This is a genomic window from Dactylosporangium sucinum (assembly GCF_014647515.1).
Taxonomy (GTDB): domain Bacteria; phylum Actinomycetota; class Actinomycetes; order Mycobacteriales; family Micromonosporaceae; genus Dactylosporangium; species Dactylosporangium sucinum.
In genome coordinates this window covers 26402-115331 of sequence record NZ_BMPI01000033.1, presented here as the reverse complement: position 1 = coordinate 115331, position 88930 = coordinate 26402, and the positions used below count along the sequence as shown (strand labels likewise).

Genomic DNA, 88930 nt, shown 5'->3' with positions numbered 1-88930 from the left:
GCCCTACCGATGGACCTACGACGGCACCCCACTCAAGGCCGCGTAACCCCCGACGAACTAACGCGGTGCTGCACTAGTAACGCCGCTCGCGGCGCTCGATGACCTCGTCGGTCGTCGGCGGGATCACGGTGTGGCCCGCGGTCGGGACCTCGCGGACGACCGTCCGGCGTCGCGAGTTCCAGAAGTACAGAGTCAGCAGAAGTGCGACCACACCGGCGAGCTGGAGAATCCAGCCGATCGTGTCGAGGTTGAACGGCCCCAGGTCGGTGTCGTCCAACCCGAACGTGAAAATCGCGCCGACGACGATCAAGAGAATGCTGCCGCCGATACCCATCGAGGGCCTCCTCGGGCGAATGTTCGGGCAATCTGTCCGGTCACGGGTTACCCATGTGCGACAGCCTTCAATCGGGCACGCTTGTCCCCATGACCGAGCGCACGCTGATCCTGCTCCGCCACGCCAAGGCCGCCGACCCGGACGACTACGCGACCGACATCGAGCGCCCACTCAGCGCGCGGGGCCACCGGGACGCCGCCGCGGCCGGCGGCTGGCTCCGCGGCGCGGGCCTCGCCCCGGACCTGGTCCTCTGCTCGACCGCGGTCCGCACCCGCGAGACGCTGCAGGAGTTGGCGGTCGACTCGGTCCCGGTGGTGTACGAGCAGCGCATCTACCACGGCCCGGCTCCGGACACCTTGGACCTGATCCAGCAGACCGACGCCGACGTGGCGACGCTCCTGGTGATCGGCCACAACCCGACGTTGTCGATCCTGTCGGACCTGCTGGCCCCGGACGCCCTCCCGGACACGGGCCTGGCGACGTCGGGCATCGCGGTGCACCGCTTCGAGGGCACGTGGCGCGATCTGGAGAACGCCCGCCTCGCCGCCCAGCACACCGGCCGCGGCTAGCCGGAAAAGACCCGCGGCTCCCGCGCGAATGGGTTCCCATTTTGCGTTCGGTCGGAGACAAACAGCGAGGCTTCCGGACTACCACGATGTAGTCCACGACCCCAGAATCATGGTCGGGACGCCGCTCATAGTCGAGCTTGCCGATATGATTTCCCTGCTGCGCCTTTCGGTTCGTGTGCCAGACGGAGCCGTACACACGCTGCGGTTCATGGCCGATGGGGAAGCGCACCGTGACCTTGAGTTGGCGAACTCGATATCGACCTCCGCCCTCACGGTAGTACGGAATCATCGGCTCGATGTCGTCTTCCATGACGACACGCACGCCGACCTCGGGACGAACACAATGGCCTTGGCGGTGGCCGTCGTGTCCCGAAGTACGCGCAGGACGGGCAGCTCCAGCACTCGCTCAAGACTCATGGCACCGTCCCATCACCTGGCCGGAGTATTGTGAAATTGCCGGAGATCGGCAATCACGCAGGGGTGCGCAGGCAAACCGGCCCGCTCTCAGGCAACGACAAGGTACAGGGTTGACCCAAACAGCGGAACGCCGATTCCAGCAGTTTTCTCAACTCGATCGAGCCGGGACATGAAAATAGGGGGAGGGCGCCGTTGCCCTCCCCCTATTTGGTCTGCGGTGCGGCCTAGAAGGCGTCCTCCGAGAGCTGCATCGCGTCCAGCGTGGTCGACTCGACGATGCGGCGGTCGGCGCCCACGCGCGGGAGGATCTCGTGCGCGAAGAACTTGGCGGCCGCGACCTTGCCCTCGTAGAAGGACTTGTCGGCGGCGGAGACCTCGCCGGCCAGGGCCTTCAGGGCCACCTCGGCCTGGCGCTGCAGCAGCCAGCCCACCACGATGTCGCCCAGCGCGAGCAGGAACCGGCGGCTGTTCAGGCCGACCTTGTAGACCGCCTCCGGGTCGCCGCCCTGGGCCTCGCCGAGCCAGCCGGTGAAGATGCCCAGGATCTGCTGCGCCTCGGTCAGTGCCTTGCCGAGCGCCACCCGCTCCAGCTTGAGCTGCCCGTTGCCGCCCTCGGCCTCCAGGAACTGCTGGATCTCGCCGGCGACGACCAGCAGCGCCTTGCCCTGGTCCTTCACGATCTTGCGGAAGACCAGGTCGAGGCTCTGGATCGCGGTCGTGCCCTCGTACAGGGTGTCGATCTTCGAGTCGCGGACGTACTGCTCCAGCGGGTAGTCCTGCAGGAAGCCGGAGCCGCCGAAGGTCTGCAGCGCCTCGTGGCCGAGCCGCCCGCGGCGCAGCAGCAGCGGCGCCGGATGGCCGCAGTTGACGATCGTCAGCGTGCCGCCGCGCTCCTCGATCAGCGCCGCCGTCACGAAGTCCTCGTCGCCGACCGACCGGGCGACCGCCCGGTCGAGGTCGGCCACGATCGCGCGCAGGTCGGCCCGTTCGAACGCCACGTGACGGTACGAGCCGAGGACGATGCTGGCCAGCCGGACCGCGTCGAGGCCCTTGCCCCGCACGTCACCGATGATCATCCGGACGCCGTAGGGCGTCTCGACCGCCTCGTAGAGGTCGCCGCCGATGTCGGCCGCGGCGCTCGCCGAGATATACCGCGCGGCGATTGTCAGCGGACCCAGCTGCGGCCCCAGCGGCCGGAGCACCGCGCCCTGGGCCACGGAGGCCAGGCGTGACAGCTCGGCGTATCGCGCGATCTGCCGCTGCCGGATCGCCCCGACCGCACAGGCGATGCCGCTCGCCACCAGCACGGCGCCGAGGTTCAGCAGCAGCACCAGCGCCCGGTCGCGGCTGTGCATGAGCTCGATCGAGGAGAACACGAAGGCCAGCAGCGACGCGGCGCTGCCGACGGCGAGCACCTCGGGCCAGGAGCAGAACGCCGCGGCCAGGAACGGCGCCGCGGCGGCGAGCCCGATGTAGTTCGCCTCGGTGCCGTCGGCCACCTCGGCCGCCAGCACGAGGCAGAGCAGCACGAAGGCCGCGCCGACTCCGGCGCGGGCCTCGGGAAGCAGCTGACGTTTCATAGTTCCGGCCAACAGCATGCCACCAACCAGGCGCCGAACCGCTCAAACAAACGGCCGGGTCTGGGGTTACTTGAGTACCTCGTACCGAGCGTTGATCACACCGGCACTGACCGATGCGACCTGAACAAATGCCCCTCGGGCCAGATCCAGGCACCGTCCGGTCACGAACGGTCCCCGATCGTTGATCCGCACGACGACGGATTTCCCGTTGGCCAGGTTGGTGACCCGCACCTTCGTGTTGAACGGCAGCGTCTTGTGGGCGGCCGTCAGCCCGTCGGGATCAAACTTCTCGCCATTTGCTGTTTTCGATCCAGTCGCATAATACGACGCCTTGCAGGTGCCGGTGGGCCCGGCCGAGGTCTTCTTCGACGGCGACGCCGTGGCCTCCGGCGAGCGCGTGACCTGCGGCGACGAGGCGGCCGCGCTCGGGCTCGGGCGGTCGTCCCGGTCGGCGCGCGCCTCGGGGCTGCGACTGACCTCGATGAGATCTCCGGCGGCGGCCGACTTCGGCGTCGGACGGAGATTGACGGTTGCCACCGCTCCGCCGACCAGCGCGATGGTCGCGACGATGCCCGCGATCAATGGGACGAACAGTCGGCGCCCCTTGGCGGAATGCTTGCCGGACAAAATCCCAGCACCCTTCGTCGGCGGCATGGCCGTGACCGACGGTATCCACGGGCTCGGGGCCCGAGTCAAACGCGCGAGCGATTTGCGCGGATAGTTCCGCCCGAACGGACGAGTGAACACACGTCCGTTCGGGCTACCTCAACACGGTCAGTGACCGATCGACGCCCGGACCCGGGAAACCGCCTGGTCGAGGGCGATCTCCTCCTTCTCGCCCGACTTGCGGTCGCGGATCTCCACCATGCCGTCGGCCAGGCGCTTGCCCACGACCACGATGGTCGGGACGCCGAGCAGCTCGGAGTCGTTGAACTTGACGCCCGGCGAGACTTCCTTGCGGTCGTCGAGGATGACCGTCAGGCCGGCCGCCTCGAGCCCCGCCGCGAGCTCCTCGGCGCCGGTGCGGATCTCGTCGGTCTTGCCGGCGGCGACCACGTGGACGTCGGCCGGGGCCAGCTCGCGGGGCCAGCACAGGCCGCGGTCGTCGGCGGTCTGCTCGGCGATCACGGCGATCGCACGGGTGACGCCGATGCCGTAGGAGCCCATCGTGACGATCTGCGCCTTGCCGTTGCGGTCGAGCACCGTCAGGTCGAGCGCCTTCGCATACTTCCGGCCGAGCTGGAAGATGTGGCCGATCTCGATGCCGCGGGCCAGCTCCAGCGGGCCGCCGTCGACCGGGCAGACGTCGCCGTCCTGGATGCGCACCGCCTCGATCGTGCCGTCGGGCGTGAAGTCGCGGCCGGCGACGAGGTGCATAACGTGCCGGCCGGGCTCGTCGGCGCCGGTGATCCAGCTCGTGCCCTCGACCACGCGGGGGTCGACCAGGTAACGGATGCCGGAGGAGGCCTTCTCGCCGAGGACGCCGGGCCCGATATACCCGCGGACAAGCGCCGGGTGCTGGGCGAACTCCGCCTCGGTCATCGGCTGCACCTCGGCCGGCGCCACCACGGCCTCCACCCGGCGCAGGTCGACCTCGCGGTCGCCGGGCACGCCGACGGCGAGCGGCTCGCGCTTGCCGTCGGGCAGCGTGAGCATGAGCATCACGTTCTTCAGCGTGTCGGCCGCGGTCCAGGCCCGGTCGTCGCGGCGCAGGTCCTCGCGCGCGTTGAACAGGTCGACCAGCGTCTCGATGGTCGGGGTGTCCGGCGTGTCGGCGACCTTGGCCGCGGGCTGGCCCGCGATCGGCAGCGCGGCGGGCGCGGGCGTGGTGACCGCCTCGACGTTGGCCGCGTAGTCACCGTTGACGCAGCGCACGAACGTGTCCTCGCCGATGTCGCAGGTCGCGAGGAACTCCTCGGACGCGCTGCCGCCCATCGCGCCGCTCATCGCGGAGCAGATGACGTAGTCGATGCCCATCCGGTCGAAGATCTTCTTGTAGGCGACGCGGTGCCGGGCATAGGCGTCGCGCAGTCCGTCGTCGTCGACGTCGAACGAATACGAGTCCTTCATGACGAACTCGCGGCCGCGCAGGATGCCGGCGCGCGGACGCGCCTCGTCGCGGTACTTCGTCTGAATTTGGTAGAGCGTGAGTGGAAGGTCCTTGTAGGACGAGTAGAAGTCCTTGACCTGAAGCGTGAACATCTCCTCGTGCGTGGGCCCGAGCAGATAGTCACCCTGGCGGCGGTCCTTCAGGCGGAAGATGTTGTCGCCATACTCGGTCCAGCGGCCGGTCGCCTCGTAGGGCTCGCGCGGCAGGAGGGCCGGGAACGAGAGCTCCTGGCCGCCGATCGCGTCCATCTCCTCGCGGATCACCCGCTCCACGTTGCGCAGCACGCGCAGGCCCAGCGGCAGGAACGTGAAGATGCCCGGGGCGACGCGGCGGACGTAGCCCGCACGCACCAGCAGCCGGTGGCTGGTCACCTCGGCGTCCGCGGGATCTTCACGCAGCGTCCGCAGGAACAGCGAGGACATCTTCAGGACCATCTGCGTCTACCTTCCCCGGGTCCGAACCGGTCCGACGTCGTCTGACACTCGCTGTGACGATACCCGGTTCGGGCATTTCGCCGCGCCTGGGTTAACGCCGCGCCGTGACTTCGAGTAGCCACATAACTACTGGTCGTTTACCGCGGTAAATGTCCAGTTAATGCGCGACCAACACCCTAGCGAATGTGACTGGTTTCGGAAGAAGGGTTTGCCCGGGCGGCCTTCTACCAATACCCTGCATGCCACTTGGATCATTGCCCGCCGCACACAAACACGGGGTTATGCCGCGGGATGGTCCCTCATGGGGAGGAAAACCACCAAATGACTGGCTCGGAAAGGGCTGAGCATGGACCGCTGATAGCGCGCCACGTGCGTCGTGCAGCGATCCTGGGTCTGGCCACGGTCGCCGCCACCGGAACCGCTCTCGGCGCGGGCCTGCCCGCGTGGGCGGCGCCCGCTGAAGGCTCGATCCAGGGCGTCGCCCGGGACGCGAAGGCCAACAGCTACATCGTGGTGCTCAAGGACAACGCGTCCGCCGCGTCGGCCGACCAGGCCAAGGCCTCCGCCGCCGTCAGCGCCTCGGCAAAGTCGCTGTCCGCCAAGTTCGGCGGCAAGGTGACCGCGGAGTGGAGCACCGCGCTGCGGGGCTTCGCGATCAACGACCTGAGCGCCGATGGAGCCAAGAAGATCGCGGGCGACCCGTCGGTCGCCTACGTCGAGTACAACTCCCGGGCGAAGAAGGCCGACACGCAGACCGGGGCCACCTGGGGCCTTGACCGCATCGACCAGCTCAACCTTCCGCTCAACGGCAGCTACACCTACCCGAACAGCGCCAGCAACGTGACGGCGTACATCGTCGACACGGGCATCTACGTCGACCACAGCAACTTCGGCGGCCGGGCGACGCTCGGCCCGAACTACGCGGAAGACGGGCACACCAACTCGTACGACTGCAACGGTCACGGCACGCACGTCGCCGGCACCGTCGGCAGCACCACGTACGGCGTGGCCAAGGGCGTCAGCCTGGTCGCCGTCCGCGTGCTCGACTGCGACGGCTTCGGCTACGCAAGCGAGTCGATCAACGGCATCAACTGGGTGACCTCCAACGCCGCCGGCAAGCACGCGGTGGCGAACTACAGCATCGGCTTCGGCGGGATCAACAAGAGCGTCGACGCCGCCATCAAGAACTCGATCAACTCTGGTGTCACCTGGGCCGTCGCCGCCGGTAACGGCGACGACTACGGCCGCCCGCTCAACGCCTGCAACTACACCCCCGGCAGCGTCACCCAGGCGCTCGTCGTGGGTGCGACCGACAGTTCCGACCGCACCGCCTACTTCAGCAACTACGGCGGCTGCCTCGACCTGTACGGTCCGGGCGTCGACGTGACGTCGACCTGGTACAACGGCGGCTACGCCCAGATCAGCGGCACCTCGATGGCGACCCCGCACGTCACCGGCGCGGCCGCGCTGATCCTCAGCGCGCACCCGAACTACACGCCGGGCCAGGTGCACAACGCGGTCGTGCAGAGCAGCGCGATCAACGTCGTGAAGAACGCTCCGGCCGGCACGCCGAACAAGCTGCTCCAGGTCCGCCAGGGTGACCCGATCCAGGTCGCCGGCAAGACGTCGACGCTGTACAACCCCCGCTGGGGCACCACGGAGGTCTACGCGCGGTCGACGACCAACCACCTGATCTACGCCTACTACGCGCTCGGCTGGTCGGGCTGGATCGACCTGGGCGGCAACATCCAGGGCGACCCGTCGGTGTTCTACAACCCCGACAACGGCTCGACCGAGGTCTACGTCCGCAACTCTGACAACACGGTCGGGTACCGCAAGTACCTCAACGGCTGGCAGAACTGGGGCGGCCTGGGCCAGCAGAAGGTGGCCGGCAACCCGCAGGTGATCTACAACCCGCGGTTCAAGACCACCGAGATCTACGTCCGCACCGATGCGAACAAGCTCGCCTTCCGGTACTTCGCCAACGGCAAGGTTTCGGACAACTGGGTCGACCTCGGTGGCGCGCTGACCAGCGACCCGGGTCTGGTCTACAACCCGCGCTTCGGCACCACCGAGGCGTACGTCCGCAACACCGACGGCGGCGTGGACTACAAGTACTACTCGAACGAGTGGTCGAAGTGGAACCCGCTGAACGGCAGCGTCGCCGCTGGCGCCAACCCGGTCGTCCTGTTCAACCCGCGGTTCGGCACCACTGAGGTGTACGTCCGCGCGGCGGACAACTCGCTGTCCTTCATCTTCTACGCGACCGGCTGGTCCAAGTGGGCGACGCCGATCGCCGGCACCGACCTGGCCGGCGACCCGGCGCTGCTGTACAACCCGAACGCCAAGACCACCGAGGTCTACGTCCGGAAGTCCAACAACCAGATCCAGTACCTGTACTACATCAACAGCTGGAACGGTTGGACCAACCTCCAGGGCTCGTTCTCCGGGAACCCGGCGGTGATCTTCAACCCGACCTACGGCACGACCGAGGTGTACGCCCGCAACCAGGCGGACGGCCACGCCAACTACAAGTACTACGCAAACGGTTGGTCCGGCTGGAACGACATCTCCGCGTAACGCAAGACAACCCCTGCCGCCCCGGCGCCTCTTCGCGAGGAGCCGGGGCGGCGGTCGTTACGCGAACGGCAGCTCCCGGCGGATGGCCGCGCCGATCGCCCGCATGTGGTCGAGGACCTCGTGCGTGCGATCGGCCGGGAAGTTGGCGATCACCGCGTAGGCGACGTCATCTGTGACGCCGACGTCGGCGCGCACCCCGACATCGGTGCCCGTCTTGTTGGCCAGCCCGGTGTGGGCGAGCGGATCCAGGCCGAACGCCGCCGCCACCATCGACAGATCCGTGTTGTTGCGCATCCAGGCCAGCAGGCGGCGGCTCCCGGGGTACACCTGATGCCGCAGACCGAGCATGAACCGCGACAGGTCGTCGGCGCTCCCGGATGACAGCCGGGGCTCGTGCTCCGGAAGCCGTTCGTCGCGCACGCGGTCGTGGAGCGCCGAATGTTGCAGCGGTTGTACCGCCGCAAGCCCCACCTTCCGCAGCAGGACGTTGGTGGCAAGGTTGTCGCTGACCGCCGCGACGAGCACCGCCAGGTCCTCGACACACAGCTCGTCGACGGCCAGGTGCTGCCACAGCCCCGAGTCGGCGACGCGGTCCGCTTCGGTGCGCCGCAGCCGCTCGCGCGGGTCGAGTCGCCCGTCGTCGATCTGCCGGGCCACCTCCAGCAGCAGGAACAGCTTCCCGACGCTGGCCGTCGACAGCACGCGGTGCGGATCCCGCTCGTACCGCACCGACCCGTCGGCGTTGCGCACGCTGATCGACCACAGAATCTCGTCCACAACCCCGATCATGGTCCACTCGGTCGATTGCCGCGGCGGGCCGGTAATCAATAGCCTTCTCGCAGTTGGGTCCTCGCCGCTGGCATGCGCCGCCGATGGTCCCGTACGGGGAGGAAAATCCAAATGATCAGAGCGGTGACGCTCGGCCTGGCCACGCTCGCCGCGACCACCGCCGTGCTCGGCGCCGGCCTGCCCGCGTGGGCCGAGGGCGCGATCCGTGGCGAGGTCGCGAACGCGGAGGCGAACAGCTTCATCGTCGTGCTGAAGGACGCCGCGGCGGCCGGGGCGGGCGACGCCACGGCAGCGCGGGCCGCGGTGAGCGCGCGGGCGAAGGGGCTGACGGCCCGGTTCGGCGGCACGGTCACGCACGAGTACAGCGCGACGATCCGCGGCTTCGCGGTCGAGCACCTGAGCGACGAGCAGGCCCGCCGCCTCGCCGGCGACCCCGCGGTCGACTACGTGCAGCGCAACCTCCGGTTCCACGACGAGGGCACCCAGGACTTCGCGCCGTGGGGCCTCGACCGTCTCGACTGGCCCACGCTGTCGCTCGACCAGCGGTACAAGTACCCGAACACGGCGAGCGACGTGACCGTCTACGTCGTCGACTCCGGCATCGCGATCGACCACCCGGAGTTCGAGGGGCGCGCCTCCTACGGCCCGAACTTCCGCCAGGACGGGCACGGCCCCGGGGACTCCAGCGACTGCCGCGGGCACGGCACCCACGTGGCCGGGACGGTCGGCAGCCGGACCTACGGCGTGGCCAAGGAGGCCAAGCTCGTGTCGGTCCGCATGCTCGACTGCAACGGCCACGGCGAGGACGCCGAGGCGCTCGCCGCCGCCGAGTGGGTGACCACCCACGCGAAGAAGCCGGCGGTGGTGAACTTCAGCGTCGGCACCGACGGCCGCGACTGGGCGTTCGAGGCGGCGGTCAAGGCCTCCATCGCGTCGGGCCTGCTCTGGGTCGTCTCGGCCGGCAACGCCTACCAGGACGCCTGCCTGCGCTCGCCGGGCGCGATCACCGAGGCGCTGGTCGTCGGGGCGAGCGACGCCACCGACAACGGCGCCTGGTTCAGCAACTACGGCGGCTGCGTCGACCTCTACGCACCCGGTGTGGACATCCGTTCCGTCGACTTCCAGGGGACCTGGATCTCCTACAACGGCACGTCGATGGCCGCGCCGCACGTGGCCGGCGCGGCGGCGCTGATCCTGCAGGCGCACCCGGCGTACACCGCCGGGCAGGTCCACAACGCCATCGTCCAGAGCAGCTCGACCAAGCAGCTGCGCAACCTCGGCCCCGGCTCGCCGAACAAGCTGCTCCAGGTGCGCCAGTCCGATCCGCCGACGATCGCCGCGACGCCCACGACGCTCTACAACCAGCGGTCCGGAACCACCGAGGTCTTCTCGCGGCTGAACAACGGCGAGCTCGGCCTCGCCAGATACGAGCAGGGGTGGACGGACTGGTCCCACCTGCCCATGCCGGTCCAGGGCGATCCCGCGCTCGTGCAGGTGCCGGGCAACGGCTACATCAACATGGTGGTCCGCCTGCAGAACAACGGCGTCGGCTACAACCGTGACATCGGCTACGGCTGGTCCACCTGGCACGACCTGGGAGGCATCACCGTCGCCGGATCTCCCAAAATTATCTACAACCCGCGGTTCGGCACCGTCGAGATCTACGTCCGCACCACGGAGAACCGGCTCGCGTTCCGGTACTTTGCCAACGAGCATTGGTCGCCGAACTGGGTCGACCTGGGCGGCTCGCTCGCCGGTGACCCGGCGCTGCTCTACAACCCGCGGTTCGGCACCACCGAGGCATACGTGCGCAACTCCGACGGCCGGCTGATGTACAAGTACTACTCGAACGGCTGGTCCGACTGGATCGACAAGGGCGGTTCGATCGCCGACGGCGCCACCCCGGCGGTCCTGTTCAACCCGCGCTTCGGCACCACCGAGGTCTACGTGCGCACCGCGGCCGGCAAGCTGTCGTACATCTACTACGCCAACGGCTGGTCGAGCTGGAAGGACCTCGGCGGCACCCTGGCCAGCGACCCGGCCCTGCTGTACAACCCGCGCTTCGGCAGCACCGAGGCCTACGTCCGGACCGCGACCGGCGCGATCCAGTACCGCTACTACGCCAACGACTGGTCGTCATGGACCGACCTGGGCAGCGGCTTCACCGACAACCCGTCGGTGATCTTCAACCCGCGGTGGGGCACGACCGAGGTCTACGCCCGCACGACCGGCGGCCACGCGAACTACCGCTACTACGTCAACGGCTGGTCCGGCTGGAACGACATCTCCGCCTGACAGTTTCCGGAGCGCCCGGCCCCGCTGTTCGTCGGCGGGCCGGGCGCTCGCCGTTATGCTTCGAGCTCGGTCCGGGTGAGGGCGGCCCGCAGTTGCAGCCCCTCGGCCTCAAGGTTGGCCCGCCCTCCTTGCTCCCGATCGATCGCGCAGACGACGGTCTCGACCCGGGCCCCGGCGTCCCGCAGCAGCCGGCACGATGCCAGCAGCGCCCCACCGGTGGTCACGACGTCCTCGATGACGACGACCCGCCGCCCCTCGACGGGCCCACCTTCGGCCGCCTTCTGGGTGCCGTACTCCTTGGCCTGCTTGCGAACGAACACGGTGGGCAGCCCGGTCAGCTGCGACATCACGGTGGCGACGGGAATCCCGCCCATCTCCATCCCGGCCAGCACGTCACACTCCGGCAGCAGCCCGACCATGGCCTCGGCCACGTCCCGCAGCAGCGCCGGCTGCCCTTCGAACAGATACTTGTCGAAGTACTCCGTGCTGACCTGCCCGGACCGCAACCGGAAACTCCCGGTCAGGTGACAGGCGTCGTAGACGCGACGCGCAAGAGGACTCATGCCGCCCAGCTTCCCAGGCTCTCAATCGCTTCGCGGGTCATCCTCTGGGTCCACGTACTCAAGGCCGAGCGGCCCCATCGCCGTCACCTGGGTGACGTACTCGCCGGATCTTGCCCAGTGAAAGTGCGGGGTGCCGCCCGGCAGCACGACGACGGCCCCGGGCGGATACGCCTCCAGCTTCTCGCCGTCGAACCGCTCGCCCAGGCCGACGTAGAACACACCGGACATGACCGTGTAGACGCGATCCTCCGGGTGGCGGTGCGGCATCAACTTGACCCCGGCGGGCACCCTGACCCTGATCACGTAGGGCCCGGGCTCGGCAGGCCGCCCGACCACGACGGCGAGGCGAGCGGCCGGCGGGAACGCTGGGAACGGCTTCCAGTCGATGTCCTCCGGCAGGACCGACCTGAAGACGGCCTGGTCTGGCTGGTGGGGACGCACCATCGTGAACCTCCCGACTCTGACCTCACCCCATCAGGAGCCGCCGTCCCGCTCCGGCACGGCCGCGACACCACGTGAAGCCTTGGCCCGCTGCCCTGGTCCGCCGCCGATCAAACCCCGCCCGGCATACACCGTGCTGCCCGCGGCGGCCTGCCATTCAACCTTGAAGCGCACGACTCCAACTGCGTCATCAAGACCGCGTCGGCAATTTCGCCCTGGCTCCAGCCACGGCGTTCACGAACCTCGCGAACTGCCCGGTCCGCCTCGAAGGCCTCCTTCGTCGATTCTTTGTGAGCCCCAACCACCCCTGGGCTCGGCCACGTGTCGTTCCAACCGCCGAGCTTCTGGTTGCACAAAAGCCTTAAGGAGTCACGCTTTAGATTTGCGTTCGTCAACACAAGTTCAGGCAACGTCCTCGTCGACGGCTGCGGACTGGAGGTCGACGGCTTCGCACACGTAACGCCAAAGCCGTGGCCACGCCGACCTCGAACCTGCGGGCCAGGCGGGCGTAGGGTCGCCGTTGCGCAGCTGGGCGAGGGCGAGCAGGGCTTGGCAGCAGGGGTGCAGGCGCCGCCAACGGGATCGGCGCTGGTCGCGGGTGTCGGCGAATGAGGCCGGCGAGGTGGTTCAGGGTCCGGGTGGACAGCGGAATCGCGGCACGGGCAAAAGCAGCATGGCGAGGCTCCCGGTTGGGGCATCCGATCTTGGTCGACTGCGGTCTTGCCGGGCGCCCTTTCGTTCTCGATACCGGGCCCCCATCCCCACCCGTGACCTGCGCCGTCACGGTGAAAATTACTCAGCGCCGGACAAGCGTTACTCTGGGCTAGCCAGCAAAGAGATGTATGTCTATACTTGTGATCGGCCATCACCCGGGCGTTGTGGCGCTTTTCTGCACGTACAATGAATTGAGGGAGTTTGTAGATGGGGAACAGACTGCTTTCGACACTCGCGGCCTCAGTCGTCGGCGCGGCCGCCGCCACGTTCGTGCTCGCCGAGCCGGCGTCGGCCGAGTGCTACGTCGCGGCATTCAAGAGCTCCACTTGGACCGAGGCATACCCGTCCGGCTGCCCGTCGAACTTCTACGCGCAGGCCCGGATCGATCGACTTGAAAGCGGCGTCCCGAAGATCTACACGGGGTCGATGGGCTCGTACTCCTACATTTCGGCCACCTATGGCACCAACGCCGGCAACGCCCGCCGCTGGCAGGCGACGAACGGCAACATCTCGGCCTGGCTCTGGACCTGGTAGTAGTCGATTCGACGGGCGTGGCCTTCGTTCACGGAGGCCACGCCCTTTCGTATGCGTGCACCCGACCGCCGTCAGCGGTGCTTGAAGTAGGCAAACAGCTGCTTCTCGCGGATCGACGCCCAGGCCAGCACCGTGCCGAGCAGCACGCCGCCCGCACCGATGAGCCCGATCCGCATGACGTCGTGGAAGACGAACGGCGAGTCGCCGCCGGGCAGCAGCACCAGCCGCATCATCACCAGGAAAACGACGACGGCCGCGGCACACCAGGCCGCCGACTCGACCACCAGCTGCGCCAGCTGGTCACCCCGGCGGGCGCCGACATGACGGTCCGAGGCCAGGGCCAGCCGCCGCGACCAGACGCCGACGAAACCCAGCAACGTCGTCAGCAGCAGCGCGAGGAACGGCGCGTATCGGGTCGGGCGCTCGGCGAACCTGCGAGCGCCGTCGAACCGTTCGCCGTGCCTGGTGTTGAGTTGACGGATGGCGACGTCCCCGTTCGGCGGGAACGACGCGACCAGTGCGGTGCGCAGCAGCTGGACGGTGGCGGGATCGTAGGGCCAGACACTCATCCAGCACTCATCGAACACGCCGCCGGCCGGGATGACGCCCAGCATCGAGTTGGCCAGCACCGGATCGCGGCCGTCGTCCGGGTAGCGGAAGGTGCCAGCCACGACGAGCGGGCCGACGGAGGTGGCGAGCGTCCCACCAGGCAGGGCGCCCAGGGAGGCGGCCAGCTCCTCGGGCATCAGCACGCCGTCCCGGTCGGGCTGTCGCAGGCCCGTCGCGGGCGCGATGGCCCGTAGCAGTCCCGGGGTCGCCTCCTTGAGGCCCACCCCGGAGATGGGCAGGGCGCTCAGCCGGCCGGCCGCGACGTCACGCAGCGCGCCCGCGCCCACCACGCCCGCCGAACGCGCCAGGTTCTCGCACTGCACGCCGTCGACGCCAGCCTGGGCGGAGAGGACGTACGTCGCGCCGCCCGCGGCCTGAAATTCCTCCCCGTCGCGCAGAATGGCGTTGAGCGACATGCCCTCGATGGTCCCGATCATGCCGCAGAGCAGCAGGAACGCGAAGACCAGCGCGGCCGCCCGGGTGGTGCCCGACAGCAGGTTGCGGGCGGCCTCTGACAGGACCGACCGCGCCCTCACGGCTGCCCCATTCGCAGGCTCCGAGCGCAGGCCTCGCTGACGCGGTCGTCGTGCGTCGCCACGATCACCATGACTCCCCGGTCCTGCAGTTCGTCCAGCACCTGGATGACCGCGGCGGCGCTGGAGGGATCGAGTTGCGCGGTGGGCTCGTCGACCAGCAGAAGATCCGGGGCGGAAGCCAGCGCCCGGGCGAGCATCAGCCGCTGCGCCTCGCCGCCGGACAGCGACCGGAAGAGGCTCTGCGACAGATGGCCGAGGTTGAACGAGTCCAGGATGCCGTTGGCGACAGGCTCGGCCGCCGACCGGGCCATGCCCCGCGTCAGCAGCGGCAGTGTCACGTGGTCGAGCGCGGTCCGCCGGGGGACGCCGTGCGGGTTCTGGAACACCCAACCGACCCGGTGGACGTCGTGGCGGACCACCCGGCCCCACGTCGGCGTGATGAAGCCGGCGAGGATGCTCAGCATCGTGCTCTTGCCCGAGCCGGAAGGTCCGAGCAGGGCCAGCATGCCGCCGCGGTCGAGCCCGAACGTCACGTCGCGGAACAGCGGGGTCTCGCCGAACGTGTGCCCGACCCCGTCCACCTCTAGCCGCATATGAAATCGGCCTCGGGGATCAGCACGGTGACCGGCTCGGCGGAGATGCCGTCCCACGTGACCAGGCTGCGCCCCATCGAGGACCCGACGACGGTGATGGCAAGGGGGCCGCCCTGCGTCCGTTGCAGGCATGCGGCGCCGGTTGCCGAGACGGCCACCGCGGCGGCCGGCACCGGCAGGGCGAGGATCGGTTCGGCCAGCACGAGGCTCGCCGGCAGCGGAATCTTGCCCTCCGCGTCGAGCCAGGCGCGGAACGCTTCCGTCGCGCCGAGGGCGGCCACCTCGCGCGGGCCCGAGATCGGCTGGTAGCCGATGATCGGGACGCGGACGTCCCCGATCGCCAGAATGCGGGGGCCGGCCACCAGGTCTTTCGGAACCGCCTTGAACGCGAACGCCAGCACAGTTGACCGCAGCTTGAGGATGGGGTCACCGGCGGAGAGTTGCTGCCCCAGTTCGGCTTCGCAGGAGGCGACCGCGGCCGGATTGGGCGGCAGCCAGACGACCGCGTCGCGGCGCAGCGTGGAGCCCTCCCAGGTGCGGCCGGCTTTTCCGTACAGCGTGCGCAAGCCGCGCCGGGTCTGCTCGTCGAACCGCCCCGTCACTTTGACATTCGTGCCCAGGGACTTGAGGGTCTGCTGGACCGCGGTGACGTCGGCGCCGGTGGTGCCCGTGTCCAGGTCACGCCAGAGCGGCACATCGGTGGACAGCGCCAGCAGCCGCACCCCGTCGACCGCGACGGGGAAGGAGCCGTTGCGCACCGTGTCGCCGGGCTTGCAGTCAAGACTGGTGAGCGTGCCGGACCGCAGCACCCGGGCGGCCGCGCCGTCGCGCATCTCGGGCACCAGCTCGACCTGGCGCTGATCGTCCACCTTGGTGGGAGTGGACAGAACCTCGGATCTCGCCCCGCCTCCAGTGAGACTGTCGGGCGTGTCCGGTTGACGCACCACCACGAACACGGCCGCGCCCACCACTGCCGCGAGGCAGACGGCGAGCACAACGAACGCACTCCACGAGGGCGGGACGTCGATGCTGCGCCGCCGTCGCGACCACCGGCCGGTCACCCTGCCTCCCCGATCATGTTGTGCCGTGCCGGCCGTGTGTCGAGGCTCCCACCGGACTCAGCCAAGATTCGGGTTGGCCATGCAGGCGGAGAACTTCGCGTCGTCCGGCGAGAACGGCGCGCCGGCAAACTGGTTCTCCTTGTCGGCCTTGAGCTGCTGCACGGTGTAGTCCGCCGGGACGACGCCGGACTTCTTCAGACACTCGACCTGGAGCTCGAAGATGTCGCGCTTCTGCGGATTCATCAAGCGGTCCACGTAGAGCGGCTCCAGCACCGCGATCGTGCCGGCGCGGCACTCGGCGATGACCGCCTCCGCGTTGTCCGTCTTCACCGTCTCGTAGTTGTAGTAGCCGCCGACCGGGATCGGCGTAATGTCGACGCCCCGATCCTTGGCACAGCGGACATATCGCTGCACGGCCTCGTCGAACTCGGCCTTCGTGATGTCGGAGTCGGCGAGGACTTTCTTTTCGAAGTCGGACGTGGCCCGCTCACGGGCAATGCGGAACTCCGCCGCATAAGGGTTGTCCTTCGCCTCCGGAGCGTCGTCTCCGCATCCGGCCGTGAGGAGCAGCACCGTGAGCAGGGCACCACCAAGCCTACTCGTAGAACGGAACCCCATGCCTCTCCCTCGGTCGCAGTAGTGCCCTCTGCTGAGCTGCCACCGCCGCCCCCATGCGGATGTCGCATCGTGTCAAAGATTTACACACGGCGATGGATGGTACCACGATCGATCGACCTGACGCGGCACCGCCACGATCATCCGGACCGGCCGGAGGTCCATCCCGCCAACGGATTTTCCGGCACGTGACCGCGGCGGCGACCCTTCGATGCGAGCCGGACAAGCTGACGATATGGGCCGGATGGGCTCACGATCCGGCCCGGCGGGCCGCAACCCACCCCGTCGAGGGTGACCACCCACCGTGGGGTCTGGGGCTCGATCCCCAGGGAAAATGGCGAGGACCCCCGGTTCGCGCGTTCCGCGAACCGGGCCCCTAGGTCCGAGCGGGTGAAGGGAACCCTCATTGCCAGCTTGGGAACTGGACAGGTCCGAACTGAGATCCCGGGTGCCCGCAGCATGGAGCAGGCCTGACCGGGCCTGGAGTGGCCAGCCGTTGCCCGGCTTAGTGGCCCGGGAATGGCCCGGCGTCTCCACCGGCCGCCAGTTGGTTGCGCCACTCGTCGACCCGTACTCGTAGCGCCGCGACCTCGTCGGGACTGACGCCGTACTCGGAGAACTGGACCGGCGGTTGTAGGCGCCAGTTTGCGACCAACTCAACACGGTGCTGTTCGCTGGGAGTGGTCGGGTCGGTGAGGTACAGCCGGGCAAACGTTTCAGTGCGGTGGTCAATCTCCACGTCATACCCGGCTGCCCCGTAGGCCGCAATCACCTCGTCGACGGCGGCCGGGAAGTCGGCACGCCGTTGCCAGTCGGCGAAAAGGTCGACATCCTCGCTCGGGCGCTGCAAGATGCCGTGCGGCAACGGCATGGCCGCCGGCCAGGGCGAACCCATAGGGGCCGCCGGCTTGCAACCCAATCTGCGCCAAACGGCGATGCGTCGGAGCCTGGTCGCGCATCACTACGCGGCGGGTCGGCTCTCATTCGCGAGCTGTGGGAACCGGCGTTCCCACAGCTGCCTGACCTGCGGCGGCAGCACGAGCGACGACCACAGCCGCACGAGGGCGGGTCCGTCCAGCCACGTCTGAAGCTGTTCGACGCGAGTGGCCTCGCGGAGCACCGTCTCATACATGCTGGCCAGCCGTCGCGGGTTATCGAGGTCGTACACGGCCCGCCCAGACCAGTTCAAGCGCCGGTCGAGCCGAGCCTCACCGCTGGTCGGCCCGTGCAATTCGGCCAGGTCCTCAACGACGACGTACGGCCGCTGATCGACATAGCGCGACCCCAGCGGAGCCCGCGCATCGTCCATGTCCACAGAGCCCCCCAACGCCCCGACCGTCCAGCCCAAGTAACCACCCCACGGCCGCAACCAACCCGACGGCGAGCAATCACCGACCGTGGGGTCTGGGGCTCGAGCCCCAGGGAAAATGGCGAGGACCCCCGGTTCGCGCGTTCCGCGAACAGAGGGCCCCTAGGTCCGAGCGGGTGAAGGGAATCGAACCCTCACTGTCAGCTTGGGAACTCGCGCGGAACTCGCTCCACCGAACCGCTCACCAGCGCCGCGCCCTGGTCAGCCGCTCGACCCGCTCCCCGGCCCGGACCATGAGGCACCGCTGTTTACCGTGGCTCCGGGCATCTGAGGGGCACGGCAAGGACACGGGCCTGCCGTCGCGCCGGCCGCGCTCGTCTGCGCCGGCGTGCTGTCCGACGGCCTGGCCGACGTCATCGAGGGCAAGCCGCGCAGCGGCGCGGCAGCCGATCGCCCTGCGCACGACGGCCCTCGACCACCCACGCGATCGTCACGGCCCCGACTGTGCCGCTTGTCGAAGGCTGGGACATCATCGCTGACTTCCTGCCCACGTCGCCGCGCCGGCCGATGCCGGCGCTTGCGCCGCCAGCAGGCCGAGCGCGAGCGGCGCGGCCCGCGCAGCGGGCCGCCTTGATCCTGAAAGGCCAATTCGGCAGTGCGAGTGCGGGAGCATGTCGGCGTGGATGGCTAGACTGCCAATGCAAGGTGCTTGATCTGCGACGCTCCGAACACTAGACGCTGATCGTGCGCTGGGTGAGGTCTGGTTGTGCCGCTCATATGCATCGCGACCTGTCGGTTTATGCCGTGGCCCAGTGGAGCATTGGCTCGAACCAGCCCCGGTCCGGAAACCACGCGATGCATCGATGAACCTGGGTGCACAACCACAGATGCGTGATCTCGTCAGGAAGCTCGGGATCGAGCGGTGGAAGATCTCGATAGACATCGCTAAGGGCATGGTAGGCCAGCCACGGCGTCGTGAAGTTGAGCCCGATGAAGGCATGCCGTTCGGGTGAACCTGTCGCGGCGAGCTTGGTGCGGACGTCCTTCAGCCGTTCCGACTTCAGCAGATCGGTGAGCCACAGTTGGAAGGCTGTCCAGTCGAGTTCAACCGGTCCGCCCGTTCCGACCGCATTGACCTGAATCTTGCCGCCCTCACCTGGCCACGCCGCGCGCGACGTCAGGCGCACAACCCCTTTGGCTTCCAACGCCCGGACAGCTGCGTTGCCATGAACTGCCAAGTCTTGATCGAACGACGCTTCCACCACGAATTCACCGGCGTGCTCTAGGCCTTCAAGGATCGGCACCAGGTCGCGTCGCAAGCTCCTGAGTTCCGCCGCTGGCCCAACGGTCACGAACCATGTCCGCGTCAACGACCCATCGTCGATGACCTGCATATCGCGAACACCGTTCGCCACTGCCGCATAACGCGGATCGAGGTCGTTGACCACCTCGACATATCCGTTGGGTACGTCGTGGCGTTCGATCCTAATGTCAGCCATACCGGGTCTACTGTTGTCGTCCTGGAGGACTACATGTGCGCCAGTCAGGCGAGCGATCACCCGGGCAGCGGTAAGTTCAAAGTCTCCTGTCAGTGACCTCGACAGACGCGAACGTTGCGCATCAGTCCGAAGGTCTGTTGGGTACCCGGGCGTGAAGTGAGGCATACGGCGCAGGGTAGACCAGGGTCACCCCATTGGTCACGGCGATTTGCGCCCTGCATCTTCCGACTGGCGGCGGTCCGGAACCGTACGTTCCCATGGTTGGTCACATAGCCGTCGCGGTCTGACGATCGCGTGTTTCCGGTTGCTGGCATTGCTGTACTCGGCTGCTGTACCAAGCGTCGACAGATCTTTAGCTCTTGAGCACAGACTCAAGGACACGAACAGCTTCCGCAATTCGCACAGCGCCGTCCGAGAACGCACGCCATGCTGCCTCGGCCTCTTCAGCCGCAGACTCCTCAATCTGGGGAACGAGGATGCTCTCAACGTCCCAAGGGTTCATGTGGTCGATCACAGACCCAAATGACAATGCATTGATTTGCATCCGCGATTGACGAGCAGCGAGCGCAAGCCAGAGAGCGCCTGGTCGGACCCCTGGACGCGGTCGGAGCCGCATCACGTCATTGCTTGCCAGCCAGCCATGACGGTCAGCAGTGACAAGCGCAACGGTTCCTTGCCGTCCCTCCGACCGACCGACTGCACCAAATACCGTCATACCCTCTGAGATTTCATAATCGGCGGGGTCGCGGAACGACCTGTCCGATACCCACCGAAGGTTGACAGGTTCAAACTGAAGCAGCTGCCGCCCCGACAGGACGGGCCGGCCATGCTCTTGACCCACGTAGTACCGCTTATATCTCAACGGTAGATGGGCTACTGCAAGATCCCCACACCGAATACCAGAGGAGGCGCGAAGCTGCTCACGAGCCGCAGCAACGCAAGGATCATAGAAGGCCGCGTCCATGCGACCCAACACATCGCCCCGGCGAACGGTCCAGCCCTCTCTCGGCGGCCGTGTCCGTGTTGGGACTGGAAGGCGCTCTTCCTGCATAGCGAGCAGTTTGCTGAGCCTCTCACGGCCATCCGCGACTGCCTGCACGCCGCTTGCCATCAGTTCCGTAACCCGCAACCGACTATGCGGTGCCACCAAGGGGACCATTACCCCAGCGACATCAGCAACGGTGAGGTGGTCAATTACCGAGCCGCTCTTACCGCGCCGCAGCAGTGCCTGTCCTGTCGGCGTCTTGAGGAACGCAAGCAGATACATCCGCAGGTCGACGTCGTCGACCTCGATTCGAATCATGTCATGACTGAGCGTGAATTGCGCAAGGTAGTCATCCGTGTAGGTACATGGACCCAGATTCCGTCCGGAACAGGTCTGCAACAAAGTGCCTGGCGTCGGCTGCAACCGTTCCAAATCTTCATTCCGCAGCAGCGACAACCGCTCCGTGGCGACAGGAAGGTATTCGAAGACGTCATACGGCCGGAGGTATTCAATTCCCTCCTCCGCCGGCGCGGCATACGCCCGCGCGAACCGCGGAGGCGCCCAGACCCGTGCGATGTCTCCAACGCGAGCCATGACGACACCCGCAGCCTGAAGGACCGTTACCTGCTCAAGCGCCGCGACACCCGGCGAGGTGAAGAAGTGGGCATCCAGCCGATCGTGCGCACCGACGGACCGAGATCGAATCGTCGCCGTGTTCACTTTTGCTCACCAAGCCAGCGCCGATAGGCGGTCGCCGCATCCGGCAACTCGTCATCAATCTGACGTTCCTGAACCGTTACGGTCCGGAGCACTTCCTCGCCGGTGGCAGGATCAATTTCGGCGAGCGTTTCTTCGCGGGTGACCAGAACATCCTCGCCAGTTTCCGTACGCCGATAGAGCACGTTACCGCGCTTGTCCTGGCCGATCCGCTCCGTCACCGCCATGAAGATCGGATACTCAAGCGTTCCAGCTGCAGCCGCAACTCGTTCTTCGTCCGACAGTCGTCGAGCAAGTACCATCGACGTCTGCGTGTCGTTCTTTGGCTGGAAGAGTTCTCGAGCCATGTCAACCACGGCGAGAATTTGCACGTTGGCCATCAACCAACTCCGGACATAACCAAGCGCAGGATTGTTAAGGATCCCGTTGGGGATGACGAGCGCAAATCGGCCGCTTCCTGGCTGCAGCAACTGAACACAGCGCTCAATGAACAAGATTTCCGGGGGCTGGTTTTTCTGAAGGACCCGGTGACCGTTCTTATCAACGCGCATTTCCCAACGCCCATCAGGTCGTCGGTCCCATATGGCCGCAAGGTCATACTGCTCAAGAACTTCGTCGTCGTCGATGACAATGTTCGCACCGAATGGCGGATTGGCAACTACTGCATCGAATGAACCCAGCACGACACGACGGCGCGCCTCCTCTGTCCACGTCCGCGGGTTGGCAAGGCTGTTCACCTGCCAAAGGCCGCCCGAGCCGTCGTTGTTCATGACCATGTTCATCTTGGCTGCACGCACCAGGCCCGGATTGAGGTCCAAGCCATGGACCATCTGCGAGAGATACTCGTTCCGCGCTCGGTAGAGTTCTAGCCGCTCCTCATCGGAACCCCGGCTCGGAGTCGCCCATTGCGCCCGCTCTTGTTGCTCGATATGCGCTAGCGCGTGGTTCATCGCCGTGATCAGGAAACCGCCGGTTCCGCATGACGGATCGATAAGCTTCTCGCCGGGCTGCGGGTTGAGCATGGTGACGGCCATGCGGCACGCGTTTCTCGGGGTGAAAAACTCTCCCCGGTCGCCACGAAGATTGCTACCGACGATCTCCTCGTATGCAACACCCTTAACATCTACCGGTGACGCAAGGAGCGAATAGCCTTGCAGTTGGCTCACTACAAAAGCAATTACCGTCGGCTTCAGGTCAATGGTTGCGTCAGAAGCAGGAAAGATCGCGCCATACTTGGCAAGTACCTTTTCGGTGAACACCTGCTGGATTCGCGTTTTTGCAGAGACGGCGCTTGTCGCGTTCGCCCGCTCCGTCGCGGTCACATAGAAGTCAAGGCGCCTGGAACGCTCATCCTCAATCTTGCAGAAGATAATTTTCAGAAGCTCCCAGAACGCCTCGGGCTTCTGCTTGCCCTCCGTTCCAGCGATGTAGTTGTGACAACGGCGGAATGCGAAGAGTAGATTGTCAGCCGTCGCAGGCTTGAGATCTTTACGCTGCGGACGCTGCGCATCTTCCTCTGTCTGACCAAACGCCGGAATGTCGATGATCTCTTCAAAGACGAACTGGCCATCGCCCGATGCACGTTTCGCGAAGCAATACTGCTCATCGCCGTTCGTCCACAAGCCATATGTCGCATTTAGGCATGCTGCAAGATAGCTACGTAGTTGACCGATTCCTTCGGTCCGGCTGGCGGGGCTTACTCCCGCCCGCTTCGTCTCCACAAGGACGTAGGCGTTCTCTTGGGTGTGTGCAGCACCCGGCTTAAACACCACGACGTCGACCCGTTTACGCGATGAGCCAACTTTGATCGGGAATTCCGGCTCACAGTCTCGGGGATCGTACTTATATTGCCGCACCAAAGCTTTCTCGAGATTCTGCCGGACGTACTCCTCTGGCGTATCTCTCAGATGCCTGCCGGTTAGGAAGTCAGAGACCTTCCCTTCAGGGACAGTACCTGTCCGGATCGTCACCGGTGGGGCGATGGGGGCGGTCATGCGATCCGTAGTCCTCCCGAAGAGCGTGGATCAACAGACCCTACAGCGACGGCCGGGAGGGGTCCAATACCCTGTCCGGTACAGCCGCCCGCGGGCGTACGTGCAGCACGAGGCCGATGTGGGGTCCTGTCGCGTGACCGGAGTGGGCAGGGCCACGATCCGCCCGAATAGGCCGCGCGCAGGTAACCAGCAACCAGCGGACAACGCCTCGATGTATCGGCGGCCTGGCCGTCGGACGATGCAACATGTGGTTACCCTCGTATGAGTGAGCCGTAACTATCTGCTTGTGCTGGGCGACCGTGAAGGGATCGCCTGGGTCCTGTACGAGCAACGTATGGCCTTTCCCTCCCCAAGCACCCAAATCGCCCGCCTGGCCGTTGGTGATGCACTTTTCCTCTACGCGACCCGCGGAGCCTGGCACAACACCCGCCGAGACCGTGGCCGAATATTCGGCACTGCGACGGTAACCAGCCCAGTCGACCGCCTCGCCGAACCGGTCGAGGTACGCGGCACTCGGCTACTAAGTGGCTGCAACCTCCAAATTGATGGCATTGTGCCGTATCCGGGCGGTATGGAATTGAAACCGCTTGTCCACCGACTTGCTTTGTTCCGAAAGCCCGATGGTTGGGGCGCATACCTCCACCGGACGCTTGTCCCGTTGTCCGATGACGACGCAGCAACGCTTCACCGAACGATTGCTCCCATGCTCAAAATGCGCGACGAGACGCTATCAACGTATCCGTGCATTGTTGACGTAACTGCGGACAAGCCTCCCATTAGTGAAGTCTCTTGAACTTGCGCCCAAACTTTGTCTCCGGACCAACATTTACGCCTTGCTAGATCTCGTCGGGGTCAACCTCTTGCCAGATCTGCTCCGCCAGCTGCACCAGCGAGTCACCGCCGGGTAGCGACCATTGCCGTGGGCCTTGCACTGAGACCCACGCGTCCTTCCATCTGGCGAGCTTCCAAATATGTGTCGTCAGACCCGACGGTGAATAGCGTTGGCTGTCGTACTGCCACAGTAGCGGCTTTTGCTTGTTGTTGGTCCAAGTCGCCTGCGAGCGTCGAGCATCTTCGGCAAGCCACGCACCGACCGCCTCCCGTTCGGCTTCGCTCGCAGTACGGAAAATCAGCAATGTGCCTTCTGGCACCTTGCCGGAGTCGACAATGAGCGAGACTGTGCTGGGCCGGCGGGTCGGCCGGCTCGACGCTGTCGCAGCAAAGTCCGCGAGATCGGTGCCACCTGCACCCGCTGCCATAGCATTGAGCACCACTTCGGCAAGCAGAATGCTCCGCTGCTCGTTTGCAAAAGTACTTGAGACGTAGGACGCGGATCCGAACTGCTTGTTGATCTGTTCGATCAACAAGCGAAGTGCCTGCCGCACTAGCGCCGGCACATCTACGAGCGATGTTTCCCACTGACTGTCTGGATCGTCAATACCCTCCTGATCAATGGACTGCATGACCAAGTGGGCGATCAAGAGATCACCGTGCTCGGCGATCGTCGCAGCTCGGCCCCCGAGCTCGCTCCGCAGACCGTGCAGTGCCGTAGTGACCGCGCGCAACAGCAATACCGATCGCCAGATCTGATGCGCCGTCGGTCGTTGGCCGAAGAGCCTGATGTACGCACCGTCGGGACTCTGGTCCCACAGAAGGTCTACGTCCCGTTTGGCCTGAATCGCAAATCTGGGGTTCGGGTGCGCGCAGGCGAGTGCTGTCGCAGCGTATACCACCGAGCATCCAGCGTCAGGCGGCGGGTCGAGTTCCCCACGTTTGTAAACGTACTCTTTGTTTAGGGACAGCTGGAAATCTTCGCGGATCTGACTTTGTGTGGCATCTATCGCGATGAAGTCGCGGCGCTCCATATGGTTCTGCGTATTCGTTGCCTTGGTGATCTCGGTCGCAAAGCCCGAGTCGCCGTCTTCAATGACGATGATTCGCACACTGACATAGGCATCAGCTGCCGCGACCGGATTCTCTTGGAACGCCCGATGCACGGAAGTAACGGTTTGGGCGCCGTTAACAACACTCGCACCAGTGAGTTCGAGGCGGACTGGCTCGCCCTTATCCCGCCTGCCAAAAAAGTGACGTGTTACGGTCCGGCAAAGTACCGTAATACCGTTGTTGAAATACCAAAACTTGTGCGGCTCTCGCAGCAGCGTATCTACAAGCTTCTGGTTGACCTTCGTCAACCCTAGCGATTTCCGTACGTTCTGAGCATAGAGCCGGTCCTTATTTACTTCGTACCAGCCGGCGAGCTCCTCTGCAGATACCAGTCCGTAGTAGGCCTCGAACGGGGTGTCACGCCAGTGCCAACCGTACGACATGGTTGCGTCGATTTTAATTTCAGGCGGCGCAATGTCATCGCGAATTGCCTGTAGGAAATCATTACCGTTCAGAATTTGAGTCTCGACGGTCCTGCCAAAGACGTTGAAATCGCGGCTAGCATCGTCTAGAATTTCTTGAACTTCCGATGAAATGACCCCTTCGCCCATGACCGCCACCACGAGGATCACTCTGCATCTAGGGTCGCTCAGGACACTCTGCACCCGATATGCCATGCGTTGAAACCGCGGATTAAAACGGCCGAACTCTTGATCATCCATCTGTTTGAAGCCGCGTACCAGTTTGTTGGCAGCTTCCGTGTCGAACCCGGCCCGCCCCTGGCCGCTCCACTTCGCTTGCACCAGCCACAACTCGGGAGCGCCGTCTGATATCGCCACAGCGTCAATCCCATAGTCGTCGCGGCCGTCGATGACACAATCGGCAGCATCCTGACTAGTACACCCTGTCAGTCTGCGCACCGCCTTGGCCGCTAGAGCACGCGACAGAAACTTAGGGCCCGTCGGGTCGGCGTCACCTGCCGAGAGGTCGCTGGTGTCAATCACTCCCTCAAACTCGGTTTTTAGTGCGTCGCGCACATGGCGGACATGCATAGGGGTTGAACTGGCTACAGGGCTCATCGGTCTCCCGGGTCGCGACCTCGTCAATGCGCTCGTGCCGCGATCCTACCGAGATTCGGGACCTGGTTGAGGCAGACCTGCGGTGCGCCGCGTCAGCGGCGCCTTGAAGACGCACAGGAGTTTCCATAGAGCGCCCTCAAATGCTCCGCGGCGGGCGTTTCGGCGCTCGACGTGGCCGCCCAGAGGATCTGACCCCGTTACGGCTTCGCCGCGCACGAACGTGGGTTAGACGCGGGCGGCTTCAGCAGTATCGATCCATGCCAGTACGCGGTCTCGGTCGACTCCGGCCGCTGCGGCCAGCTGCTGGCCTGCAGTGGCGGGTGACAGCTCACTGCGCAGCTTGAGGGAAACAACGGCCAAGTCATACGCCACTTCACCCGATACCCCGCGCGGGTCGACAAGCTTCCAGCCAGCGGCGTCGCTGGTAAGGACATTCCATGTCGACGCGTCGCCGTGGCATAACGCTGGCTCGGCGTCTCTGACCAACTCATCGAGTATTCGCAGCGCGTCGCGTCGCTCCTCGATCGGAGCCGGCTCTCTCCACACGGGAAGCTCGGTCAGGTTGTCGTCCTCGAGGCGGTTCCGAAGCCAGTCGAAGACCGATGGCATACCGGGCTTGGGCGCCAGTTGGTTGCGCATTGCGGCAAACGGGGCCGCAAGTGCGTCCAGATCTACCGTGCTCCGGTCGGTGAGTGCGAGCGGCGTGCCCGGCCGTAATTCCTCCATGACCGTCCACAAGCTGGTTATCGACACGATCGTCTCGTGAATGGCTGGCGCGACGCCGAGGTCGGCCAGTGCGATGGCAACGTCGGCTTGCGTCCACGCATCCGGGTCCGGACTCGACCGGATGACCAGTCCACCGTTCGGGCTGTCAGCTGCGACAACGAACCCGTATCGCGCACGCATGACCGTCCGCGGTTTGGCGTCGTACATGTCGCAGATCTCGCGCAGTTCGATCGGTGCGGCGTCCGCCCACCGGCGTGCTCGCTCCGGCCACCGTCGCTCTACGCCGACGACAACGTCCTCGGGGACTTCAGGCCAGTCGACCATCAGGCGCGGTCGGCAGATGCGTGCATGGCGTCGACCAGCTCGGCCATGCTGTCAATGACAGCATCGGCACCCGCGGCGCTGAGCCGTTCCCGCTTGCCGGGCTTGTTGGCGTATCCGATCGTCGGCACGGCGGCGGCGTGGCCGGCCTCAATGTCGGTGGTGGAGTCGCCGACGAAGAGGGCCGCCTCCGGGGCGACGGCAAGCGAGCGGAGCGCGAGCCGCACGAGATGGTCGTCGGGCTTGAGCTGGCGGGGGTCCATGCCGTCGTACCGGCCGACGACCAGGTCGACGTGCTCGTCGAGCGCGTGCCGGTTGAGATAGGCGTGCACGGCTTCGGCGGCGTTGTTGCTGACGATCGCGACTCGGCGGCCAGTGCCGCGGGCGGCCCGAAGCACCGCATCGACCCCCGCGGTCGGTCGCGCGGTGGCGGCGGCGATGACCTCGGCGTCCCCGGCGGCGTCGGCAACGGCCTGGGTGAGCGCCGGGTTGTCCAGCGCAGCGACCTCGCGCAGAACCTGGAGCGGACTGTCTGAGGTGACCGTGGCGCCGCGATCTGCGGCGAGTGCGCACAGCTCCTCTGCCATGACCGGCGCTGGGTAGCCGGCGAAGAGCGCGCACACCGGGCCGTCGAAGTCGAGCATTAGCACGCGCGCGGCGGCGACCAGGTCGACGAGCCGGGAGGTCATGCGTCGGGCTCGCGGGCGATCGTGGTCCAAACGCTGTCGAACCAGGCGCGGGCCTGCTGCACATACAGCGCGGGCATGTCGTCGTCCTCGTCGCCGGTGGCGAAGTGGAAGAGCGGCACGTCCTTGCCCAGCACGTCGAAGATGGGCACCGATTGCTTGTCGATGGTGACGGTGTGCCGGACCACTGGATAGAAGCCGAAGAACGCCTCGGTGTTGTTGATGATGTAGACCTTGAACAGGGCCGCCGTGCCGTGTTGGCGGACCTCGGCCGTGGCGGACTGGACGAGCCCAAGGTCGCCGAGTTCGCGTACCGAGTCGGTGATCGCTTCGGCGTGGCGGCGGCTGATCCGGTCGGCACGAGCGCGCACCGCTGGGTCGTCCGGCTGCTCGTCGGCGCGTGAAGGGACGGCGGCGGGCTGGGAGTGGTCCGGGATCAGAATCCGGACGGCGATCGACTCGGGCGTGAGGCGACCGGCGCGGATCTTGTCGAGCGGTTCGGTCAGCGCTCCGTGCAGTGTCTCGCTGGAGAAACCGGCGAAGTCGATCGACACGTGCTTGCGCTCGAACGCCGCCTCGATATGGGGCCGCAGACCGACCGGCCGCTCCGTTTGGGCGCGAACGAACGCGCCGCTCCCCTGCCGGCTTACCACGAGCCGCTCGTCTCGCAGGATGCGCAGCGCTGACTTGACGGTCTCGCGGGCGACGCCGTACCGCTCCGCGAGCTCGTTCTGCGACGGCAGCCGCTCGCCGGGCTGGAAGCGGCGAGTCAGGATCGCGGCGCGTAGGACGTTGGCGATCTGCTGAGATGCCGGGCGCGGGTCGTCCGGGTCCAGGCCGTCGAGTGAGTCAGCGTTGGCGTTCACGCGCACAGCCTAAAGCCTGGCTAGCCAGGCTAGAAGTATCGGGCCGGACAGTCTTGCGCCGTACATAGAGGCAGCTCTAGGCTCAGATTTGACTAGCCAAGCTAGTCAAATCCGCTTCCGGGTTAGCGCTTCATCGGGCTCCACCCGGATCAGGCCGGCGCCGGGGCGGGTGGAGGCGTGAGGACTACCGCGATAACCAATCGTATGGATCCCATCTCCCGCCCGTCCCGGTGTCGCTCCACAACTCAGCTTCTGAGGAATCGCAGCGATCGGAGGCGTAACAGTGAGCGAATTGGTACACCCGCAATGGTGTGATCGGCAGCAGTGCAGCGCTGGCCGGAAGGGTGCCGCATGGTGCATGCATCGGTCCCAGCGGCTGCACGGGTCGTTCGACCCGGACACCGGTTTGTCGGTGGACGTGTCGCTGTGGAAGTTCGACGGCCGGCCGACCAACGTCCTGGTCGAGTTCCCCGGCGGCACTGGCGAGGGCAACGACCTCAGCCCCAGCCAGGCAACCGAACTGGTCGGGATGTTGAGGGATCTGCTATCGACGTGCGCGCCGGAGGAGTTCGACCCGTTGGCTTCACAAGCGGTCGAAGTCTCCCGGTGATGGTTGTCGGGTAGCGCGCTCGTGCCCATCACGCCCAACACGCCGAAGTACGCCGAGATCGTCAACGCGCTTCAGCGTCGGATCGAGCAGGGAACGTACCGAGTCGGCGACCTGCTACCGAGCGAATCGCAGCTCGTGCGTGAGTTCGGGGCGTCCCGGTCGACGGTCGTTCGCGCGCTGGAGTTCCTCCGTCAACACGGCTGGCTCGAAGGCGTGCAGGGGAAGGGCCGAATCGTCCTGCCTCGGGGCCACACCGGGGCGCCGATCGCGCCTGAGCGTGTCCGTCGACTGCTGCGGCCCGACACGTTCGCCGATGTCGAGCTGCTCGGCGTTGGGCTCGTGCGGGCGCCGGCGCACGTGGCGATCGCAATGTCGGTGCCGAGCGGCTCTCCGCTGATCGCTCGGCACCGACTGCTCACCGCGGCCGACGCCAGACCGGCCGCGGTGAGCGTGGCGTATCTGCCGGCGAACCTCGCCCAGGGTACGGAGCTGGCGGCGAAGGCCCTGCTCGTCGAAGGGCTCGTCGACTCCGTACGGCGCAGCCGGGGACTCGTCGCTCGTCATGTGGTGGAGCGACTCGGCGCACGGCGTCCTTCGACGCAAGAGGCGGCGGTCCTACAGACCGACCGGCAGCGATGCGCCGCGACGGTGCTGCTCACGGTCCTCGACGCTGCCGACCGGCCGCTGTTCGCCGTCGACACGATCGTTGCCCGGACCGTCGGCGAGCTGACCGCAACGTTCGCGCTCGCATAAACAACCTTCGCTCGAAGCTTGACTAGCCATGTTGGTCATGTCACGCTTGACTGACTTGGTTAGTCAAGTAACCAAGCTTAAGCAGCGGAGGGAAGCCAAGCGTGGTACCCAACTCGATCAAAATCCCCGTGCCGTTCGAGTACGTGTTCCCGAACGGGGCGCTGTTCCTCAGCGTCGACAAGCTGGTCGACTTCGACCGGCTCCGCGAGGACGACAACCAGGCGCGCGACGAGCACGGGGTGCGCCTGTGGGTCGTCAAGGTGATGGACCAGGACCCGGAGGCCGGCAAGTTCGGCCGCTCGACCGAGGTCAAGGTCAAGATTGCTGCGCCGCATCAGCCGGTGCCGCCCCAGGGCATCGACCTCGGCGGGTTCACGGTCACGCCGGTGGCGTTCACCGACCTGACCGTGACGCCGTACAACGACTCGACCGGCTGCAAGGGCGAGCGTAAGCCGCACAAGTGCCGCGCTCGGCTGGCGTGGTCGATCCGGGCCGGCGCGTTGGTGGCGCCGGGCGAGATGGCCCGCACGGTCCCGACGGCGGCCTGAGCACAAACAACGCGACGGGGGCGGGCTTCCTCCGGCAAGAGTTCCCCGCCCCCGCGCTCAACCCCGAACCCCTTACAGGAGAGGCTGTAATGGCCAAGGTAGTTCACGCTGCCCGGATCACGGCACCCGACGGCGCGATCTGGCGGACGTGCTCCGACTGCGGGCAGCTCACCGCACTGCCCCAGAATGTCGAGCGCTGCACCAACTGCGGCGACCAGGCCGCGAAGAGCGGCGGTCGGCGATGAAGACCAAGCGTGCAACGGTCGCGACGCTCGCCGGACCGGCGATTCGCACGGCCCGCGACATCTACACCACCGTGCCGAGCGACGCGGTGCGGGTCGCCGCGCTCGTCGACATCGCCGGGGCGGCTGCGGCGCTGGCCCGTACGGTCGTCAAGCTGCGCCGGCTCGACCCGGATCTGATCGCCCCGCACGTGGCCGACCGCACCGACCTCCGCGCAGTGCTAGGGCGCGGCCAGTGGCTGCCAACGATGCTGCGCCACATCGGCCCGCCCCCGGCGACCGCCGCCGCGGCGGCCCCTGCGGTGCCGATGGCCCGGTCTGTTCGGCGTCGGGTCTCGCGCCGGCGACCGGCGCCGGCCGGACAGGGCGCGCTGTTCACAACCGTCGACGGGCGGGGGTGACCGTCATGCCGCTGGTCAACGTGATCCGGGGAGAGCGCATCGAGCCGGCCCCGTTCAACATCCGCACTCCGTACATCAAGGTGCCGCTGTGGCTACTGCTGGCCGGCTGGACGGTCAAGGCCAGCGTCCGCCTCGTCGTCCTGGCGGTGCGGCACTGGCACGTCAGCGGGCCGGCGCTCCTGCTCGGCTGGCTCTACCTGCGCTATGGCTGGGCAGGTCCGGTCGGCCTGGTCGGCGGGGTCGTCGCGCTGGCGGTCGGCTGGTGCCTCGGGCATCGCCCGACGTTCGAGCGGTTCGCCTGGTACCCGGTGCTGTCGCGCTGGCGGCGCTGGTCGTACCGGCGGCAATGGCTGCCGGCGATGGCGACGGCCAAGCTGTCGGTCAGCTTCGACGGCCAGACCGTCGTGCCGGTGCTCAAGCGGGTGCGCTGCAACGGCGTGGCCGACGAACTGACCGTCCGCATGGTCACCGGGCAGATCCCCGACGACTTCGCCAAGGTGTCGGAGCGGCTCGCGCACACGTTCGGGGCTCGCGCGTCGCGGGTGTCGGCCGGTTCGCGTCCGGACCTGGTGACGGTGACGCTGCTGCGCGGCGACCCGCTCACCGAGACGGTCGCACCGTTCCCGGTGGTCCCCGTGCCGGACTTCACGGCGCTGCCGCTGGCCCGGCGTGAGGACGGCGAGACGTACACGCTTCGGCTGTTCGGCACGCAGGTGCTCGTCGTCGGCGCCACCGACGCCGGGAAGGGCTCCGTTATCTGGTCACTGCTGCAGTCGCTCGCCGGGGGCATCGCCTCGGGTCTGGTGCGGGTGTGGGCGTTCGACCCGAAGGGCGGCATGGAACTCGGCGCTGGCCTGCCGCTGTTCGCCCGGTTCGCCTGCGAGGACTTCAAGGCGATGGCCGACATGCTCGAAGAGGCCGTTGCCACGATGCGCGAGCGAACCGCTCGCCTGCGCGGCAAGACCCGCCAGCACGTGCCGACCGTGGCCGATCCGCTGTACGTCATCGTCATCGACGAGCTGGCCGCGCTCACCGCGTACCTGACCGACCGGCAGACCAAGGACCGCATCAAAGCCGCGCTCGGTGTGCTGCTCACCCAGGGCCGCGCGGTCGGCGTCCACGTCGTCGCCTGCCTGCAAGACCCGCGCAAGGAAGTCCTGCCGTTCCGCGACCTGTTCCCCACCCGGATCGGGCTGCGGCTCACCGAAGAGGCGCACGTCGACCTCACCCTCGGCGAAGGCGCCCGCGACCGGGGCGCGCTCTGCGACCGGATTCCCCGCAGTGCACCAGGCGTCGCGTACGTCGTCCTCGACGGCGACCCGACCCCCATGCGGGTGCGGTTCTCGTACCTCGACGACGACGCGATCACCGAACTCGCACACGACTACGGCCGGCTGCGCGCCGTCCCGAACGGAGGTGTGGCATGAACGCTCGTGCCTGGGCCGCCGCCCGCAACCTTGCCGCCGCGCTGCGCGGTGGGCACACCGAACGTACGACGACGCGCCGCCGCTGGTTCGGGGCGGCGCGGGCCTGCCCCAGCTGGTGCGCCTCGGATCACCGGTGCACCGCCCAGCACGGCTACTCCGGGGGTGAGCACCGGTCAGAGCCCCTGGTGTGGCGCACCGACTACGGCACGCTGATGGCAAGCCGGGTCGAGACACTCAGCCGGGCTGGACACGTCGAGCTGCGCCTGTCGGTGCGGCTCGACAGCGACGACCAGGTCGCCGCGCTCCAGGCGCGCATGCTCACGGCCGGCGTCGACCTGGCGGCCTCGGCGATCCTCGCCGCTGCCAAGGAGACCGGCCGGCCCGCGCTCCGGGCGGCCGGATGACCAGGGAGCGCGCCGAGTCCGGCGCACAGGTGCTCATCCTGCTGGCCGTGGCCGGCATGGCGGGTGCTGCTTCCTTCACCCACGTCCACGACTGGACCATGCACAACTCGCCCGACGGCACCGGCGACTGGTTCGGCTGGGCCAACGCGATGGTAACGGAGTTGATCCCGCTCGCCGCCGGCCTGGAGGCTCGTCGGCGGCGACGCCGGGGCATCCCGGTCGGCCGATACCCGGTCGCGCTCATCATCGGCGCGGTCGCGCTGTCCCTCGCCGGTCAGTTCGCAGAGGCGAAGCCGGGCGTGTCCGGCTGGCTCATCTCGGCCGTACCGGCGCTCGGCTTCCTCGCGCTCATCAAGCTGGTCCTGTCCAGCCCGGCGGCGCCGGCCTCACCCACGCCCACCGAACCCGAACCGGCGCCGGTCATCCCGGTGAGCAAAGACGCCACGCCGACACCCGTAATCCGGCCGACAACCGCGGTGCTGCCGGTGTCGCCGACCGCATTCGCCCGAGCCAACGGCAGTGGTCCCCGGTGACGGTGGTCCACGAGGAGATTGCGGCTCGGCCCGGCTCACGCGCCGCGCGGTTCGCCATGCCCCGGGCGGTCGACGCGCTGCGCCAACTCGCGCAGGACTACGGCGTGTGCATCCGTCCGGTCCTGCTGCGCCGCACCGACCTCGGCACCGGGCAGACCGAAGTGATCGACCTGCCCTGCGGCGCCACCCGCGAGGACAAGTGCCCACCCTGCGCCAAGCGGGCACGGCGGCTACGTCAGCAGCAGTGCCGGGAGGGCTGGCACCGGCCGGACGAACCGCTCCCTGAGCCGGATGAGCCGACCGACGAACAGCGGGCGCTGATCGTGCTTCGGGCACACTTCGTCTTCGAGCGGGGCCGCGCCGAAGCGGCGGCCGAGTGGGACCAGGTCGCCGAGCTCGAAGCGGCGATCGTCGAGCTTGACCAGGCGATCACTGAGTCGGGCATGCGGGGCCGGCTCACACCGGTTGGCAAGAGCCCGGACGGCGAGCCGAAGCCGGAGCGGCGGGTCCGGTCGACCAAGCGGCGGCAGGATGCCCCGGACCTGCCCCGGCTCAAGGTGCTGCCCAAGACGGTCGGCCGGACCTTTGAGGGCCGCGACGGGCAGGTGTTCCAGCCGTCCACGTTCCTGACGCTCACGCTCGACAGCTATGGCCGCGTCCGGGAGGACGGAACTCCGGTCAACCCGAGCACGTACGACTACCGCCGCGCTGCCTGGGACGCGGTGCACTTCCCGGCGCTGCTGGATCGCTTCTGGCAGAACGCCAGGCGGGCGGCGGGCTGGTCGGTGCAGTACTTCGGCGCCGTCGAGCCGCAACGCCGGCTCGCGCCGCACGCGCACTTCGCAATGCGCGGCACGATGCCGCGGGAGCTGCTGCGCCGGATCGCGGCGGCCACGTACCACCAGGTGTGGTGGCCTCCGGTCGACGTGGTGCGCTACGACGAGCACGACGCGCCCATCTGGGATCCGGACGGCGGCGGGTACGTCGACCCGGACACCCGGGCGCCGCTGCCCACCTGGAATGAGGCGCTCGACCAGGTCGACGCCGACCCGGACGCCGAACCCGTCCACGTCGCCCGGTTCGGCCCGCAGGTCCACGCGGAAGGCGTCCTCGGCGGCACGCCGAAGGCCGACAAGCTCATCGGCTACCTGACCAAGTACCTCACCAAGTCGGTCGACGCCTGCCACCAGGCCGAGACCGACCGGCAGCGCGCTCACCTGGAACGGTTCTGGCACGAGCTGCGGTACACGCCGTGCTCCGAACGGTGCGCCAACTGGCTGCGGTACGGCGTCCAGCCGAAGAAGGCGCGGCCCGGCCAGCATCCGGGCAAGTGCAAGGCCAAGGTCCACCAGCGCGCCACCCTCGGCATGGGCGGCCGGCGGGTGCTCGTCTCCCGCCAGTGGTCCGGCAAGACCCTCGCCGACCACAAGCACGACACCCGCGCCTGGGTCCGCGCGCTGCTCGGCATCTCTGACGCCCACGACCAGGTCCCCACCGTCGACGGCGAACCGGGCAAGCCGGCGCCGGTCGCCTGGGAGATGGCCCGGCAGGACGACCCCGACGTGCCGCCGCTGCAACACCGGCTCCTGCGCGCCATCTCGGCCCGCATCCAGCAACGCGCCGAACTCAGAGCGGCGATCGAGGCGGCCCGCCACGGCCCGCCGGTTGTTTCGGCAACCAGCCACAGCGAGGAACCCACCCACAAGGAGGCTCCATAGTGGACGACCTGCTGACCGTGGACCAGGCGGCACAGCGGCTCAACACCACTCCCCGGTTCGTCCGCCGGCTCATCGAAGAGCGGCGCATCCCGTACCACAAGCTCGGCCGGCACGTCCGGATCGCCTCCGGCGACCTGGCTGCCTACGTCCATGAGAGCCGAGTCAACGCGGCTCGGTGTTTCGGCAACGATCGGAGGGCAGCCTGATGGCGGCGAAGCGACGGCACTTCGGACGGGTCCGCAAGCTCCCATCCGGCCGGTACCAGGCGCGCTACCCCGGCCCGGACGGTGTGCTCCGGCCAGCACCGCAGACCTTCGAGCGCAAGAAGGACGCGGAATCGTGGCTGTCGCGCAAGGAGACCGACATCGCCCGCGGCGACTGGCTGGACCCGGACGCCGGCAAGGTCCGGCTCGGCGACTACGGCGCGGCCTGGATTCGCGAACGGCCGTCGCTCCGGCCGCGAACCCTGGTGCTGTACGAAGGGCTCCTGCGGCTGCACATCGTGCCGGCGCTCGGCGAGCTGGCGCTGTCCGAGATCACCACGCCGCGCCTGCGGCGCTGGCGCCGCGACCTGCTCGACGCCGCCCTCGGCCCGGTGACGGTCGCCAAGGCGTACCGGCTGCTGCGGGCGATCCTCAACACCGCCGTGACCGACCGGCTCATCGCGACGAACCCCTGCCAGATCCCAGGCGCCGGCCAGGAGAAGAGCGCCGAGCGGCCGGTCGCCACCCTCGAACAGGTCTTCGTCATCGCGGCGAACGTTCCGGCAAGGTACCGGGCGCTCGTCCTGCTGGCCTGCTTCAACAGCCTGCGGTGGGGCGAACTGGCAGGACTGGCGCGGCGGCACATAGACGCGAAGTCGGGGACGATCGTCGTCGAGCGGGCGGTCGTCGAGCTGACGGACGGCTCGCTCCACTTCGGCCCGCCGAAGTCCACGGCCGGCGTGCGGGTGGTGACCGTACCGGCGGCGATCCTGCCGGAGATCACGCACCACCTCGACGAGTACGCGGAGAAGGGTCCGGACGGGCTGCTCTTCGTCGGCCCGAAGGGCGGCCCCCTGCGCCGGTCGAACTTCCAGGATCACTGGACGAAGGCCCTCACCGCGGCCGGCGTCGAGAAGATGCACTTCCACGACCTCCGCCACACCGGGAACACCTGGGCGGCCGAGACCGGCGCGACCCTGCGCGACCTCATGGACCGGATGGGGCACGCCACGACCCGGGCCGCGCTCATCTACCTGCACAAGTCGGCGGGCCGCGACCAGGTCATCGCCGACCGGCTCAGCCAGATGATCGAGCAGTCCAGAGCCCCGAAGGACGACGAAGACGACGACGGCCAGGCGGGCGCGCTCGTCCCGGTGGCGAGCTGAGGGGCACGCAGGGGGCACGCTCACCCGGCAGAGATCAGAACGACGACGGCCCAGGTGCGGCGATCATGCCGTCTACCTGGGCCGGAGCGTGTGGAGCGGGTGAAGGGAATCGAACCCTCACTGTCAGCTTGGGAAGCTGATGTTCTGCCATTGAACTACACCCGCGAGCGACGCCTACTGTACCGAATCCGCGGCCGCCGCGCACGGACCATTGTGCCTTGCTCTTGGGATGTGGTCCGGGCGGGCCTTCCAGACCGTCCGCGTGGACGTGGCCGGAGCCTCGTGGCGGACCAGCATTGCCAGGTCAACCGTCAGCTCGTAGAGCTTCCAGTCCACCCCCGGCGCGGCCCGCATCTCCCGGGCCAGGCGGGCGATCACCGAGTCCGAAGTCACCCGCCAGGCTCGCCCCGACAGGTACGCCTCGTCGTCGGAGTCCGTGCCGGGGAAGCTGTGCAGGGAGTAGCGGCCGTCGCGGTCCAGGTCGTGGCGTTTCGGCGACGGCAGGACGAAGCAGAACAGCGCCTCGTCCGTGATCACCGGGGAGACCGGGTGGATCCGCGGGCCGCCGTCGGGGCGCACCGTGGCGAGGTAGCCCAGGCCCGGACCATACTGGCACACCAGCGTGCGGATGGCCGTCGCCAGCAGTGGCTCGGCCGCGGCGAAGTCTGCCCACGTTGCCATACCCAAAATGTACTCGAACGCATGTTCGATTATGCCGAGTTTCACGAAAGAGCACCCACGTGACCGCAGCCGACGCGTTGATCGACCTCCTTCGCCGCTTCAACGTCGAAGCCGACCGGTTTGTCGACGTGTTCACCCGGGCGCACGGGCTGCACCGCACCGACATGAACGCCGTCGCGCACATCTGGCGGGCCGCGGAGAACAGCGAGCCGCTCACGCCCGGCGAGCTCGCGAAACGCCTGTCCCTCAGCCCCGCCGCGACCACCGCACTGCTCGGGCGGCTCGAGCGGGCCGGCCACATCGGGCGCGTCCACGACACCGAGGACCGCCGCCGCGTGTACCTCGAAATGCTGCCGCCGGCCCGGGAACTGGCCCTGGCGTTCTTCACTCCGCTGGGCGAGCGGCTGCGCAGCGCGTTCGCGGAGTTCGACGAGGAGGAGCTCGCGGTCACCGAACGCGTCCTGACCAAAGTCCTCACCGCGACGACGAACGCCGCCGACCAGGTCACGTAAGGTCGTACAGTGCTGCTCTCCGACCGCGACCTCACCAAAGAGCTCGAAGACGGCCAGTTGACGCTGTCACCCTTCGACCGGGCCCTCGTCCAGCCGTCGAGCATCGATGTGCGGCTCGACCGGTGGTTCCGGGTGTTCAACAACCATCTCTACACGCACATCGATCCAGCGGTACAGCAGGATGAGCTCACATCGATGGTCGAGGTCGACGACGGCCAGCCGTTCGTGCTGCACCCCGGCGAGTTCGTCCTGGCCTCGACGCTGGAGGTCATCACGCTGGGCGACCAGCTCGCGGGACGGCTGGAGGGCAAGTCCAGCCTCGGGCGGCTCGGCCTGCTCACCCACTCGACCGCCGGCTTCATCGACCCCGGCTTCTCCGGACACGTGACGCTGGAGCTGTCAAACGTCGCCAACCTGCCGATCATGCTCTGGCCGGGCATGAAGATCGGCCAGCTGTGCATCTTCCGGCTCTCGTCACCGTCCGAGCACCCGTACGGCTCGGCGGTCTACGGCTCGCGATACCAGGGCCAGCGCGGCCCGACCCCGAGCCGCTCGTGGCAGAACTGGCGCACCTGGCCCACGCAGTAACGCGCAGCCTCCGCGTCGATCTTGCAGTTGTGGTGCCTGACAAAGTCGGACATTCAGGGAGTGTCTCGGCACCACAACTGCAAGATCGACGCGGAGAAGGCGGCGGCGGGGAAGGCGGCGAACGATGGCGGGCGCCCGTGCATGCAGAAGGGCGGGTCCGAAGACCCGCCCTTCTCATCACAGCAGCGATCAAACCACGCGGCCGAACCCGTTGATCGGCCCGTCGTCGATCTTCTTCATCCGCACCCGGTCGCCGGATGTCGGTGCGTGGACCATCCAGCCGTTGCCGACATAGAGGCCGACGTGGTGCCGGTCGCTGTAGAAGAACACCAGGTCGCCGGGCTTGAGATCGGCCCGCGAGACGCGCTTGGTATCCGAGTACTGCCAGGCGGTGTAGTGCCGCAGCGAGTAGCCGACCTGCTTCCACGCATAGAGCGTGAGGCCGGAGCAGTCGAAGCTGTTCGGGCCCTCGGCCGCCCAGATGTACGGGTCGCCGATCTGCTGGCAGGCGACCTGCGCCGCCTTCGCGCCCGGGCTGCCGTCATACGACTGCGGGCAGGCCACGGGGCGCAGGTTGCCGAGCCCGCCGGTGCCCCCATACGCCTTGACGCGCATGTCGTTGAGCGTCTTGATCTCGGCGTTGATCGTCTGTTCCTTCTGGGCCATCGCGGCCTCTTGCTCGACCTGCTTGGCGATCAGCTCGTCGAGCGGCTTCTTCTGCTCGTCGAGCGCCTTCTTGGCGACGAGCACGTCCCGGACCTTGGCCGCCTCGTCCTTCGCCATCATGTTGAGCATCATCAGCTGCTCGGCGAAGGTGTCGGGCGACCCCGTGGTCATCAGCGCGTTGAAGCTGGAGAAGCGACCGGTCTTGTACTGCATGACCGAGAAGCTCGACACCCGCGTCAGCGTCTCGTCGACCCTGGCCTGCAGCGGCGCGATCTGGTCCTGCAGTTGCTTCTGCTTGGTCTTGTTGGCGTTCAGCTCACCCTTGAGCTGGTTGTGCTGCTCGATGACCGGCTCGATCTCGTTCCACTTCTGGTCGATCTGCGCTTCGAGCTCGGCCGGCGTCGGATCCGCGTGCGCGAGTCCGGTGACACCGATGGCGAGCGACAGACCTCCGAGAGCGGCGGCGAGAATGCGGACCAGGCGCTTCGTCAACCTCAGATGGCTGTCCACCGAGGAGCTGCTCCTTCTTCCAAGGCCGCCTACCGGGTTAGCTGACGGGTTCGGACGGGAAGGTCGCCCTACCGCGATCAGTCGCGGATTCACCCCGATTGGACACGTGGGTCCCCGGCTCGGATATCGACTCGGCGGTGCCGTCTGGCGCGACCGTGGTGGGCGCGGACATCCATCCGACGAGAATTCACGTTATGGCGGCGAGACCAAAGGTTCAAGCCACTGTCCGATTTGTTCCTAAAGTCACGCGCCCCGAGTGACGAACACATCATCAATTGCACCCACGAACTGATCGTTGTTCGCGCTGGTTCCCTTACCGCCAATACAGAGGGGATCCGAGTTCGCTATCGACAGTGACGAGGGAATTGCGGTCCGGCCCACCACGATGCCGTCTACCGCCACCGTGAGCAGGGAGTCACCGCGCGAACACTCGACCCGGTGCCACCGACCGTCGGCCACGGTGCGCGATGCCAGCGCCACGTGGATGGCCGGCCCGGCATTGCCGACAATCACACAGCTCGGCCGTCCGGCCGCGCCGTCGACCTGCAACTTGAACTGACTGTCACCGACCGAGAACCCTTTTTGAACGACATTGGCGCCCTTGGAAGTTTCCGAAGACTTGACGAGGATGCTCGCGCCGTACGAGAACGGAAGCCTGCCGGGATTGAGAAAGTCCGCCGGCCCGCTCTGCAAGATGGCTCGCGCACAACTCTCCGCACCGTAATGCTCACACCGCGGCGGAAAGCGCACCGCGAGTCCGCCGTCATGCGGTACGGCGGTGATCGTCCCGCCCTGCGCACGCCGCACCCGCAGCGGAAGCCGCCCGCCCGTGTCGGCGATCGTGCCGTCCGAGCCCCCGTCGAAGCCTTCGTCGAAGTCGAAGCTGTATCGCAAGCCCCCGGGGTCAGCGCCGCTCGACCGCGCCGCCGACGGCTGCGGCAGCGCGCCGACGCCGGCCGAGGCGGCCGGATGCGGCGAGCCGGTGACGTCGGCCGTGACGGCGTCGGGCGGCCGCTCAGCCGGCCGCCGCGCGGCCCAGACAGCGACCGCGATCAACACCGCGAGCGCGCCGCACAACGCGACCCGCAGTCGCAGAAACCGCATAACGGGCCATTGTGCCGAGTGCCGGACGATCGGGACAGGCGATCAGCGTGCGGTTCCAACCGTCGAGTGATACTCGTCCTGGACCGGCTCGCCGACGACGGCCATGAGCACGTCGTCGAGCGTCACCACGCCGATCGGCACCCGCCCGTCGCTCACCAGCACGATGTGCTGCCGCTCGCGGCGCATGGCCAGCAGCAGTTCGGCCAGCGTGCGGGTGGGCGGCACGATGCCGAGCGGCCGGATCAGGCCGGCCGGGATGGGCGCCCGCCGCTGCGGCCCGACGAACCCAATCACGTCCTTGACGTGGACGAACCCGAGGACCCGCCGGGAGGCGCGGTCGACGACCGGGAAGCGCGACCGGTTCGTGCGGGTGGCGAGCACCTCCAGCGACGCCGGCGACACGTCCTCGGCCACCGTCGTGACCTGCGCCCACGGCCGCAGCGCGTCGCGGGCCGTGCGCCGGCTGAGCGCCAGGGCGCCGGCGATGCGGGCGTGCTCCTCGGGCGCCAGCAGCCCCTCGGTCGTCGCCTGCGCGGCCAGGCCGGCCAGTTCCTCGGCGGTGAACACGGTCTTCACCGCGCCGGTCGTCTCGATCCGCCACAGCGACAGGATCGTGCGCGACGCCCACTTCATCGCCACCAGCACCGGCTTGGTGGCCATGCAGAACGCGTACATCGGCGGGCCGAGCCACAGCACCGCCCGCTCCGGCGACGCGAGCGTCAGGTTCTTCGGCACCATCTCGCCGACGACCGTGTGGGCGAACACGACCACGCCGAGGGCCAGGACGAACGCCACCGGGTGGATCAGCTGCTCGGGCATGTGCAGCGCGTGGAACGGCCCCTCCAGCCCGTGGGCCAGCGCCGGCTCGGCGAGCGCGCCGAGGCCGAGCGAGCAGATCGTCACGCCGAGCTGCGCGCCGGCGATCATCAGCGGGATCTCGTTCATCGCGCGCAGCCCGATCCGGGCCCGGCGCGAGGTGGCGGCCATCGGCTCGACCACCGTGCGGCGCGACGCGATGAGCGCGAACTCACCGGCGACGAAGAACCCGTTGCCGAGCAGCAGCAGGACCGTGATCAGCAGCTCAGTCATCGACCGCCTCCGGGCGCACGACCCGCACCTGCTCGATGCGGCGCCGATCCACCTCGACGACGGTGAACTCCCAGCCGTCCTCTTTCCACGTCTCGCCGACCGTGGGGATGTGGCCGAGCCGCGCCATGAGGAAGCCGGCCAGCGTCTCGTACGGACCCTCCGGCACCCGGAAGCCGGTCAGCTCCGCCAGCTCGTCCTCCCGCAGTACGCCATCGACCAGCAACGTCCGCTCGTCGCCGGGCGCGGTCAGGTCGGGCATGCCGTGGGCCGTGGTCGGCTCGTCCTCGACGTCGTGCTCGTCGGCGATCTCGCCGACCAGCTCCTCGACGAGGTCCTCGACGGTGACCACGCCGTCGGTCCCGCCGTACTCGTCCACGACGATGGCGAAGGAGGACCCGGCCTTGCGCAGCGCCTCGAGCACGCCGTCGAGGTCGAGGCTCTCCGGCACGAACACGGGCTCGCGCGCCACCGCGCCGACCTTGGTCGTCGGGCGGCGCACGGGCGGGACGCCGAGCGCGTCCGTGACCGTGACCACACCCGTGACCTGATCGAGGGTCTGCACGTAGATGGGATACCGGCTGTAGCCCGTCTGCACCGAGGTCGCCAGCAGCTCGGCGACGGTCGTGTCGGCCCGCAGCGACACCACGTCCACGCGCGGCGTCATCGCCTCGGCCGCCCTCTTGTCGCCGAAGCGGATCGTGCGCTGCAGCAGGACCGCGGTCTCCTTCGGCAGCGCGCCCGCCTGGGCCGAGATCGCCGCGAGCAGCCCGAGCTCCTCCGGCGACCGGGCGCTGGCCAGCTCCTCCTGCGGCTCGACGCCGAAGCGGCGCACCACCCAGTTGGCCGTGCCGTTGAGCGCCCCGATCAGCCACTTGAACAGCCGGGAGAACATCCGCTGCGGCCCGGCGGTCGCCCGCGCGACCGGCATCGGCTTGGCCAGCGCCGCGTTCTTCGGCACCAGCTCGCCGAACAGCATCGAGATCAGCGTCGCGATGAGCAGCGCGAGAACGTGGCCGGCGGTCTGCGTCATCCCGCCGAAGATCGGGCGAATCACCGGCTCGAAGATGTGCGCCAGCGCCGGCTCGGCCAGGTAGCCGGCCAGCAACGCGGTGATCGTGATTCCGAGCTGGGCGCCGGACAGCTGGAACGACAGCTCGCGCAGGGCCTGCCGGACCGTGCGCGCCTTGCGGTCACCGGCGGCCGCCTGCTGGTCGATCTCGGCCCGGTCGACGGTCACGAGCGCGAACTCGGCGGCGACAAAACCGGCGTTCGCCGCGGTGAGCAGCGCAAACGCCAGCAGGGGCAACAGTGTGGTGAACATGGTCCCTTCAGGTGTCCGCCGAATTGTTCCACGTGAACCCTCGGCCCGCTGAAGGCGCCTCGACCTGCGGTTCGGACCCAGCGATCGTACCTTTGAAATCATGGACCGACCGACGCTCGCCGATGAGCTGCTGCTCATCGCCTACGACGACGAAGAGGGCTCGGCCATCGCCGGCGCACCGGCCCTCGACTACGGCCTCGCGGCCGCGCTGCTCATCGAGCTCGCGCTGGCCGACCGGGTCGAGTTCGCCGGCGGCCGCCTGACGGTCCGCGACACGACGCCGACGGGCGAGCCGTTCGCCGACCGCGCGCTGGCGACCATCGCCCGCGAGGAGCACCCGCGCAAGCCCGGCGAGTGGCTCCAGCGGCTCAGCCGGACGCTGCGCGAGGACCTGCTGGCCTCGCTGGTCAACGCCCGGGTGCTGCGCCGCGAGCAGGGCCGGGTGCTGTGGGTCTTCCCGGTGACGCGCTACCCGGCCGGCGACCCGGCGCCGGAGCATGCCGCCCGGGCGGCGATGCGCCAGGCGGTCCACCAGGGGCCGGTCGATGCCCGTACCGCCGCACTCTGTGGACTCGTGGAAGCCACGGGCCTGGCCCGCGCCGTCGGCCTGCCGGCCGAACGGCTGAAGGCGGTCGCCGACGAACGCTGGGCCGCCGACGCCGTGCGCAAGGCGGTCGCGGAGGTCCAGGCGGCGGTCATGGTCGCCATCTCCGCCGCCACGGTCGCGACCACCGTGTCCACGATGCCCGGTTCGGCCTAAGGCCTGTTGCATAACTGGCCTTAGAAGGATCACCCTCCCACTTTCGGGGGCTGTGCGGCGTGGTGAGCGGCGCGGATGCTGTTGGCAACACAGCACCCCCCAGGGAGGGCCGATGGCAGCGGCGCTGATCGGCGCCTGTATCGCGCTCGTGGCCGGCGTGTTCGCGGGCAGCGCGGGCACCCGGGCGAGACGGGCCCGGCTCGACTACCGGCGCACGAAGGCCCTCATCCCGGCCGCGCGCAAGGTGGCCTGGGCCGAGAGCCTCCGCGGGCTGAAGTTCATCGCCACCGCCGGGGCGGTGCTGATCGCCCTGGCGATGGTGATGAACGTCATCGGTCAGCGCTAAGCGCTCAGTGCTAGGAGCGCACCGCCCGCAGCAGCACCGACGCCACGTCCACGACCTCGACGTCGTCCGGGGCCGCACCGGCCGACTTCTTGCCGGTCACGCCGTCGCCCAGCATCGTCAGGCAGAACGGGCAGGACACGGCGACCGTCTTGGCCCCGGTCGACAGGGCCTCCTCGACCCGCTCCACGTTGATCCGCTTGCCGATCCGCTCCTCCATCCACATGCGGGCACCGCCGGCGCCGCAGCAGAAGGAGCGCTCGGCGAACCGGTCCATCTCGACCAGACCGTCGGCCGGAGCGGCGACAGCACCGAGGACCTCCCGCGGCGCGGCGAACACGCGGTTGTGGCGGCCGAGGTAGCACGGGTCGTGGTACGTGATGGATCCGTCCAGCGGCTGGACCGGGGTCAGTTTGCCCGCCGCCACCAACTGGGCGAGCAGCTGCGTGTGGTGGATGACCTCGTAGTCGCCGCCCAGCTGCCCGTACTCGTTCTTGAGCGTGTTGAAGCAGTGCGGGCAGGTCGCCACGATCTTCTTCACGCCGGCGTCGTTGAGCGTCTCGACGTTCTGCTGGGCCAGCATCTGGAACACGAACTCGTTGCCGATCCGGCGGGCCGGGTCGCCGGTGCAGGTCTCGCCCTGCCCGAGGATCGCGAAGCTGACGCCCGCCTCGTTGAGCAGCGTCGCCACCGCGCGGGTGGTCTTCTTGGCCCGGTCCTCGAAGGCGCCGGCGCACCCGACCCAGAAGAGGTACTCGAAGTCGCCGCCGTCGGCCACGTTGGGCACCTCGAAGCCGAGGCCCTTCGCCCAGTCGTCGCGGGTCGACTGGGCGGCGCCCCACGGGTTGCCCTTGTTCTCCAGGTTGCGCAGCATGACGCCGGCCTCGGTCGGGAAGTTCGACTCGATGAGCACCTGGTACCGCCGCATGTCGACGATGTGGTCGACGTGCTCGATGTCGACCGGGCACTGCTCCACGCACGCGCCGCAGGTGGTGCACGACCACAGCACGTCCGGGTCGATGACGCCGTTCTCGTCCACGCCGCCGATGAGCGGCCGCTCGGCCTCGGCGAGCGCCAGGACGTCGATCTTGGCGAGCTGCTCCTGGGTGGCCTTCTCGTCGCCGGTGAGCGTCTTGCCGCCCCCGCCGAGCAGGTACGGCGCCTTGGCGTAGGCGTGGTCACGGAGGTTGAGGATCAGCAGCTTCGGCGAGAGCGGCTTGCCGGTGTTCCAGGCCGGGCACTGCGACTGGCACCGCCCGCACTCGGTGCAGGTGGTGAAGTCGAGCATGCCCTTCCAGCTGAACTGCTCGACCTGCGCGACGCCGAACTGGTCCTTCTCCGGGTCGGCCTCCTCGAAGTCGAGCGGCTTGCCCTCGCTCGTCATCGGCCGCAGCCCGCCGAGGCCGGAGCCGGGCCGGCCGGGGGTGCGCTTGAAGTAGATGTTGAAGAATGCCAGGAAGCGGTGCCACGCCACGCCCATCGTGATGTTGCTGGCGATGACGATCACCCAGGCCATCGACACGATGATCTTCACCATGGCGATCAGGCTGACCGCGGCCGGGCTGGCCGGCAGCAGCGCGCCGAGGCCGTGACTGACCGGCGCGGCCCAGACCGGCCACTCGAGCGTGTCGTTGGCCGCCTTGAAGCCGCGGATGAAGAACCCGCACAGCAGTACCGCGAGGATCGTGTACTCGACGTAGTACGCCTGCCACATCGTCGACCCGGTGAAGCGCGACCGCCGCTCGGGGTTGCTCGGCAGGTTGCGCAGCCGGATGCCGATCAGGACGAGGATGCCGACGAAGCCGAGCACCCCGATCCACTCGGTGACCAGGCCGTAGACGTTCCAGGCGCCGATGAGCGGCAGCCCGTGGTCGGGCAGGGCGACCTCGAAGTACGCCTCGAGCACCAGCGACGAGAGCGCGATGAATGCGATCATCACGAACCAGTGCGCCGCGCCGACGACGGTCCAGCGCAGCATCCTGGTGTGACCCAGGGTCTCGGCCAGCATCGTCTTGAAGCGCAGGGCCCGGTCGCCGACGCGGGTCGGGTCGGGCTGGCCGAGCCTTACGACGGAGAGCATGCGCCGCACGGTGCGCACGACGAGGACGACCGCGACGACGGTGATAGCCGCCGCCACGGCCGTGGCGACGATCTGCACTGGGCCCATGCGATGCCTCCAACGCGCTGCGGTGCCGAAGCTCTGTTTGACCTTAGACCCCTTGTTACCCGTGAGTAACGTGAAGTTGGTCGCAGCAAACGCTAGGACACCGGCGGCGAAAGCTGGATGGCGACACCGCAAGTTGTGACACATTCGCCCCCTCGCGGCCGAGGGGGCGAATCGTCAGGTCAGCGCCACTTGGAGAAGACGGCGAGTGACGCCACGAGGAAGCCGAACCCGATGGCCAGGTTCCAGTACTCCAGCTTCGCCAGCGCGGAGAAGGCCTCCACGTCGAAGAAGCCCTGCGTCAGGTAGTACGTCACCAGCCAGGCGATGCCGATCACGACAAAGCTCACCGCCAGCGCGGGCACCCACACCGGGCTCGGGCGCCGCCGGGCGGCCACCGTTTCCTGCGGGCGCAGCTCCGCCGGCGGCGTGTAGACCTTCTTCTTACGAACTGTCGACTTCGGCACGGCGCTCTCCTGGAGGGGTCGTCTGGCCAACACTATCCATGTGACGCCGCCACCTCCGCCAGCGTCGGCCTGAATAATGTTCTGCGACTAGCGTAGTCAAGTCGGCACGCGCGCGCGGGGAGGGGTCGTGGTGGAGTACACATCCGGCGGCTCCTCGTGGTCGCGGGCGGTGCGCCGGCTCGGTCGCGCTATGCTCCCGCGCCGTGACCGGAAGCGAAGTTTCGCCTGGTCAGTGCTCACGCCGGTGGTGCTCGCCGTGGCCGGGATGCTGTTCTCGCTGTCCGCCGCGACCGCCCAGGGCACCGATCTGCGCGAGGACCGGCGGCCCGAGCTGACCAACCTGATCAGCGGGCGCAAGCAGGAGATCGCCGCCGCCCGCGAGCGGGCCGCCCGGCTGCGGGCGGAGATCGACGAGCAACAACAGCAGCAGGCCGGGGCCGACAGCCAGGTGGACGAGCAGCGGCGCCGCGGCAACGACCAGCAGGCCGCCGCCGGGCTGACCGCCGTGCACGGCCCGGGCCTCGTGGTCGTCCTCGACGACGCGCCCCGCCGCCCCGACGGCAGCCGCCCGGCCGGCGCCACGCCCGACGACCTCGTGGTCCACCAACAGGACGTCCAGGCCGTGGTCAACGCCCTGTGGGCCGGCGGCGCGGAGGCCATGACACTCATGGGCGTCCGGGTTATCGCCACGAGCGCGGTACGCTGCGTGGGCAACACCCTGCTCCTCGACGGGCAGGTCTATTCGCCCCCCTTCGAGATCGCCGCGATCGGCGAGCAGGCCCGCCTGCAGCGCTCGCTCGACGATGCCGAGGGGGTGCGGTTGTTCCGGGAGGCCGCCGACACCTTCGGGCTCGGCTATCAGGTGCGTTTGGAGGCGGACGTGCAGGCCAAGGCATACGACGGGTCGACCGCGCTGCACTCGGCCCGCGCCGGGTCGTAGGCCGATGGACCATCGCCCCCGCCACCGGGCCCTCGACCAGGACGACATCGAGACGCGTCTCATCCCGCGCGTGCCGCCCGACGACCCGACCGCCATCATTCCGCGCTTCGACCGCCCCGCGAAGCGGCAGGTGCTCCAGGAGGCGGCGACGACCGTCCTCCCGAAAGTTACAACCCCTCACGAGACGCCGGCCGCGCCGGACGACGAACCCCGCACCGAGAACGGTGTCACGATCGTCCCCCTGCGACCGGTCCGGACCGAGAAGGGTTATCGCAGCGTGTACTCCGAATACACGAGGACCACGGCCGGCTCGGTCGTGCGCGCGGTCAGCCGCGGCACGGGCGAGCTGCTGATCACGTTCGGCCTGATCGTCCTGCTGTTCGCCGCCTATGAGGTCTGGGGGAAGTCGGCCATCGTCGACGCCCACCAGGAGGACCTCAACCGGCAACTGGAGCAGCAGTGGGCGCAGCCGCAGGCCACGCCGACGGTCGCGCCGTCCGGCCCGCCGGCCCCGGTGGCCAAGCCGGCCAACGGCGCCGTCATCGCCTCCGTGCACATCCCGCGGCTCAAGAAGAAGTGGGCCGTGGTGCAGGGCGTGACCCCGGCCGACATCCGGTATGCGCCGGGCCACTACCCGGACACCGCCATGCCCGGCCAGATCGGCAACTTCTCCATGGCCGGTCACCGCACCCCGGCCATCTGGTGGGACCTCGACCGGATGAAGCCCGGCGACCCGGTGGTCGTCAAGACCGGCGAGACCTGGTACATCTACCGCGTCACCGGCAACGAGATCGTCCTGCCGACGGCCGTGCAGGTGGTGGCGCCGGTGCCCGACAAGCCCGGCGAGACGCCCACCAAGGCCATGCTGACCATGACCACGTGCAACCCGAAGTTCAACAACTACCAGCGCCTGGTCGTGCACGCCGAGCTCGCCCGCAGCCAGCCCGTCGCCGACGGCGACCCCGCCGAGCTGGAGGGCTGAGCCGCATGTACGCATGGATCTGGCGGCACATCCCGTTCCGGCAGTGGCAGCTCAAGGCGCTGGTCTCGCTGGTGCTCCTGGGCGCCGTCGGCGCCCTGCTGTGGTATCAGCTGTTCCCCGCCGTGGAGCCGCTGCTCCCGTTCGACGACGTCCAGGTGGAGACCACCGTCCCGCCGGACGAGACCGTACCGACGACACCGCCGTCGACGGCGCCGAGCGCCACCGCCACCGCCCCGCAAGTGCTACCGAGCTAGGACCCCCACCAGTGCGCGTGCTCGTCATCGACAACTACGACTCGTTCGTCTTCAACCTGGTCCAATACCTGGGCCAGCTCGGCGTCGACTGCGACGTCCGGCGCAACGACGAGATCACCCTGCGCGAGGTCGGCGCGGCCGACCCGGCGGGCGTGCTGCTCTCGCCCGGCCCCGGCACGCCGGAGCGCGCGGGCATCTGCATGGACGTCATCAGGGAGTTCGGCGGAAAGCTGCCCATCTTCGGCGTCTGCCTGGGCCACCAGGCGTTCGGCGCCGCCTTCGGCGCGACCGTGACCCGCGCGCCGGAGCTGCTGCACGGCAAGACGTCCCTGGTCAGCCACACCGGCCAGGGCGTGCTGGCGGGCCTGCCCGACCCGTTCATCGCCACGCGCTACCACTCGCTGGCGGTCGTCGAGTCCACGCTGCCCCCGGAGATCGAGGTCACCGGCCGCACCGAGTCCGGCGTGGTCATGGCGATGCGCCACCGTGAGCTGCCGATCGAGGGCGTCCAGTTCCACCCCGAGTCGGTCCTCACCCAGGGCGGCCACCAGATGCTGGCGAACTGGCTGGCGACCTGCGGCCTGCCCGAGGCTCTCGACCGGGCTCCGGACCTGGTCGCCGAGGTGGAGGCCCGCCGCATCGCGGCCTTCGCGTAAGGATTTCTGGGACTCGGGTCCGCGCAAGGCGCGACCGTCGCTCCCGCCAGACACCGCTCGTGGGGCCGGTCCATCAGGGACCGGCCCCACGGACGCTGCCATCGCCGTCGCGGCAAGAGCCCGCGGGCTCCTGCCCGCGGCTCGCGCGGTCCGACCCCCACGGCGGTTGACCTTGGTGAGTTTCGGTCGCCCTGGCGACCGCCAGCCACCAAGGTCAACTCGCGGAGAGCGGCTCGGCGCCTGGACGAAGATCGCCGCCGCCGATGTGCACGGTCCGTGAGAGGCACATCAGCGTAGGGCAATACCTGTGGACAACCCTGTGGATAACTGGCCAGTTATCCACAGGGCACGCACGGTAGCGGCAGCGGTCGGTCAGCCGTTGCCCGGCGACGCGCTGTTGCTCGGCTTCGGCGACCCGGAGTTGCCCGGGTTCGCATCGACGTACTCGCCGACCCGGATGATGATCCGGTCCGTCTTCATCGCCGGCTTGTTCGCAGCCTTGTTCGTGTTGATCACGACGCCGTCCTTCGACTGGTCGCTGACCTCGGTCTTCTCCTGGTCGACGTTGGTGAAGCCGAGCGACTGGAGCAGCGCTTCGGCCTGCTCCGGAGTCTTGCCGGACACCTCGGGCACGATCGCCTGGTTGTTCTTCGACACGAGGATCTTGATCGTGGAGCCGGGCTTGATCGAGGTGCCGGGCTGCGGGTCGCTGCCGACGACCTCGTCCTTGGGCTCGACCGCGTCCCGCGGCTCGGCGACGACCTTCAGGTTCATGCCCTCGAGCTGCTTGGTCGCCTGGTCCTTGGTGAGGCGCAGCAGCGGCGGCACCGTGAGCAGCGTGGGCTCGCCACAGACGTCGTAGTCGATCTGCGTGCCCTGCTTGACCTCGGTGTTCGCCTTCGGCTGCTGCGTGACCACGCGGCCGGGCTCGCAGTTCTCGTTGGGGCCGGCGTGCGGGTCGCCCTCCAGGTTGGACTGGCGCAGCGCGTTGGCCGCCTCGGCCTGGGTTTGCCCGACCAGCTCCGGCACCCGCACCATCGGCTCCTGATTGGCCAGGTAGAGGCCGATCGACAGGGCGGCCACCGCGAGCAGGCCCAGCACGGTCAGCGCGACCACGATCCCGGTCGAGCTCTTGCGCTTCTGCCGCGCGGCGGCCCGGGCGGGCTGGCGCGAGGCCGGCGGCGGCCGGTAGGCGGTCTGCTGCGCCATCACCGTCGCCATCTCGTCCTCGGTCAGCACCGGAGGCGCGGAGACCGGACGGCCGGCGGCGGCCCGCATGAGGTCGGCCCGCATCTCGGCGGCGCTCTGATACCGGTTCAGCGGGTTCTTCGCCAGCGCCTTGAGGACGACGGCGTCGATCTCGGGCGTGACGTCCCGGTTGCTGGTGCTCGGCGGCCGCGGGTCCTCCCGCACGTGCTGGTACGCCACCGAGACCGGGTTGTCCCCGACGAACGGCGGGTGGCCGCAGAGCAGCTCGAAGAGCACGCAGCCGGTCGCGTAGACGTCGCTGCGCGCATCGACGGGCTCGCCGCGGGCCTGCTCGGGCGAGAGATACTGCGCGGTGCCGATGACCGCCGACGTCTGGGTCATCGTCGTCGCGCCGCTGGCCAGGGCCCGCGCGATGCCGAAGTCCATCACCTTGACCTGGCCGGTCTGCGTGAGCATCACGTTGCCCGGCTTGATGTCGCGGTGGATGATCCCGTGCCGGTGGCTGAACTCCAACGCGGCACAGATGTCCGCGGTGATCTCCAGCGCCCGGCGGGGCATGAGCCGGCCCTCGGCCGCCAGCACCTCCTTGAGGGTGCGGCCGTTGACGAACTCCATGACGATATACGGCAGTTCCTCGCCCGCCGGGCCGCGTTCCTCGCCCGTGTCGTAGACGGCGACGATCGCCGGGTGGTTGAGGGAGGCGGCGTTCTGCGCCTCCCGGCGGAACCGTAACTGGAACGTCGCGTCGCGGGCGAGGTCGGTCCGGAGGGTCTTGATCGCAACGTCGCGGCCGAGTCGCAGGTCACGACCTCGGTGCACCTCGGCCATGCCGCCATAGCCGAGCAACTCCCCGACCTGGTAACGGCCGCCGAGGAGGCGCGGCTGGGCGGTCATGTCGTGTCGTCCTTCGGTCATTGGCTCTTACCTTGCCACGTCTTGCGACGAGAACCCATTCCGATCTAGCTCGCGCTCGGCTCCGGCGACGGCTCGTTGTCGTCCGACTTCCCGGGCGCCGGCGCCGAGCTGGAGTTGTTGCCCTTGGGTGGTGGGAACGCGCTCTTGACCACGGTGAGCGTGATCTCGGTGCCCTCCGGCACCTGGCCGCACGGCTCGACGTTGAGGATCCGGCCGGGGATCGGATCGTCCGAATCCTGCTCCACGACGTTGACCTTGAGCTTCAGCCGCCTGAGCGACGCTTCCTCGGTGATCCGCTGCTTGCCCTTGATCTTGGCGCAGTCGACGTTGACCAGCTTGCCGGTCGGCTTGACCGAGGTCGGCGCCGCGGCGCTGGTCGGCGGCGCGGTCGTCGCGTCACTGCCGACCTTGTTCGGGTCGTCCTTGCCGTTCATGGCGAAGTACAGGCCGCCGATGCCGATCAGCACCAGCAGCACGATGCCCGCGATCCCGGCCACCACCAGGTTGTTCCGGCCGCCGGAGCGCCCACCGGCACCGCCCGGGGTCGGCGCGGGCGGGGGCGCGTCGTACCCGCCGTCGTAGCCGCCACCCATGAACGTGGCCGTGTCGCCCCTCGGCGGCGGTGGCGGCACACCCGCGGCGCCGCGGGCCTGGTGCCCGCCCACGCCGGCCGGCTGCTGGCCGGGCAGCGGCGGCAGCGCGCCGCCGGGCATGATCCGGGTGCCGCCCGCGCCGGGCGACACCGGGCCGCCGGAGATCGGCGGGCCGGACATCGGCGAACCCGAGGTCGGCTGGCCGTAGGAGGGGCCGCCGGAGACGGGCGGCGCGATCGGGGCGCCCGAGACGGGCGGGCCGAGCGGCGGCACCACCGGGCCGGCGGCCGTGCCCCCGCCGAGCTGGTGCGACACCCGGCGGGCGGCCTGGGCGAGCGCGGCGGCGCTGGGCCAGCGGGCGGCCGGGTCCTTCGCCATCGCCCGCTCGACGAGCTGCACGACGGGCGGCGGGATGTCGTTCGGCATCGGCGGCGGCAGCTCGCGCACGTGCCGCATGGCGATCTCGAGCGGGTTCTCGCCCTCGAACGGCCGCTGGCCGGACAGGCACTGGTAGGCGACCACGCCGAGCGCGTAGACGTCGGACAGCGGCGTGGCCTGCTGGCCCGAGGCCTGCTCGGGCGAGATGTACGAGGCGGTGCCGAGCACCGAGCCGGCCGCGGTCAGCTGGGCCACGGCGGCCGAGCGGGCGATGCCGAAGTCGGTGAGCACCAGCGTGCCGTTGGGCCGCACGAGCAGGTTGCCGGGCTTGACGTCGCGGTGGACGATGCCCTTCTCATGCGCCGCGTGCAGCGCGTCGGCGGCCTGCGCGATCAGCGCCATGGCTCGGGCCGGGGTGAGCCGGCCGACCCGGGACAGGGTGCGGGAGAGCGCGTCGCCCTCCACGTACTCCATGATCAGGAAGGCGGTGCCGTTCTCGCTGCCGTAGTCGTAGATGTCGACCACGCCGGGGTGGTTGATGGTGGCCATCGTCCGCGCCTCGCCGCGGAAGCGCTCGGCGAAGCCGGGCTCCTCGAGCAGTGCGGGCAGCAGGACCTTGATCGCGACGATGCGGCCCAGCACCTCGTCGGTGCCGCGCCAGACGTCACCCATACCGCCGCCGGCAATGCGCTCGTCCAGGCGGTAGCGCCCACCCAACGTGGTGCCGGCGCTCAACATGTCGCGCACCTCATGTTATTTGATGCCCTTTTCGTCCGCGTATGCCTTCATGACCTGACCGGCAATGCGAGCCGCCTCCCCGCTGCCACCCTTGCCAGCGTTCTCGAGGAAGACCGCGACCGAGATGATCGGCTTGCCGTCCTTCAGTGCGAAGCCGATGAACCAGCCGTGGTCCTGCGCATCTTCACCGTCTTCCGCGGTTCCGGTCTTACCACCCACCTGCAAGCCGGAGACGTTGGCGCTGCGGCCCGTGCCGTCGCGGGACGTGACCACGCTGAACATCATTTCCTGCAGCTTGGCGGCGACATCGCCACTGATCGGGCGGCCCATTTCCTTGGGCTCGGTGCGGTCGGCGTTGGAGAGGTCGGCGTTCTGCAGACGGTCCACCACGTACGGCCGCATCTCGCGCCCGCCGTTGGCAACCGTCGCGGCAATCATCGCGCCTTGCAGCGGAGACATCTTCACCTCACGCTGTCCGATGCTCGACTGCGCGACGGCGGGCGGATCCACGACACCGTTGGCGGTCATCGGGCCCGTGTGGCTGGCGACGATCCCGCAGTAGTTACGGTCCTGGTCCTCGATGTACCTCGGCTCCGACTCGAACCCGAAGTCCGACGCCATCCGCTTGAGCTTGTCGGCACCGATCCGCTCGACGCCCATCCGGGCGAAGACGGTGTTGCACGAGACGGTCAGGGCCTGCTTGAGCGTGATGCTGTCGGGGCAGATGCCCTCGTGGGCGTTCTTGATCCGGAACGACGAGGTCTGCGGCGGCTGGTAGAACTCGCCGCCCGGCACGACCGTGTCGGGCGCCAGCGACGAGTCCGCGGTCAGCGCGGCGGCCGAGGTGATGACCTTGAAGGTCGAGCCCGGCGGGTAGATGTTCGCCACGGCCCGGTTCAGCAGCGGATCGGCCGGGTCGGCGTCCAGCTTCTTGTAGTTCGCCAGGGCGGCGTTGGTGTCGTGGGTGCTCAGCAGATTGGGGTCGTAGCTCGGCAGCGACACCTCGGCGAGCACCGCGCCGGTCGTCGGGTCGAGCGCGACGACCGCGCCGCTCTTCACCTTGAGCTTGTTGTTGCCGAGCTGGGTGTACGCCGTCTCCTGGGCCGACTTGGAGACCGTCAGCAGCACGTTGCCGCCGGCCGGCTTCTTGCCGGTGAACAGCCCGGCGATCCGGTCGGCCGCCTGCTTGTCGGAGGTGCCGACGAGGAAGTCGTTGTTGAGCTTCTCCAGCGAGGTCGCCGCCAGGTTGACCGGCTTGAAGCCGAGGACGTGCGCGTACTGGTCCTTCAGCGGGTACGTCCGGAGGAACTTCAGCGAGTCGCCGGTCTCCTGCGCGTCGGCGACCGCGATGCCCTGGGCGTTGACGATCTTGCCGCGCGCCCGCTCGTACTCGCTCGCCTGGACGCGGCCGTTGCGGGCATTCTCGCGGTAGTCGTCGGCCTTGACCACCTGGCGGTAGTTCAGGTTGACGAACAGCATCGCGAACAGCACGAGCACCACGACACCGACCCGGCGCAGCGGGGCGTTCATCGCACAACCTCCGTGGGCAGCTCTTTGATCTGGACCGGGGCGCCGCCGCCACCGCCGGTGGACACGCCGCCCAGGTTGACCGACGGGGACCCGCCGGCCGGGCGCCGCGACGCGTCGGAGATGCGCAGCAGCAGACCGATCAGCAGCCAGTTGGCCACCAGCGACGAGCCACCCGCCGAGAGGAACGGCGTGGTCTGCCCGGTCAGCGGGATCAGCTGGCTGATGCCACCCACGATGACGAACACCTGCAACCCGATGGTGAACGCGAGACCACCGGCGAACAGCTTGCCGAAGGAGTCGCGCACGTTGATCGCGGCCCGCAGGCCGCGCTCGACGATCAGCAGGTAGACCACGAGCAGGGCGGTCAGGCCGAACAGGCCGATCTCCTCGCCCATGCCCGAGAAGATGAAGTCGGTGCGCACCTCGGGCACCTTGGTCGGCTGCCCGGCGCCCGGGCCGGCCCCGGTGAGGCCGCCGGTGCCGAGGCCGAGCAGCGACTGCACCAGCTGGTAGCCCTTGTTGTCCGCGTCGGCGAACGGGTCGAGCCAGGTGGTGGCGCGCTCGGAGAAGTTCAGGAACGGCCCGCCGACGGCCTTCCCCAGGAAGTACGCCAGGAAGGCCCCGCCGAAGAACAGGCCGAGACCGATGATCAGCCAGCTGACCCGCTCGGTGGCGATGTACAGCGTGACGACGAACAGGCCGAAGTACATCAGCGACGTGCCGAGGTCCTTCTCGAAGATCAGGACCAGCAGCGACATCAGCCAGACCGCGACGACCGGCCCGAGGTCGCGGCCGCGCGGGAAGTCGATGCCGAGGAACCGCTTGCTCGCCAGCGACAGCACCTCGCGCTTGCGCACCAGGTAGTACGCGAAGAACACGAGCAGGCAGATCTTGGCGAACTCACCGGGCTGGATCGAGAAGCCGGGGAACTTGATCCACAGCTTGGCGCCGTTGATGGACGAGTACTGCGCGGGCAGCACCGCCGGGATCAGCACCAGGACGATGCCGGCGAGGCCGAGCGTGTACGCGTATCGCGACAGCGACCGGTGGTCGCGCACGATGGCCATCAGGATCACCGCGCCGACGATCGCCGCCGCCGTCCAGCCGAGCTGGCGGAAGCCGTCGCCGCCGAACACGCTCAGCTCGGCCCGCTCCGGCGCCTTGACCCGGGCCAGGTCCAGGCGCCGCAGGAAGGCGACGCCCAACCCGTTGATGAGCGCGACCGCCGGCAGGATCACCGGGTCGGCATACGGCGCGAGAAACCGGATCGCCATGTGTGCCAGGCCGAAGATGACGGCCAGCACCGCGATCTGCACCCAGAAGTCGGACGTGACCTCGCCGACGGCGTTGCCCTCGACGACGCCCGCGTAGACCAGGAGGATCACCGCGACGAAGAGCAGGAGGCCCAGTTCGACGTTGCGGCGGGTGCGCGGCCGCGCCGGCGCGGACACGGCCGACCCGTCGCCCGGGTTGGCGGGCGACGGGGCCGGGAAGGCGGGGGCGGTCACGACACGTTTCCTCTTGGCCTCGCGGTCAGCAACTGGCGGCGGGGGTCGGGCTCGACATCGTCGGTGACGCCTCGCCGGACGTCGGGAGCAGGGCGCCCGCGGAGGCGCTGGCCGAACCGGCCGGGCTGAGCGACTCGACCGGGGCGGAGGTCGCCTGGTCGGGCGACGGGCTCCCGTCGGCGCTCGGCTCGGTGGACGGGCAGGGCTGCTTGCGGGACGGGTCGCTCGGGTCGAGCAGCGCGGCGAGCTTCTGCTTGGCCTCGTCCAGGTTGTCAGCCGGGATGCCCTGCCGGATGGTGCTCTGCGCGGCCGGGGTCAGGTCGTCGACCTTGAGGTCGCTCGTCTCGTAGACCGTCGACAGCTCGATCCAGGCGATCCGGCCCTGGACGCCCTTGAAGATGGCCACGTTGCCGTCGTCGGTGGCGCCCACGTAGTACCGGGACTGTGTCACGCTCCAGCCGTACCACAGCCCACCGCCGAACAGCCCGAGCAGCACGACGAGGAGGATTGCCGTGCGCACCGGATGCCGGCGAGGACGCTCGCTGTCGTCGCGCGCGGTGGGCGCGGCGCCGGCGCGCTGCTCCTCCTCGCTCTCCGGCACGGGCGGGCGGGGCGCGGACAGGGCGGCGCCGCGGGCCGACGACATCGACTGGTCGGCCGACGTGGCCATGCCACGGTCCTGGGCCGCCGCACCGCCGACGATCGGCCGCGCCTCGACGATGTCCTCGTCGGTCACGTCGGCGACGATCACGGTGATGTTGTCCGGCCCACCGCCGCGCAGGGCCAGCTCGACGAGCCGGCTGGCGCACTGGTTGGGGTCGACGTACTCCCGCAGGGTCGCCTCGATGGTCTCGGCGCTCACGACGCCGGAGAGCCCGTCGCTGCACAGCAGGTACCGGTCGCCCGGCTTGACCTGCCGCACCGAATACTCCGGGTCGGCGTCGCGGCCGTCGAGCGCCCGCGTGAGCAGGGAGCGCTGCGGGTGGCTGTTGGCCTCCTCCAGGCTGATCCGGCCCTCGTCGACGAGCATCTGGACGTACGTGTCGTCCTTGGTCACCTGGGCGAACTCGCCGTCGCGCACGAGGTACGCCCGGGAGTCGCCGATGTGGACCATGCCCATCTTGGTGCCGGAGAACAGCATGGCGGTGAGGGTCGTGCCCATGCCCTCCATGGCCGGATTCTCTTCGACGGCGTCCCGGATCTGCTGGTTGGCCAGATCGACCGCGCTGCGCAGCGTGTCGATCATGGCGTTGCCAGGCACGTCTTCGTCGAGCGGCGCCATGGTGGCGATGACAATGTTGCTGGCGACGTCACCGGCGGCCATGCCGCCCATGCCGTCGGCAACGGCGAGCAGCCGCGGTCCGGCGTAGACGGAGTCCTGGTTGCCACTCCGAATCAGACCGCGGTCACTGCGGGCCGCATAGCGCAAGGTGAGGGTCATGGCCGTAACTCGAGTGAAGTGCGGCCGATGCGAATCGGCACGCCGAGGGGGACGGGGGTGGGTGCGCTGACCTTGGTCTTGTCGAGGTAGGTGCCGTTGGTGGAGCCGAGGTCCTCGAGATACCACTGGCCGGCGCGTGGCACGAGCCGGGCGTGCTTTGCAGAGGCGTAGTCGTCGGTGATCACCAGCGTCGAGTCCTCGGCCCGGCCGATGGTGATGGGCGCCTCGCCGAGGGTGATGCGAGTGCCCGCCAGCGCACCGGCGGTGACGAAGAGCTGATGCGCGGTCTTCCCGCGCTTCACCTTCGCCGGACGGCCAGGAGCCGTCACCGCACCAACCCCCCGGGGTGCGGCGACGATCCGGCTCGAACGCGAGCCTGCGAACAGGTCCCGCCGGATGACCCCCACCACCGTGAACACGAAGATCCACAGCAGCACGAGTAACCCGTAGCGGGCAACCGTGATGACGAATTCCATCTACGACGCGCTCATTCAGATCCGCCTAACGTCGACCACGCATGCAGAACGATCAACCATCCACGCGGTAGGTGAGCGTGGTCGTGCCGAGCTGGATCATGTCACCCGGGTTCAACGCGACCGCGGAGACGCGTTGACCGTTGACCATCGTGCCGTTGGTGGAGCCGAGATCGGTCAGCACGACCTGCGCACCGTCGAAGTCGAGTCGCGCATGACGGCGCGAGATCCCGACGTCGGGCAGTCGCATGTTGGCCTGGTCGCCCCGGCCGATCACGGTCGAGCCAATCGACAGAGGGTAGCTGCGCCCGTCGCCCGACACCAGTCGAACGTTGCGCGCGGGACCGCCCGGACCGCCCGGACCCGGCCCACCGTAGCCGCCCTGCTGCCCGTATCCCCCATACGGGTCCGGCACGGGCGGCGGGGCGACGTCCCCACCGGTGTAGACCTCGGCCGTGACCCGGAACATGCCGGTGTCGAGCCCGTCCCCCCGCTCGATCTCGACGATCACGTCGCCGTAGACGGTCCAGCCCTGCTCACCGATGAACTCGGCCTGCGACTGGGCCAGCTCCTGCGCCAGCGCGGCCGCATAGGGCGCCAGCCGGCTGTGGTCATAGGGCGAAAGGTCGATCACGTAGCGATTCGGCACCAGCGTGCGCCCGCCGGCCAGAATCGCCTTGTGGGCTTCCGCCTCCCGTTGCATGGCGTTGAGGATCTCCACGGGGTGGACGACCCCCTTGAAGACCTTGGCGAAGGCCCCCTCGACCAGGCCCTCGAGGCGCTTCTCGAAGCGCTGCAGCACACTCACCGGTTCCTCCTCGGGTTCCGAGGTCATGATGGTATCCGGACGTCGCACGCCCGTATGCAAGCTGACCGGTCGGCCCGTGCTACTCTTCCGTGGCGCCCAGGGAAGCCTAGTGCCTACCCGGTCATTTCGCCGAGTTGGGACACGGTATGCTGTGGCGCGCCAGGCGGTTTCGGCCGCTAGGGGAAGTGGCGGAATGGCAGACGCGCACGGTTCAGGTCCGTGTGCCCGAAAGGGCGTGGGGGTTCAACTCCCCCCTTCCCCACCGCTGATCGGTGGCCCCTGCTTCGCGGCGGGGGCCGCTTGCCGTTGCAGCGGTGGGATTCTTCGCGCCTCGCTTCGCTTGCTCCCCGGTGGGGCTCCGCCACCCACACCCCCGATCCGCGGCCTCCCCGGGCGGTTGGTCGTATTGCCGACCCTTTCTCCTGGTCGGTGGTTCTTCTTTCTTCTGGCTCTGGTCCTTGCAACTTTGTTGTTCGTTGCTCCCGTCAGACAGCGCTTGAGGGGCCGCGCCATTCGGCGCGGCCCCTCGTCGCTGCCAGGCTCGTGTCGCCACCTGCCCGCGACCTTCGGCCGTGATCGGGCCTCGTGGCTGGCGCTTCGCGTTTTCGCTTTCGGCCGTTGTCCGCAGTGGCCACCCCTCCCGGTGGCACCGGATCGGGCCTTGCGGCCCTCCCGCTCGGGTTCGTGGGTGTGACAAATACGACCAAATATGGTTGGAATGGACCCTGCTTGCCTGCCTCGTTGCCCCTCCCTGCGTCGCTACCGTCCGTGGCGGGAGGTGGCGGTCGGTGGGGTTCGGTGATCGAGGGTAAGGAATGGCCGGGGGTTTGGATTGCCTGTCGGGGGTGTGGACGCCGACGTGGGGCGCAAGTGGGTGGGGGGGCGCGGGGGTCACGGTATGCTCCCAAGCGGTTCCGACCACTGTTGTCCACCGCAGGGAGTTCTTCGTCGTGAGCGTCGCACTCGTCACCGGCTCCGCCGGGCTCATCGGCTCGGAGGCGGTGCGCCACTTCGCATCGCTCGGGCTCGACGTTGTCGGGATCGACAACGATATGCGCAAGCGGTTCTTCGGGGCCGAGGCCTCCACCGCCTGGAACGTCGTGCGGCTGACCAGTGACCTCGGCGAGTCCTATACGCACCACGACGTCGACATCCGGGACCGGGAGGCCCTGGCCGGCATCTTCCAGCGGTATGGGAAGGACATCGCCGTCGTCATCCACACCGCGGCGCAGCCCAGCCACGACTGGGCCGTGCGCGACCCGTTCACCGACTTCGACGTGAACGCGGGTGGGACGCTCAACCTGCTGCAGAACGTGCGGGAGCACTGCGTCGACGCGCCGTTCATCCACTGCTCGACCAACAAGGTCTACGGCGACCGGCCGAACAGCCTGCCCCTGCAGGAGCTCGAGACGCGGTGGGAGATCGAGCCGGGCCACCCGTATGAGAACGGGATCAAGGAGGACATGTCGATCGACGCCTGCCTGCACTCGGTCTTCGGCGCCTCCAAGGTCGCCGCGGACGTCATGGTGCAGGAGTACGGGCGCTACTTCGGCATGAAGACCGCCTGCTTCCGGGGCGGCACGCTGACCGGGCCGGCGCACTCGGCCACCGAGCTGCACGGCTTCCTCGGCTACGTGATGCGGTGCGCGATGGAGCGCCGGACGTACAAGATCTTCGGCTACAAGGGCAAGATGGTCCGCGACGCGATCCACTCGCACGACGTGGTCGCCGCGTTCGAGGCGTTCTTCCGGGCGCCCCGCAGCGCCGCCGTGTACAACCTGGGCGGTGGCCGGCACTCCAACACCTCGCACCTGGAGGTGTTCGCGCTGGCCGAGCGGATCACCGGCAACGAGATGCAGACCGAGTATCACGAGGCCAACCGGGTCGGCGACCACCAGTGGTGGATCGGCTCCAACGAGCGCTTCCAGCAGGACTACCCCGACTGGAAGCAGGTCTACGACGTGCCCATGATCTGCCAGGAGATCTACGAGGCCAACGTCGACAAGTGGACCCCCGGGTCCTGAGCAAGACGGACCACGCAGCCGGACTAGAGAAGACGGACACAGTGATCGACCAGGGCAAACGTAACGTCCTCGGGGTCGAGGTCAGCGCCGTCGACTACGACGCCGCCGTCGAGAAGGTCATGAGCGCCGCCCGCGAGGGGCGGCCGCTCGCCGTCACGGCACTCGCCGTGCACGGCGTGATGACCGGCGTGCAGGACAAGGCGCACAACGCGCGCCTCAACTCGTTCGATCTGGTGACGCCCGACGGCCAGCCGGTCCGCTGGGCGCTCAACGTGCTGCACAAGGCGCGGCTCGCCGACCGCGTCTACGGCCCGGAGCTGACCCTGCGCGTGCTGCGGGCGAGCGCCGAGGAGGGCCTGCCGGTCTACCTCTACGGCTCGACCCAGGAGACCCTCGACCGGCTGGTCGAGAAGCTGAACGAGCGCTTCCCCGGGCTGAAGGTCGCCGGCATGGAGGCTTCGAAGTTCCGCATGGCCGAGCCGGGCGAGCCCGAGCAGATCGCCACCCGGATCAAGGAGTCCGGCGCGCGCGTGGTCATGGTGGGCCTGGGCTGCCCGCGCCAGGAGATCTTCGTGTACGGCATGCGCCAGCTCGTCGACGCGCCCATGCTCGCGGTCGGTGCCGCGTTCGACTACCACGCCGGCGGACTCAGGAACCCGCCGCCGTGGATGCAGAAGTACGCGCTGGAGTGGCTGTGGCGCCTCGGCCTGGAGCCCAAGCGGCTCTGGCGGCGGTACATCCTGCTCAACCCGAACTACCTGGCCCGGCTGGGCGCCCAGAAGGTCCGCCTGTGGCGGGCCGCCCCGCCGCCCCCGGCGACCGAGCCCCTGAAGACGTTCGCGGTCTGAAACACAGCGGTCTGAACACGAGAAGGCCGGCTCCCCGAGATCAGGGGCCGGCCTTTCGCACGTCTCAGTCGCGGCCGGTGATCGCGTTCACCTTCGCGCCGCGGCGCTTGAAGGTGCCCCGCTTCTCCAGCGCACGCTCGGCGGGCAGCAGCATGAGCGCCAGCGGCGCCGCGATGTACCAGCGGTCGAGCATCACGTAGGCAACGATGTTCATGACGACACCGAGCGCGTACAGACCGATCAGCCAGTCCACCCGCTTCTCACCGACACCGCGCTTGTTGTAGGCGTCGAGCACGCCGAAGGCGCCGATGCTGAGGGCCAGAAGGCCGCCGCCGCTCACGAACGCAAAGACCAAATCGGACACGTCACTCACCCTTGCCTCCCCGTGACCAGCAGCAAACTCGACCTAAGCTAAACGGACATTTCAAGATCGACCATCAACTTTGCGACGCTCGGGGTCGGTCGAATAGCGCGTCTCAATCGTCCGTTCAGCCGATGTCACTGAGCGTTTCGGTCAGCCAGGCCCGCGTTGCGTCGTCGCACGCGGCCCCGGCGATCCCCGCCTGGAACGCCTCCCGCGCGCCGACTCCAAGATCGGCCGCGATCCGGTGCTCTTGAGCCAGATCCGTGTTGAACATCGCCGGGTCGTCGGTGTTCACCGTGCACGGCACCCCGGCGGCGACCAGGGCCGGCAGCGGGTGCTCGGCCAGGGACGGCACCGACCGGGTCCGCACGTTGGAGGTGGGGCAGACGTCCAGCACCAGTCCACGATCGACCACCTCGGCCAGTACGGCCGCATCCTCCACCGCGCGGAAACCGTGACGCAGCCGGTCGGGGTCGAGACCGAGCATCTCCCGCACCGACTCGGCGCCGGCCGACTCGCCGGCGTGCGGGACCAGCGCCAGGCCGCCCTCGCGGGCGATCTGGAAGGCCTTCGCGTAGGGCAGCGCCGAGCTGGCCCGCTCGTCCCCGCCGAGGCCGAGCCCGACGATCCCGCGGTCGCGATACCGCACGCTCCACCGCGCGACGTCCTCCGCCACGTCGACCGGCATCCCGCGATAGAGGTCCGGGGTCAGCCGGACGACCACGCCGTGGCGCTCGCGGGCCTCGACGATCCCGTCGGTGTACCCCTCGTACAGGTCCTCCCACGACACCCCGCGCTGCACCCGCTCGCCGGGGGAGAAGATCGCCTCCAGGTAGACCGCGCCGTGGCCGGCCGCCACGCCCGCGTAGTCGACCAGGATCTGCCGGAAGTCGTCCGCGGTCCGCAGGCAGTTCGTGGTCATGATCCACACCTGGACGAACTTCGCGAAGTCGGTGAACTGGTACAGCTCCCGCACGCCCTCGACGGTGTCGGCCGGCAGTGACTGCCCGTTGCGTCGTGCGATCTCCAGCAGGGTGGCCGGCGGCACGGCCCCCTCGAGGTGCACGTGCAGCTCGATCTTCGGTGTCGTCATGGGACCCAACGTAACGACGGGCCCCGGCCGCCGTCGCAGCGGTCCGGAGCCCGTCCGACCTCCCCAGGTCGAGTCCTCAATGCTTTGTACAGGTTGAGGATCGACCTGTCGATAGACGGGCGGGTGCGGCTTGAGCAGGCGCTACTTGAGCGGCCGGGCCTCCTGCGAGTAGATCAGCTCGAGGATCGACCGGGCCGCCTCGAACCAGCGGTCGAGCCATTCCTGCTGCGGCAGCGTGCCCTTCGGCGGCAGCTCCATCAGCAGGCCCCGCAGCAGCGGGTGATCGGCCAGCGAGCCGGTCGGCGACGGCGAGTCGAGCCACGGGTCCCGGCCGAACATCGGCTCGGTCAGCGGGCCGAGATCCGCCACCAGCGAGGACTCGGGCAGCTTGGGCGGCGTGAGCGGGCCGCCGATCAGCGAGCTGTCCAGGGAGCCGTTGCGCGGCGACAGGTCGTCGATCGGCCCGTCGCCAAGGCCGGCGTCCCGGCGGCCACCCGGGCGGTAGCTGCCCAGTTGCCCGGAGAAACGGTCGTCGGTCTTCGACGATCCGTTGCCGAAGTTGTCGGGGCCAATGTTCATCGGTGCAAGCCTTATCTCACTCGGGGGGAAATGCCGAGGTGCGACACTCACACATACAACGACTGTCGGGACAAAAAGGACCGGCCCGCTTCCGTCGACACGGAGCGGACCGGCCGGTGCGCGGGTGGCGAATCACCTCGCCAGGTCGAACTCCCCGTCCTTGGTGCCGGCGACGAAGGCCAGCCACTCCTCCGGGGTGAACAGCAGTACTGCCCCGGCCCTGTCCTTCGAGTCGCGCAGGGCCACCGCCCCGCCGACGAACGCGACCTCGACGCAGTTGTCCGAGTACGGACCGCTGCGGGTGCTCTTGCGCCAGGCCGCGCCCTCGAGGTTCACGGTGAAGCCCTTGGCTTCGATTTCCACTACAACTCCTTTGTCAGCTTCTCGATCATCGACACTGACTCGTCCGGACGGAGTGCGTTGGCGCGCAAGTAGTCAAAGATGAATCCGTAGCGCTGAAGCTCGTCGTCCTTCTCGAGGAAGAGACCGCCGGCGGCATTCGAGGCGAACACGAAATTCTGTCCGGCAGACTCGTCGTACAGCAACATCGTGAATGTCCCGTCCATCCCGGCGTGCGCTCCGGCGGAGAAGGGCAGGACCTGAAGGGTCACGTTCGGCCAGGCCGCCGACTGGCTCAGATGTTCGAGCTGCCGGCGCATGACCGCCCTCCCACCGACCGGGCGGCGCAGCACAGCCTCGTCCAGCACCACCCAGAGATCGATCGGGTCATCCTGAGTGAGTAACGACTGTCTCCCGATCCGGACACGGACGCGTTTTTCCACTTCCGTGGCGCTGATGTCGGGCCGGGCCGCATGGATCATGGCCTGCGCGTACTCCTCGGTCTGCAGCAGGCCCGGGACCACGAGCGCCTCGTACGAACGGATGTGGTCGGCCGCGGCCTCCAGCCCGACGTAGGCGCCCGTCAGGACATCCCCGTACAGCTGCCACCAGCCCTTCTGGCGGGCCTCGCGGGCGATCTTCAGCAGCTGGTCGGCGTACTCCGGATCGACGCCGTAGATGTCGAGCATGTCGCGCACGTCGCGCGGGGTGACCCCGGTCTGCCCGGTCTCGATCCGGGAGATCTTCGACCCGGAGCACTCCAGCCGCTCCGCCACCTGGTCGATGGTGACGTGCGCGGCCTCCCGGAGCCGGCGCAGTTCCATCCCGAGCTGCCGCCGCCGTAGCGTCGGGCTGCCTCGACGACTTGCCACGGTGTGACACCTCCGCGCGCCGCTATACGTAGATACGTCACGTATAGATCAGCGCAACATCCTCAATCCGCGCAAGACGGCTGCGGGACAACCTTGGGCGGGTCATACCCTCGGTGGAATTCTCGCGTTGCAAGTTGCATGTCGCGGGTTTCTCGGGCAACCTGTGCGTGTGGATGAGGTAACTGAGTGTTCATCTGGCGGAACATTCACCTCACGTGGACGCAGCGACAAACGATCGAACCCGATCGGCGGTTACGGCACCGGATGGGGCCGGACCGACCTTCCCCCGAACGGAAGACGGGAGTCCGACAGTGCTACCGAGGACGGGTGACGTGTTGCGCGTTACCAAGGCCGCGAGTGTCCAGTTCACGCAGTCCATACTGTTCCGGGTGATCAGAGTGCACGACTGGCAGACGTATGACGGATGGGCGTGGCTGGACGGTTACCAGCTCAACGCCGCCGGCGACGCCGTCGAGCGCCGATCGATATTTGTTCAGCTCCAGGGTCTGCAGCCCGGCTTCGTCGCGCGGGGGTCGCGCGTCCCGGCTGCCCGAGTCCCGTTGCCGGTGGGGTAGGTCCGCACCTCTCCGGTGACATCCGGGGTCAAAGGGCGGGTCCCGTGGCTGGTCGAAGAGCCCGGGATCCGTCCTTTGATCGCCTCATGACGCCGACGTCGCCGGGGACGGCGAGCTGGTCGGTGCCGTCGCCACCACCACGGTGACGGTGCCGCCGGGCTGGACCGTCTCGCCCTCGTCGGGCCGCGTCGCCAGCACCTCGCCCGGCGGCAGCGAGTCGTCGGCGCGCCGCTCCACCGCCACGTCCAGCCCGAGCGCCTGCAGCTTCACGGTCGCCTCGGCGAGCGAGTCGCCCCGCAGCCGCGGCACGGTGACCGGCCCGGCCGGCGGCGCGGCGGAGGTGGCGGGCGGGCCGGACGTCGGCGGAGGCGCGCTCGATGGCTCCGGGGTCGGCGACGGTGCCGGCGAGCCGGCCGCCGTCGGCGCCGGCCCGGGCGCGACCGGGGCGTTCGCGCCGTTCTCGGTGGCGCGGTAGATGAGGAACAGCCCGACGCTCAGGCCGCCGAACAGCAGCAGCCCCACGATCCCGACGATCACCGGCGTGAACCACGACCGGCCCTGGTAGGGGTCCTCCTCCTCGACCCACTCCTCCGGGGCGGGCTGCCGCACGTTGGCCCGGGCCGTCCACCGCTCGGTGTCGGGCTCTGCGGGGACCGGCCGGTACGGCGTGGTGTCGCCCGGCCCGGGCGCGCCGGAGACCGGTCGGTGGGGGGCCGTCTCCTCCGGTGCGCCGGAGACCGGGCCGTACGGAGGCGTCTCCGGACCCGGCGGTTGATGGGGCTCGGCCCAGCGCTCCTCCGTGGACGCGCTCTCCTCCCACGGGTCGGTCGGCGGCCGGTACGGCTGCGTGGCGTCGTCCGGCCGGCCTTCCCGTCGATCGTCGTCCGGGCTCTGCGGCATACCTCCAGTTCACCACCTTGTCCGGGATGTCCGCCTCTTCCCACTCATGCCCACCCCCTGGCCGTCGCTAACCCACCCTCCGTAGCGGCCCGCGAACCGGCTGACGTTCCGACGACAAGGACTCGCCCGGGTGGACGGCTGGGCGTACGCTGCGCGGCATGGCGGCACGAAGCTGGGCTACCTCAATATTTACCGCGATCGGTGTCGCGGCGGGCGCGGGTGCCGCGCAGCTCGGTCTTGGCTACGGACTGGGCATCATCGCCTGGCAGCCGACCGGCGACAGCGCCACCGTCTGGATCAGCAGCCTGGGCTGGGTGGCCTGGCTCGCGGCGAGCTCGACGGTCATCGGCGCCCTCTGCGCGGACCGGCTCGCCGGCGCAGCGCCCGTCCCGGCCAACCCCGACAGCGCCGCCGGCCAGGCGCTCACGATCGCCTGGCGCATCGTGATCGCCCTCGCATCGGCGGTCGGCTCGCTCATCATCGTGCCCCTGGTCGCCATCCCGGCCCGAGCGCCGCGGCCCGACAACGCCGCGCCCTACTTCGCGGCGGGCGGCTACGCGGTCGCCGGCATCATCCTCGGCCTGCTCGTCGCGATCTGCGCACTCACGGCGCGGGCGATCGCGGCCAACGTCATTGCGACGTCGGCCTGGGTGTGGACGCTCGCCGTGGTGGCCGTCGCCGACGTCGTGCGGGTCGACGGCGAGACCGCGACCGCCGCCCAGCTCGGCACCTGGCAGTTCGCGGACGGCACCTGGATACGCGGGACGGTCAGCCTGCCCGGGGCGCTACTCATGCTGGCCGCGGCCCTGGTCATCGGCGGCCTGGCCGCATGGCCGGCCGGCCGGCGCGGAGACAACCGGGTGGGCGTCGCCATCGCCGGAGCCGCCGGGCCGTTCCTCGTCGCGGCCGCCTACTTCCTGGCCGCCCCCGCCCTCGGCGGCGAGCGCGACCAGCACCTGTCGGCCTTCTACATCGCGCCCTACGCGGTGATCGCCGGCCTGGCCGGCTCCGTGATCGTCTCGGCGATCGGCCCGCGCGGCTCGCGGGCCCAGGCCCGGGCGGCCCGCAAGGCGGCCGTCGCCAACCGCGACGCGCGCAGCGCCTCGGAGATCTCCGACTGGACGGCCGCGCTGGCCGAGGCCGACGCCGCCGAGGCACGCCGCCGCCAGGACGCGGGCGAGGAGCCCGGCGACGACCCGTGGGCGAGCCCGAAGGACGACAAGGGCAAGAAGAAGGAGCCGGTCACGGTCGGGGCGGCCGAGCTCGACTCGACCGCCGACCTGGAGTCCGACGCCTACGCGCCGTCCCGGGCGTATGGCAAGAGCACCGAGAAGACCGGCCGCACCTATACGTCGGATTCGGCCAACCGGGCCTACGCGGAGGACACGGTCACCGAGGACGAGTCGCCGACGGTGCCCGCCGCGACCACGTCGTCCTCCGGCCACAAGCCGCCGACGCCGCTCTGGCCCGAGCAGACGACGGAGAGCGCCCCGGCGAAGCCGTCGACGGGCCGTCCGAAGCGGGGGCGCGGCCGCCAGTCCGAGTAGTCAGATCGGCCAGGTGTGGACGGGCTCGTTGGCGTGCAGGCCCTCGCTGTACCGGAGCAGCATCTGGCGCAACGCGGACGTGCGGTCGAGGTGGTGCCGGTCCTGCAGTGACCGCACCATCTCGGTCTGCCAGGCGGCGCCGTTGTGACCGGTGCGGCACCGGCCCTCGATGACCCCGAGCAGGCGGTCGCGGGTCGCCGGGAGCACGCCGAAGCGGTCGAGCCCGGCCGAGGCGAGCGGCAGCAGCTCGTCGAGCACCAGCTCGGGCACGCGGACCTCGCCGACCTCGGGCCACCAGAGCCGCGCGTCGAGGCCGTCGCGGGCGGCGGTGTGGAAGTTCTCCTCGGCCGCCGAGAAGGGCATCTGCGTCCAGATCGGACGGTCCTGCTGGACCAGCTCGCCGACCAGCCCGAAGTAGAAGGCCGCGTTCGCCACCTGGTCGACCACGGTCGGGCCGGCGGGGAGCACCCGGTTCTCGACCCGCAGGTGCGGCCGACCGTTCATGATGTCGTAGACGGGGCGGTTCCAGCGGTAGATCGTGCCGTTGTGCAGCCGCAGCTCGCCGAGGCGCGGCACCCCGCCGGCCTCCAGCACGGCCACCGGGTCCTCGTCGTCGGTGATCGGCAGCAGCGGCGGGAAGTACCGCACGTTCTCCTCGAACAGGTCGAAGATCGACGTGATCCAGCGCTCGCCGAACCAGACCCGGGGCCGCACGCCCTGCGCCTTGAGCTCCTCGGGCCGGGTGTCGGTGGCCTGCTCGAACAGCGCGATGCGGGTCTCCGCCCAGAGCCGGCGACCGAAGAGGTACGGCGAGTTCGCGCCCACCGCGACCTGCACGCCGGCGATCGCCTGGGACGCGTTCCAGTTCAGCGCGAAGTCCTCGGGCGCGACCTGCAGGTGGAACTGCACGCTGGTGCACGCCGACTCCGCCGCGATCGAGTCGGACTGCGCCTCGAGGCGCTCGTGGCCGCGGATGTCGAGCGTGATGTACTCGCCGCGGGCATTGACGATCTGCTCGTTGAGCAGGCGGTAGCGCGGGTCGTTCGACAGGTTGGCCAGCACCGCGTGCTCCTGCCGCAGCGTGGGCAGGATGCCGATCAGCACCAGCTGGGCGTCGGACTTGCGGGCCCGCTCGTCGGCGTGGATGAGGCTGGCCAGCACCTCCCGCTCGTAGACGTCGAGCCCGTCGCCCTCGATGACCCGCGGCGCGACGTTGATCTCCAGGTTGAACTGGCCCAGCTCGGTCTGGAACGACGGGTCGGCGAGGTCGGCAAGGACCTCCGCGTTGCGCATGGCCGGCTGCGCGTCGGGGTCGATCAGATTGAGCTCGATCTCCAGCCCGGTCATCGGGCGGTCGGAGTCGAACCGGAAGTCGTTGAGCATCAGGGCGAAGACGTCGAGACAACGCCGGACCTTCTGGCGATATCTGGCGCGGTCCTCACGCGAGAAAACTCCCCGTGTGACGTCCTGGCCCATGCTGTCCCCAACCCCTGGCCTTCTTGGACCCTCCACGTTAGGAGTGGTCCGGGTGTACCGCTAGGGACAAAACGGACACCAATGCAGCCGAGGGTGAGCGGGACCTTGCAGAGGGTGGGAGATTTCGCCCACCCTCCGCTTGACCGCTAAAACCGGAAATTACGCCTGACGGATCGCCTCGGCGCCGATCTCGATCTTGACCTTCTTGCCCACGAGGACGCCGCCGGTCTCCAGCGCCTGGTTCCAGGTGATGCCGAAGTCCTCGCGGTCGATCTCGGTCGTGGCGCTGAAGCCGATGACCTCCTGGCCCCACGGGCTCTTCGCGTGGCCCTCGAACTCGACGTCGAGCTCGACCTCGCGGGTCACGTCGCGGATGGTCAGGTCGCCGACGAGCCTGAACTCGTTGCCGGAGAGGCCGACGACGCGGGTGCTCTTGAACGTGAGCGCCGGCCACTGCTCGACGTGCAGGAAGTCGGGGCTGCGCAGGTGGCCGTCGCGGTCGGCAACACCGGTGTCGATGCTGGCGGCGTCGATGCTGACCTCGACGTGCGACTGCAGCGGGTCCTCGGCGATCACGACCGAGCCGGTGGCCTTGCTGAAGCCGCCGCGGACCTTGCTGACCATCATGTGGCGGGCCACGAAGCCGACGCGGGTGTGCGCCGGGTCGAGCTCGAACTTGCCCGGGATCGGGATCGTGAGCCCGTTGTACTCGCGGGTGTTGGCGGGAGCGGTCATCGTGAGTCCCTCCGATGTGCTGTTCCTAAGAAGGTTGTCGCCGCAAATATACTCTCAGCAGAGTCTCGTTTGTCAAGCGTTTGATGATAGACTTCGGTCGTGAGCGACGAACTGCTGGAAGACGCCCGAATCACGGCCATGGGCCTGTTCGTGGAGGCCTTCACCGGGCTGAACGCCCGGCTCAGCGTCCAGCTGGCCGAGCACGGGCTCGGCAACGTCGACTTCGAGGTGCTGGTGCGGCTGTCCCGCTCGCCCGGCGGCGAGCTGCGCATGACCGACCTGGCGGCGCAGACCGGCCTGTCGACCAGCGGCGTCACGCGGGTCGTCGACCGCCTGGAGCGCGACGGCCTGGCGATGCGCCGGGCCTGCCCGACCGACCGGCGCGGCTCATTCACGGTGGTGACCCCGGCCGGCGTGGCCAAGATGCATGCCGTCCTCCCGGGGCACGTCGCGCTCATCGACGAGTGGTTCACCGGCCGGCTGGCGCCGGACGCGCTCGACAGCATGCTGACCAGCCTGCGCACGATCCGCGACGCCGTGCGCCCGGGCGCCACGTCGGGCATTCACCCGGCCCCGGCGCCCCGCGCCGCCGCCTGACCCTCAGCCCAACCGGCAGGACCACCGGCAGCTTCGCCGATCATCGATCCGCATTTCCGTCATGTACCACTATATCGCCCACGACCCTCGGATATGGTCCTCGGCCGGGGAGGCACGGCAGCACCCCTCGGGGTCCGGCACGGGCGGGGCAAGGTGGGACGGCGCGGAACGCATCGCCCCGGGGGGCCTTCGTCCGTGCCCTTCCGCAGCGCGGCATCGAGGCCGGTCGGCGTTGTCAGCGGCCGAGCAGGCGGTGCTCGCGGGGCAGCAGCCCCAGCCCGCCGTTGGCCCGCAGGCCCGCCAAGTCCTCCAGCGCCCGGTCCCGCACCGCCGGCTCGGCGCAGGCGGCCAGCCCGACCAGCGCCTCCAGCACGTCGCGGACGTCGTCGCGGCCGGCCAGCAGGTTCGCCGCGGACTCGAAGGAGCGGGCGGCTGCGGCACGGTCGCCCCGTCCCATCGCCAGATAGGCGGTGATCAGCTCGGTCATGCCGGCGTTGCCCGGCACCTCGGTCAGCTCCACGAGCACGGCGGCCGCGTCCGCTGGGCGGCCCGCCTCGGCGAGCGCCAGCCCCAGCGTGCCCAGCGCCCGCACCCGGTGCGGCGGGTCGCCGATCTCGGCGATCGTGGCCGCGGCCCGCCGGCCCAGCTCGACCGCCTCCTCGAAGCGCCCGTCCAGCCGCGCCACCTCGGCCAGGTTGGCCTGGGTCAGCGCCCGGACGCGCGCGTCGCCGGCCTCGACCGCCCGCCGGCCGGCCGCGGTGAGCCGGCGGGCCGCGGTCGCCAGGTCGCCGGCGCGGATGTCGTGCCACGCGAGGTTGTTCTGCGCGACCGCGATCTCCCGGACCCGCCCGGTGCGGATCGCCAGTCCGAGCATCGCCTCGCAGTGCCGGCGCGCGTCGTCGGTGCCGCCGAGCGCGTGCCAGATGCCGGCGAGCAGGGCGCGGGCGGTCAACTCGGTGGTCGTGTCGCCGTGCGCGACCACGACCTCGAGCGCCGCCTCGGTCTGCCACAGCTCGGCCACGCCGCGCCCGTGCGCGGTGGCCAGCATCGCCGCGCCGACCTGGGCGATCGCCCGGACGAGCGGGTCGCAGTCCTGGGTGCGCTTGTCGTCGAGGAGCCGGCGCAGCAGGTGGTGTGCCTCCACGTCCCGCCCGCGCAGCCGGCACCAGCGGGGAATGGCGCCCGCCAGCCGGAGCGCGATCGCGGGCTCCCGGACCGAGGTGTACCGCAGCGCCGTCCGGATGTCGCTGTTGAGGTAGTCGAGCCGCGACACCGCGGCGGCGCTGGCCGGCCCGACGAGGTCGGCCGAGACGCGGACCGCGATCCGGGTGACGACCTCGGCGTGCCGCAGGCGGGCCGCGCGCAGCTCCCCGCTGTTCGCGCTCTGCTCCGCGGCGAAGTCCATGACCACGTCCAGCAGCCGGAACCGCAGGTCGCCCGGCCCGCGGACGCTGACCAGGCCCAGCCCGACGAGCCGGTCGAGGATCGCCTCGACGTCGCGGTACCCGTCGTCGAGCAGGGCCTCGGCCAGCTCCAGCGACCACCGGCCGCGGAACACCGAGAGCCGCCGCAGCGCCGCCTGTTCCCGCTCGTCGAGCAGGTGGTAGCTGGCCGCGACCGCGTCGCGGAGCCGCTGGCCGGCGGGTTCGGTGGCGGCGAGGTCGAGCACCCGGTTCCCGTACCGCGACAGCAGCTCCGGCAGCTCCAGCACCCGCCCGCGGGCCGCGGCGAGCTCGATCGCGAGCGGCAGCCCGTCGAGCCGGCGGACCAGCTCGGCGACCGCGCCCAGCTCCGCGTCGGCGACGGGCTCGCGCCGCACCTGGCGGAGCCGGTCGAGGAACAGCGCGACGGCCGGCGCCCGCCGCAGCGCGGGCGGCGACAGCCCGGGCGGCGGAAGGTCGAGCGGCTCGACCCGCCAGTCGACGACGCCGGGCAGCGCCCCGGCCAGCGGTCGGCGGCTCGTCGCGAGGATCCGGACCGACGGCACCCGCGAGCGCAGCCACTGCAGCGCGTCGACGGCGGCGCGGGGCGAGCGGTCGACGCCGTCCAGCACCAGCAGAGCGGGACGGCTCGCGTACCGCTCGACCAGCTCCTCGGCCCGGGCGACCCCGAACACGGCGGCGACGGCGGCGAAGATGTCGTTCGGTTGCGAGATGTCCGTGACGGTGACCGAGACGGCGGTCGCGCCGGTCGCGGCGACCCGCTGCGCGACCGCGTGGGCCAGGCTGGTCTTGCCGACGCCGGCGAGCCCGACGAGGGCGACGAGCTCCGCGCCGTACGGCCCGCCGAGCAGCGTGAGCAGCTCCTCGACGTCGGCGTCCCGGCCGGTCAGCGGCGGGTGGGTCGGCAGCGGCAGCGTCGAGGCCGGGAGCTTCGAGGCCGGCCGCGCCCGCTGCACCGGCGGCCGGACCGCCGCCGGCTCCGGCCGCGCCGCGCTCGCGAGGAAGTCGTCGCGCTCCAGCCCGGTCAGCAGCAGCGCCTCGGCCAGCAGCGAGACGGTGTTGCGCTGCGGCCGGGCGACCCGGCCGCGCTCCAGCTCGCGCAGCGTGCGCACGCCGAGGCCGGCCCGGCTGGCCAGCTCCTCCTGGGTCAGTCCCCGCGCCAGACGGCGGGCCCGCAAGGTTGCGGCGAACCCGGCTCCGGCGTTGCGCGGATCATGGTCCGGACCTGGGGACATGTTGAGGAAGGGTACTTCCGGAGGTGCCCGCGAAGAAGCCGGGCGTCAGAACCACGACGTTGATCTATACCCGCTGGCGCTCCCGGATCACGGCCGCGGGCCGGCGACGCAGGAACGGCGGCGCCCACCAGTTCCAGCTGTCGAGCATCGTCATGAGCGCCGGCAGGAGCAGGCCGCGCACCACCGTGACGTCGATGAGCACCGCCACCGTCATGCCGACGCCGATCTCCTTCACGGCGACCAGGCCACCGAAGGTGAAGCCGAGGAACACGATGCCGATGCAGATCGCGGCCGCCGTGACGACCGGGCCGGAGCGCGTGATGCCCCGCAGGACGGCGCGGTTGGTGTCCGGGCGTTGGTCGTACTCCTCCTTGATCCGGGCAAGCAGGAACACCTCGTAGTCCATGGACAGGCCGAAGATGAACACGAACAACAGGACCGGAGTGGTCAGGTCGACGCCGCCCCACGAGTCGAAGAAGAGCGGCACCTGCCCCCAGCCCCACTGGAACACCACGACCAGCACGCCCAGCGTGGCGAGCAGGGTCAGCAGGTTCATCAGTACCGCCTTGAGCGGGATGACCACCGACCCGGTGAGCGCGAAGAGCAGCACGACGGTCACCAGCAGCACGACGAGCGCGGCCAGGGGCAGGCGGCCGGCGAGCGACTGGCGATAGTCGACGACCTCGGCGCTGGAGCCCGTGACGTACTTCGGGAACGGCGTCGACATCGCCCGCACCCGGCGGACCAGGTCGTACGACTCCTCGCCGCCGACCTCACCCTTCGGCGTCAGGTCGAGCACCGTCCAGCCCTTGGGGACGTCGCGGCGCACCTCCAGCCGGAAGACGTCCTGCTGGAGCTGGTTGATCTGGTTCATGAACATCCGCACGTCGGCGCGCTCGGGCCCGGCCTCGACCAGCACCACGACGTCGTCGGGATGGTTGTTGTTGAACTTCGTCTGCAGGGCGTCGTACGCCTGCCGCGCCTCGTTGCTGTGCGGCAGCGCCCGCGCGTCGGAGTTGGCGAAGTTGGCCCCGAGCAGCGGCGCCGCCAGCACGAGCAGCCCGGCGGTGACCGCGAGGGCGACCGGCCCGGGTTTGGCCTGGGCCTTGGTCGCGAGCCGGGCGAGCACGTTGCGCTTCGGCTCGGTTGACGCCTTGATCCGGTGCTTGGCGAGCGAGAGCAGCGCCGGTACCAACGTGAGCGCGGCCAGCGTCGCCAGCACCACGACCGCCGCCCCGCCCAGCGCGACCGCGGCGAGCAGCGGCTCGGCGAACACGGCCAGCCCGCCGAGCGTCAACGCCACCGCGAGCCCGGAGATGAGCACGGCCCGCCCGGACCGCTCGGTGGCGGCGACGAGCGCCTCGGTCGGCTCCAGGACGCGCCGCTCCTCCCGGAACCGCGCGACGATGAGCAGCGAGTAGTCGACGGCGAGCCCGATACCGAGCAGCGTGACGACGTTGAGCGAGTACTCGCTGACCTTGGTCACGTAGCTGAGCCCGAGCAGGAGCAGCAGCGACCCGGCGACCCCGGCGACGGCCACGGCCAGCGGCAGCCCGGCGGCGACAACGCCCCCGAAGATCAGCACGAGCGCCACGAGCAGCGCCACGAACGCCACGCTCTCCCCGATGGCGAGGTCGTCGACAGACTGCTCGGCAAAGGCCCGCTCGGCGATCTTGTCCCCGCCGACGGTGACCTTGGGCGCCTCGATCATCTCGAGCCGGTCCCGCACCCGGTCCTCGAGCGCTTCCCGGTCGGCGTCCGTGAGCCGGGGGTCGAGCTCGACCCGCACGGTGGTGCTCATGTTGTCGGCGCCGATCTGCCCGCCCTGGCCGGTGTAGAGGTCGTTGACCTCCTTGACCCCGGTCATGGTCCGGATCTCGTTCGCGGCCTTGCTGACGCTGGCGTTGAGCCCGCCGTCGTAGACGTCGCGTCCTTCGATGACGGCGATGACCACGGATCCCTGCGGGGCGATCCGGTCGATGGTGGCCTGGGCGACGGCGGACTCGCTGTCGGCCCGGTTCGTGGTGGTCGTCGCCAGCCGGTCGAACAACCCACCGCCGAAGACGGCCCCGCAGGCCACTACGACGAGCCACACCCCGACGACCGGCCACCGGTACCGGTCCATGAGTGCGCCCAGTTTCGCGAACATCGGAGTATGCAAGCACGGCGCACATCGGCCCGAACATCCCCCGGACCGCCACGGAGATCTGTCAAATTCCCGCCCACGCCGACCGCGCACGCACCCCGCGTCGATCTTGCAGTTGTGGTGCCTGACAAACCCGGGTGATTACCCGCAATCCAGGCACCACGACTGCAAGATCGACGCGAAAGGGGAGCCGCGCGGAGGGCGGGTAGGGGCCCGCTACAGGCCGAGGGAGCGTGAGATGATCATGCGTTGGACCTCGGAGGTGCCCTCGCCGATCTCCAGGATCTTGGCGTCGCGCCACATGCGGGCCACCGGGGTCTCGTTCATGAAGCCGTACCCGCCGTGGACCTGGGTGGCCTCGCGGGCGTTGACCACGGCCGCGTCGCTCGCCTGGAGCTTCGCGATCGCCGCCTGGCGCTTGAACTCGCGGCCGTTGACCATCCGGCTGGCCGCGTCCAGGTACGCCAGGCGGGCCGTGTGCGCCCGCGCCTCCATGTCCGCGATCTTGAACTGCACCGCCTGGTAGTCGCCGATCGGGTGGCCGAAGGCGTGGCGCTGCTTGGCGTACGACAGGGACTCGTCCACGCAGCCCTGCGCCAAACCGACGCCCAGGGCCGCGAACGCCACCCGGCCCTCGTCCAGGATGCGCAGGAACTGGGCGTAGCCGCGGCCGCGCTCGCCGAGCAGGTTGGCGGCCGGCACCCGGACGTTGTCGAAGTTCAGTTCGTGGGTGTCCGAGGCGCACCAGCCGACCTTGGAGTAGCCCGGCTGCACCGTGAATCCGGGTGTACCGCTGGGCACGATGATCGCCGACAGCTCCTTCGAGCCGTCCGGGTTCGTGCCCGTGACCGCCGTGACCGTCACCAGCGCGGTGATGTCGGTGCCCGAGTTGGTGATGAAGGCCTTGGAGCCGTTGATCACCCACTCGCCGGTCTCCTCGTCGAGGACCGCGCGGGTGCGCGTGCCGCCCGCGTCGGAGCCGGCGCCCGGCTCGGTCAGGCCGAACGCGGCCAACGCCTCGCCCGACGTCAGCTTGGGCAGCCAGTGGCGGCGTTGGTCCTCCGTGCCGTACCGGAAGATCGGCATCGCGCCGAGGGAGATGCCCGCCTCCAGGGTGACCGCGATGGACGAGTCCACCCGGGCGAGCTCCTCCAACGCGACGCAGAGGGCGAGGTAGTCGCCGCCCATCCCGCCGTACTCCTCGGGCAAGGGCAGGCCGAACAGCCCCATCTTGCCCATCTGACGCACCAGGTCATAGGGGAAGGCGTGTCGTTCGTAGTAGTCGCCGATGACGGGGGCGACGACGTCGTGGGCGAACTCCCGGACGCTCGCGCGGAGCGCTTCCAGGTCTTCGCCGAGAGAGAAGTCGACCATGACAGGGTTCCTCCGGACGGGTCGGGTCGGGTCGAGAGCCGACAGGCCCCGACCAAATTCAGCTAGACGGGCGTCACGCCGTGTCGGCGGCGGGAGAAGGTGCGGTCCTTGTACCGCGCGGCAGCGAACCGGCGGACCAGCTCGCCCCGCAGCGCGGACGGCTCGACGACCGTGTCGACGACCAGCTCGCCGGCCAGCCGCATGATGTCGATGTCCCGCTCGTACTCGGCGCGTTTCTGCGCGACGAACGCGGCTCGGGCGTCGTCGTCCTCGATCGCGGCGATCTTGTTCGCGTAGACGGCGTTCACCGCGGCCTCGGCGCCCATCACCGCGATCTTGGCCGTCGGGAGCGCGATCGTGGCATCGGGCTCGAAGCCGGGGCCGGCCATCGCGTACAGGCCGGCGCCGTAGGCCTTGCGCACGACGACGCAGATCTTCGGCACCGTCGCCTCGGAGATCGCCGTGATCATCTTGGCGCCGTGGCGGATGATGCCCTGCTTCTCCACGGCCGAGCCGACCATGAACCCGGGCACGTCGGCGAGGAACAGCAGGGGCAGGTTGAACGCGTCGCACAGCTGCACGAATCGGGTGGCCTTGTCGGCCGAGTCGACGAAGAGCACGCCGCCCTTGAACATCGAGTTGTTGGCCACGACGCCGACCGGCCGGCCGTCCAGGCGGCCGAAGCCGACGGTGAGCTCGCGGGCCCAGAGGGCCTGGATCTCGAAGTACGAGTCCTCGTCCAGCAGGCCCTTGACGAACTTGCGCATGTCGAAGGCCTGGCGCTCGCTGGCCGGGATGTCCGGCACGCCGGTCGCCGGTCGCGCCTCGGTCACCGGCGGCTCAAGCTCGTAGCTGGACGGCAGGAACGAGAGGTACCGCCGAATCGTCTCGATCGCCGAAGCCTCGTCCTTGCAGAGGAAGTGACCGACGCCGGACTCGGCGCAGTGCACGCGGGCCCCGCCCATGGCCTCGAGGGTGGTCTTCTCGCCGGTGACCATCTCGACCATGCGGTCGGAGCCGAGGTACATCGACGCGTTGCCCTCGACCATGGCCACGACGTCGCAGAACGCGGGGATGTAGGCGCCGCCGGCGGCGGACGGGCCGAACAGGGCACAGGCCTGCGGGATGCTGCCGCTGGCGCGCACCTGCGTGTGGAAGATGCGCCCGGCGCCCCGCCGCCCGGGGAACAGGTCGACCTGGTCGGTGATGCGCGCACCGGCGGAGTCCACGAGGTACACCATGGGCACCCGCTCCGCATAGGCGCGCTCGATGATGCGAATGATCTTCTCGACGGTCCGCGCGCCCCAGGAGCCGGCCTTGACCGTGGAGTCGTTGGCCATGAGGCAGATCGGCCGCCCGTCGACGGTCGCCGAGCCGGTCACCACCCCGTCGGCCGGCAGGCCGTCGGCCAGCGCGTTGGCGTAGAGGCCGTCCTCGACGAACAAGCCCTCGTCGACGAGCATCGCGACCCGCTCGCGCGCGAACAGCTTGCCGCGTGCGGCGTTGGCCGCGTGGTACTTCTCCGCGCCCCCGGCCTCGATCCGTTTGCGCGTCTGGTTGAGGGCATCACCCTCCATGGCGCGACCTCCGCGTCGACTGCCTGAACGATCGTTCATGTCTAACGATCGTTCAGGTTAGCCGACGCGGAGGTGAAGTTCCAAAGCAGCCCCCGGTGGATCACCCCGGACACGGGTCGGTGTGTGCCCGCAGCGTCCTCGGGATCCCTCTGCGGATCAGAGGGATCCCGGTGCCGGAATCAGCAGGAGTACGCGACCGCCCCGCCTGCGCTCTGCGCCTGCGAGAGGCCCAGGATGCTCAGCGAGTTGCCGCTGATGTTGATCGGGACCTGCAGCGTGGTGTCGAACTGGTTGCCGTTCAGCAGGCCGGCGTTGTAGCCCGTGGTCCAGTCGCTGCAGCCGCCCTTGACGGCCTTGGCGCCGCCCATGCCGCCACCGTGGTGACGCCGGCCGCCGCGGTCGCCGCCGCCCCAGCCGTTGTCGTCATCGTCGTCGCCCCAGCCGGAGCCGTTGTTGTCGCCGTAGCCGCCGCCGTTGTTGTTGGCGTTCCCGTTGCCGTAGCCGTTGTTGTTGGCGTTGGCGCCGTAGCCGTTGTCGTTGGCCGTGCCGGTCCCGTGGCGGGTGCCGTGCTCGCCCAGGTTGATGCTCTGGCTCTTGTTCTTCTTCTTGGCCTTGCTGGCCTTGTGGGCCACCTTGCCGTGGGAGGCGTTGCTCATCACGCCGCTGGCGTCGCCGGCCGCGTGGCTGTACGCGTTGCTGCCGCCGTTGCCGTTGCCGTAGCCGTTGGCGTCCGCGCCGCCGTAGCCGCCGTTGCCGTTGCCCTGGTCATCGTCGTCGTCGCCCCAGCCGCCGCCGTTGCCGCCGTGCCCGTGACCGTTGCCGTGCCCGCTGCCCGCGCCGCCGTCCACCGCCACGGCGCCGCCGCCGCAGCTGGCGCTGGAGAAGCCCAGGATCGCGATCGAGTTGCCGCACAGGTTGATCGGCAGCTGCAGCGTGGTGTCGAACTGGTTTCCGTTGAGCAGGCCGGCGTTGTAGCCGGTGGTCCAGTCCTCGGTGGTCGCGCTCTCGGCGCGGGCGCTCTCGCCCTTGACCGCCCAGGAGCCGCCCGCGCTGGAGGCGCTGGAGAAGCCGAGCAGGGCGAGCGAGTTGCCGGCGACGTTGATCGGCAGCTGGGCCGTCGTGTCGAACTGGTTGCCGTTCAGCGCGCCGACGTTGAACCCGGAGGTCCAGTCCTCGGTGCGGTTGCCGACGCCCTCGGTGTAGTCGCCGTTGCCGTTGCCGCTGCCCTGGCCGCCGCCGTTGCCACCGCGGTGCTTGCGCTTGTGGCCCTTGTCGTCCGCCATGGCGACGTTGCCGTCGATGGCGGTGGCGCCGCCGCCGCAGTTCGCGCTGGAGAAGCCCAGCAGCGCGACGGAGTTGCCGCAGACGTTGACCGGCACCTGGAGCGTGGTGTCGAACTGGTTGCCGTTGGCGAGGCCGACGTTGTAGCCGGTCGTCCAGTCCTCGGTGGTCGCGCTCTCGGTCGCCGTGGCGCTCTCGGCGTCCCACGCGACCGCGCCGCCGCCGCAGGAGGCGTCGGCGAAGCCCAGCAGGGCGATCGAGTTGCCGCACAGGTTGATCGGGACCTGGACGGTGGTGTCGAACTGGTTGCCGTTGAGCAGGCCGGCGTTGTAGCCAGTCGTCCAGTCGGCGTGCGCGGCTCCGCCCGAGACGAGCAGGAAGCCCGCGGAAAGCACGCCCACGTTGAGCGACTTACGAACCCACGTCTTCATGTGGAAATGAGACCTTTCGGTAGGTTTTTCGTTTTTCGGTACTGCAGGTGGGCGCGGAACGGAGCGATGAGCCCGCGTGCGGGCAGGCTCGGCCCCGGCTCCGTCCTGTCGACGTGCGCCCGGTTGGTGCGGTGTTCGTGTTGCGAGATGCCGCGATGTGGTCGATGCGGGTCCGCTGGGACCAAGGCCTTGGGTTCCGGCTGCCCGCATGGCGTCGCGTCGGCTGGCCGGACCGGCCTCAGTCGGGTGAGACTGTCGGTTTCTCGGCTGCTAGTAACCGCAGCTCGACGTCCTCGACCGCGTCCGGCCGGAAGGTCAGCACCTTCGCGCCGGCCGGTGCGGCGGGCAGCATGGCGGCGGCACCGCCGTCGTGGTTGAGTCCCGAGCCGGAGCTCGGGCCACCCGTGGCGAGGCCGGCCGCCAGTGGCGCCGGGACGGGCGCCGGGCGGGGCAGCAGCGGCACGTGGTGCGTACCCTGCGCTTCGGTCCGGTCTGCGACCGGCGTTTCGTGCGAGGCGTCCTCGGTGTCGAGGCGGTCACCCGCACGGCTGACGGCAACGGCGCCGGTCCGGTCGACGCCGGCCACAAGTGCGCCGGTCGCCGCGGCGGTGACGACGTCACCGGACCCGGAACGGACCGGCACGGCCTGGACGACCGGCTCCTGCGCCCGCTTCGGGTGAGTCTTCCTGATGCCGGCCTTTGCCGGCCTCGTGGTGCTGGCGTGCTTGCCGCTCGAGGCGTCCGCCGTCGTCGAGCGGGACGCGCGGCCCGCGGCCGGCCCCTGGTCCAGGCCCTGGTCCTGATCCTGGACCAGGGCCTGGACCGCTTGGGCCGGCGCCTGCGTCACCGGGCTCAGCACGGTCAGCACGGTGCCGGTGACGAGGTCACCACGCCCGTGCCGGTCGGCGTGCCGTTCGTCCTGCTGGTGCTGGTACTGCTGGTACTGCTGGTACTGCTGGTCCTGCCGGGTCGACTGCCCCCCGCCGGTGAGCAGGCTGGTCACCGACGACAGCAACCCGTGGTCCGACGCGCCGGCGGCGTGCGCCACCGACCCGGACAGCAGCCAGGCGACGCCGGCGAACCCGGCGACGACCAGCCCCCGAACGGCGTACCGCGCACACTTGGAGGCAGGCCGCAGCGAGACCGCGCGTGGCGACCCGTCGCTCCTCGTCTGCCCCATGTCTGCCTCTCAGTACGCCACACGTGACACTTTCCGTACTGAGCAACGACCCGCACGTTCCCGGGACACGCCACAACCCCGGGCGAATCGGACACACTGCCCAGGCCGCCGCTTACCGCCGCAGTTCCCCCGCGCCCGGGCGGCGCGGCAACCTGGGCCGCAGCGCTCCGTCCCGCGTCGACTCCTGCCCTGCTGCGAGGGCAGCGCCACGGCCGTCCACGTCTGGCCACAGCTTCCTGCCCACCGGCCGGCCCCTGGGCTCCCGTCCATGATCACGGAGGTTTCTGTGTCGTATTGGAACGAAAACTTCCGTGATCATGCTCGACTCCGGCGCCGACCTGGCGCGGAGGCGCGGACGCGCCTCGGCGGCCGAGGCAGACCGGGGGTGAAGATCGCCGCGGCTGGACAAGACCGACGTCGGCCGATCTACCCTCACCCCGCGCCGCCGAACCGGGACGCACCCGCGGCGCGGGCAGAGGGACCGGGCGCGGGCAGAGGGACCGGGCGCGGGCAGAGGCGGCGCGGCGCGAGCTAGAGCGGCCGGCGGGGCCCGGCGCGGAGGACGCCCGACGGGAGCTCGCGGCCGGCGATCTCCTGGGCCAGGCGGGCCGCGTCCAGCAGGGCCTTCAGGTCGATGCCCGTCTCGTAGCCCATGTCGTGCAGCATGTGCACGACCTCCTCGGTGGCGACGTTGCCGGTGGCGCCGGGGGCATACGGGCAGCCGCCGAGGCCGCCGACGCTCGCGTCGTACTCGGTGATGCCCATCCGCAGGGCCGACAGGATGTTGGCCAGGGCCGTGCCGCGGGTGTTGTGGAAGTGCAGGAGCAGGGGCAGGTCGGGGTGGCGGTCGCGGACCCGGCCGACCACGTCCTCGACCCGGCGTGGGGTGCCCATGCCGGTCGTGTCGCCGAACGCGACCCGGTCGGCGCCGTCGGCCACCACCCGGTCGACGATCGCGGCGACGCGGGCCGGGTCGACGTCACCCTCGAAGGGGCAGCCGAAGCTCGTCGAGATGATGACCTCGGCGGTGGCGCCGGAGCGGTGCAGCAGGTCGATCAGGGCCGCGATGTCGTCGAGGGACTCGTCGGTGGAGCGGTTGACGTTGCGCCGGTTATGCGTGTCGGAGGCGGACACCACCACCTCGATCTCGGTGAACCCGGCGGCGAGCGCCCGCTCGGCGCCCCGCGAGTTGGGCACCAGCGCCGAGTAGCGCACGCCCGGCCGCTTGGTCGCGCGGGACCAGACCTCGTCGGCGTCGGCCATCTGCGGGATCGCCTTCGGGTGGACGAACGAGACCGCCTCGATGCGCTGGACCCCGGTCGCCGACAGGGCGTCGAGCAGGCGCACCTTGGCGTCGGCCGGCACCGAATCCTCGTTCTGCAGACCGTCGCGAGGACCGACCTCGCGGATCGAGATGAAGCTCATCGCACCCCTGCCCGCGATTTCCGAAGCGAAGTCCCCCGAGACGACGCTCATCGCACCCTGCCCACGATGCCCGTGTCGTAGTCGCCCGCGACGAACTCGGCGTTGTCCAGCAGCTCCATGAAGAACGGAAGGTTGACCTTGGGGCCGACCACCTCGAAGCCGGCGACCGCGGCGCGCAGCCGGGCGAGCGCCTCGGCGCGGTCGGCGCCGTGGACGATCAGCTTGGCCATCAGCGAGTCGTAGCTGGGGGTGACGGTGTTGCCCGCCACGTAGCCCGCGTCGACCCGCACGCCCTCGCCGGCCGGCTCGACCCAGGTCGTGATCGCGCCCGGACCGGGCAGGAAGCGCTTCGGGTCCTCGGCGTTGACCCGCACCTCGATCGCGTGGCCGGTGACGGCCAGCGCGGCGGGGTCGAACGTCGGCGCCAGCCCGGAGGCCACCCGCAGCTGCTCCTCCACCAGGTCGACGCCGAACACGGCCTCGGTGACCGGGTGCTCGACCTGCAGGCGGGTGTTCATCTCCAGGAAGTAGAACTGCCCGGTGGTCGGGTCGAACAGGCACTCGACCGTGCCTGCGTTGCGATACCCGACCGCCTCGCCGGCCCGGACCGCGGCGGCCAGCAGGCCGGCCCGCTGCTCCGGGGTCAGCGCGGGCGACGGGGTCTCCTCCACGAGCTTCTGGTTGCGCCGCTGCACCGAGCACTCGCGCTCGCCCAGCGCCACCACCCGGCCGTCGGCCAGGCCGAGGATCTGCACCTCGATGTGGCGGACCCGGGGAAAATACCGCTCGATGAGCACCGACCCGTCGCCGAACATCCGCTCGGCGAACCCGCGCACCTTGTCATACTCCACGCGCAGCCCGGCATCGTCGCTCGCCACGGCCATGCCCATGCCACCGCCGCCAGCCGCGGCCTTGACCATGACCGGGAAGCCGATCGCGGTCGCCGCATCGAGGGCCGCCTCGACGGTCGTGGCCGGGTCGGTCGTGCCGGGCGCCACCGGAATGCCGGCCGCCGCCATCAGGTTGCGCGCGTTGATCTTGTCGCCCATGGCCGCGATCGCCTCGGCGCCCGGCCCGACCCAGATCAGGCCGTTGTCCTGCACCGTCGCCGCGAACGCCGCGTTCTCCGACAGGAACCCGTAGCCGGGGTGGATCGCCTCGGCGCCGGTCGCCTTGGCCGCGGCCAGGATCGCCTCGGCGTTGCGATACGACTGCGCCGGGTTGGCCGGGCCGATCAGCACCGCCTCGTCGGCCTCGGTCACGAACGGCAGCCCGGCGTCGGCCTCGGAGTGCACCGCCACCGTGTGAATCTGCAGGCGGCGCGCGGTGCGGACGATCCGGCGAGCGATCTCTCCGCGGTTGGCGACGAGCAGCGAACTCAGCATTCGGCGGGACCCCTGTGGATAACTCTGTGGGCGGGAACGCGACCAGGCTGTGGATAACGCTGTGGAGTCACCCGAAGGGTTACCCCTGGAGTGCGGAGAGTGTCGCTGCCCGCAGCAATTCGGCCCGGCGCGTCCGGTCGACCTCGCCGCCGAGGAACGGCGTCGAGTTCATGAGACCGAACGCCGCGTGCGCCAGCACCCGCGCCTCGCCGTCGGTCAGCTCGCCGGCCCGCAGCGCGGTGAGCGTGGCGACCCACTCCTCGACGTAGAGCCGCTGCAGCCGGCGGATCTGCCGGCGCGGGTCGTCGGGCAGCCGGTCGAGCTCGTGCAGGTGCAGGGCGATGACGGCCGGGTTGGCCAGCGCGAAGTCGACGTGGAAGTCGACGAGCGCGGCGAGGGCCGCGGCCGGGTCGTCGGAGGCCTCGGCGATGCGCTCCTTGCCGCCGGCGAGCAGCTGCTCACTCACCGGGATGAGGGCGGCGGCGAGCATCGCCTCCTTGCCCGCGAAATGGTGATAAAGGGCGGGGCCGGTCACGCCGGCCGCCGCGCCGATGTCGTCCATCGAAACCCCGTGGTATCCGCGGGTGGCGAACAGGCCGACCGCGATCTCCAGGATCTCCTCGCGCCGGGACCGCCGTCGGGGCTGCTGACCAGCCGGTCCGGCCCCACGGGACTGCGCCGGGGGGCGAACGGCTTGCTGTTCCAGCGTCATGAAAAGAGCCTAACCTCGTGTCAAGGGAGATGCTGAACGCTCGTTAAGTGGATGTTGTCACTCGCCGCCGGAATGTCCACCCGGCTGCTCGTCGAGGTGCTCCTCGCGGACCCGCGCCGCCTCCTCCGACCGGCCCTGCATCTCCAGCGACTCGGCGAGCATCCAGGCGGAGTTCTGCCCGACCTGCGAACCCTTCGGCGCCGCCCCGAGCACCGAGCGCAGCAGCGGCTCGGCCGCGCCCGGCTCGCCGGCCCGCATGAGCACCTCGGCGTGCAGGAAGTCGGCGTCGAGCGCCTCCCCGAGCGCGCCGATGCTCCGGAACGCGTCGCCCGAGCCCCGCACCCGGCCGAGGGCCTCGTCGACCTGCCCGGCGCCGATGTGGACGCGGGCGGCGTCGGCGTCGATCATCGCTCGCTCCCAGACCAGCCACGGCTCCTCGGCGTCGGCATCGGCCGACGCCTTGGCCAGCAGCGCGTCGACCTCGGCCAGCGCCGCCAGCGAGCCGGGCACGTCGCCCGCCCAGCGCAGGGCCAGCGCCCGCAGCCGCCGGTTGAACAGCTCGGCGGTCACGATGCCGGCCGCGCGGAACGCCTCGGCCGCCGCCGCGAACCGCTCGGCGGCCTGGGCATCGCGGTCGACGCCGTAGAGCAGCTGCGCCGCCTCCTGCAGCATCCGCCCGCGCGACGGCAGGTTGTCGAAGCCGTCGAGGTTGTCGGCGAGCGTCTCCAGCAGCGCCAGCGCCTGGTCGGGCTGGCCCAGCTCACGATAGATCCGCGAGAGCAGGTAGCGCACGTTGTCGGCCAGGTCCTGCGCCTCGATCCGGTCGAGCACCTCGAGGGCGCTCTCCGCGGCCTCGGCGGCGTCCAGCGGCTGACCGGCCTCGTGGTAGGCCTGGGCGAGGTTGAAGCGCAGGACCGCGGCCGGCGGGTCCTCACCGTGGGAGACGTGGTCGGCGATCGCCTCGACCAGGTCGTCGGCGGCCGCGTCGAACCGGCCGTCGGCGAGCCGGGCCCGGCCCCGCCCGACCAGGGCGGACAGCCGCGGCTCGCGCTCGACGGCGGTCGCCAGGGCCGCGTCGAAGGCGGCCGCGGCCTCGTCGAACCGCTCCAGGTTGGCCAGGGCGTGGCCGTGGATCAGCGCGGCGAGCGCGACCGGCGGCGGGTCGCCGAGCGCCGCGAACTGCTCGCGAGCGTCGGCCGCCGCCGCGACCGCCTCGTCGTGGCGCTCCAGCATCAGCAGCGTGCGGGCCCGCCGGCCGGTGAGGTCGGCCCGCAGCGCCGGGCGGATCGGCTCCTCGGCGAGCGCCGCGTCGAGGGCAGCCAGTGCCTCGTCGGGCCGCTCGGCGTTGAGCAGCAGATACTCCCGGCGGACGTGGGCCTCGGCCCGCGCGTCGGCGTCGCCGACGGCGAGAATCCGCTCGGTGACGGCGTCCACCTCGTCCAGCCGGCCCTCGGCCACGGCGGCCCGGGCCTCGGCCACCAGCGCGTCGAGCTCGCGGCCCAGTGCCCGGTGGGCGACGGCGGCCTCCCGGAACAGCCGGGCGGCCTCCTCGTCGCGGTCCTCGGCGTTGGCCAGCCGGCCGGCACCGTCGAGGCGGCGGGCCGCCAGCTCGGGTGCCGGCTCCGGGTGCAGCTCGTCGAACCGCTCCCAGGCGGCCCGCGCCTCCGAGATCCGGTGCTCCTCGAAGAGGGCCACCGCCCGGTCGAGCAGCTCGTCCGGGTCGGCGGGCAGCGGCTCGGCCGCCCGGCGGTGCGGCGCCGCCACGCCGGGGGTGGTCGCGTCGGCCTGGCGCCGGGCGACCGCGCTCAGCGGCAGGTGCTCCACCAGCGGCTCGGCGGTCAGCACCGCCTCGATGCGGCGGCCGACGGCCGGCGTGCCGTTGCGCTCGTCGAACCGGCCGGCCAGCTCCCGGGCCCGGGCGGCGAGCCGGTCGGCCAGCGCCCCGGCGGTGGTGCCGCCGACGGCGACCCCCGCGTCGAGCCGGCTCAGCAGCAGCGCCGCGGAGGCGGCGAACCACATCTCCGCCTGCGGGTGCGGCACCTTCTCCAGCCACGGCAGGTGGCGCTGGACGATCTCCAGGCCGCGGACCTCGTTGCCGGTGCGCGCGCAGAACACCACGTGCTCGGCGATGTCCTGGAGGTCGGCCAGGTTGGCGCGGTGGGCCCGGTAGGCCCGGCGGTGCGCGTCGGCGGCCTCCTCCAGCCGGCCGGTGCGCAGGTAGGGCAGCAGGAGACCGGTGAGGATTCCCTGCGGCTGCTCGGCGCAGGTGAGGTGGCCGGCGAGCACCGGCTGGGCGAGCTCGATCGCCTCCTCGTCGCGGCCGCGGCTGAGCAGGTGGTAGACCTTCGACGTCGGGTCGCAGCCGACGCAGTCGCTGTTCTGGTCGCGGGGCGCGGCGTTCCACCGGTCGAACCACTCGTCGGCGGCCGGGTCACCCAGGTGCTCGGCGACGCTGTGCCGGTAGGAGTAGACGGTGTGGAGGCTGTAGCCGCCGAGCCGGAACCGTCGCTCCATGTCGTCGAGCACGTCGAAGGTGCGGGCCAGCGGCACGGTCGGGAACTTCATCAGCCCGGACACCATGTATTTGAACTGCCACAGCAGCAGGTGCTCGTCGCTGCTGTCGAAGCGCTCGGGATGAGCGTCATACTCCGCGCGGCACCACGAGAAGGTGACGAACGCCTTCGCCGTCTCCCCGCCGTGCACGTAGGCCGTGGTCGCGTGCAGCCGCGCGGCCAGCCGCAGCTCGTCGAACCCACCCGCGTCGGCGTGCTGCATGATCTGCTCGGTGAGCGCGATCTGCCCGCTGCCGTAGGGCATGTGATAGGCCTCCCGCAGCAGACCCCAGAGCTCTTCCTCAGTCTTCACCCGCCACCGCCTTGTTGAGCAGTCCCAAAAACGAGCTGTTGAGCAGCGCGGCATCGGCCGGCCGCAATGGATGGTGCCCGAGCAGCAGCGCCTGCCCGTAGAGCCCCTCGACGGAGAGCCGGACCAGGTCGTCGTCGGCCAGCTCGGTGATCCGCCGCACGAGGGGGTTGCGGTAGTTGAGGACGAGCTGGGGACGATCCTGCTCGTCGGTGCGCGCGAGCGCGTCGAGCACGTCGGCCCAGACCTCGTCCACCCGCTCCCGTGTGGCCCGTAGCTCGGCGGCGAAGGCGGCCGAGCGGTTCTGCAGATACATCGCCGGCATCGACACCGGGTCGAAGGCGCGCAGGACGACCTCGCAGCCGAGCCGGTCGACGGCTCGCTGGGCCCGGGCCAGGAACGGCCGGCGGGCCAGCTCGACGCCTGGGTCGAGCGCGTCGAAGTGGGTGCTCAGGT

At 69.4% G+C, this 88930-nt stretch carries 79 protein-coding genes, 2 tRNA genes, 3 pseudogenes and 1 riboswitch; of the genes and pseudogenes, 29 read left to right on the top strand and 55 right to left on the bottom strand.

The window, feature by feature from the left end; all coding sequences use genetic code 11:
• Positions 1-73: 73 nt before the first annotated feature.
• On the bottom strand, positions 74-334 hold the full coding sequence (locus IEZ31_RS30355; RefSeq protein ID WP_190253433.1) for a DUF6458 family protein: 261 nt from the start codon (positions 332-334) through the stop codon (positions 74-76).
• An 89-nt stretch (positions 335-423) separates the two neighbouring features.
• Here IEZ31_RS30355 and IEZ31_RS30350 point away from each other — a divergent pair, with 89 nt between their 5' ends.
• A complete protein-coding gene (locus IEZ31_RS30350; RefSeq protein WP_190253432.1) occupies positions 424-903 on the top strand; it encodes a SixA phosphatase family protein in 480 nt (159 codons plus the stop codon).
• A 641-nt stretch (positions 904-1544) separates the two neighbouring features.
• Here the strand turns inward: IEZ31_RS30350 and IEZ31_RS30345 are convergent.
• From IEZ31_RS30345 to IEZ31_RS30330, 3 genes are all read right to left on the bottom strand, one after another.
• On the bottom strand, positions 1545-2396 hold the full coding sequence (locus IEZ31_RS30345; protein WP_373294718.1) for an acyl-CoA dehydrogenase C-terminal domain-containing protein: 852 nt from the start codon (positions 2394-2396) through the stop codon (positions 1545-1547).
• 570 nt (positions 2397-2966) lie between these two features.
• Positions 2967-3527 (bottom strand): septal ring lytic transglycosylase RlpA family protein, encoded by a 561-nt coding sequence (locus IEZ31_RS30335; protein ID WP_229835994.1) that lies wholly within the window; start codon positions 3525-3527, stop codon positions 2967-2969.
• Between the two features lie 147 nt (positions 3528-3674).
• Positions 3675-5444 carry a proline--tRNA ligase gene (locus IEZ31_RS30330; protein ID WP_190253430.1) on the bottom strand — a complete coding sequence of 590 codons (1770 nt, stop codon included), beginning with the start codon at positions 5442-5444 and terminating at the stop codon, positions 3675-3677.
• A gap of 369 nt (positions 5445-5813) precedes the next feature.
• On the opposite strand from IEZ31_RS30330, the gene IEZ31_RS30325 reads away from it, so the two are divergent.
• Complete coding sequence (locus IEZ31_RS30325; RefSeq protein WP_229835989.1) at positions 5814-8024, top strand: S8 family serine peptidase; 2211 nt, start codon at positions 5814-5816, stop codon at positions 8022-8024.
• A gap of 57 nt (positions 8025-8081) precedes the next feature.
• Here IEZ31_RS30325 and IEZ31_RS30320 read toward each other — a convergent pair whose 3' ends face one another.
• Positions 8082-8801 carry a serine hydrolase gene (locus IEZ31_RS30320; RefSeq protein WP_190253428.1) on the bottom strand — a complete coding sequence of 240 codons (720 nt, stop codon included), beginning with the start codon at positions 8799-8801 and terminating at the stop codon, positions 8082-8084.
• A gap of 123 nt (positions 8802-8924) precedes the next feature.
• Between IEZ31_RS30320 and IEZ31_RS30315 the strand changes: the two genes are divergently transcribed.
• Entirely contained in the window at positions 8925-11108 is a 2184-nt protein-coding gene (locus IEZ31_RS30315) for a S8 family serine peptidase (RefSeq protein ID WP_190253427.1), read from the top strand.
• Positions 11109-11161: 53 nt separating this feature from the next.
• Here IEZ31_RS30315 and pyrE read toward each other — a convergent pair whose 3' ends face one another.
• The 3 genes and pseudogenes from pyrE to IEZ31_RS30300 form a co-directional block, all read right to left on the bottom strand.
• A complete protein-coding gene (gene pyrE, locus IEZ31_RS30310) occupies positions 11162-11671 on the bottom strand; it encodes an orotate phosphoribosyltransferase (RefSeq protein ID WP_190253426.1) in 510 nt (169 codons plus the stop codon).
• A gap of 21 nt (positions 11672-11692) precedes the next feature.
• The gene (locus IEZ31_RS30305) at positions 11693-12115 is read right to left on the bottom strand and encodes a cupin domain-containing protein (protein WP_190253425.1); all 423 of its coding nucleotides are present in this window, start codon (positions 12113-12115) and stop codon (positions 11693-11695) included.
• A gap of 411 nt (positions 12116-12526) precedes the next feature.
• Positions 12527-12815: pseudogene (locus IEZ31_RS30300) on the bottom strand (transposase family protein); the annotation flags it as partial.
• 218 nt (positions 12816-13033) lie between these two features.
• On the opposite strand from IEZ31_RS30300, the gene IEZ31_RS30295 reads away from it, so the two are divergent.
• A complete protein-coding gene (locus IEZ31_RS30295; protein ID WP_190253424.1) occupies positions 13034-13360 on the top strand; it encodes a hypothetical protein in 327 nt (108 codons plus the stop codon).
• A gap of 71 nt (positions 13361-13431) precedes the next feature.
• Here the strand turns inward: IEZ31_RS30295 and IEZ31_RS30290 are convergent, their stop codons facing one another.
• The 9 genes from IEZ31_RS30290 to IEZ31_RS30250 all read right to left on the bottom strand — a co-directional run bounded on the left by IEZ31_RS30290 (position 13432) and on the right by IEZ31_RS30250 (position 23278).
• Positions 13432-14505, bottom strand: a complete 1074-nt coding sequence (locus tag IEZ31_RS30290; RefSeq protein WP_190253423.1) for a hypothetical protein — start codon at positions 14503-14505, stop codon at positions 13432-13434.
• On the bottom strand, positions 14502-15098 hold the full coding sequence (locus tag IEZ31_RS30285) for an ABC transporter ATP-binding protein (protein WP_190253422.1): 597 nt from the start codon (positions 15096-15098) through the stop codon (positions 14502-14504). The genes IEZ31_RS30290 and IEZ31_RS30285 overlap by 4 nt, the downstream gene beginning before the upstream one ends.
• Positions 15089-16159 (bottom strand): peptidoglycan-binding domain-containing protein, encoded by a 1071-nt coding sequence (locus IEZ31_RS30280; protein WP_190253421.1) that lies wholly within the window; start codon positions 16157-16159, stop codon positions 15089-15091. The genes IEZ31_RS30285 and IEZ31_RS30280 overlap by 10 nt, the downstream gene beginning before the upstream one ends.
• A gap of 57 nt (positions 16160-16216) precedes the next feature.
• The gene (locus IEZ31_RS30275) at positions 16217-16732 is read right to left on the bottom strand and encodes a hypothetical protein (RefSeq protein WP_190253420.1); all 516 of its coding nucleotides are present in this window, start codon (positions 16730-16732) and stop codon (positions 16217-16219) included.
• A 547-nt stretch (positions 16733-17279) separates the two neighbouring features.
• On the bottom strand, positions 17280-17669 hold the full coding sequence (locus IEZ31_RS30270) for a nucleotidyl transferase AbiEii/AbiGii toxin family protein (RefSeq protein WP_229835988.1): 390 nt from the start codon (positions 17667-17669) through the stop codon (positions 17280-17282).
• A 66-nt stretch (positions 17670-17735) separates the two neighbouring features.
• Entirely contained in the window at positions 17736-18083 is a 348-nt protein-coding gene (locus tag IEZ31_RS30265; RefSeq protein WP_190253444.1) for a hypothetical protein, read from the bottom strand.
• 797 nt (positions 18084-18880) lie between these two features.
• Complete coding sequence (locus IEZ31_RS30260; RefSeq protein ID WP_190253419.1) at positions 18881-19531, bottom strand: hypothetical protein; 651 nt, start codon at positions 19529-19531, stop codon at positions 18881-18883.
• Between the two features lie 403 nt (positions 19532-19934).
• On the bottom strand, positions 19935-21287 hold the full coding sequence (locus IEZ31_RS30255) for a restriction endonuclease subunit S domain-containing protein (protein ID WP_190253418.1): 1353 nt from the start codon (positions 21285-21287) through the stop codon (positions 19935-19937).
• Positions 21284-23278, bottom strand: a complete 1995-nt coding sequence (locus IEZ31_RS30250; protein ID WP_229835987.1) for a type I restriction-modification system subunit M — start codon at positions 23276-23278, stop codon at positions 21284-21286. The genes IEZ31_RS30255 and IEZ31_RS30250 overlap by 4 nt, the downstream gene beginning before the upstream one ends.
• A 265-nt stretch (positions 23279-23543) precedes the next feature.
• Here IEZ31_RS30250 and IEZ31_RS30245 point away from each other — a divergent pair, with 265 nt between their 5' ends.
• Complete coding sequence (locus IEZ31_RS30245; RefSeq protein ID WP_190253417.1) at positions 23544-24071, top strand: hypothetical protein; 528 nt, start codon at positions 23544-23546, stop codon at positions 24069-24071.
• A gap of 43 nt (positions 24072-24114) precedes the next feature.
• Here the strand turns inward: IEZ31_RS30245 and IEZ31_RS30240 are convergent, their stop codons facing one another.
• The 4 genes from IEZ31_RS30240 to IEZ31_RS30225 all read right to left on the bottom strand — a co-directional run bounded on the left by IEZ31_RS30240 (position 24115) and on the right by IEZ31_RS30225 (position 28840).
• Positions 24115-26241 carry an AIPR family protein gene (locus IEZ31_RS30240; protein WP_190253416.1) on the bottom strand — a complete coding sequence of 709 codons (2127 nt, stop codon included), beginning with the start codon at positions 26239-26241 and terminating at the stop codon, positions 24115-24117.
• Between the two features lie 225 nt (positions 26242-26466).
• Positions 26467-27291, bottom strand: coding sequence for an aminoglycoside phosphotransferase family protein (locus IEZ31_RS30235; protein ID WP_190253415.1), 825 nt, complete (start codon positions 27289-27291; stop codon positions 26467-26469).
• Entirely contained in the window at positions 27291-27977 is a 687-nt protein-coding gene (locus IEZ31_RS30230) for an HAD family hydrolase (protein ID WP_190253414.1), read from the bottom strand. The genes IEZ31_RS30235 and IEZ31_RS30230 overlap by 1 nt, the downstream gene beginning before the upstream one ends.
• Positions 27974-28840: a winged helix-turn-helix domain-containing protein gene (locus tag IEZ31_RS30225; protein WP_190253413.1), complete on the bottom strand. Its 867-nt coding sequence runs from the start codon at positions 28838-28840 to the stop codon at positions 27974-27976. Before IEZ31_RS30225 ends, IEZ31_RS30230 begins: the two co-directional genes overlap by 4 nt.
• A gap of 412 nt (positions 28841-29252) precedes the next feature.
• Here IEZ31_RS30225 and IEZ31_RS30220 point away from each other — a divergent pair, with 412 nt between their 5' ends.
• The 10 genes from IEZ31_RS30220 (at position 29253) to IEZ31_RS30175 (ending at position 36845) form a co-directional block, all read left to right on the top strand.
• Positions 29253-29450, top strand: a complete 198-nt coding sequence (locus IEZ31_RS30220) for a hypothetical protein (protein WP_190253412.1) — start codon at positions 29253-29255, stop codon at positions 29448-29450.
• Between the two features lie 21 nt (positions 29451-29471).
• Positions 29472-30203, top strand: a complete 732-nt coding sequence (locus IEZ31_RS30215; protein ID WP_190253411.1) for a GntR family transcriptional regulator — start codon at positions 29472-29474, stop codon at positions 30201-30203.
• A 101-nt stretch (positions 30204-30304) separates the two neighbouring features.
• Positions 30305-30751, top strand: a complete 447-nt coding sequence (locus IEZ31_RS30210) for a hypothetical protein (RefSeq protein WP_190253410.1) — start codon at positions 30305-30307, stop codon at positions 30749-30751.
• A gap of 241 nt (positions 30752-30992) precedes the next feature.
• Entirely contained in the window at positions 30993-31394 is a 402-nt protein-coding gene (locus tag IEZ31_RS30205) for a hypothetical protein (protein ID WP_190253409.1), read from the top strand.
• A gap of 5 nt (positions 31395-31399) precedes the next feature.
• On the top strand, positions 31400-32821 hold the full coding sequence (locus IEZ31_RS30200; protein ID WP_190253408.1) for an FtsK/SpoIIIE domain-containing protein: 1422 nt from the start codon (positions 31400-31402) through the stop codon (positions 32819-32821).
• The gene (locus tag IEZ31_RS30195; protein ID WP_190253407.1) at positions 32818-33225 is read left to right on the top strand and encodes a hypothetical protein; all 408 of its coding nucleotides are present in this window, start codon (positions 32818-32820) and stop codon (positions 33223-33225) included. The genes IEZ31_RS30200 and IEZ31_RS30195 overlap by 4 nt, the downstream gene beginning before the upstream one ends.
• A complete protein-coding gene (locus IEZ31_RS30190; protein WP_190253406.1) occupies positions 33222-33758 on the top strand; it encodes a DUF2637 domain-containing protein in 537 nt (178 codons plus the stop codon). Before IEZ31_RS30195 ends, IEZ31_RS30190 begins: the two co-directional genes overlap by 4 nt.
• Positions 33759-33814: 56 nt before the next feature.
• Positions 33815-35476 (top strand): replication initiator, encoded by a 1662-nt coding sequence (locus IEZ31_RS30185; RefSeq protein WP_229835993.1) that lies wholly within the window; start codon positions 33815-33817, stop codon positions 35474-35476.
• Entirely contained in the window at positions 35476-35682 is a 207-nt protein-coding gene (locus IEZ31_RS30180; RefSeq protein WP_229835986.1) for an excisionase family DNA-binding protein, read from the top strand. Before IEZ31_RS30185 ends, IEZ31_RS30180 begins: the two co-directional genes overlap by 1 nt.
• The gene (locus IEZ31_RS30175) at positions 35682-36845 is read left to right on the top strand and encodes a site-specific integrase (protein ID WP_190253404.1); all 1164 of its coding nucleotides are present in this window, start codon (positions 35682-35684) and stop codon (positions 36843-36845) included. Before IEZ31_RS30180 ends, IEZ31_RS30175 begins: the two co-directional genes overlap by 1 nt.
• Before the next feature lie 91 nt (positions 36846-36936).
• Here the strand turns inward: IEZ31_RS30175 and IEZ31_RS30170 are convergent.
• Both IEZ31_RS30170 and IEZ31_RS30165 read right to left on the bottom strand, forming a co-directional pair.
• Positions 36937-37010 (bottom strand) — tRNA-Gly (locus IEZ31_RS30170).
• Between the two features lie 9 nt (positions 37011-37019).
• A complete protein-coding gene (locus IEZ31_RS30165; protein ID WP_190253403.1) occupies positions 37020-37526 on the bottom strand; it encodes a pyridoxamine 5'-phosphate oxidase family protein in 507 nt (168 codons plus the stop codon).
• Positions 37527-37585: 59 nt separating this feature from the next.
• Between IEZ31_RS30165 and IEZ31_RS30160 the strand changes: the two genes are divergently transcribed.
• Positions 37586-38038: a MarR family winged helix-turn-helix transcriptional regulator gene (locus IEZ31_RS30160; protein WP_190253402.1), complete on the top strand. Its 453-nt coding sequence runs from the start codon at positions 37586-37588 to the stop codon at positions 38036-38038.
• 9 nt (positions 38039-38047) lie between these two features.
• The gene (dcd, locus tag IEZ31_RS30155; protein WP_190253401.1) at positions 38048-38626 is read left to right on the top strand and encodes a dCTP deaminase; all 579 of its coding nucleotides are present in this window, start codon (positions 38048-38050) and stop codon (positions 38624-38626) included.
• A gap of 189 nt (positions 38627-38815) precedes the next feature.
• Here dcd and IEZ31_RS58935 read toward each other — a convergent pair whose 3' ends face one another.
• The 4 genes from IEZ31_RS58935 to IEZ31_RS30135 all read right to left on the bottom strand — a co-directional run bounded on the left by IEZ31_RS58935 (position 38816) and on the right by IEZ31_RS30135 (position 43316).
• On the bottom strand, positions 38816-39802 hold the full coding sequence (locus tag IEZ31_RS58935; protein WP_190253400.1) for a C40 family peptidase: 987 nt from the start codon (positions 39800-39802) through the stop codon (positions 38816-38818).
• Positions 39803-39813: 11 nt separating this feature from the next.
• Positions 39814-39949, bottom strand: a riboswitch (cyclic di-AMP (ydaO/yuaA leader).
• Positions 39950-40045: 96 nt separating this feature from the next.
• Positions 40046-40906, bottom strand: a complete 861-nt coding sequence (locus IEZ31_RS30145; RefSeq protein WP_190253399.1) for a LamG-like jellyroll fold domain-containing protein — start codon at positions 40904-40906, stop codon at positions 40046-40048.
• 42 nt (positions 40907-40948) lie between these two features.
• Positions 40949-41995 (bottom strand): hemolysin family protein, encoded by a 1047-nt coding sequence (locus IEZ31_RS30140; RefSeq protein WP_190253398.1) that lies wholly within the window; start codon positions 41993-41995, stop codon positions 40949-40951.
• Entirely contained in the window at positions 41988-43316 is a 1329-nt protein-coding gene (locus tag IEZ31_RS30135; RefSeq protein ID WP_190253397.1) for a hemolysin family protein, read from the bottom strand. Before IEZ31_RS30135 ends, IEZ31_RS30140 begins: the two co-directional genes overlap by 8 nt.
• A 100-nt stretch (positions 43317-43416) precedes the next feature.
• On the opposite strand from IEZ31_RS30135, the gene IEZ31_RS30130 reads away from it, so the two are divergent.
• A complete protein-coding gene (locus tag IEZ31_RS30130) occupies positions 43417-44076 on the top strand; it encodes a GOLPH3/VPS74 family protein (RefSeq protein ID WP_190253396.1) in 660 nt (219 codons plus the stop codon).
• A 112-nt stretch (positions 44077-44188) separates the two neighbouring features.
• Positions 44189-44422, top strand: coding sequence for a hypothetical protein (locus IEZ31_RS30125; protein ID WP_190253395.1), 234 nt, complete (start codon positions 44189-44191; stop codon positions 44420-44422).
• Positions 44423-44432: 10 nt separating this feature from the next.
• Here the strand turns inward: IEZ31_RS30125 and IEZ31_RS30120 are convergent, their stop codons facing one another.
• Positions 44433-46586 carry a (Fe-S)-binding protein gene (locus tag IEZ31_RS30120; protein WP_190253394.1) on the bottom strand — a complete coding sequence of 718 codons (2154 nt, stop codon included), beginning with the start codon at positions 46584-46586 and terminating at the stop codon, positions 44433-44435.
• A 179-nt stretch (positions 46587-46765) separates the two neighbouring features.
• The gene (locus tag IEZ31_RS30115) at positions 46766-47050 is read right to left on the bottom strand and encodes a cell division protein CrgA (RefSeq protein ID WP_190253393.1); all 285 of its coding nucleotides are present in this window, start codon (positions 47048-47050) and stop codon (positions 46766-46768) included.
• Between the two features lie 130 nt (positions 47051-47180).
• Between IEZ31_RS30115 and IEZ31_RS30110 the strand changes: the two genes are divergently transcribed.
• The 4 genes from IEZ31_RS30110 to IEZ31_RS30095 are packed head-to-tail and all read left to right on the top strand — an operon-like array spanning position 47181 to position 49882.
• Positions 47181-47990, top strand: a complete 810-nt coding sequence (locus tag IEZ31_RS30110) for a DUF881 domain-containing protein (RefSeq protein WP_190253441.1) — start codon at positions 47181-47183, stop codon at positions 47988-47990.
• Between the two features lie 4 nt (positions 47991-47994).
• Positions 47995-48972, top strand: coding sequence for a class E sortase (locus IEZ31_RS30105; protein ID WP_190253392.1), 978 nt, complete (start codon positions 47995-47997; stop codon positions 48970-48972).
• Positions 48973-48977: 5 nt separating this feature from the next.
• Entirely contained in the window at positions 48978-49226 is a 249-nt protein-coding gene (locus IEZ31_RS30100) for a hypothetical protein (RefSeq protein ID WP_190253391.1), read from the top strand.
• Between the two features lie 11 nt (positions 49227-49237).
• Positions 49238-49882 carry an aminodeoxychorismate/anthranilate synthase component II gene (locus IEZ31_RS30095; protein WP_190253390.1) on the top strand — a complete coding sequence of 215 codons (645 nt, stop codon included), beginning with the start codon at positions 49238-49240 and terminating at the stop codon, positions 49880-49882.
• Between the two features lie 372 nt (positions 49883-50254).
• On the opposite strand, the gene pknB is transcribed toward IEZ31_RS30095, so the two are convergent.
• From pknB to IEZ31_RS30060, 7 genes and pseudogenes are all read right to left on the bottom strand, one after another.
• Complete coding sequence (pknB, locus tag IEZ31_RS30090; RefSeq protein WP_190253440.1) at positions 50255-51985, bottom strand: Stk1 family PASTA domain-containing Ser/Thr kinase; 1731 nt, start codon at positions 51983-51985, stop codon at positions 50255-50257.
• Between the two features lie 937 nt (positions 51986-52922).
• A pseudogene (locus tag IEZ31_RS59475) lies at positions 52923-53715 on the bottom strand (serine/threonine-protein kinase); the annotation flags it as partial.
• 15 nt (positions 53716-53730) lie between these two features.
• On the bottom strand, positions 53731-55245 hold the full coding sequence (locus IEZ31_RS30080) for a peptidoglycan D,D-transpeptidase FtsI family protein (protein WP_190253389.1): 1515 nt from the start codon (positions 55243-55245) through the stop codon (positions 53731-53733).
• The gene (locus IEZ31_RS30075) at positions 55242-56753 is read right to left on the bottom strand and encodes an FtsW/RodA/SpoVE family cell cycle protein (protein WP_190253388.1); all 1512 of its coding nucleotides are present in this window, start codon (positions 56751-56753) and stop codon (positions 55242-55244) included. Before IEZ31_RS30075 ends, IEZ31_RS30080 begins: the two co-directional genes overlap by 4 nt.
• Positions 56754-56778: 25 nt before the next feature.
• Positions 56779-58194: a PP2C family protein-serine/threonine phosphatase gene (locus IEZ31_RS30070; RefSeq protein ID WP_190253387.1), complete on the bottom strand. Its 1416-nt coding sequence runs from the start codon at positions 58192-58194 to the stop codon at positions 56779-56781.
• Positions 58191-58670 carry an FHA domain-containing protein FhaB/FipA gene (locus IEZ31_RS30065; RefSeq protein WP_190253386.1) on the bottom strand — a complete coding sequence of 160 codons (480 nt, stop codon included), beginning with the start codon at positions 58668-58670 and terminating at the stop codon, positions 58191-58193. The genes IEZ31_RS30070 and IEZ31_RS30065 overlap by 4 nt, the downstream gene beginning before the upstream one ends.
• A gap of 52 nt (positions 58671-58722) precedes the next feature.
• Positions 58723-59502 (bottom strand): FHA domain-containing protein, encoded by a 780-nt coding sequence (locus tag IEZ31_RS30060; RefSeq protein WP_190253385.1) that lies wholly within the window; start codon positions 59500-59502, stop codon positions 58723-58725.
• A gap of 152 nt (positions 59503-59654) precedes the next feature.
• Here IEZ31_RS30060 and IEZ31_RS30055 point away from each other — a divergent pair.
• From IEZ31_RS30055 to IEZ31_RS30045, 3 genes are all read left to right on the top strand, one after another.
• Positions 59655-59737: transfer RNA gene (locus IEZ31_RS30055), tRNA-Leu, on the top strand.
• A gap of 688 nt (positions 59738-60425) precedes the next feature.
• Positions 60426-61499, top strand: a complete 1074-nt coding sequence (locus IEZ31_RS30050; RefSeq protein ID WP_190253384.1) for an NAD-dependent epimerase/dehydratase family protein — start codon at positions 60426-60428, stop codon at positions 61497-61499.
• 44 nt (positions 61500-61543) lie between these two features.
• Complete coding sequence (locus IEZ31_RS30045) at positions 61544-62347, top strand: WecB/TagA/CpsF family glycosyltransferase (RefSeq protein WP_229835990.1); 804 nt, start codon at positions 61544-61546, stop codon at positions 62345-62347.
• A 64-nt stretch (positions 62348-62411) separates the two neighbouring features.
• Here IEZ31_RS30045 and IEZ31_RS30040 read toward each other — a convergent pair whose 3' ends face one another.
• From IEZ31_RS30040 to IEZ31_RS30020, 5 genes are all read right to left on the bottom strand, one after another.
• Complete coding sequence (locus IEZ31_RS30040) at positions 62412-62720, bottom strand: hypothetical protein (protein ID WP_190253383.1); 309 nt, start codon at positions 62718-62720, stop codon at positions 62412-62414.
• Between the two features lie 115 nt (positions 62721-62835).
• Entirely contained in the window at positions 62836-63804 is a 969-nt protein-coding gene (add, locus tag IEZ31_RS30035) for an adenosine deaminase (RefSeq protein ID WP_190253382.1), read from the bottom strand.
• Positions 63805-63945: 141 nt separating this feature from the next.
• The gene (locus IEZ31_RS30030; RefSeq protein ID WP_190253381.1) at positions 63946-64383 is read right to left on the bottom strand and encodes a hypothetical protein; all 438 of its coding nucleotides are present in this window, start codon (positions 64381-64383) and stop codon (positions 63946-63948) included.
• A gap of 132 nt (positions 64384-64515) precedes the next feature.
• Complete coding sequence (locus tag IEZ31_RS30025; protein WP_190253380.1) at positions 64516-64746, bottom strand: DUF397 domain-containing protein; 231 nt, start codon at positions 64744-64746, stop codon at positions 64516-64518.
• Positions 64746-65546 (bottom strand): helix-turn-helix domain-containing protein, encoded by an 801-nt coding sequence (locus tag IEZ31_RS30020; RefSeq protein WP_373294713.1) that lies wholly within the window; start codon positions 65544-65546, stop codon positions 64746-64748. Before IEZ31_RS30020 ends, IEZ31_RS30025 begins: the two co-directional genes overlap by 1 nt.
• 359 nt (positions 65547-65905) lie before the next feature.
• Between IEZ31_RS30020 and IEZ31_RS30015 the strand changes: the two genes are divergently transcribed.
• Entirely contained in the window at positions 65906-66169 is a 264-nt protein-coding gene (locus tag IEZ31_RS30015; RefSeq protein WP_190253378.1) for a hypothetical protein, read from the top strand.
• Positions 66170-66253: 84 nt separating this feature from the next.
• Here IEZ31_RS30015 and IEZ31_RS30010 read toward each other — a convergent pair whose 3' ends face one another.
• Positions 66254-67069: a PASTA domain-containing protein gene (locus tag IEZ31_RS30010; RefSeq protein WP_190253377.1), complete on the bottom strand. Its 816-nt coding sequence runs from the start codon at positions 67067-67069 to the stop codon at positions 66254-66256.
• 158 nt (positions 67070-67227) lie between these two features.
• Here IEZ31_RS30010 and IEZ31_RS30005 point away from each other — a divergent pair, with 158 nt between their 5' ends.
• Positions 67228-68616, top strand: a complete 1389-nt coding sequence (locus IEZ31_RS30005) for a hypothetical protein (protein WP_190253376.1) — start codon at positions 67228-67230, stop codon at positions 68614-68616.
• Here IEZ31_RS30005 and IEZ31_RS30000 read toward each other — a convergent pair whose 3' ends face one another.
• Both IEZ31_RS30000 and IEZ31_RS29995 read right to left on the bottom strand, forming a co-directional pair.
• The gene (locus IEZ31_RS30000) at positions 68617-70092 is read right to left on the bottom strand and encodes a glutamate-cysteine ligase family protein (protein WP_190253375.1); all 1476 of its coding nucleotides are present in this window, start codon (positions 70090-70092) and stop codon (positions 68617-68619) included.
• Between the two features lie 159 nt (positions 70093-70251).
• Entirely contained in the window at positions 70252-70827 is a 576-nt protein-coding gene (locus IEZ31_RS29995) for a YceI family protein (protein WP_190253374.1), read from the bottom strand.
• 99 nt (positions 70828-70926) lie between these two features.
• On the opposite strand from IEZ31_RS29995, the gene IEZ31_RS29990 reads away from it, so the two are divergent.
• The gene (locus tag IEZ31_RS29990; RefSeq protein ID WP_373294712.1) at positions 70927-71424 is read left to right on the top strand and encodes a MarR family winged helix-turn-helix transcriptional regulator; all 498 of its coding nucleotides are present in this window, start codon (positions 70927-70929) and stop codon (positions 71422-71424) included.
• A gap of 235 nt (positions 71425-71659) precedes the next feature.
• Here the strand turns inward: IEZ31_RS29990 and IEZ31_RS29985 are convergent, their stop codons facing one another.
• From IEZ31_RS29985 to IEZ31_RS56980, 11 genes and pseudogenes are all read right to left on the bottom strand, one after another.
• A complete protein-coding gene (locus IEZ31_RS29985; protein ID WP_190253373.1) occupies positions 71660-74101 on the bottom strand; it encodes an ATP-binding protein in 2442 nt (813 codons plus the stop codon).
• A gap of 64 nt (positions 74102-74165) precedes the next feature.
• Positions 74166-76250, bottom strand: coding sequence for an MMPL family transporter (locus tag IEZ31_RS29980; RefSeq protein ID WP_229835984.1), 2085 nt, complete (start codon positions 76248-76250; stop codon positions 74166-74168).
• A 213-nt stretch (positions 76251-76463) separates the two neighbouring features.
• Entirely contained in the window at positions 76464-77621 is a 1158-nt protein-coding gene (locus tag IEZ31_RS29975) for an acyl-CoA dehydrogenase family protein (protein WP_190253372.1), read from the bottom strand.
• Positions 77622-77683: 62 nt separating this feature from the next.
• Positions 77684-79198, bottom strand: coding sequence for an acyl-CoA carboxylase subunit beta (locus IEZ31_RS29970; protein ID WP_190253371.1), 1515 nt, complete (start codon positions 79196-79198; stop codon positions 77684-77686).
• Between the two features lie 179 nt (positions 79199-79377).
• Positions 79378-80910: a chaplin family protein gene (locus tag IEZ31_RS29965; protein ID WP_190253370.1), complete on the bottom strand. Its 1533-nt coding sequence runs from the start codon at positions 80908-80910 to the stop codon at positions 79378-79380.
• Between the two features lie 238 nt (positions 80911-81148).
• Complete coding sequence (locus IEZ31_RS29960) at positions 81149-82090, bottom strand: hypothetical protein (protein ID WP_190253369.1); 942 nt, start codon at positions 82088-82090, stop codon at positions 81149-81151.
• Positions 82091-82621: 531 nt separating this feature from the next.
• Positions 82622-83515: a hydroxymethylglutaryl-CoA lyase gene (locus IEZ31_RS29955; RefSeq protein ID WP_190253368.1), complete on the bottom strand. Its 894-nt coding sequence runs from the start codon at positions 83513-83515 to the stop codon at positions 82622-82624.
• A 47-nt stretch (positions 83516-83562) separates the two neighbouring features.
• On the bottom strand, positions 83563-84900 hold the full coding sequence (locus IEZ31_RS29950) for an acetyl-CoA carboxylase biotin carboxylase subunit (protein WP_190253367.1): 1338 nt from the start codon (positions 84898-84900) through the stop codon (positions 83563-83565).
• Between the two features lie 79 nt (positions 84901-84979).
• Positions 84980-85612: a TetR/AcrR family transcriptional regulator gene (locus IEZ31_RS29945; protein ID WP_190253366.1), complete on the bottom strand. Its 633-nt coding sequence runs from the start codon at positions 85610-85612 to the stop codon at positions 84980-84982.
• A gap of 57 nt (positions 85613-85669) precedes the next feature.
• Positions 85670-88477, bottom strand: coding sequence for a tetratricopeptide repeat protein (locus IEZ31_RS29940; protein WP_190253365.1), 2808 nt, complete (start codon positions 88475-88477; stop codon positions 85670-85672).
• Positions 88467-88930: pseudogene (locus tag IEZ31_RS56980) on the bottom strand (HSP90 family protein); the annotation flags it as partial. The pseudogene IEZ31_RS56980 and the gene IEZ31_RS29940, both read right to left, overlap by 11 nt.

Coding starts and splice junctions, on each gene's coding strand:
- IEZ31_RS30355 (WP_190253433.1), bottom strand. CDS start 334: ATGGGTATCGGCGGCAGCATTCTCTTGATCGTCGTCGGCGCGATTTTC.
- IEZ31_RS30350 (WP_190253432.1), top strand. CDS start 424: ATGACCGAGCGCACGCTGATCCTGCTCCGCCACGCCAAGGCCGCCGAC.
- IEZ31_RS30345 (WP_373294718.1), bottom strand. CDS start 2,396: ATGATCATCGGTGACGTGCGGGGCAAGGGCCTCGACGCGGTCCGGCTG.
- IEZ31_RS30330 (WP_190253430.1), bottom strand. CDS start 5,444: ATGGTCCTGAAGATGTCCTCGCTGTTCCTGCGGACGCTGCGTGAAGAT.
- IEZ31_RS30315 (WP_190253427.1), top strand. CDS start 8,925: ATGATCAGAGCGGTGACGCTCGGCCTGGCCACGCTCGCCGCGACCACC.
- pyrE (WP_190253426.1), bottom strand. CDS start 11,671: ATGAGTCCTCTTGCGCGTCGCGTCTACGACGCCTGTCACCTGACCGGG.
- IEZ31_RS30305 (WP_190253425.1), bottom strand. CDS start 12,115: ATGGTGCGTCCCCACCAGCCAGACCAGGCCGTCTTCAGGTCGGTCCTG.
- IEZ31_RS30295 (WP_190253424.1), top strand. CDS start 13,034: ATGGGGAACAGACTGCTTTCGACACTCGCGGCCTCAGTCGTCGGCGCG.
- IEZ31_RS30285 (WP_190253422.1), bottom strand. CDS start 15,098: ATGCGGCTAGAGGTGGACGGGGTCGGGCACACGTTCGGCGAGACCCCG.
- IEZ31_RS30270 (WP_229835988.1), bottom strand. CDS start 17,669: ATGGGTTCGCCCTGGCCGGCGGCCATGCCGTTGCCGCACGGCATCTTG.
- IEZ31_RS30265 (WP_190253444.1), bottom strand. CDS start 18,083: ATGGACGATGCGCGGGCTCCGCTGGGGTCGCGCTATGTCGATCAGCGG.
- IEZ31_RS30250 (WP_229835987.1), bottom strand. CDS start 23,278: ATGACCGCCCCCATCGCCCCACCGGTGACGATCCGGACAGGTACTGTC.
- IEZ31_RS30240 (WP_190253416.1), bottom strand. CDS start 26,241: ATGAGCCCTGTAGCCAGTTCAACCCCTATGCATGTCCGCCATGTGCGC.
- IEZ31_RS30235 (WP_190253415.1), bottom strand. CDS start 27,291: ATGGTCGACTGGCCTGAAGTCCCCGAGGACGTTGTCGTCGGCGTAGAG.
- IEZ31_RS30230 (WP_190253414.1), bottom strand. CDS start 27,977: ATGACCTCCCGGCTCGTCGACCTGGTCGCCGCCGCGCGCGTGCTAATG.
- IEZ31_RS30205 (WP_190253409.1), top strand. CDS start 30,993: ATGAAGACCAAGCGTGCAACGGTCGCGACGCTCGCCGGACCGGCGATT.
- IEZ31_RS30200 (WP_190253408.1), top strand. CDS start 31,400: ATGCCGCTGGTCAACGTGATCCGGGGAGAGCGCATCGAGCCGGCCCCG.
- IEZ31_RS30195 (WP_190253407.1), top strand. CDS start 32,818: ATGAACGCTCGTGCCTGGGCCGCCGCCCGCAACCTTGCCGCCGCGCTG.
- IEZ31_RS30190 (WP_190253406.1), top strand. CDS start 33,222: ATGACCAGGGAGCGCGCCGAGTCCGGCGCACAGGTGCTCATCCTGCTG.
- IEZ31_RS30185 (WP_229835993.1), top strand. CDS start 33,815: ATGCCCCGGGCGGTCGACGCGCTGCGCCAACTCGCGCAGGACTACGGC.
- IEZ31_RS30175 (WP_190253404.1), top strand. CDS start 35,682: ATGGCGGCGAAGCGACGGCACTTCGGACGGGTCCGCAAGCTCCCATCC.
- IEZ31_RS30165 (WP_190253403.1), bottom strand. CDS start 37,526: ATGGCAACGTGGGCAGACTTCGCCGCGGCCGAGCCACTGCTGGCGACG.
- IEZ31_RS30145 (WP_190253399.1), bottom strand. CDS start 40,906: ATGCGGTTTCTGCGACTGCGGGTCGCGTTGTGCGGCGCGCTCGCGGTG.
- IEZ31_RS30140 (WP_190253398.1), bottom strand. CDS start 41,995: ATGACTGAGCTGCTGATCACGGTCCTGCTGCTGCTCGGCAACGGGTTC.
- IEZ31_RS30135 (WP_190253397.1), bottom strand. CDS start 43,316: ATGTTCACCACACTGTTGCCCCTGCTGGCGTTTGCGCTGCTCACCGCG.
- IEZ31_RS30130 (WP_190253396.1), top strand. CDS start 43,417: ATGGACCGACCGACGCTCGCCGATGAGCTGCTGCTCATCGCCTACGAC.
- IEZ31_RS30125 (WP_190253395.1), top strand. CDS start 44,189: ATGGCAGCGGCGCTGATCGGCGCCTGTATCGCGCTCGTGGCCGGCGTG.
- IEZ31_RS30120 (WP_190253394.1), bottom strand. CDS start 46,586: ATGGGCCCAGTGCAGATCGTCGCCACGGCCGTGGCGGCGGCTATCACC.
- IEZ31_RS30105 (WP_190253392.1), top strand. CDS start 47,995: ATGGACCATCGCCCCCGCCACCGGGCCCTCGACCAGGACGACATCGAG.
- IEZ31_RS30100 (WP_190253391.1), top strand. CDS start 48,978: ATGTACGCATGGATCTGGCGGCACATCCCGTTCCGGCAGTGGCAGCTC.
- pknB (WP_190253440.1), bottom strand. CDS start 51,985: ATGACCGCCCAGCCGCGCCTCCTCGGCGGCCGTTACCAGGTCGGGGAG.
- IEZ31_RS30080 (WP_190253389.1), bottom strand. CDS start 55,245: ATGAACGCCCCGCTGCGCCGGGTCGGTGTCGTGGTGCTCGTGCTGTTC.
- IEZ31_RS30070 (WP_190253387.1), bottom strand. CDS start 58,194: ATGACCCTCACCTTGCGCTATGCGGCCCGCAGTGACCGCGGTCTGATT.
- IEZ31_RS30065 (WP_190253386.1), bottom strand. CDS start 58,670: ATGGAATTCGTCATCACGGTTGCCCGCTACGGGTTACTCGTGCTGCTG.
- IEZ31_RS30060 (WP_190253385.1), bottom strand. CDS start 59,502: ATGACCTCGGAACCCGAGGAGGAACCGGTGAGTGTGCTGCAGCGCTTC.
- add (WP_190253382.1), bottom strand. CDS start 63,804: ATGACGACACCGAAGATCGAGCTGCACGTGCACCTCGAGGGGGCCGTG.
- IEZ31_RS30030 (WP_190253381.1), bottom strand. CDS start 64,383: ATGAACATTGGCCCCGACAACTTCGGCAACGGATCGTCGAAGACCGAC.
- IEZ31_RS30020 (WP_373294713.1), bottom strand. CDS start 65,546: ATGGAACTGCGCCGGCTCCGGGAGGCCGCGCACGTCACCATCGACCAG.
- IEZ31_RS30010 (WP_190253377.1), bottom strand. CDS start 67,069: ATGCCGCAGAGCCCGGACGACGATCGACGGGAAGGCCGGCCGGACGAC.
- IEZ31_RS30005 (WP_190253376.1), top strand. CDS start 67,228: ATGGCGGCACGAAGCTGGGCTACCTCAATATTTACCGCGATCGGTGTC.
- IEZ31_RS30000 (WP_190253375.1), bottom strand. CDS start 70,092: ATGGGCCAGGACGTCACACGGGGAGTTTTCTCGCGTGAGGACCGCGCC.
- IEZ31_RS29995 (WP_190253374.1), bottom strand. CDS start 70,827: ATGACCGCTCCCGCCAACACCCGCGAGTACAACGGGCTCACGATCCCG.
- IEZ31_RS29985 (WP_190253373.1), bottom strand. CDS start 74,101: ATGTCCCCAGGTCCGGACCATGATCCGCGCAACGCCGGAGCCGGGTTC.
- IEZ31_RS29980 (WP_229835984.1), bottom strand. CDS start 76,250: ATGTTCGCGAAACTGGGCGCACTCATGGACCGGTACCGGTGGCCGGTC.
- IEZ31_RS29975 (WP_190253372.1), bottom strand. CDS start 77,621: ATGGTCGACTTCTCTCTCGGCGAAGACCTGGAAGCGCTCCGCGCGAGC.
- IEZ31_RS29970 (WP_190253371.1), bottom strand. CDS start 79,198: ATGGAGGGTGATGCCCTCAACCAGACGCGCAAACGGATCGAGGCCGGG.
- IEZ31_RS29965 (WP_190253370.1), bottom strand. CDS start 80,910: ATGAAGACGTGGGTTCGTAAGTCGCTCAACGTGGGCGTGCTTTCCGCG.
- IEZ31_RS29960 (WP_190253369.1), bottom strand. CDS start 82,090: ATGGGGCAGACGAGGAGCGACGGGTCGCCACGCGCGGTCTCGCTGCGG.
- IEZ31_RS29955 (WP_190253368.1), bottom strand. CDS start 83,515: ATGAGCTTCATCTCGATCCGCGAGGTCGGTCCTCGCGACGGTCTGCAG.
- IEZ31_RS29950 (WP_190253367.1), bottom strand. CDS start 84,900: ATGCTGAGTTCGCTGCTCGTCGCCAACCGCGGAGAGATCGCTCGCCGG.
- IEZ31_RS29945 (WP_190253366.1), bottom strand. CDS start 85,612: ATGACGCTGGAACAGCAAGCCGTTCGCCCCCCGGCGCAGTCCCGTGGG.